Origin of the sequence: Phyllobacterium myrsinacearum (assembly GCF_014138285.1) — a bacterium.
In the GTDB taxonomy this organism is placed as follows: Bacteria; Pseudomonadota; Alphaproteobacteria; order Rhizobiales; family Rhizobiaceae; genus Phyllobacterium; species Phyllobacterium myrsinacearum_A.
The window spans coordinates 1,780,146-1,893,329 of sequence record NZ_JACGXN010000001.1 but is presented as its reverse complement, the minus strand read 5'-3'; the positions used below and the strand labels follow the sequence as shown (position 1 = coordinate 1,893,329).

The 113,184-nt window shown below is 57.4% G+C and carries 118 protein-coding genes, 1 other RNA gene and 1 riboswitch (2 of these 120 running past the window's edge); of the genes, 45 read left to right on the top strand and 74 right to left on the bottom strand.

The window, feature by feature from the left end; all coding sequences use genetic code 11:
* The 3 genes from FHW16_RS09440 to FHW16_RS09430 form a co-directional block, all read right to left on the bottom strand.
* Positions 1-980, bottom strand: partial view of an acyl-CoA synthetase gene (locus FHW16_RS09440; protein WP_182548808.1) — the 5' portion only. It extends 667 nt beyond the left edge of the window; only the first 980 of its 1,647 coding nucleotides appear in the window; its start codon is at positions 978-980; its stop codon lies off the left edge, out of view.
* 138 nt (positions 981-1,118) lie between these two features.
* Positions 1,119-2,336, bottom strand: a complete 1,218-nt coding sequence (locus tag FHW16_RS09435; RefSeq protein WP_182548806.1) for an OpgC domain-containing protein — start codon at positions 2,334-2,336, stop codon at positions 1,119-1,121.
* Between the two features lie 138 nt (positions 2,337-2,474).
* The gene (locus tag FHW16_RS09430) at positions 2,475-3,242 is read right to left on the bottom strand and encodes a sulfite exporter TauE/SafE family protein (RefSeq protein ID WP_182548805.1); all 768 of its coding nucleotides are present in this window, start codon (positions 3,240-3,242) and stop codon (positions 2,475-2,477) included.
* A gap of 236 nt (positions 3,243-3,478) precedes the next feature.
* Here FHW16_RS09430 and FHW16_RS09425 point away from each other — a divergent pair, with 236 nt between their 5' ends.
* From FHW16_RS09425 to FHW16_RS09395, 7 genes are all read left to right on the top strand, one after another.
* The gene (locus FHW16_RS09425; protein ID WP_182548803.1) at positions 3,479-4,135 is read left to right on the top strand and encodes a thiamine phosphate synthase; all 657 of its coding nucleotides are present in this window, start codon (positions 3,479-3,481) and stop codon (positions 4,133-4,135) included.
* A 4-nt stretch (positions 4,136-4,139) separates the two neighbouring features.
* Positions 4,140-5,243, top strand: coding sequence for an SEL1-like repeat protein (locus tag FHW16_RS09420; protein ID WP_182548802.1), 1,104 nt, complete (start codon positions 4,140-4,142; stop codon positions 5,241-5,243).
* Positions 5,244-5,277: 34 nt separating this feature from the next.
* On the top strand, positions 5,278-6,441 hold the full coding sequence (locus FHW16_RS09415; RefSeq protein WP_182548800.1) for a M20 aminoacylase family protein: 1,164 nt from the start codon (positions 5,278-5,280) through the stop codon (positions 6,439-6,441).
* Positions 6,442-6,590: 149 nt separating this feature from the next.
* Positions 6,591-7,154, top strand: coding sequence for an elongation factor P (gene efp / locus FHW16_RS09410; RefSeq protein WP_182548798.1), 564 nt, complete (start codon positions 6,591-6,593; stop codon positions 7,152-7,154).
* A gap of 68 nt (positions 7,155-7,222) precedes the next feature.
* Positions 7,223-8,014, top strand: a complete 792-nt coding sequence (locus FHW16_RS09405) for an inositol monophosphatase family protein (RefSeq protein ID WP_182548796.1) — start codon at positions 7,223-7,225, stop codon at positions 8,012-8,014.
* Positions 8,015-8,256: 242 nt separating this feature from the next.
* A complete protein-coding gene (locus FHW16_RS09400; protein WP_182548794.1) occupies positions 8,257-9,279 on the top strand; it encodes a MotA/TolQ/ExbB proton channel family protein in 1,023 nt (340 codons plus the stop codon).
* A gap of 2 nt (positions 9,280-9,281) precedes the next feature.
* A complete protein-coding gene (locus FHW16_RS09395; protein ID WP_182548792.1) occupies positions 9,282-10,313 on the top strand; it encodes a peptidoglycan -binding protein in 1,032 nt (343 codons plus the stop codon).
* A gap of 3 nt (positions 10,314-10,316) precedes the next feature.
* Here the strand turns inward: FHW16_RS09395 and FHW16_RS09390 are convergent, their stop codons facing one another.
* A complete protein-coding gene (locus FHW16_RS09390; RefSeq protein WP_182548791.1) occupies positions 10,317-10,667 on the bottom strand; it encodes a DUF1304 domain-containing protein in 351 nt (116 codons plus the stop codon).
* Between the two features lie 68 nt (positions 10,668-10,735).
* On the opposite strand from FHW16_RS09390, the gene FHW16_RS09385 reads away from it, so the two are divergent.
* Complete coding sequence (locus FHW16_RS09385; RefSeq protein WP_182548790.1) at positions 10,736-12,424, top strand: FAD-binding dehydrogenase; 1,689 nt, start codon at positions 10,736-10,738, stop codon at positions 12,422-12,424.
* Between the two features lie 3 nt (positions 12,425-12,427).
* Here the strand turns inward: FHW16_RS09385 and FHW16_RS09380 are convergent, their stop codons facing one another.
* Positions 12,428-14,233, bottom strand: coding sequence for an ABC transporter transmembrane domain-containing protein (locus FHW16_RS09380; RefSeq protein WP_182548788.1), 1,806 nt, complete (start codon positions 14,231-14,233; stop codon positions 12,428-12,430).
* A gap of 205 nt (positions 14,234-14,438) precedes the next feature.
* Here FHW16_RS09380 and rpmE point away from each other — a divergent pair, with 205 nt between their 5' ends.
* The gene (gene rpmE, locus FHW16_RS09375; RefSeq protein ID WP_105734432.1) at positions 14,439-14,660 is read left to right on the top strand and encodes a 50S ribosomal protein L31; all 222 of its coding nucleotides are present in this window, start codon (positions 14,439-14,441) and stop codon (positions 14,658-14,660) included.
* A gap of 69 nt (positions 14,661-14,729) precedes the next feature.
* Here rpmE and FHW16_RS09370 read toward each other — a convergent pair whose 3' ends face one another.
* A complete protein-coding gene (locus FHW16_RS09370) occupies positions 14,730-15,467 on the bottom strand; it encodes a class I SAM-dependent methyltransferase (protein WP_182548784.1) in 738 nt (245 codons plus the stop codon).
* An 82-nt stretch (positions 15,468-15,549) separates the two neighbouring features.
* Here FHW16_RS09370 and FHW16_RS09365 point away from each other — a divergent pair, with 82 nt between their 5' ends.
* Positions 15,550-16,020 (top strand): GNAT family N-acetyltransferase, encoded by a 471-nt coding sequence (locus tag FHW16_RS09365; protein WP_182548783.1) that lies wholly within the window; start codon positions 15,550-15,552, stop codon positions 16,018-16,020.
* A gap of 1 nt (position 16,021) precedes the next feature.
* On the opposite strand, the gene FHW16_RS09360 is transcribed toward FHW16_RS09365, so the two are convergent.
* Positions 16,022-16,399 carry an MliC family protein gene (locus tag FHW16_RS09360; protein ID WP_182548782.1) on the bottom strand — a complete coding sequence of 126 codons (378 nt, stop codon included), beginning with the start codon at positions 16,397-16,399 and terminating at the stop codon, positions 16,022-16,024.
* Between the two features lie 214 nt (positions 16,400-16,613).
* On the opposite strand from FHW16_RS09360, the gene FHW16_RS09355 reads away from it, so the two are divergent.
* The gene (locus FHW16_RS09355) at positions 16,614-18,038 is read left to right on the top strand and encodes an APC family permease (RefSeq protein WP_182548781.1); all 1,425 of its coding nucleotides are present in this window, start codon (positions 16,614-16,616) and stop codon (positions 18,036-18,038) included.
* A gap of 125 nt (positions 18,039-18,163) precedes the next feature.
* On the opposite strand, the gene FHW16_RS09350 is transcribed toward FHW16_RS09355, so the two are convergent.
* The 7 genes from FHW16_RS09350 to ssrS all read right to left on the bottom strand — a co-directional run bounded on the left by FHW16_RS09350 (position 18,164) and on the right by ssrS (position 22,623).
* Entirely contained in the window at positions 18,164-18,913 is a 750-nt protein-coding gene (locus tag FHW16_RS09350) for a YebC/PmpR family DNA-binding transcriptional regulator (RefSeq protein WP_182548780.1), read from the bottom strand.
* Positions 18,914-19,056: 143 nt separating this feature from the next.
* A complete protein-coding gene (locus tag FHW16_RS09345) occupies positions 19,057-19,488 on the bottom strand; it encodes a DUF1284 domain-containing protein (RefSeq protein ID WP_182548779.1) in 432 nt (143 codons plus the stop codon).
* Positions 19,485-20,066 (bottom strand): biotin transporter BioY, encoded by a 582-nt coding sequence (locus FHW16_RS09340; protein ID WP_182548778.1) that lies wholly within the window; start codon positions 20,064-20,066, stop codon positions 19,485-19,487. The genes FHW16_RS09345 and FHW16_RS09340 overlap by 4 nt, the downstream gene beginning before the upstream one ends.
* A gap of 48 nt (positions 20,067-20,114) precedes the next feature.
* A complete protein-coding gene (locus tag FHW16_RS09335; protein WP_182548777.1) occupies positions 20,115-20,858 on the bottom strand; it encodes a TerC family protein in 744 nt (247 codons plus the stop codon).
* A gap of 80 nt (positions 20,859-20,938) precedes the next feature.
* Positions 20,939-21,763, bottom strand: coding sequence for a TIGR00282 family metallophosphoesterase (locus tag FHW16_RS09330; RefSeq protein ID WP_182548776.1), 825 nt, complete (start codon positions 21,761-21,763; stop codon positions 20,939-20,941).
* 63 nt (positions 21,764-21,826) lie between these two features.
* Positions 21,827-22,441 (bottom strand): 5-formyltetrahydrofolate cyclo-ligase, encoded by a 615-nt coding sequence (locus FHW16_RS09325; RefSeq protein ID WP_182548775.1) that lies wholly within the window; start codon positions 22,439-22,441, stop codon positions 21,827-21,829.
* Between the two features lie 25 nt (positions 22,442-22,466).
* A non-coding RNA gene (gene ssrS / locus FHW16_RS09320) (6S RNA) lies at positions 22,467-22,623 on the bottom strand.
* A 748-nt stretch (positions 22,624-23,371) separates the two neighbouring features.
* Here ssrS and FHW16_RS09315 point away from each other — a divergent pair.
* The 4 genes from FHW16_RS09315 to FHW16_RS09300 are packed head-to-tail and all read left to right on the top strand — an operon-like array spanning position 23,372 to position 26,283.
* The gene (locus FHW16_RS09315) at positions 23,372-24,211 is read left to right on the top strand and encodes an AAA family ATPase (RefSeq protein WP_182548774.1); all 840 of its coding nucleotides are present in this window, start codon (positions 23,372-23,374) and stop codon (positions 24,209-24,211) included.
* A 1-nt stretch (position 24,212) separates the two neighbouring features.
* A complete protein-coding gene (locus FHW16_RS09310; RefSeq protein ID WP_182548773.1) occupies positions 24,213-24,647 on the top strand; it encodes an NUDIX hydrolase in 435 nt (144 codons plus the stop codon).
* Positions 24,644-25,090 (top strand): GNAT family N-acetyltransferase, encoded by a 447-nt coding sequence (locus tag FHW16_RS09305; protein WP_182548772.1) that lies wholly within the window; start codon positions 24,644-24,646, stop codon positions 25,088-25,090. The genes FHW16_RS09310 and FHW16_RS09305 overlap by 4 nt, the downstream gene beginning before the upstream one ends.
* Positions 25,091-25,092: 2 nt before the next feature.
* On the top strand, positions 25,093-26,283 hold the full coding sequence (locus FHW16_RS09300) for a vWA domain-containing protein (protein ID WP_182548771.1): 1,191 nt from the start codon (positions 25,093-25,095) through the stop codon (positions 26,281-26,283).
* A 75-nt stretch (positions 26,284-26,358) separates the two neighbouring features.
* Here FHW16_RS09300 and phoB read toward each other — a convergent pair whose 3' ends face one another.
* The 6 genes from phoB to FHW16_RS09270 form a co-directional block, all read right to left on the bottom strand.
* A complete protein-coding gene (gene phoB / locus FHW16_RS09295) occupies positions 26,359-27,045 on the bottom strand; it encodes a phosphate regulon transcriptional regulator PhoB (RefSeq protein ID WP_162700294.1) in 687 nt (228 codons plus the stop codon).
* A gap of 14 nt (positions 27,046-27,059) precedes the next feature.
* A complete protein-coding gene (gene phoU, locus FHW16_RS09290; RefSeq protein ID WP_182548770.1) occupies positions 27,060-27,785 on the bottom strand; it encodes a phosphate signaling complex protein PhoU in 726 nt (241 codons plus the stop codon).
* A 23-nt stretch (positions 27,786-27,808) separates the two neighbouring features.
* A complete protein-coding gene (gene pstB / locus FHW16_RS09285) occupies positions 27,809-28,582 on the bottom strand; it encodes a phosphate ABC transporter ATP-binding protein PstB (protein ID WP_223614121.1) in 774 nt (257 codons plus the stop codon).
* Positions 28,583-28,643: 61 nt separating this feature from the next.
* Positions 28,644-29,963, bottom strand: a complete 1,320-nt coding sequence (gene pstA / locus FHW16_RS09280; RefSeq protein ID WP_182548769.1) for a phosphate ABC transporter permease PstA — start codon at positions 29,961-29,963, stop codon at positions 28,644-28,646.
* Complete coding sequence (gene pstC / locus FHW16_RS09275; RefSeq protein ID WP_182548768.1) at positions 29,960-31,426, bottom strand: phosphate ABC transporter permease subunit PstC; 1,467 nt, start codon at positions 31,424-31,426, stop codon at positions 29,960-29,962. Before pstC ends, pstA begins: the two co-directional genes overlap by 4 nt.
* A gap of 91 nt (positions 31,427-31,517) precedes the next feature.
* The gene (locus FHW16_RS09270) at positions 31,518-32,564 is read right to left on the bottom strand and encodes a substrate-binding domain-containing protein (protein ID WP_182548767.1); all 1,047 of its coding nucleotides are present in this window, start codon (positions 32,562-32,564) and stop codon (positions 31,518-31,520) included.
* A gap of 394 nt (positions 32,565-32,958) precedes the next feature.
* Here FHW16_RS09270 and FHW16_RS09265 point away from each other — a divergent pair, with 394 nt between their 5' ends.
* The 10 genes from FHW16_RS09265 to FHW16_RS09220 all read left to right on the top strand — a co-directional run bounded on the left by FHW16_RS09265 (position 32,959) and on the right by FHW16_RS09220 (position 40,312).
* Positions 32,959-33,366 (top strand): EF-hand domain-containing protein, encoded by a 408-nt coding sequence (locus FHW16_RS09265; protein ID WP_182548766.1) that lies wholly within the window; start codon positions 32,959-32,961, stop codon positions 33,364-33,366.
* An 18-nt stretch (positions 33,367-33,384) separates the two neighbouring features.
* On the top strand, positions 33,385-33,945 hold the full coding sequence (locus tag FHW16_RS09260; RefSeq protein ID WP_182548765.1) for an RNA polymerase sigma factor: 561 nt from the start codon (positions 33,385-33,387) through the stop codon (positions 33,943-33,945).
* Complete coding sequence (locus tag FHW16_RS09255) at positions 33,942-34,352, top strand: hypothetical protein (protein ID WP_182548764.1); 411 nt, start codon at positions 33,942-33,944, stop codon at positions 34,350-34,352. Before FHW16_RS09260 ends, FHW16_RS09255 begins: the two co-directional genes overlap by 4 nt.
* Positions 34,353-34,823, top strand: a complete 471-nt coding sequence (locus FHW16_RS09250) for a periplasmic heavy metal sensor (RefSeq protein ID WP_182548763.1) — start codon at positions 34,353-34,355, stop codon at positions 34,821-34,823.
* Between the two features lie 74 nt (positions 34,824-34,897).
* Positions 34,898-36,289 carry a DUF1800 domain-containing protein gene (locus FHW16_RS09245; RefSeq protein WP_182548762.1) on the top strand — a complete coding sequence of 464 codons (1,392 nt, stop codon included), beginning with the start codon at positions 34,898-34,900 and terminating at the stop codon, positions 36,287-36,289.
* 2 nt (positions 36,290-36,291) lie between these two features.
* Positions 36,292-37,440 carry a DUF1501 domain-containing protein gene (locus tag FHW16_RS09240; RefSeq protein ID WP_182548761.1) on the top strand — a complete coding sequence of 383 codons (1,149 nt, stop codon included), beginning with the start codon at positions 36,292-36,294 and terminating at the stop codon, positions 37,438-37,440.
* Positions 37,441-37,466: 26 nt separating this feature from the next.
* A complete protein-coding gene (locus FHW16_RS28800) occupies positions 37,467-37,796 on the top strand; it encodes a hypothetical protein (protein ID WP_246711640.1) in 330 nt (109 codons plus the stop codon).
* A gap of 92 nt (positions 37,797-37,888) precedes the next feature.
* On the top strand, positions 37,889-38,566 hold the full coding sequence (locus FHW16_RS09230; protein WP_182548760.1) for a FadR/GntR family transcriptional regulator: 678 nt from the start codon (positions 37,889-37,891) through the stop codon (positions 38,564-38,566).
* Positions 38,563-39,864, top strand: coding sequence for a CynX/NimT family MFS transporter (locus FHW16_RS09225; RefSeq protein ID WP_182548759.1), 1,302 nt, complete (start codon positions 38,563-38,565; stop codon positions 39,862-39,864). Before FHW16_RS09230 ends, FHW16_RS09225 begins: the two co-directional genes overlap by 4 nt.
* A gap of 82 nt (positions 39,865-39,946) precedes the next feature.
* A complete protein-coding gene (locus FHW16_RS09220; RefSeq protein WP_210278041.1) occupies positions 39,947-40,312 on the top strand; it encodes a hypothetical protein in 366 nt (121 codons plus the stop codon).
* Positions 40,313-40,541: 229 nt separating this feature from the next.
* Here the strand turns inward: FHW16_RS09220 and FHW16_RS09215 are convergent, their stop codons facing one another.
* The 4 genes from FHW16_RS09215 to FHW16_RS09200 form a co-directional block, all read right to left on the bottom strand.
* Positions 40,542-41,891, bottom strand: coding sequence for an MFS transporter (locus tag FHW16_RS09215; RefSeq protein ID WP_182548757.1), 1,350 nt, complete (start codon positions 41,889-41,891; stop codon positions 40,542-40,544).
* 197 nt (positions 41,892-42,088) lie between these two features.
* A complete protein-coding gene (locus tag FHW16_RS09210) occupies positions 42,089-42,358 on the bottom strand; it encodes a DUF2312 domain-containing protein (protein WP_175540565.1) in 270 nt (89 codons plus the stop codon).
* A 313-nt stretch (positions 42,359-42,671) separates the two neighbouring features.
* Entirely contained in the window at positions 42,672-42,977 is a 306-nt protein-coding gene (locus tag FHW16_RS09205) for a DUF1244 domain-containing protein (RefSeq protein ID WP_182548756.1), read from the bottom strand.
* Positions 42,978-42,979: 2 nt separating this feature from the next.
* Positions 42,980-43,774 (bottom strand): N-formylglutamate amidohydrolase, encoded by a 795-nt coding sequence (locus FHW16_RS09200; RefSeq protein ID WP_182548755.1) that lies wholly within the window; start codon positions 43,772-43,774, stop codon positions 42,980-42,982.
* A gap of 254 nt (positions 43,775-44,028) precedes the next feature.
* Here FHW16_RS09200 and FHW16_RS09195 point away from each other — a divergent pair, with 254 nt between their 5' ends.
* Both FHW16_RS09195 and pyk read left to right on the top strand, forming a co-directional pair.
* A complete protein-coding gene (locus FHW16_RS09195) occupies positions 44,029-44,454 on the top strand; it encodes a DUF1036 domain-containing protein (RefSeq protein WP_091880253.1) in 426 nt (141 codons plus the stop codon).
* Positions 44,451-45,887, top strand: a complete 1,437-nt coding sequence (gene pyk, locus FHW16_RS09190; RefSeq protein ID WP_182548754.1) for a pyruvate kinase — start codon at positions 44,451-44,453, stop codon at positions 45,885-45,887. The genes FHW16_RS09195 and pyk overlap by 4 nt, the downstream gene beginning before the upstream one ends.
* A 7-nt stretch (positions 45,888-45,894) precedes the next feature.
* On the opposite strand, the gene FHW16_RS09185 is transcribed toward pyk, so the two are convergent.
* The 6 genes from FHW16_RS09185 to FHW16_RS09160 form a co-directional block, all read right to left on the bottom strand.
* Positions 45,895-46,938 carry an alpha/beta fold hydrolase gene (locus FHW16_RS09185; protein ID WP_182548753.1) on the bottom strand — a complete coding sequence of 348 codons (1,044 nt, stop codon included), beginning with the start codon at positions 46,936-46,938 and terminating at the stop codon, positions 45,895-45,897.
* Between the two features lie 40 nt (positions 46,939-46,978).
* On the bottom strand, positions 46,979-47,566 hold the full coding sequence (locus FHW16_RS09180; protein WP_432651996.1) for a hypothetical protein: 588 nt from the start codon (positions 47,564-47,566) through the stop codon (positions 46,979-46,981).
* Between the two features lie 99 nt (positions 47,567-47,665).
* Positions 47,666-47,791 carry a type B 50S ribosomal protein L36 gene (gene ykgO / locus FHW16_RS09175; RefSeq protein ID WP_091880250.1) on the bottom strand — a complete coding sequence of 42 codons (126 nt, stop codon included), beginning with the start codon at positions 47,789-47,791 and terminating at the stop codon, positions 47,666-47,668.
* A gap of 168 nt (positions 47,792-47,959) precedes the next feature.
* A complete protein-coding gene (locus FHW16_RS09170; protein ID WP_182548751.1) occupies positions 47,960-49,033 on the bottom strand; it encodes a 5-(carboxyamino)imidazole ribonucleotide synthase in 1,074 nt (357 codons plus the stop codon).
* Position 49,034: 1 nt separating this feature from the next.
* Positions 49,035-49,532: a 5-(carboxyamino)imidazole ribonucleotide mutase gene (gene purE, locus FHW16_RS09165; protein WP_182548750.1), complete on the bottom strand. Its 498-nt coding sequence runs from the start codon at positions 49,530-49,532 to the stop codon at positions 49,035-49,037.
* A 95-nt stretch (positions 49,533-49,627) separates the two neighbouring features.
* Entirely contained in the window at positions 49,628-49,831 is a 204-nt protein-coding gene (locus tag FHW16_RS09160; protein ID WP_182548749.1) for a YdcH family protein, read from the bottom strand.
* 226 nt (positions 49,832-50,057) lie between these two features.
* On the opposite strand from FHW16_RS09160, the gene FHW16_RS09155 reads away from it, so the two are divergent.
* Complete coding sequence (locus FHW16_RS09155; RefSeq protein WP_091879794.1) at positions 50,058-50,237, top strand: YdcH family protein; 180 nt, start codon at positions 50,058-50,060, stop codon at positions 50,235-50,237.
* A gap of 115 nt (positions 50,238-50,352) precedes the next feature.
* On the opposite strand, the gene FHW16_RS09150 is transcribed toward FHW16_RS09155, so the two are convergent.
* The 3 genes from FHW16_RS09150 to FHW16_RS09140 form a co-directional block, all read right to left on the bottom strand.
* Positions 50,353-50,616 carry an ArsR/SmtB family transcription factor gene (locus tag FHW16_RS09150; RefSeq protein WP_182548748.1) on the bottom strand — a complete coding sequence of 88 codons (264 nt, stop codon included), beginning with the start codon at positions 50,614-50,616 and terminating at the stop codon, positions 50,353-50,355.
* 64 nt (positions 50,617-50,680) lie between these two features.
* Positions 50,681-51,922 carry an MFS transporter gene (locus FHW16_RS09145; RefSeq protein ID WP_182548990.1) on the bottom strand — a complete coding sequence of 414 codons (1,242 nt, stop codon included), beginning with the start codon at positions 51,920-51,922 and terminating at the stop codon, positions 50,681-50,683.
* 109 nt (positions 51,923-52,031) lie between these two features.
* Positions 52,032-52,217: a DUF1192 domain-containing protein gene (locus tag FHW16_RS09140; RefSeq protein WP_182548747.1), complete on the bottom strand. Its 186-nt coding sequence runs from the start codon at positions 52,215-52,217 to the stop codon at positions 52,032-52,034.
* A gap of 94 nt (positions 52,218-52,311) precedes the next feature.
* On the opposite strand from FHW16_RS09140, the gene FHW16_RS09135 reads away from it, so the two are divergent.
* The gene (locus FHW16_RS09135) at positions 52,312-53,316 is read left to right on the top strand and encodes an NAD(P)H-quinone oxidoreductase (protein WP_182548746.1); all 1,005 of its coding nucleotides are present in this window, start codon (positions 52,312-52,314) and stop codon (positions 53,314-53,316) included.
* Positions 53,317-53,377: 61 nt separating this feature from the next.
* Here the strand turns inward: FHW16_RS09135 and FHW16_RS09130 are convergent, their stop codons facing one another.
* Entirely contained in the window at positions 53,378-55,579 is a 2,202-nt protein-coding gene (locus tag FHW16_RS09130; RefSeq protein WP_182548745.1) for an esterase-like activity of phytase family protein, read from the bottom strand.
* A 226-nt stretch (positions 55,580-55,805) separates the two neighbouring features.
* Here FHW16_RS09130 and FHW16_RS09125 point away from each other — a divergent pair, with 226 nt between their 5' ends.
* On the top strand, positions 55,806-56,501 hold the full coding sequence (locus tag FHW16_RS09125) for a DUF1013 domain-containing protein (protein WP_182548744.1): 696 nt from the start codon (positions 55,806-55,808) through the stop codon (positions 56,499-56,501).
* 86 nt (positions 56,502-56,587) lie between these two features.
* A complete protein-coding gene (locus FHW16_RS09120; RefSeq protein WP_182548743.1) occupies positions 56,588-57,124 on the top strand; it encodes a GNAT family N-acetyltransferase in 537 nt (178 codons plus the stop codon).
* Here the strand turns inward: FHW16_RS09120 and FHW16_RS09115 are convergent.
* The 6 genes from FHW16_RS09115 to FHW16_RS09090 form a co-directional block, all read right to left on the bottom strand.
* The gene (locus FHW16_RS09115) at positions 57,121-57,828 is read right to left on the bottom strand and encodes a helix-turn-helix transcriptional regulator (protein ID WP_182548742.1); all 708 of its coding nucleotides are present in this window, start codon (positions 57,826-57,828) and stop codon (positions 57,121-57,123) included. The two genes, FHW16_RS09120 and FHW16_RS09115, sit on opposite strands and share 4 nt — an antisense overlap.
* A 12-nt stretch (positions 57,829-57,840) precedes the next feature.
* The gene (locus FHW16_RS09110) at positions 57,841-58,248 is read right to left on the bottom strand and encodes a hypothetical protein (protein WP_182548741.1); all 408 of its coding nucleotides are present in this window, start codon (positions 58,246-58,248) and stop codon (positions 57,841-57,843) included.
* Between the two features lie 22 nt (positions 58,249-58,270).
* Entirely contained in the window at positions 58,271-58,861 is a 591-nt protein-coding gene (locus tag FHW16_RS09105; RefSeq protein ID WP_182548740.1) for a DJ-1/PfpI family protein, read from the bottom strand.
* Positions 58,862-58,889: 28 nt separating this feature from the next.
* Positions 58,890-59,189: a DUF1127 domain-containing protein gene (locus FHW16_RS09100; protein WP_182548997.1), complete on the bottom strand. Its 300-nt coding sequence runs from the start codon at positions 59,187-59,189 to the stop codon at positions 58,890-58,892.
* A 94-nt stretch (positions 59,190-59,283) separates the two neighbouring features.
* Positions 59,284-60,069 (bottom strand): SDR family NAD(P)-dependent oxidoreductase, encoded by a 786-nt coding sequence (locus FHW16_RS09095; RefSeq protein WP_182548739.1) that lies wholly within the window; start codon positions 60,067-60,069, stop codon positions 59,284-59,286.
* Positions 60,070-60,119: 50 nt separating this feature from the next.
* Entirely contained in the window at positions 60,120-62,030 is a 1,911-nt protein-coding gene (locus FHW16_RS09090; RefSeq protein ID WP_182548738.1) for a propionyl-CoA synthetase, read from the bottom strand.
* 137 nt (positions 62,031-62,167) lie between these two features.
* Between FHW16_RS09090 and FHW16_RS09085 the strand changes: the two genes are divergently transcribed.
* Positions 62,168-62,332 carry a hypothetical protein gene (locus FHW16_RS09085; RefSeq protein ID WP_182548737.1) on the top strand — a complete coding sequence of 55 codons (165 nt, stop codon included), beginning with the start codon at positions 62,168-62,170 and terminating at the stop codon, positions 62,330-62,332.
* Positions 62,333-62,584: 252 nt separating this feature from the next.
* Here the strand turns inward: FHW16_RS09085 and FHW16_RS09080 are convergent, their stop codons facing one another.
* Positions 62,585-62,836 (bottom strand): helix-turn-helix domain-containing protein, encoded by a 252-nt coding sequence (locus tag FHW16_RS09080; RefSeq protein ID WP_182548736.1) that lies wholly within the window; start codon positions 62,834-62,836, stop codon positions 62,585-62,587.
* 170 nt (positions 62,837-63,006) lie between these two features.
* Between FHW16_RS09080 and FHW16_RS09075 the strand changes: the two genes are divergently transcribed.
* A complete protein-coding gene (locus FHW16_RS09075; RefSeq protein ID WP_182548735.1) occupies positions 63,007-63,261 on the top strand; it encodes a hypothetical protein in 255 nt (84 codons plus the stop codon).
* On the opposite strand, the gene FHW16_RS09070 is transcribed toward FHW16_RS09075, so the two are convergent.
* The 5 genes from FHW16_RS09070 to tkt all read right to left on the bottom strand — a co-directional run bounded on the left by FHW16_RS09070 (position 63,227) and on the right by tkt (position 69,641).
* Complete coding sequence (locus FHW16_RS09070) at positions 63,227-63,973, bottom strand: SGNH/GDSL hydrolase family protein (protein ID WP_246711639.1); 747 nt, start codon at positions 63,971-63,973, stop codon at positions 63,227-63,229. The genes FHW16_RS09075 and FHW16_RS09070 overlap by 35 nt on opposite strands.
* 80 nt (positions 63,974-64,053) lie before the next feature.
* The gene (locus tag FHW16_RS09065; protein ID WP_182548733.1) at positions 64,054-65,079 is read right to left on the bottom strand and encodes a class I fructose-bisphosphate aldolase; all 1,026 of its coding nucleotides are present in this window, start codon (positions 65,077-65,079) and stop codon (positions 64,054-64,056) included.
* Positions 65,080-65,256: 177 nt separating this feature from the next.
* Positions 65,257-66,450 (bottom strand): phosphoglycerate kinase, encoded by a 1,194-nt coding sequence (locus tag FHW16_RS09060; protein ID WP_182548732.1) that lies wholly within the window; start codon positions 66,448-66,450, stop codon positions 65,257-65,259.
* Between the two features lie 130 nt (positions 66,451-66,580).
* On the bottom strand, positions 66,581-67,588 hold the full coding sequence (gene gap, locus FHW16_RS09055; RefSeq protein WP_182548731.1) for a type I glyceraldehyde-3-phosphate dehydrogenase: 1,008 nt from the start codon (positions 67,586-67,588) through the stop codon (positions 66,581-66,583).
* A 67-nt stretch (positions 67,589-67,655) separates the two neighbouring features.
* Positions 67,656-69,641 carry a transketolase gene (tkt, locus tag FHW16_RS09050; protein ID WP_182548730.1) on the bottom strand — a complete coding sequence of 662 codons (1,986 nt, stop codon included), beginning with the start codon at positions 69,639-69,641 and terminating at the stop codon, positions 67,656-67,658.
* A gap of 295 nt (positions 69,642-69,936) precedes the next feature.
* Here tkt and FHW16_RS09045 point away from each other — a divergent pair, with 295 nt between their 5' ends.
* Both FHW16_RS09045 and FHW16_RS09040 read left to right on the top strand, forming a co-directional pair.
* The gene (locus FHW16_RS09045; protein WP_182548729.1) at positions 69,937-70,209 is read left to right on the top strand and encodes a DUF4164 domain-containing protein; all 273 of its coding nucleotides are present in this window, start codon (positions 69,937-69,939) and stop codon (positions 70,207-70,209) included.
* A gap of 27 nt (positions 70,210-70,236) precedes the next feature.
* Complete coding sequence (locus FHW16_RS09040) at positions 70,237-70,602, top strand: cell division protein ZapA (protein ID WP_182548728.1); 366 nt, start codon at positions 70,237-70,239, stop codon at positions 70,600-70,602.
* 40 nt (positions 70,603-70,642) lie between these two features.
* Here the strand turns inward: FHW16_RS09040 and FHW16_RS09035 are convergent, their stop codons facing one another.
* The 5 genes from FHW16_RS09035 to FHW16_RS09015 form a co-directional block, all read right to left on the bottom strand.
* Positions 70,643-72,460 carry an ABC-F family ATP-binding cassette domain-containing protein gene (locus FHW16_RS09035; protein WP_182548727.1) on the bottom strand — a complete coding sequence of 606 codons (1,818 nt, stop codon included), beginning with the start codon at positions 72,458-72,460 and terminating at the stop codon, positions 70,643-70,645.
* A 156-nt stretch (positions 72,461-72,616) separates the two neighbouring features.
* Entirely contained in the window at positions 72,617-72,985 is a 369-nt protein-coding gene (locus FHW16_RS09030) for a YMGG-like glycine zipper-containing protein (protein WP_246711638.1), read from the bottom strand.
* A 142-nt stretch (positions 72,986-73,127) separates the two neighbouring features.
* Positions 73,128-73,424: a hypothetical protein gene (locus FHW16_RS09025; RefSeq protein WP_182548725.1), complete on the bottom strand. Its 297-nt coding sequence runs from the start codon at positions 73,422-73,424 to the stop codon at positions 73,128-73,130.
* A 103-nt stretch (positions 73,425-73,527) separates the two neighbouring features.
* Entirely contained in the window at positions 73,528-74,154 is a 627-nt protein-coding gene (locus FHW16_RS09020; RefSeq protein ID WP_182548724.1) for a thiamine diphosphokinase, read from the bottom strand.
* Positions 74,155-74,208: 54 nt separating this feature from the next.
* The gene (locus FHW16_RS09015) at positions 74,209-74,517 is read right to left on the bottom strand and encodes a hypothetical protein (RefSeq protein WP_182548723.1); all 309 of its coding nucleotides are present in this window, start codon (positions 74,515-74,517) and stop codon (positions 74,209-74,211) included.
* A gap of 45 nt (positions 74,518-74,562) precedes the next feature.
* Positions 74,563-74,679, top strand: a riboswitch (TPP riboswitch).
* A 102-nt stretch (positions 74,680-74,781) separates the two neighbouring features.
* Between FHW16_RS09015 and thiB the strand changes: the two genes are divergently transcribed.
* The 4 genes from thiB (at position 74,782) to FHW16_RS08995 (ending at position 79,795) form a co-directional block, all read left to right on the top strand.
* Positions 74,782-75,741, top strand: coding sequence for a thiamine ABC transporter substrate binding subunit (gene thiB / locus FHW16_RS09010; protein WP_246711700.1), 960 nt, complete (start codon positions 74,782-74,784; stop codon positions 75,739-75,741).
* A 4-nt stretch (positions 75,742-75,745) separates the two neighbouring features.
* Positions 75,746-77,380 carry a thiamine/thiamine pyrophosphate ABC transporter permease gene (thiP, locus tag FHW16_RS09005; protein WP_182548721.1) on the top strand — a complete coding sequence of 545 codons (1,635 nt, stop codon included), beginning with the start codon at positions 75,746-75,748 and terminating at the stop codon, positions 77,378-77,380.
* Positions 77,373-78,125, top strand: coding sequence for a thiamine ABC transporter ATP-binding protein (gene thiQ, locus FHW16_RS09000; protein WP_182548720.1), 753 nt, complete (start codon positions 77,373-77,375; stop codon positions 78,123-78,125). The genes thiP and thiQ overlap by 8 nt, the downstream gene beginning before the upstream one ends.
* Positions 78,126-78,367: 242 nt before the next feature.
* Complete coding sequence (locus FHW16_RS08995; protein WP_246711699.1) at positions 78,368-79,795, top strand: M48 family metalloprotease; 1,428 nt, start codon at positions 78,368-78,370, stop codon at positions 79,793-79,795.
* Between the two features lie 51 nt (positions 79,796-79,846).
* Here the strand turns inward: FHW16_RS08995 and FHW16_RS08990 are convergent, their stop codons facing one another.
* The 6 genes from FHW16_RS08990 to FHW16_RS08965 form a co-directional block, all read right to left on the bottom strand.
* Positions 79,847-80,461, bottom strand: a complete 615-nt coding sequence (locus tag FHW16_RS08990) for a CarD family transcriptional regulator (protein WP_182548718.1) — start codon at positions 80,459-80,461, stop codon at positions 79,847-79,849.
* Between the two features lie 352 nt (positions 80,462-80,813).
* Complete coding sequence (gene fdxA / locus FHW16_RS08985; protein WP_182548717.1) at positions 80,814-81,152, bottom strand: ferredoxin FdxA; 339 nt, start codon at positions 81,150-81,152, stop codon at positions 80,814-80,816.
* Positions 81,153-81,464: 312 nt separating this feature from the next.
* Positions 81,465-81,869, bottom strand: coding sequence for an RNA-binding S4 domain-containing protein (locus FHW16_RS08980; protein WP_182548716.1), 405 nt, complete (start codon positions 81,867-81,869; stop codon positions 81,465-81,467).
* A gap of 14 nt (positions 81,870-81,883) precedes the next feature.
* On the bottom strand, positions 81,884-84,946 hold the full coding sequence (locus FHW16_RS08975; protein WP_182548715.1) for a helicase-related protein: 3,063 nt from the start codon (positions 84,944-84,946) through the stop codon (positions 81,884-81,886).
* A gap of 681 nt (positions 84,947-85,627) precedes the next feature.
* On the bottom strand, positions 85,628-86,353 hold the full coding sequence (locus FHW16_RS08970) for a beta-ketoacyl-ACP reductase (protein ID WP_182548714.1): 726 nt from the start codon (positions 86,351-86,353) through the stop codon (positions 85,628-85,630).
* 133 nt (positions 86,354-86,486) lie between these two features.
* Positions 86,487-87,671 (bottom strand): acetyl-CoA C-acetyltransferase, encoded by a 1,185-nt coding sequence (locus FHW16_RS08965; RefSeq protein ID WP_182548713.1) that lies wholly within the window; start codon positions 87,669-87,671, stop codon positions 86,487-86,489.
* 272 nt (positions 87,672-87,943) lie between these two features.
* Here FHW16_RS08965 and phaR point away from each other — a divergent pair, with 272 nt between their 5' ends.
* Both phaR and FHW16_RS08955 read left to right on the top strand, forming a co-directional pair.
* Positions 87,944-88,555, top strand: coding sequence for a polyhydroxyalkanoate synthesis repressor PhaR (phaR, locus tag FHW16_RS08960; RefSeq protein WP_182548712.1), 612 nt, complete (start codon positions 87,944-87,946; stop codon positions 88,553-88,555).
* Positions 88,556-88,648: 93 nt separating this feature from the next.
* A complete protein-coding gene (locus tag FHW16_RS08955; protein WP_182548711.1) occupies positions 88,649-89,086 on the top strand; it encodes a GlcG/HbpS family heme-binding protein in 438 nt (145 codons plus the stop codon).
* Positions 89,087-89,128: 42 nt separating this feature from the next.
* Here the strand turns inward: FHW16_RS08955 and FHW16_RS08950 are convergent, their stop codons facing one another.
* A complete protein-coding gene (locus FHW16_RS08950; protein WP_182548710.1) occupies positions 89,129-90,028 on the bottom strand; it encodes a LysR family transcriptional regulator in 900 nt (299 codons plus the stop codon).
* A gap of 123 nt (positions 90,029-90,151) precedes the next feature.
* On the opposite strand from FHW16_RS08950, the gene FHW16_RS08945 reads away from it, so the two are divergent.
* A complete protein-coding gene (locus tag FHW16_RS08945) occupies positions 90,152-91,666 on the top strand; it encodes an MFS transporter (protein WP_182548709.1) in 1,515 nt (504 codons plus the stop codon).
* A gap of 63 nt (positions 91,667-91,729) precedes the next feature.
* On the opposite strand, the gene FHW16_RS08940 is transcribed toward FHW16_RS08945, so the two are convergent.
* From FHW16_RS08940 to mtgA, 3 genes are all read right to left on the bottom strand, one after another.
* Positions 91,730-92,134 (bottom strand): hypothetical protein, encoded by a 405-nt coding sequence (locus FHW16_RS08940; protein ID WP_182548708.1) that lies wholly within the window; start codon positions 92,132-92,134, stop codon positions 91,730-91,732.
* Positions 92,135-92,288: 154 nt separating this feature from the next.
* Positions 92,289-92,471, bottom strand: a complete 183-nt coding sequence (rpmF, locus tag FHW16_RS08935) for a 50S ribosomal protein L32 (RefSeq protein ID WP_008121851.1) — start codon at positions 92,469-92,471, stop codon at positions 92,289-92,291.
* A gap of 178 nt (positions 92,472-92,649) precedes the next feature.
* Positions 92,650-93,273 (bottom strand): monofunctional biosynthetic peptidoglycan transglycosylase, encoded by a 624-nt coding sequence (gene mtgA / locus FHW16_RS08930; RefSeq protein ID WP_432652017.1) that lies wholly within the window; start codon positions 93,271-93,273, stop codon positions 92,650-92,652.
* A gap of 284 nt (positions 93,274-93,557) precedes the next feature.
* Between mtgA and FHW16_RS08925 the strand changes: the two genes are divergently transcribed.
* On the top strand, positions 93,558-94,475 hold the full coding sequence (locus FHW16_RS08925; protein ID WP_432652016.1) for a polyprenyl synthetase family protein: 918 nt from the start codon (positions 93,558-93,560) through the stop codon (positions 94,473-94,475).
* Between the two features lie 3 nt (positions 94,476-94,478).
* Here the strand turns inward: FHW16_RS08925 and ispG are convergent, their stop codons facing one another.
* A complete protein-coding gene (gene ispG, locus FHW16_RS08920) occupies positions 94,479-95,735 on the bottom strand; it encodes a flavodoxin-dependent (E)-4-hydroxy-3-methylbut-2-enyl-diphosphate synthase (RefSeq protein ID WP_210278038.1) in 1,257 nt (418 codons plus the stop codon).
* Positions 95,736-95,952: 217 nt separating this feature from the next.
* Here ispG and FHW16_RS08915 point away from each other — a divergent pair, with 217 nt between their 5' ends.
* A complete protein-coding gene (locus FHW16_RS08915) occupies positions 95,953-96,732 on the top strand; it encodes a 3-hydroxybutyrate dehydrogenase (protein ID WP_182548706.1) in 780 nt (259 codons plus the stop codon).
* Entirely contained in the window at positions 96,732-97,853 is a 1,122-nt protein-coding gene (locus FHW16_RS08910) for a patatin-like phospholipase family protein (RefSeq protein ID WP_182548705.1), read from the top strand. The genes FHW16_RS08915 and FHW16_RS08910 overlap by 1 nt, the downstream gene beginning before the upstream one ends.
* Positions 97,854-97,900: 47 nt before the next feature.
* Here the strand turns inward: FHW16_RS08910 and FHW16_RS08905 are convergent, their stop codons facing one another.
* From FHW16_RS08905 to FHW16_RS08850, 12 genes are all read right to left on the bottom strand, one after another.
* Positions 97,901-99,079: an MFS transporter gene (locus tag FHW16_RS08905; protein WP_182548987.1), complete on the bottom strand. Its 1,179-nt coding sequence runs from the start codon at positions 99,077-99,079 to the stop codon at positions 97,901-97,903.
* 38 nt (positions 99,080-99,117) lie between these two features.
* The gene (locus tag FHW16_RS08900; RefSeq protein ID WP_182548704.1) at positions 99,118-99,900 is read right to left on the bottom strand and encodes a DeoR/GlpR family DNA-binding transcription regulator; all 783 of its coding nucleotides are present in this window, start codon (positions 99,898-99,900) and stop codon (positions 99,118-99,120) included.
* Positions 99,901-100,285: 385 nt separating this feature from the next.
* Positions 100,286-103,741, bottom strand: a complete 3,456-nt coding sequence (pyc, locus tag FHW16_RS08895; protein ID WP_182548703.1) for a pyruvate carboxylase — start codon at positions 103,739-103,741, stop codon at positions 100,286-100,288.
* Between the two features lie 171 nt (positions 103,742-103,912).
* The gene (locus FHW16_RS08890) at positions 103,913-105,028 is read right to left on the bottom strand and encodes a branched-chain amino acid ABC transporter substrate-binding protein (protein ID WP_182548702.1); all 1,116 of its coding nucleotides are present in this window, start codon (positions 105,026-105,028) and stop codon (positions 103,913-103,915) included.
* 178 nt (positions 105,029-105,206) lie between these two features.
* Positions 105,207-106,322: a branched-chain amino acid ABC transporter substrate-binding protein gene (locus FHW16_RS08885; RefSeq protein ID WP_182548701.1), complete on the bottom strand. Its 1,116-nt coding sequence runs from the start codon at positions 106,320-106,322 to the stop codon at positions 105,207-105,209.
* A 172-nt stretch (positions 106,323-106,494) separates the two neighbouring features.
* Complete coding sequence (locus FHW16_RS08880) at positions 106,495-106,848, bottom strand: DUF6867 family protein (RefSeq protein WP_182548700.1); 354 nt, start codon at positions 106,846-106,848, stop codon at positions 106,495-106,497.
* A gap of 62 nt (positions 106,849-106,910) precedes the next feature.
* Entirely contained in the window at positions 106,911-107,660 is a 750-nt protein-coding gene (locus FHW16_RS08875) for an ABC transporter ATP-binding protein (protein ID WP_182548699.1), read from the bottom strand.
* Positions 107,660-109,015, bottom strand: a complete 1,356-nt coding sequence (locus FHW16_RS08870) for an ATP-binding cassette domain-containing protein (protein ID WP_182548698.1) — start codon at positions 109,013-109,015, stop codon at positions 107,660-107,662. Before FHW16_RS08870 ends, FHW16_RS08875 begins: the two co-directional genes overlap by 1 nt.
* Positions 109,015-110,439: a high-affinity branched-chain amino acid ABC transporter permease LivM gene (livM, locus tag FHW16_RS08865; protein ID WP_182548697.1), complete on the bottom strand. Its 1,425-nt coding sequence runs from the start codon at positions 110,437-110,439 to the stop codon at positions 109,015-109,017. Before livM ends, FHW16_RS08870 begins: the two co-directional genes overlap by 1 nt.
* A 4-nt stretch (positions 110,440-110,443) precedes the next feature.
* Entirely contained in the window at positions 110,444-111,352 is a 909-nt protein-coding gene (locus FHW16_RS08860; RefSeq protein ID WP_182548986.1) for a branched-chain amino acid ABC transporter permease, read from the bottom strand.
* A gap of 269 nt (positions 111,353-111,621) precedes the next feature.
* The gene (locus FHW16_RS08855) at positions 111,622-112,623 is read right to left on the bottom strand and encodes a 4-hydroxyproline epimerase (protein ID WP_182548696.1); all 1,002 of its coding nucleotides are present in this window, start codon (positions 112,621-112,623) and stop codon (positions 111,622-111,624) included.
* Between the two features lie 7 nt (positions 112,624-112,630).
* On the bottom strand, positions 112,631-113,184 hold the 3' portion of the coding sequence (locus FHW16_RS08850) for an NAD(P)/FAD-dependent oxidoreductase (RefSeq protein WP_182548695.1). Its footprint extends 706 nt past the window's final position; only the last 554 of its 1,260 coding nucleotides appear in the window; its start codon lies off the right edge, out of view — the gene reads right to left on this strand; it ends in the stop codon at positions 112,631-112,633.

Genomic DNA, 113,184 nt, shown 5'->3' with positions numbered 1-113,184 from the left:
AATCCGGCGTCAACCATCCCGGCCAGAACCGACTCCGGCGGCGGTGCAGCAGCCGTGTTGAAGGTCACCGTCTGCGGGAATCCGCGCTTGTCCTTGTCAGCCGCATTGATCAGCACGGACATGACAATCGGCGCACCGCAGAGATGCGTCACACCGAGATCGGCAATGGCATCATAGATCTGCTTTGCCCTCACCCAACGCAGACAGACATGGGTGCCAAACTGCAGGGCCAGCGTCCACGGGAAACACCAGCCATTGCAATGGAACATCGGCAGCGTCCAGAGATAGACCGGATAGCGTCCCATGCCGGAGGCCACCACATTCCCGTAACCCATCAGCGCCGCACCGCGATGGTGGTAGACCACGCCTTTCGGATCGCCTGTCGTTCCCGAGGTATAATTGAGCGTGATGGAATCCCATTCATCATCGGGCATCGACCAGGCGTAATCGGGATCGCCACTGGCAACGAAGGCTTCGTAGTCCAGGGTGCCAAACGGCTCGCCTTGCGGATAGGGCGCATCATCAGGATATTGCGTGTCGATGAAGTCGATGACCAGTGGCTTGACTTTGGCAAGCGTCAGGGCTTCACGGAAAACGCCTGAGAATTCCGTATCCACAATGGCGACCTTGGTTTCCGCGTGATCAAGCTGGAACGCAATCACCGCGGCATCGAGGCGTGTATTGACCGAATGCAGCACTGCCTTTGTCATCGGGACGCCGAAATGCGCCTCCAGCATGGGCGGCGTGTTCGACAGCATCACCGTGACCGTATCGCCCTTGCCGATACCGTGGCGCGCCAATGCCGACGCCAATTGCCGGGTGCGGCGGTAAAATGTGCCGTAATCAACGCGCTGCGAGCCATGAATGATCGCTGTTCTCGATGGATAGACCCGCGCTGCACGCTCCAGGTAGGTCAGCGGCGTCAGCGGCTGATAGTTCGCCGCATTGCGCTCAAGATCACGATCAAAAATTCCACCCATACACGCCTCCCAAAGCATTGCATGATGAAAGCTTAGACCAACGCGGCAAATGATGGCTAACGGTTTTTCGCGCGCTCAAATAAAAGGCCCGTCCTGAAAATCAGGACGGGCCAATAGTCCGGCAAGTCAAAGGGTCAATCAGGAAACAGCTGACTTGGCGGTTCCGGATTTCATGCCCGAATTCATCGATGCGCCATGGACCGGCCTGCCAGCCACGACGAGTTTCGATTTTGCCTGTTGCGGGGCCTGTGCCGGACGCTTGCCCCAACCGATGCTCGGCAGCCATTCCAGATAATAGGCGAGCGCAAACTGCGCCATGATTCCGCTGGCGATCAGAAGCGTGTCATCAAGCACATCGCCGGGGTTCATCACCTTGACGATCTGCGCCACCATGGCGAGAATTGTCCCGGCAATGAAGACGGGCAGCGAATGCTTGCCCAGAATGGCCAACGGATGATCTTCCGGCGTCCGCGCCAGATTCGAAATGGCTGGAACCGAAACAATCACATAGGCCAATGCCAGAACGTGGGCGAGACGGGTCAGCGACAGGAAGGTCTTGTCAAAGCCGGTGACCACCATGGGCAGGCCCATGGATGTATCGATACCCCAAAGCGGCACCCGTACCCAGATCAGTGCAAGCAGGATGTAACCCACGGAAAATCCGAACAGATATTTATTGAACGCAATCTGACCGCCACGGCGCACATGCATCACGCCTGCAATACCGATAACGAACAGGAACTGCCACGACAGCGGATTGAGAAACCACACACCGTCAGTCGGATAGTTCGGCGGCGCAATCTGGTAAACACCGGATACAAGCCACAACAGGCCGGAAAACCCGACCATGGCCGACAGGCTGATATTGGCCATGAACAGGAAGAGCGGCAGCATAAGCAGCAGCACGCCGTACATCGACAGGATATTGTTGTAGCCGAGCTGATGTCCCATCGTCGCAAGCCCGATCAGCGCCTTGGCGGGCTGATCCATCAATGGCCCGATATTGATGTAGGACATGAATTCCGGCCTTTGGAGATAGATGCCGGCAGCACAGAAGATGGCCAGTGTCGCCACCGTCGTCAGAATATGCGCGCTGTACAGCGTCGCGGCGCGGCGCCACGCTTTCAGCGTCAACAGGAAGCGATTGCCCGCTTCAAACCTGGGACCATAGGCCAGTCCGACGGCAATGCCTGATATCAGCACGAAAGCCTCGGCTGAATCGGAAAACCCAAGGTTCTTATGGGTAAGATGTTCGAAAACGGTTCCCGGCACGTGGTTGATGAAGATCGTCAGCAGTGCCAGAGCCCGGAAAACATCGATGCGGGTATCCCGCTGTTTGAGCTGTGTCTGTGTCATAGCATTCACCAATTCCTGTCATGCAAGATTCAATCACAGCACTCCCGGCCCCTTGTGGGAGTGATCTTCGACGGTTGCGATTGATAATGTTTACATAGTCCGAAAGTTGCGATTCGGTCGATCAACTTTCGTTCATAATTATAACAACGCGGCTATTCCATCGTACGAAAGCTTCAATCCCATCAATAGGATCATGATATACATGAAGGGATAGAACACTTCGGGACGCATGCGTTTTACAATCCATGCACCCGCAAAAGTTGCGAGCGGTGCTATAGGCACCAGAACCGCAGCAGCCTTGAGATTCTCAGCGTCGAACTGGCCCAAAGCAAAATAAGGAATGACTTTCACCGCATTGATAATCGCGAAAAAAATCACGCTCGTACCGTTATAAACCTTCGGATCCTGACGCAATGGCAGCGCATAGACCTGATAGGGCGGGCCGCCCGCATGGGCGACAAAACTTGTGAACCCGGCGATGGTTGACCAGAAGGTTGCGGCAGCCGCATTGTGCGGTTGCGCTGCTGCGCGCCTGGCGGCACTTGTAAAAATATAGCGCGCAAAAAAGATGATCGCGACGGCACCGACGATGAGTTTGACCATGTCATCGGTGACAACCGATGCAGTCAGCCAGCCGATCCCAACACCGAGCAATCCGCCCGGCAGCATCAACTTCAGCGCCTTCGTGTCACGATAGCCGCGCCAGCTCCACAGGCTGGCCGCGTCCATGATAATGAGGATCGGCAACATGATGGCAGCTGCTTGCACCGGTGGCATGACCAGCGCCATCAACGGCACACCGACCTGCCCCATGGCACCGCCAAGCCCGCCTTTCGACAGTCCGATCAGAATCGTAGCCGGAACAGCGGCAGCATAGAACCATGGGTTCAACAGGAGATCGTGCATGATGGAGATCCGCAAGGAGGGTCCACCATCCTTAACTGATCACATCGGCACTTGAAAAATGCTTTTTGGCCACAACCACCTGTTTGCTACTAAGTAATTACGTCGTAAGACTAATATGCAACAGGGTATGATGGCTTGGGACATCGAAAAGGCTGTTCAAATGCACAGCCATCCTCTATGCCCGAATTCCATCACGATTGCCCATTCTATAGAGAACGATTGTAAGGTTGCAGCCGATGAATAATGAACAGACACCCCAACGCTGCCGTATCGTTCTGATCGCACCTCCCGCTGCGACAACAGACGAACTGGCCCGGAAACTCACCGACGCCCTGTCAGGCGGCGATGTCGCTTCTGTACTCCTGCCTCCCTACGAGACCGACGAAACCTTGTTCCAGAACATGGCTGAAGCTGCTGTTCCGATCATCCAGGGTGCTGGAGCGGCGGCCATCATTGTTGGAAACACACAGGTTGCGGGCCGGGTAAAGGCTGACGGCCTGCACATGGAAGGCTCGGCCAGCGACCTTGCTGCCAACGTCCAGCGGTTCTCGCCCAAGCTCATTGTCGGTACCGGCAATATCAAGAATCGCCACACCGCCCTCGAAATTGGTGAAGCCCAGCCTGATTACGTCCTTTTCGGCAAGATTGGCGCGGACACAACACCGGAAGCCCACCCGCGCAATGTCGAACTTGCCGATTGGTGGGCATCGATGATCGAGATTCCCTGTATTGTTCAGGCTGGCAATACACTTGAAAGTATTACAGACGCCGCCGCCACCGGTGCGGAATTCATCGCCCTCGGCGCCGCTGTTTTCAGCCATGACAAACCGGCAGAAGCCATCAAGGAAGCGAACCGGCTCCTCGACGAGCACGCACCGCGATTTGAGGACTAGGCCCATGGGAGCAAAATCAGGAAATCTCGTTTGCGCCGTTGCGGCAGTGCTGGCAGCCTTCCCGGTTTTGACGCATGGGGTTGCTGCCCAGACTACAACGGCACCGACGGCCACTGAAACACCGGCTGCCCCCGCCGTCAATCATGCGCCGCCGTTGACCTCGGTGCCCACTGATGCGCCGCAACAGCTTGAAGCACCGCAAACCACCCCGAAGCAGGACAAGCCGAAGCTGGCGAGTGATCCGACCCTCGACATTGTCAATCCGACACGCTTCGGCAAAGCGCCTGTCGATGAGGCATTCGGTGCCTATCAGCGCGGTCTTTACAAGACCGCTTATAATCTTGCCCTGCCCCGCGCCGAAAGCGGTGACGGTGCGGCACAGGTGCTCATCGCCGATATGCTCGCGCGCGGGCTGGGCGTACCCGTCAATCTGGTTGAGTCGGCAAAATGGTACGGCAAGGCAGCCGAGCAGGGCGTTCCCGAAGCGCAGTTCCGTTACGGCGCAATTCTGCTCCAGGGCAAATATGCATCCAAGGACCCTGCCAGGGCCAAAACCCTGATGAAGGCAGCAGCCGATGGCGGCAATGCGAGGGCACAGTTCAATTATGGCCAGATACTTATGCAGGAGCACCCGGGCGCGTTGGGCCTCGAAAATGCCTATCCATGGTTCCTGAAAGCGGCAGCGCAAGGGCTCCCCGACGGGGAATATGCGGTCAGTCAGATTCTCGCCAATGGCACGCTGGCTGTTCCGCGTGATGATGTGAAGGCCCGCGGATATCTTATCAAGGCGGCAAACCGCGGTTATGACACGGCGCAGCTCGATCTTGGCCGCTGGCTGGTCGAAGGGCGTGGCGGTCCGCGTGATTATGTATCGGGTTTCGGCTGGACCTTGCGCGCGGCGGTTGGCGGTAATGTCGCAGCACAGGCGCAACTCGCCAAGCTTTACTATCAGGGCCTCGGGGTTGAAGGTGATTCCGTCAAGGCCGCGGCCTGGTACATGGTTGCCAGACGCGCGGGGCTGACCGATCCCGAACTTGATTCTTTTATGGACGGCCTCGACGATGACCAGATGAAGGCCGCTCTGACGGAAGCCAACAGGTTGCGGTGAACCGCAACGACAAACCAGAAGTGGGAAATGTAGAATGCCGTTGATTAACCGAGCCCATGAAATGCAACCGAGTGTCGCCGAATGGCGCCGGCATCTGCATGAAAACCCGGAAATCCTTTACGACGTGCATGAAACAGCAAGGTTTGTTGCTGAAAAACTTCAGTCGTTCGGTTGCGATACGATAGAAACAGGTATTGGCAAGACCGGTGTGGTGGGTATCATCCAAGGCCGTCACGGCGACGGACCTGTAATCGGCCTGCGCGCCGATATGGACGCCTTGCCGATCGTTGAAGCTAGCGGCAAGCCATGGGCTTCGAAGACGGCAGGTAAAATGCATGCCTGCGGTCACGATGGCCACACTGCCATGCTCCTCGGTGCGGCGCAGTATCTCGCTGAAACCCGCAATTTCCGCGGTTCGGTGGCCGTCATCTTCCAGCCGGCTGAAGAAGGCGGCGCCGGAGCGCTGGCCATGATCAATGACGGGTTGATGGACCGGTTCGCCATCAAGGAAGTCTATGGCATGCACAATGCGCCGGGTCTGCCCGTTGGCCAGTTTGCCCTGCGCAAAGGCTCCATCATGGCGGCGACGGACGAATTCGAGATCAAGGTCGTCGGCCGCGGCGGTCACGCAGCCAAGCCGCATACCACGGTCGATCCCGTCGTCATGTCCGCGCACACGGTGCTTGCCCTGCAATCGCTCGTGTCGCGCGAACTCGATCCGCTCAAGTCCCTCGTCATTTCTGTGGCCATGATTCACGGAGGTGATGCGACCAACGTCATTCCGAACAGCGTGACGCTGTCGGGTACTGTGCGCACCCTCATGCCCGAAGTACGTGAATTCGCCCGCAAACGCGTAACCGAAGTGGCCGAAGCGACAGCTGCGGTTTTTGGCGGCAGGGCCGAGGTCAAATATGATCAGGGCTATCCCGTCACATTCAACCATGACCGCGAGACGGATTTTGCCACAGGCGTCGCACAGCTGATCGCCGGTGACAGCGCTGTAAACACCAGTATGCCGCCTGTGATGGGTGCCGAGGATTTTTCCTACATGCTGGAAAAGCGCCCTGGCGCCTTCATTTTCCTTGGCAATGGCGACACGGCCGCCCTGCACAATTCGGCCTATGATTTCAATGATGATGCCATCCCCTACGGCATCAGCTATTGGGTTTCCGTGGCGGAAACGGCGCTCGCCGCATAATCATGTGGTCGTATCAGTGAAAAGAGCCTTAACCGGCTCTTTTTGCGCTTTCTCTTGCCTATCGCGCGATTTTGTGGTCTTGGAGGCCCCAATATCGGCTGCCGCCGACACGTCGGCGCCCGGTTCTCAACAGCAATCCGGATAAACAAATGAAAATCAACGGTAATGAAATCCGTCCTGGCAATGTGATCGAGCATGATGGCAGCCTTTGGGTCGCCGTCAGAACGAACGCAGTCAAGCCCGGCAAGGGCGGCGCCTACAATCAGGTCGAACTGAAGAACCTCCTCAACGGCACAAAGCTCAACGAGCGCTTCCGCGCCGCTGAAACCGTTGAAAAGGTTCGCCTCGAGCAGAAGGATTTCTCCTTCCTCTACGAACAGGGCGAAGCGCTGATTTTCATGGACACCACCAGCTACGAACAGCTGGAACTGCAGAAGGATTTCGTCGGCGATCGCGCTGCGTTCCTGCAGGACGGCATGATGGTTACTGTTGAACTTTACGACGAACGTCCAATCGGCATTTCCCTGCCGGATTACGTCACCCTCGCCATCACCGAGGCTGACCCGGTCGTCAAGGGCCAGACTGCAGCTTCATCCTACAAGCCGGCTGTGCTCGAAAACGGCATTCGCGTTCTCGTTCCACCGTTCATTTCGTCGGGTGAACGCATCATCGTTGACACCAACGAACTGACCTACGTCCGCCGCGCTGACTAAGCAGGCAATATCGGGCGCCGCATGGACTGGCGCCCGCATCAACGAATTCAGACGGAGAATGATCTGAAATGGCGCGTTCAGCGATCCTCAATGTAATGGTGCAGGCAGCTATGAAGGCTGGCCGCTCCCTGGCGCGCGATTTCGGCGAAGTGCAGAATCTGCAGGTCTCGCTCAAGGGCCCTGGCGACTACGTCAGCCAGGCTGACCGCAAGGCCGAAGAAATCATCTATACCGAACTGCGCCGTGCCCGTCCTGACTACAGCTTCCTGATGGAAGAAACCGGCGCGGTTGAAGGCAGCGACGGCCAGCATCGCTGGCTCGTTGACCCGCTCGATGGCACCACCAACTTTCTGCACGGCATTCCGATGTTTGCAGTATCCATTGCACTGGAGCGTCAGGGCCAGATCGTTGCAGGCGTGATATTCAATCCGGCCATGGACGAGCTCTATACGGCAGAACGTGGCGGCGGTGCATTCCTCAATGATCGCCGCCTGCGCGTCTCCGGACGTATCAAGCTGGTTGATTCCGTCATCGGCACGGGCGTGCCGCACCTTGGCCGCGGCCATCATGGCGATTACCTCGTGCAGTTGCGCAACGTCATGGGCGAAGTCTCCGGTATTCGCCGCATGGGTGCCGCAGCCCTCGATCTGGCAGCAGTCGCTGCGGGCCGCTTTGACGGTTTCTGGGAAGATGGCCTTTCCCCCTGGGATACGGGTGCAGGCATCATCATGGTTCGCGAAGCCGGTGGTTTCGTCACGGATCTCGAAGGCAGCCAGGACGTTGTTGAAAGCAAGTTCATTGTCGCAGGCAACGAAGCCATTCAGCGTGCGCTTTTGAAGACATTGAAGAAGCCAATCTGAGCATTGTCCGGTCCGGCGGCTGAAGCAGCGCGAAATCAGAATAAATCCGGCTCTCGTGGTTCGATTCTGACATTCGCGTGGCTTGGCTAAGGTCAAATTCGTTCCGCTAACCGCATTGCACCTTCCATTTTAACCTTGATTTCGGTTAGGGTCGCATAAACCGATTTGGGTTTGTGCGATTTCCGTTCGTCCAGTGACACGAACGAGGTTGCTTGGCGTGTGACGAATGCGGAGACGATGTAATGGCTGACTTCAGTTCAACCCGCCGGGTCATGGACGGTGACGACTATGATCCCTACAGGCTCTCCAGCCCGCGGCTTGTGCTTCTGTCGATGGCGATCTTTCTGGCGATTGTCGCCTTTCTGGCCGCCATTCTCTTCCGCCAGATATCAGGGTTTTTCACCACCAATCCCGGCCTGAACGGCCTCATCATCGGTGTTCTCATCGTCGGTATTCTCCTGGCATTTGGTCAGGTCATCCGGCTTTTCCGTGAAGTTCGCTGGGTAAATTCCTTCCGGGAAGGCAATTCGGACCCGAACTCCAAACCTGTCATGCTGGCCCCCATGCGGGCCCTGATCGGACGACGCCAATCCATGGCGCTTTCGACCAACGCCATGCGCTCCATGCTCGATTCCATCGCCACCCGTCTCGATGAAACCCGTGACGTCTCGCGCTACCTCATCGGACTTCTGGTGTTTCTCGGGCTGCTCGGCACGTTCTGGGGCCTGCTCGAAACTATCGGTTCCATTGGCCAGACGATCCAGTCGCTCGATCCGCGCGCGGGTGATGCCAACGGTGTCCTCGATGCGCTCAAAGCAGGCCTGCAATCACCGCTCAAGGGTATGGGCACAGCCTTTTCATCCTCGCTGTTTGGCCTTTCCGGCTCCCTTGTCCTCGGGTTTCTCGATTTGCAGGCCGGCCGCGCCCAGAACCGTTTTTACACCGAACTGGAAAACTGGCTGTCGAGCGTGACAGATCTTGGTTCGGACCTGCACGCGCTTGATGGCGCCAACAGTGGCACAACAGATGAATTGCGCTCGCTGTCCGAACGCCTGCAGAACATCCAGGAAACCGGAGGCTCCAGCCAGCGCACCACGGCCGCCTTAGCCAGCTTGGCCGAAGGCATTCAGGGCCTGGTCAAGAACATGCGTTCCGAGCAGCAGCTGATGCGAGACTGGGTGGAAAAGCAGGCGGAAGAGCAGAAATCCATGCGCGAGACCCTCGCCAAACTCAGCAATGCGGTCAGCCGCAACAAGGACAACTGAGAATGGCGCTCGGTCGCAATCGCCGCGCTATCCGGCATGTGGATTATTGGCCGGGCTTTGTCGACGCGCTGTCGACACTGCTGTTGGCGATCATGTTTCTCCTGTCAGTGTTCGTTCTGGCGCAGTTCCTGCTCAGTCAGGAAATCACCGGCAAGGACGCTGTGCTCAACCGGCTGAATTCCCAGATCAACGAACTGACCCAGATGCTTTCGCTCGAACAGGGCAACAAGCAGGATCTGGAAGACACCATTGCCAATCTGCAGGCTTCGCTGACCAAGGCCCAGAATGAACAATCCCGTCTGCAGGCGGTATTGTCCCAGGGCGCAGGTGCCGGTGCTGCGGCGGAAGGCAAGATCAGCGAACTCACCAGCGGCCTGGAGAACGAAAAGCAGCTGAGCGCCCGCGCCCTTTCGCAGGTGGAAATTCTCAACCAGCAGATTCTGGCGCTGCGCAAGCAGATCGGTGCGCTGGAAGAAGCCCTCAATGCATCGGAGTCCCGGGACAAGGAATCCAACACCAAGATCGCTGATCTCGGCAAGCGGCTGAATGTTGCCCTCGCCCAGCGCGTGCAGGAACTCAACCGTTACCGTTCAGACTTCTTCGGCCGTCTGCGCGAAATCCTCTCCGACCGCGAAAACATCCGCATAGTCGGCGACCGCTTTGTCTTCCAGTCCGAAGTGCTGTTCCCATCGGGCCAGGCAGTGCTGAACGAGGCCGGCAGCGAGGAAATGAAGAAGCTCGCATTGGCCTTGATCGATCTGCAGAAGGAAATCCCTGACGAGATAAACTGGGTCCTGCGTGTCGACGGTCATACGGACAACGTGGCGCTTTCGGGCACGGGCCAGTTCAAGGACAACTGGGAACTTTCCGCCGCACGCGCCATCTCGGTGGTAAAATTCCTGATCGCCAACGGTGTTTCTGCCAACCGTCTGGTGGCCGCAGGCTTTGGCGAGTTCCAGCCGCTTGAGCCCGGCGATACGCCAGAAGTGCGTTCGCGCAACCGCCGCATCGAACTCAAGCTGACCGAACGCTGATCGCTACAGCAGAATCAGGGCTGCCAGCGCGAGAATCGCCGGCACGCCCTGCACGATGAAAATCCGGCGGTTGACGGTCAGGCCTCCGACGATCCCGGCCACGATCACACAGCCGAGAAAAAATGCCTTGATGGCAAAGCCAGCCTCGCCAAGCCAGAGCCCCCAGATTAGCCCCGCAACCAGAAATCCGTTGTAAAGCCCCTGATTGAGCGCAAGGGCCTTGGACGCCGAGGCGAATTCCGGCGTCAGCCGGAAAGTTTTGAGCCCCAGTGGCTTATCCCACACCACCATTTCCAGGTACATGAAATAGACATGCAGCAGGGCAACCAGTCCTATAAGAATTGTTGCAATCATCCTTGTCCCCTTTTCACCCCTTGGTGTCCCTATTTCCACCCTTGCGTGCCAACCTTAGCCGCGCAATCATGAGCAGAACAAAGCATTGGGAGGGGCGAATGGCAATGGATGCCGATGCAATCATCGTTGGGGCCGGACTGTCAGGGCTTGTGGCCGCAAATGAGCTGGCACAGGCAGGCAAGAAAGTCATTCTCCTTGAGCAGGAAGGCGAGAATTCCGTCGGCGGACAGGCCTTCTGGTCGCTCGGCGGCCTCTTCTTCATCAACAGTCCGGAACAACGCAGGCTCGGCATCAAGGACACATTCGAACTCGCCCGACAGGACTGGCTTGGATCGGCGCAATTCGACCGTGCCGAAGACCATTGGCCGAAACAATGGGCTGACGCCTATCTGCAGTTTGCCGCCGGTGAAAAGCGCAGCTGGCTCCACTCTCTCGGCATGCGCTGGTTCCCGGTTGTCGGCTGGGCCGAGCGTGGCGGCGCGCTGGCGAGCGGTCATGGCAACTCGGTTCCACGCTTTCATTTGACCTGGGGCACTGGCCCCGGTGTTGTTGCGCCCTTCGAACGGCTGGTGCGTGAGGCCATTGCCAAGGGCCTGATCACGCTCAAATGCCGCCACCGCGTCAACGCATTGACCACAACCAATGGCGCAGTCACCGGCGTCAGCGGCGATATACTGGAGGCCTCCAAGGTGGACCGTGGCCAGCAATCCGGCCGTGATGTGGCGGGCAGTTTTGAGCTTTCGGCGGCAAACGTCATTGTCACATCGGGCGGCATCGGCGGCAATCCTGAACTGGTCAAACGCAACTGGCCGCGCGACAGGCTCGGCAATCCGCCCGAAAATGTCGTCATCGGTGTTCCGCATCATGTAGACGGCCGCATGATCGATATCACGGTCAAGGCTGGCGGTGCCGTCATCAATGCGGATCGCATGTGGCATTATACGGAAGGGCTGAAGAACTGGAACCCGATCTGGCCGAACCACGGCATCCGCATTCTGCCCGGGCCGTCTTCCCTGTGGTTTGACGCGAAAGGCAACCGCTTCCCGGCGCCCTATCTTCCGGGCTTTGATACGCTGGGGACACTCAAGCACATCCTGTCGACCGGATATGAATATTCCTGGTTCGTCCTGACCCAGAAGATCATCGAGAAGGAGTTTGCCCTGTCCGGTTCCGAACAGAATCCCGACATGACCGGCAAGGACTGGAAGCTTCTGCTGAAAAACCGCCTCGGCAAGGGCGCTCCGCCTCCTGTAGAAGCCTTCAAGCAGCATGGCGAGGATTTTGTCGTCCGCGACAATCTGCAGGAACTGGTCAAGGGCATGAATGCGCTGACCGGAGACAACCTGATCGACCACGACCATCTCAAATACCAGATCGAGGCGCGCGACCGGGAGATCAACAACAAATATTCCAAGGACGCACAGATCACCGCTATGCGCGGTGCACAGAATTATATCGGCGATCGCTTGACCCGCATTGCCAAGCCGCACCGGATTCTCGATCCGAAGGCCGGCCCGCTGATTGCCGTACGGCTCAATATTCTGACCCGCAAGACACTCGGCGGCCTGCACACCAATCTGAAGTCACAGGTGCTGGACACAGCGGGCGTGCCTGTGCCCGGCCTTTATGCAGCAGGCGAAGCCGCCGGCTTCGGCGGCGGCGGCTATCAGGGTTACAACGCGCTGGAAGGCACGTTTCTCGGAGGCTGCATTTTTTCCGGCAGGTCCGCCGGGCGGGCAGCAGCAGGTAAAGGATAAAATTTACTCGGCCGCGCCTTTGAACGCGTCCGCACCCGCCTCGAACTGCAGTTTGGCGAGGTTCGCATAGATCCCGTTCTTTTTGACGAGGCTCTGATGCGTGCCTTCCTCGACAATTCGGCCGTCATTCATGACAAGGATGCGGTCGGCCTTGAGAACTGTTGCCAGCCGGTGCGCGATGACCAGCGTCGTGCGGCCCTGCATCAGGTGTTCGAGCCCCTTCTGCACCAGAATTTCGCTTTCCGCATCGAGTGCCGATGTGGCTTCATCAAGCAGCAGGATCGGCGCATCGCGCAGAATGGCCCGTGCAATGGCGATACGCTGGCGCTGGCCGCCGGAAAGCATCACGCCGCGTTCGCCCACATGGGTTTCATAGCCATGGTCCAGCGCCTCTATGAAATCATGGGCAAGAGCTGCCTTGGCCGCCGCCTCGATATCGGCGGTGCTGGCACCTGGCCGGCCGAACCCGATATTCTCCCGTGCCGTAGCGGCAAAAATGGTCGTATCCTGCGGGACGATGGCAATGCGCGCCCGCACCGCTGCGGGATCGGCTTCGCGCAGGTCGACACCATCCACCCGGATGCTGCCGGATACCGGATCATAGTAGCGCAACAGCAGCGAAAACACCGTGCTTTTACCCGCGCCGGACGGGCCGACAATCGCAACGGTTTCTCCCGGTTTGATATTGAAATCAAGACCGTGCAATGCCCGTGCATCGGGCCGTGTCGGATAGTTGAATTGCACATCTGTGAATGTGACCGAGCCGATCGGGGGCTCCGGGAGAGCAACGGGTTTGAGTGGTGCGGCAATTGCCGGCTTTTCGGCCATGATCTCCATCAGCCGTTCCGCTGCGCCCGACGCCTGCGACAGTTCACCCCAGACCTCCGAAAGCGCCCCGAGGGCACCCGCAGCGAACACCGCATAGAGCAGGAACTGACCGAGCGTTCCCGGTGAAATGGTGCCTGCAAGCACATCGCGCGAGCCGAACCAGAGCACAGCCACAACGCTGGAAAAGATCATGAAAATCGCAAACGCCGTCAGCACGGCTCGTGCCTTGACCGAGGAACGGGCAGCAGTGAATGCATCCTCGACAGCGGACCCGAATCGCCCCGTCGCCAATGCCTCGTTGGTGAAAGCCTGCAGGGTACGGACGGAGATGATGGATTCACTGGCATAGGCCGTGGCATTGGCCAGCGTGTCCTGTGCGGTTCGCGAGCGGCGGCGCACCGACCGGCCAAAGGCGACCAGCGGAATGATGATGAGCGGGATGGCGGCAATCACCAGCCCGGACAGTTTGGCGCTGGTGATGACCATCATGACAATCGCGCCGAAAGCCAGAATAAGATTGCGCAGGGCAATGGAGGCCGTAGCGCCGACAGCCGATTTGATCTGTGTCGTATCGGCCGTCAGGCGTGAAACGATTTCTCCCGATTGGGTGCTGTCGAAGAAAGCAGGCGACAATTTTGTCAGATGGGCGAAGACGTCCCGGCGCAGATCCGAGACAATCCGCTCGCCGAGCGTGATGACGAAGTAATAGCGGCCAGCAGATGCAACAGCCAACGCAGCAGCCAGAACAATCAGCATACCGAAATAATTGTCGATAAAGGCACCGTTCGAGCCGGAAAAACCGTGATCGATCATCCGGCGGACGGCGAGCGGAAGGATGAGTGTTGTCACCGCCGCAATGCTGAGCGAGATCAGGGCGCCTATCACCATGCCCCTGTAGCGGGACATATAGGGGAAGATACGCTGCAGCGGCTTCAGCGAACGCCGCTTCTTTTCTGCTTCTGCGAAAGCCATGTCGGCCATATTTTCAAGTCTTCCTGTATCGCATCGCGACTTTGCGGCCGGATGGCCTTGTTATTGTTTTAAGGCTGATGTATAGGCTCGCCAACAGTTTTGGAAGCCCACGTCCATGTGACGTTTGGCTTCATCTCTACCAATCGGCTCCGAACCGGCCCTCCACACCCTGTGTGGCTCCAGTTTTGTGCCCCTTAAGTTCAGGATAAGACAGATGAGAGCCAATATTCATCCAGACTACCACACCATCAAGGTTGTTATGACCGATGGTACCGAATACACGACCCGTTCCACATGGGGCAAGGAAGGCGATACGATGAACCTCGATATCGATCCAACCACGCATCCTGCATGGACCGGTGGCTCGCAGCAGCTCACAGACCGTGGCGGCCGCGTTTCCAAGTTCAAGAGCCGCTTCGCCAATCTGGGTATTTAATCCCTTCGGCATACCGGATTTCAAAACGGCTCCGTTCATTCGGGGCCGTTTTGCTTTGTGGCGGAGCTATCAATCCCGTTCCGCAACAACGATCAGTTCAGAACTTTCGGCGTTGACCGGGCCTTCAGACCAGTCGCCGTACCACGTCGTTCGGGTCAATCCTGCATCACGCAGTTGTGTCTCGATTTCGGCCTGCGGCAAAAACCGCAGCACACTGCGATTGACCAAAGTTTCACGCGTCCTGTGAAAATAATGATCGGTCTCAAAAACAACCAGGTCACCTCTCACCGCGATCAGGCGGTGTTGGACGCCAACGTCGCCCACACCGGCGATTGACACTGTCTGCGCTGTCTTCTCCGGCACCCAGCTTTCCCATGCCTTCACCGCCGGATTGCGGCTTTCGAATATCAGGCATCCTCCTTTTGCAAGATGGGCGTAGGCCGTTTTCAACACGGCACGGATATCATCATCCGTGAGAAAAACCTGAAAGACATGGCCCGTCATGACGATCAGGTCAAACGTCAGGCTCAGATCCAGTGCCCGCGCATCCCCTTCGATCCATGTGACTGCCTCGCTGCCTTGCCTGTTCCGGGCGATATCAAGCATTGCCCGCGCGGGTTCAACGCCCGTGACCGTGTGACCATGTTCCGCCAGCATGCAGGCGAGCAGGCCGGTGCCGCAGCCGATATCCAGTATGCGCTTCGGCCGTCCCGCAACACGGATATAGAACGCGGTGTCCTCCCTTGCCGGGTTCAGGACGTCGTAGAGAGCGGGAAGATCCCCGTTGGTATAAATATCATCCAGCATGCGGTTCCTGTCTTGTCCCTGACACTTGCAAAGGAATCTCAAACCATGTTTCTTGCCCGCACCATTCGGCAGGGAGGATAAGATGCAGCACGGACACGAAAGACTGGTACGGGCAACCCCTGATGATGCAACCGCCGTCCGCGACCTTGTCCGTTCATCCTATGCCAGGTGGATACCCGTGATCGGGCGCGAACCCAAACCAATGGGGGCCGACTATGAACATGCCGTCGCGCATCATCTTGTCGATCTCCTCTATGCCGGCGGCGAACTGGCCGGACTCATCGAGATGATTGCGGAGCCCGGTTGCCTGTTGATCGAGAACGTTGCCGTTTCCCCGGCGTTTCAAGGCCGCGGCTATGGCAGGCTGCTTCTGACCCATGCGGAGGCCCTCGCGGGTTCCCTCGGTTTCCGCAAATTGCGGCTCTACACCAACAAGATGTTTGCCGAGAACGTCCAGCTTTATCTCAAGCTGGGTTACACCATTGACAAGGAAGAGCCGTTCAAGGGCGGAATCGCCGTGCATATGAGCAAACCCATTCCCCGCTTCGCCTGACCTACTCCTCTGCGTCACTCGCCTTGCATTCGGACAGCAGTGTCTTTTCCTGCGCCCCCGGCGTTGCGTCGAGATAGGACAGAACAGCTGCATCACCCTTCGTGTGCCAGCGATAGCTGTCTGCCTGATCAATAGCGATATACAGGGCACCGGAGCCGCTCTGCGACGCCCGCATCGGGACCAGTTTGTTCTCCACATTGATCACGGCAAAGGACGAACCGCCTTTGGTGTTAATGTAGGTCGCGTCAACGATCACACCGCGCTCGCACTGATAGGTCGATTGTTCAATCCGGTCTTCAGCCGCCTGTTCCGCCGCCATGGCAGGCAATGCGGGAAGAAGTGCGCAGGTGAAAGCCAAAGAGACAAACAGTTTTTTCATGATGCGTCCTCACGCGGTTGCAGGCTCGATTCATAACGCGAAAAGCCTCCGAAATCGAAGGCCCCCCGCAAATTTTGCCGCGCTGTTGCAACAAAACCCTGCCCGCATCCGTTGCCAAGGACAGGACAAAGTAAAAGGCTGCTGGTTTGACAAGGATGCACAACGCCCATAGCTTTTCAAAAGCTTATCTGCGTGCAAGGGAGGGGACACCCAAATGACCGACGTGACCACAGGTAGCAACAGTGCTGCAACAGCGCCGATAGAGCCAAGTCTTCACAGGGTGATGGGCCCTTGGCTTCTTCTTCTCTTCATTGTGGGTGATATTCTTGGCACCGGCATCTATGCCCTTACCGGGCAGGTGGCAAAACAGGTGGGCGGCGTTGTGTGGCTGCCCTTTCTGGTGGCCTTCATCGTCGCTGTTGTCACGGCCATGAGCTATCTTGAGCTGGTGACAAAGTATCCGAAGGCTGCGGGGGCGGCCCTCTATACACACAAAGCTTTCGGCATCCATTTCATTACATTCATTGTCGCCTTCACGGTGATGTGTTCCGGCATTACATCCGCCTCGACCGCATCGCGTGCCTTCGCGGCGAACCTTTCCGGGGCATTCCAGCTCAATCTTGAAACCGGTATCGGCATCACGCTCGTTGCACTGGCCTTCATGGCAATTGTTGCGATCGTAAACTTTCGCGGCGTCGGCGAGAGCGTCAAGGCCAATGTGGTGCTGACCGTTGTTGAACTGACCGGGCTTCTGATCATCATCTTCATCGGACTTTGGGCCATTGTCGGCGGACAGGGCGATGTATCGCGCATCACTCAGTTCGCCACGTCGCCGGACTCCAGCATCTTCTGGTCCGTCATGGCAGCAACCACGCTCGCCTTTTTTGCCATGGTGGGCTTTGAAGACTCGGTCAACATGGCCGAAGAGTGTAAGGACCCGTCGAAGATCTTCCCGAAAGTGCTTCTGATCGGGCTTTTCATCACCGGCGCGATCTATGTCCTTGTTTCCATCTCGGCGATCACGCTGGTTTCGCCGGAGGAACTCGGCATTGGTGAAACACCACTGCTGAAGGTCGTCCAGGCTGGAGCACCCAACTTCCCGCTATGGATATTCGGCTTCATCACCATGTTCGCCGTGGCCAACAGCGCCCTGATCAACATGCTCATGGCCAGCCGCCTCGTCTATGGCATGAGCCGCGAACACGTGTTGCCGCCGCTGCTTGGCAAGGTCCATGCCGGACGCCGCACGCCCTATATCGCCATTGGCTTCACCACGCTGCTGGCCTTCGCCCTCATCACGTTCGTGGGCGAAGTCCCGGCTCTGGGCGGCACCACGGCGCTGCTGCTGCTGTTCGTCTTTACGGTGGTCAATATTGCCGTGCTCATCCTGCGGCGCGAGACGGTGGAGCACGATCACTTCCGCACGCCGACGATCCTGCCGGTGCTGGGGGCAATCTCCTGCGCCTTCTTTGCGGGTCCATGGACCGGGCGTGATCCGGTCCAGTACAAGATCGCCGGCGTGCTCATTGCAGTCGGGGTTGTGCTCTGGGTCGTCACCATCCTGGTCAACCGCGCCACTGGCGTCGCACCGTCAGAACCGGACATGGAAGCACTCGGCGGTGATGGCCCGGTGAACTAGGATAGCCTGCACTAAAGCGTCCGTGGTTCGACAGGCTCACCACGAACCATGCATTTGCAACCATCTCAATAAAAAAGCCCGCAGGTCTGAAACCTGCGGGCTTTTCTTTTTCAGAATAAGATTGATCAGGCGGCGCTGAGCTTGGCCAGAACTTCGTCGCTGACTTCAAAGTTCGCATAGACGTTCTGCACATCATCGTCATCGTCGAGTGTCGCGATCAGACGCAGTACCGACTGAGCCTTTTCCTCATCGACCGGGGCCGTGGTCTGCGGCTTCCAGATGGCCTTGATGGACTCCGCTTCACCCAGAGCGCTTTCCAGCGCCTTGGATACATCGCCGATGTCCTCGAAAGCGCACAGGATGGTGTGGCCGTCATCGTCGGTCTGCGCGTCTTCCGCACCCGCTTCAATTGCGGCGTCCATGATCTTGTCGGCACTGCCGGCTTCCGGCTTGTAGGTGATTTCGCCGACACGGCTGAACATGAACCCAACCGAGCCGGTTTCGCCCAGCGCACCGCCGGACTTGGTAAACGCGGCGCGCACATTTGATGCGGTGCGGTTGCGGTTATCGGTCAGCGCTTCAACGATGACGGCAACACCGCCCGGGCCGTAGCCTTCATAGCGCACTTCTTCATAGTTGTCGGCATCACCGCCCGCAGCTTTCTTGATGGCGCGCTCGATGTTGTCTTTCGGCATGGACTGTGCGCGCGCATTCTGTACCGCCAGGCGCAGGCGCGGGTTCATCGCCGGATCCGGCAAACCCTGCTTGGCGGCCACTGTAATTTCGCGACCGAGCTTGGAGAAAATCTTCGACCGAACGGCGTCCTGACGCCCTTTGCGGTGCATGATGTTTTTAAACTGTGAATGGCCTGCCATGGCACCCCTGCGTGCTTAGATATGGTTCTGCCGTTTCCCTCGGAAGCCTGCGAACCAAGTCTGCAGGTTGTTCAGCCGGAAACATGCGTCTGGAATGGCGCCCTTATAGGTAAAAACCGGCGCCTCGTCCAGCACCTGCGCAATCACAAAGGGGGAAGTTGCAGCCGTGTATCGGCATAGCCGGCTTTGGATACGGCCGAACAGAGGTCGAACCATTCGCACCCTGTACAGGCTGTGCGGGTGCTTCCCTGCCGGAATGCTGTGCGGAAACGCGCGATGATCGCGCTGTCGAGGGTCAGTACATCACCGGATGCAATGGTTTTGCCAAGCAGCAAACCAACAGCCTGCGCGGCCTTGGCGTCGCGCTCCACCACACTGTCCCAGAAGCAGTGCGGGTCTTTCTCGCCCAGCAGGGGCTGGCAGACATCGTCCGGCCCCTCCTGGATCAGAATATCTTCACCTGCGGCAAGCCGCGCGATGATTTTGTCGTAATTGTCGGTAAAGGCCGGCGTGTAGCCTTTACCGACGTAAGTCAGCATGCACAGCAGATGATGTGCACGCAGACGGATGGTCAAAACAGGCGGGCCGCAATGCCGGAGCGGCGGAGCGCTTCGATCGTCGCCGCAGCCAGAGCCGATTTAAGCACGGCACCGATCAGGAATGGTGCAACGCCCGAGGCCCACGCGGTGTCGATCCCGAACAGGTGCGCCAGCCATGATGCACCGAGAACGAGGCAGAGCAGGTTGCCGAAAAGCATAACCGCTGCCGAGACAAATGGATTGCGGGTCAAACCACGTTCAGCGAGGAAACCAACAGCGACTGCCACAAGCGGAAAAGCCGCGAGATAGCCGGCCGTCGGTCCGGCAAAGTGAAGGAACCCGCCTGCACCACCGGAAAGCACCGGCATGCCGATCATGGCTTCGCCGAGCCAGGCCAGCACGGTCAGGCCGCCCAGACGCCAGCCATAGAGAGCCCCCACCATGGTTACGGCAAATGTCTGCATGTTCACCGGGACCGGGAACATCGGCACTTCGATCCAGGAGCTGAGAGCAAGAAATGCCGTGCCAATCAGAACGGCAAGAGCCTGGAATGCAACGGAACGCTCCGCCAGCTTCAGCGGCATGAGAGCAGTGGGGAAAGTTGTCTGGGTCATTGAAGTTCTATCCTCAAACGAGTGTTACAAATCAGGCGTGATGCGGTTTCAACGTTTTTTCTTGGCCTTGCGTGCCAGCATATTAAGCGCTTCAACCAGCGCGGAGAAGCCCATCGCCGCATAAATATAGCCTTTGGGCACATGGAAACCGAAGCCGTCGGCAATCAGCGTCATGCCGATCATCAGCAGGAAGCCGAGCGCGAGCATGACAATGGTCGGATTATTGGCGATGAATTTCGACAGCGGTTCGGCGGCGAGCAGCATGACCGTAACGGCAGCGATAACGGCGATAACCATGATGGCGATCTCGTCGGTCATACCAACCGCAGTGATGATGGAATCCACCGAGAACACCAGATCGAGCACCAGAATCTGGGCGATCGCCGCCCCCATGGTAAGCGTGACAGCCTTGCCGATCACGTCTTCCTTGGCGTCTTCGTGATCAACCGTATGGTGAATTTCCTTCGTGGCCTTCCACACCAGGAAAAGACCGCCGGCAATCAGGATCAGGTCGCGCCATGAGAACGCATGGCCGAAAGCCTCGAACACAGGTTCCGTCAACTGCACGATGATCGAGATGGTGAACAACAGCGCCAGCCGCAGGATAAGCGCGGCACTGATGCCGATGCGGCGGGCACGGGCCTGCTGCTCCTTGGGCAGCTTGTTGGTCAGAATGGAGATGAAAATCAGATTGTCGATGCCGAGCACCACTTCCATGACCACAAGTGTGACCAGAGCGATGAGACCGGATGGCTGATAGATGAAATCAAAATGCGAAATAAGGGTTTCCATGGGGTCGTTCCTGACGTGTTAGAGACCGGATGGTGGTAACCGATGCGAGAAATTGGAAGGCTGTGTTGCGTTATATCAATCTATTTCCAGAAAGCAGGTATGGTTTCCTCCAGCCGCGGTCCGATCCGCAAGGGAGAAATCTTTTCGGCAAGTCCGGTGCGGTCGGAAATATCCACACCCACGCCGCAGATCGTCGCCTTGCCGCTGGCCGCTTCAAAACGGCCTTTCGGCACTTTCGACAGAAAACGGTTCAGCGGTTCTTCTTTGTCCATGCCGAGCGATGAATCGTAATCGCCGCACATGCCGGCGTCGGACATATAGGCTGTTCCGCCATTGAGTATCTGGGCGTCGGCGGTTGGCACATGCGTATGCGTTCCGACGACGAGACTGGCACGGCCATCGACGAAATGGCCAAAGCACTGCTTTTCGCTGGTGGCTTCCGCATGAAAATCGAACACGACAGCATCGGCCTGTTCGCCGAGCGGACAGGCAGCGAGAATCTCCTCGCCGATGGTGAAGGGATCATGCAGATCCGGATGCATGAAAACGCGGCCCATGATGTTGGAAACCAGGACGCGCGCGCCATTCTTGGCGAGAAACATACCGGAACCCTTGCCGGCTGTACCAAGCGGGAAATTCGCCGGACGCAGGAACCGCTGCTCACGCGAGGCAAAGACCAGCGCTTCCCTCTGGTCCCACACATGATTCCCCGTGGTGACCACATCGGCCCCGGCATTGATCGTGTCGTGGAAAATTTCTTCGGTAATGCCAAAGCCGCCCGCAGCGTTCTCGCCATTGACGATGACGAAATCGAGCTTCAGATCGGATATCAATCCCGGCAATCGTTCATAGACCGCCGTCCGGCCCGAGCGCCCCACCATATCACCAAGAAAGAGTAATCTCACGCGCACATCCTGAAAGAGAAAGCCCCGGTCCTTGCCTTGGCTTGAAATGATCGATTTATCTGTCTAGCCGAAACGGCGCAACCCGCTTTCCGTCAGGATCGCCTCCAGCGGGACATCATGAGGCTCATCGGGTACGGTTTCAACCTGCTGGCAGTCAAACGCCAAGCCAATCAGGTTCGGATTCAGTCCTTTGACCTGTAAATGCGCAATTGCCCGGTCATAATAACCCGCACCATAGCCGATGCGGTGCCCTCTGACATCAAAAGCCGCGAGCGGCACCAGCATAAGGGATGGATCAAGCACTGCAGCATCTTCGGGCGGTCCTGCGGTCCCGAACCCCGTATCGATCATGGGCGCACCGGGCACCAGTTCGCGAAACAGGATCGTCTGCTTGTCCATGATAACAGGCAGGCAAAGCCGCGCGCCACGCTCATGCAGGCCAAAAAGCAGGGGACGCAGATCCACCTCCGAGCGGATCGGCCAGAAGCCCGAAACAACAGCGCCCGTCTCGACGGCAAGCGCGGCCAGACCGAAATCGGCAATACGCATCGAGGCTTCAATGCGGAATTCCGTTGTCAGCGCATCGCGACGGCCGAGCGCTTCCAGGCGCAGTTTTTTCTTCAATTCTTTGATGGGGGAATGGTGCTGCACGGGCTTGATTTCATGAGGCGCTGGCAACAGCCAGCTCGGAATGAAACAAAAGTGGCGTCCACACAACCGATGGAGAAGTCGATCCCGGGAACCTACAAAGTAGGTGGGTGCCGTGTGAAGAAGCCCACGGGCCTCCTCAGGGACAGCTCCCTAAGGGATTATTAAGGCCCCGGGGAATATGTCTCTCCTGTCGAGAAGCGCAGAACGCCAATCCGAATATAGGACGGATGCATGCATTGCACCAGTGCACCAAATGCGATTTTCCGCGTCTGACACAACCTTTGTCACATAATCATTGTGTGGGTGTACGGCTACGCAAGAGCTATGGTGTTTTCACCCCCCTCTGCCCTGTCGGGCATCTCCCCCGCAAGGGGGGAGATCAGCCTTCATGTTCATTTTGATCAATCTTCAAGAGTTGAAAATTACGCGAGATGGTCGATGGTGATGTGATCTCCCCCCTTGCGGGGGAGATGCCCGACAGGACAGAGGGGGGTGAATTGGTCATCAGATTTCGCCGTGATCAGAAAAACCACGCCAACTTATCCAACACTTCCCAACCCGAGCTATTCTCATCGTGTCCTTTCCGGCGGGAATGCTTCCGGAAACTTTCGAAAGTCGGGAAAGGATCGGCGCTTCGGCCTCGTGGGGAGAAAACCCATGGGACGGGGAGGTTTCGCCCCTTTGCCACAGTTTCATAGGGCCCCGAAAGGGTCCGGTGAAAGGGCAGAACAGGCGGAAAATGTAAAATCGCCGGGGCGGGTGGTCCTTGGATCGCAAGCATCGCATACCGGACTACCCCAGACCCGCGCTCCAAGGACCGCCCGTCATTCTCTTCATTTCAACAGCCAGACGCAAAAGCGGGCGTGGCAACGGGGAAAGTGTATCGCGCCATTCCCCGGACCTCTTGCCCTCCTCCCGCACGCCCCCTAATCTTCGCCCATCATGAAAGGGAATGCGATGCGGTTTGAAGGAACAGCGGCCTATGTGGCTGACAAGGATCTGATGGTAGCGGTCAATGCGGCGATTGCGCTTGAGCGCCCGCTGCTGGTCAAAGGTGAACCCGGTACCGGCAAAACAGAACTTGCCCGGCAGATTGCTGCAGCACTCGATCTCGAGCTGATCGAATGGAACGTCAAATCCACCACCAAGGCACAGCAGGGCCTCTACGAATACGATGCCGTCAGCCGCCTGCGCGATTCGCAGCTGGGCGATGCGAAATTCAACGATATCGGTAATTACATCAAACCCGGCAAACTTTGGCATGCCTTCACCACGGACAGGAAAGTCGTGTTGCTCATCGACGAGATCGACAAGGCGGATATCGAATTTCCCAATGATCTCTTGCAGGAACTCGACCGCAACGAATTTCATGTCTACGAAACAGGCGAGACGATCCGCGCGACACATCGGCCGATTGTCATCATCACCTCCAACAATGAAAAGGAACTGCCCGACGCCTTTCTGCGCCGCTGCTTCTTTCACTATATCCGCTTCCCCGACGTCGACACGCTGACCAAGATCGTCGAAGTGCATTATCCCGGTATCAAACAGAACCTTGTCCGTGCCGCCCTCACCCAGTTCTATGAAATCCGCGATGTCCCCGGCCTGAAGAAGAAGCCATCGACCTCCGAGGCGCTGGACTGGATCCGCCTGCTGGTCGCCGATGACATCGCGCCGGAAGACCTGCGGGCTGACCCCAAGAATGCCCTGCCGAAACTGCACGGCGCCCTGCTGAAGAACGAGCAGGACGTGCATCTGTTCGAGCGCCTGGCCTTCATGGCAAGGAGGCAGGGATGACATGTCCATCGTCGAACGCCAGAAAGTACTGATTTACGCAACGTGCCGGCAAAGACTGCTGGTCTTTGATCAACCGGATTTTCCCGATGTCGAATTGCAGGTTCCCGGCGGGACGGTTGATCCCGGCGAAGCTGTTCTTGCAGCAGCGCAACGGGAATTCTGTGAAGAAACCGGACTGCCCTGCCCGGACCAGATGAACCTGCTGGCAACCATTCTCTATGATTTTTACAAGAGCGATGGGCTGCACCGGCATCGCCGCAGTTTTTTCCATACCCCGCTCCATGCACCTCTGGCGGAGACGTGGGAGCATCATGAGAATTTCCCTGACGGTGGGGGAAACCCAGTTCGTTTCCGCTTTTTCTGGATGAGCCTTGCCCAAGCCAATGATAGGCTCGGATACGGCATGAACCAATTGCTTGATCGGATATCCCCATGACTTTGACTGTGCGCCCCATCGCAGCAACCGATGAACCCGAATGGCGCCGCCTCTGGACCGCTTATCTGACATTCTACGAGACAAGTGTGTCGGAGGATGTCTACCGGACAACCTTCTCCCGGCTGCTGTCCGGCGGCGAACATGAATATCGCGGCTTTCTGGCTGTACTTGACGGCAAGCCGGTTGGGCTCGCGCATTATCTGTTTCATCGTCACTGCTGGAACGTGAACGGCGTCTGCTATCTGCAGGACCTGTTCGCCGATCCTGAGGTGCGGGGCCAAGGCATCGGCCGCGCCCTGATCGAGGCTGTGCATGCGGAAGCGGCCAAGGCCGGTTCGCAATATGTCTATTGGACCACGGCCCATGACAACACGAATGCCCGCAAACTCTACGACCGGATCGGCGAACTGACGCCGTTCATTGAATACAACAAGCGGGTCTAGCCATGTTCCTCCCCTTCTTCCTCGAACTCAAGGCAGCAAAGATTCCCGTATCCCTGCGGGAATATCTGACGCTGCTTGAAGGATTGGATGCAGGCTTGGTGACCTATGATGTCGAGGGGTTCTACTATCTCGCCCGCTCGGCCCTGGTGAAGGATGAGCGCCACATGGACCGCTTCGATCAGGTTTTCGGCCATGTGTTCAAGGGGCTGGAGCTGCTGGGCGGCGACAATGGTATCGACGTTGCCAATCTGCCCGAGGAATGGTTGCGGCGACTGGCTGAGAAACACCTTACGGAAGAAGAGAAAAAGCTGATCGAGGCGCTGGGCGGGTTCGAGAAGCTGATGGAAACCCTGCGCCAGCGGCTAGAAGAGCAGAAGGGCCGGCATCAGGGCGGCTCCAAATGGATCGGCACGGCTGGAACGTCGCCCTTCGGCGCCTATGGCTATAATCCGGAAGGCGTGCGCATCGGCCAGGACGAGAGCCGTAACCGCCGCGCGGTCAAGGTGTGGGACAAGCGCGAATTCAAGAACTTTGACGATAGTGTCGAGCTTGGCACCCGCAACATCAAGGTTGCCCTCAAACGATTGCGCCGCTGGGTGCGCGAAGGCGCCGATGACGAGCTCGATCTCTCGGGCACCATCAAATCGACCGCCGAACACGGCTATCTCGATGTCCAGACGCGGCCCGAACGGCGCAACCACGTCAAGCTGCTGATGTTCTTCGATGTCGGCGGCTCCATGGACGAGCATATCCGGATAGCCGAGGAATTGTTCTCTGCCGTGCGCTCGGAATTCAAGCACATGGAATATTTCTACTTCCACAATTGCCTCTACGAGGGTGTGTGGAAGGACAATCGCCGCCGCCACGCGGAACGGATACCGACGCTTGACCTCATTCACAAATACGGATCGGACTACAAGGTCATCTTTGTCGGTGATGCCGCCATGGCACCCTACGAGGTTTCCCATTCCGGCGGATCAGTCGAACACTGGAATGAAGAAGCCGGCGCGGTCTGGCTCGGGCGGGTTCTCGACCACTGGAAGAACGCCGCCTGGCTCAATCCGTCAAAGGAACAATATTGGGATTACACCGCCTCGACGGCAATGATCCGCAAGATTTTCGCGCACCGCATGTACCCCATGACCCTGGCAGGCATCGAAGGGGCAACGCGCGAACTCTCGCGCCGGCACTAGCTGGGAGATGCTGAAACGATTGCATTCGCAGTGGTGCGTGGTTCGACAAGCTCACCATGCAGGCCTTTTAATCCCCTAACCGAAGGAATACCCTGCACCGCGCACGGTACGGATCGGATCGATCGAGCGGCCGATATTGATGGCCTTGCGCAGCCGTCCGACATGCACGTCGACGGTGCGGTCATCCACATAGATGTCGGCGCCCCAGACATTGTCCAGGAGCTGGCCGCGCGAGAACACCCGGCCGGGGGACTGCATCAGGAATTCCAGCAGGCGGAACTCGGTGGGACCAAGCTTCAGCTCGCGTTCCTTGCGGAATACACGGTGCTGCTCACGGTCAAGCTTCAGGTCGCCGAAGCTCAGCACATGCGACAGCAGGCTCGGATTGACCCGGCGCAGCATGGCCTTGATGCGGGCGAGCAGTTCCGGCGTCGAGAACGGCTTGACCATGTAGTCGTCAGCACCGGTCGCAAGACCGCGCACCCGCTCGCTTTCTTCGCCGCGTGCCGTCAGCATGATAATCGGCAGGATTTCCGTCTCGCGCCGCGCCCGCAGGCGGCGGCAGAGTTCGATACCGGAAAGCCCCGGCAGCATCCAGTCGAGAATGAGAAGGTCCGGTACTTTTTCACGCAGCGCAATTTCCGCCTCGTCACCGCGCGCGATTGTCTCGACGACATAGCCTTCGGCTTCAAGATTGTACCGGAGAAGGACGCTGAGCGCTTCCTCGTCTTCGACAACTGTGATTTTGGGAGCTATCGCCATTGCTGGAATCCTAATTAAGGCTGTCTGGCTTCATCAACGACGATGCTGTGGGTCTGGTCTTCCTTGGGGCGTTCAGCCGGAAGCTGCGCACCCGTCACGATGTAGTAGACCGTTTCAGCAATGTTCGTCGCGTGATCCCCGATACGCTCGATATTCTTGGCGCAGAAGAGAAGGTGCGTGCAGGCGGAAATGTTGCGCGGATCTTCCATCATGTAGGTCAGAAGTTCGCGGAACAGTGAAGTGTATAGTGCATCGATTTCATCATCGCGCTCGCGCACGATATTGACCTGCTGCACGGAGCGTGTGGCATAGGCATCGAGCACGTCCTTGAGCTGGGTCAGGGCGAGTTCCGCAATGGTCTGCAGGCCGCGATAGACCGAGAGCGTCTGGCGCGTATCGGTGACGGCGACAACGCGCTTGGCGATGTTCTTGCCCAGATCGCCAACCCGTTCGAGGTCGGACGAAATACGGATGGCGCCGATGATTTCACGCAGGTCAATCGCCATGGGCTGGCGCTTGCCGATGATGGTGATGGCCTTTTCGTCAATCTCGCGCTGTCCGGCATCGAGGATGAGATCGTCCGAAATAACGCGCTGGGCCAGCGCATTGTCGGAGTTCACCATGGCGGTGACGGCCTGTTCAACCATGCGTTCCGCATGACCGCCCATTTCGGCGATCTTGTGTGTCAGGAACTTCAGTTCGTCGTCATAGGAACGGACGGTATGCTGCGACTCGGTCATATTCTTATCCCTGTTTCCCGTGATTAGCCGAAGCGTCCGGTGATGTAGTCCTGCGTGCGCTTTTCCGTCGGATTGGTGAACATCATTTCCGTATCGCCCACTTCGACGAGGTTTCCGAGATGGAACATCGCCGTGCGCTGCGAAACGCGGGCCGCCTGCTGCATCGAATGGGTGACGATGACGATGGTGTAGTTCTGGCGCAGTTCATCGATCAGTTCTTCAACCTTTGCCGTGGCAATCGGATCAAGCGCCGAGCAGGGTTCGTCCATCAGGATGACTTCCGGGCTGACGGCAATGGCGCGGGCAATGCACAGGCGCTGCTGCTGGCCACCGGAAAGCCCCGTTCCGGCTTCATGCAGGCGGTCTTTCACTTCGTCGAACAGGCTCGCGCGGCGCAGGCTCTTCTCGACGATTTCCTCCAGTTCATGCCGGTTCTTGGCAAGACCGTGGATGCGCGGGCCATAGGCCACGTTCTCGAAGATGGACTTCGGGAACGGATTGGGTTTCTGGAAAACCATGCCGACGCGGGCACGCAGTTCAACCACGTCGATCTTCGGATTGTAGATATCCTCGTCATCGAGGGTGATCTTGCCGCCAATCTTGCAGCCTTCAATCGTATCGTTCATGCGGTTCAGCGAGCGCAGGAAGGTGGACTTGCCGCAACCGGACGGGCCGATCAACGCAGTGACCATCTTTTCAGGCACATCAAGGCTGACACCGAACAGGGCCTGCTTTTCACCATAGTGAACGGTGACATCCTTGCCCTGCATTTTGATCGTATTGACCTGTGCACTCATTTTGTCGTTTACCGCTTTTTCGAGAGATCGTTCTGTCATGAGATTCATAATTCGCTCCCGTTTACCAGCGCCGCTCGAAGCGGCGACGCAGAATGATGGCACCGATGTTCATGACTGCAAGAAACAGAAGCAGCACGATGATAGCGCCGGACGTACGTTCGACAAAAGCCCGTTCCGCTTCGTTCGCCCACATGTAGATCTGCACCGGCAGGGCCGTTGACGGATCAAGCGGCGTGACCGGATAATTGGCGACGAAGGCCACCATGCCGATCAGAAGCAGCGGCGCCGTTTCGCCCAGCGCGTGGGCAAGGCCGATGATCGTGCCGGTCAGGATGCCGGGCGCGGCCAGCGGCAGAACATGGTGAAACACCATCTGCGTCTTCGATGCGCCGATACCCAGCGCCGCCGAACGGATGGATGGCGGTACGGCGCGCAGGGCGGCGCGGGTCGCGATGATGATTGTCGGTAGCGTCATCAATGTCAGGACCAGTCCGCCGACCAGCGATGCGGACCGCGGCAGGCCGAAGAAGTTGATGAACACGGCCAATCCGAGCAGACCGAAGACGATGGACGGCACCGCGGCCAGATTGTTGATGTTGACTTCGATGATATCGGTCAGGCGGCTCTTCTTGGCATATTCTTCCAGATAGATCGAAGCGGCCACGCCGATAGGCAGCGAAAGGCACAGGACAATCAGCATCATGTAGAGCGAGCCGATAAGCGCAACGCCAAGCCCCGATGTTTCCGGACGGCTCGATGCACCGAAGGTAAACAGGCCCGTATTGAAACGCTGTGCCATGGCACCTTCTTTGGCCAGGGTATTCATCCAGCCAACCTGGCGGTCCGACACTTTGCGATTTGCCTGATCGACCGTCAGATCGATCTGTCCCTTGAAGGCGGAATCGATATCACCGCCGGTCAGCACCCAGAGATTTTGTGTTGTACCGATCAGTGCCGGGTTTCCGGCAACCAGTTCACGCAGCTGACTGCGCGAGCCATCGGATACAAGCTTGCTCACTTCACGGATGGCGGGCTTGTCATCAAGACTGATACCCAGTTTCTCGGCGAGGGCGTTGCGCACAAGAAGCGGATAATTCGCGGTCAGCAGAACGGCGGGATCGGTCGCACGCTTGTTCGTGGGATCGATGACCTTCTCGTCAAGCTTGACCGACAGGTTGAGTTCCGTCTGCCAGAAAGCGGTGTAGCCGTTGGAGATCACGGAGAACAGCAACGCAACCAGAAAGAACAGACCAATGGCGATAGCCGTGATGCCGTAGATTTTGAACCGGCGTTCGGCAGCGTAGCGGCGCTTGAGACCAATGTCGCGCCGAACTGCTTTCGCTGGAGCAGTTGCAGCAGGATTGAGTGTTGTGTCGGTCATTCGTACTGCTCCCGGTACTTACGCACGATGTAAAGCGCGAAAATGTTCATCGCCAGAGTGATGAAGAAAAGGGTGAGGCCAAGGGCGAATGCCACCAGCGTCTGCGGTGAATTGAATTCCAGATCGCCTGTCAGCTGATTGACGATCTTGACCGTAATTGTGGTCATGGCATCGAATGGATTGATATTGAGGTTGGCGGCAACACCGGCTGCCAGAACGACGATCATGGTTTCGCCGATGGCGCGCGAAGCGGTGAGCAGCAGCGCACCGACAATACCCGGCAAGGCGGCGGGCAGCACAACGCGGCGGATGGTTTCCGAACGCGTCGACCCGAGGCCGAGCGATCCGTCACGCAGCGATCCCGGAACAGCGGTGATGATGTCATCCGACAGGGAGGAAACGAAAGGGATGAGCATGACGCCCATGACGATACCGGCCGTGAGCACGCTTTGCGCCATGATGAACGGATAACCGCCTGATATGGCAGCACTGATGTCGCGCAGGAATGGCCCTACCGTGACAAGAGCAAAGAAGCCGTAGACAATCGTCGGGATGCCCGCGAGCACTTCAAGCAGCGGCTTGACCACGGACCGCACGGTGCGGCTGGCATATTCCGCCATGTAGATCGCGGCAAACAATCCAACCGGCACGGCAAAAAGCATGGCGACCAGCGCGATATAAAGTGTACCGGCAAGCAGCGGGATCAGACCGAACTGTCCCTGTGCACCATCGCTGCCCGCTGCAGCAAAGCGCGGGTCCCACACGGTGCCGAAGAAGAACGTCGAAGGGGTTACCGACTGGAAAAAGGTGATCGTCTGGAACAGCATCGACAGGACGATGCCGACCGTTGTCAGGATGGCGATGGTGGACGCAGCCAGCAGCCCCCAGAGGATGATCCGCTCGACATTGTTGCGGGCGCGTGTGCGGACATTGACACCCGACAGGCCGAAAATGGCGCCAGCGAGCGCAAGGGCGATGGCAATAACAGCGCCGATGTTCTGGGCGCGTGCCGTGCTCTTGTTCCACTGAACGGCAATCGGGATCATGAAATCCTGACCTTCCGTCGCAAGGGCAACACCCTTGTCGGACAGAATAGGCCGCAATTCGGAAAAGGTGGTCGGCAGGTTTGCGCGTTCCTGATCGCTCAGCTTGTCAAGGCCGCGGGCAATACCGGCGACCATGCCGATTTCAAGACTCTGGCTGGCAATCACGCTTTCATTGTTATGAGCCGGCAAACTATCTACAGCCTGACGCTCAATGTAAAAACCCGAAGCCACCGCCCACAGGGCGATAAAGATGACTGCAGGCAATACGGAAACCAGAAAAACCCACCAGCCATGATAATGCGGCAAGGAATGGGCCTTGATGCTTCTGTCATCCCTGCGCACGGCACGCTGGCGTCCAAGAAAGAACCCGACAATGCCAATGGCGATGACAATCAATACAACCAACAAGGTGGACATCAACGCTTCCCCGATCTGTCCTGCAACGAGAGCATAGGCCCCAAGAAATATCCGGCGCGAACAGATCCTGTCCGCGCCGGTTATTTTTGACTTACTTGCCAGCCATGGTCTTGCCAGCAGCAAATGCAGCGCGCTGAGCTTCGCGCTCTGCATCCGGTGCAGCAACCAGGCCGTACTCTACCAGCGGGCTTTCCGGACCAACCATCTGGTCAGCAAGGAAGAAGTCCACATATTCCTTCAGGCCAGGAATAACGCCGAGATGGGCCTTTTTAACGTAGAAGAAAAGCGGGCGCGAAACCGGATACTTGCCCGAAGCAATGGTTTCCGTGCTTGGCTTGATGCCGTTGACGGTTGCAACCTTCAGCTTGTCCGCATTGTTTTCGTAAAATGCGAGGCCGAATACACCAACGCCAGTCTTGTTGGCATCGATACGAGCCAGTGTTTCCGGATAATCGCCATCGATGTCGATTGCCTTGCCATCCTTGCGGATTGCAATGCAGGCAGCAGCAGCGGCCTTTTCGTCAAGGCCGGCAGCCTTGATCGCGTCAGCAGCGCCGGTTGCCTTGCAACCGCCGGTCATCAGCTTTTCTTCGAAAACTTCACGGGTGCCGTGCTTTTCGCCAGGAATGTAGGCAGCGATGTCCCAATCAGGCAGCTTGGGGTTGACCTGGTTCCACTTGGTGTTGGGGTTGGCAACGAGCTTGCCATCAACAACGACCTGCGCAGCCAGAGCTGTATAGATGTCCTTGGGTTCCAGGGCCCAGTCCTGACCCTTGATGTCGGTCGCGAACACGATGCCGTCATAGCCGATGCGGATTTCTTCAACGTCTTTGACGCCGGCATCAACGCAGGACTTCAGTTCGCTGTCCTTGATCGGACGCGAGGAATTGGCAATGTCGATGGTGTTTTCGCCGACGCCCTTGCAGAATTCCTTGATGCCGGCACCGGAACCGCCTGACTCAACGACGGGTGTCTTGAACTTGGGGAATGTTTCGCCAAAAGCTTCAGCAACGATCTTGGCATATGGCAGCACAGTGGATGAACCGCTGACCTGAATCTGGTCACGAGCGGATGCGCCAACTGTCGTTGCAATCACCGAGATCGCAATCAGAGCAGTGGTGGAAATAAGCTTGTTCATAGGAGCAGCTCCTGTTGGATTAACTGTGTGACGCCTCCGACGTCGTCTGCCGTCTATAGAACCAATATAACAGTCATATGACAGTAATGTTACAGTTCTGTAGCGCAGCCTGTGCCCGGCCTGTCTCCGGCGTGGAATCAAAAATCCGTCTAAAACCATCAAGTTAACCGTCTATGCACTTTGTGCGAGCTGGTGCTCCCAAGAGAAGGTCAACGATTCCAGTGGGTTCATACCGTTCAATTGCGACACCCGCAGGCATTGCTCTGCCTCACTCCGGAGGGGGACAATAGCGTCCCCCTCGCGCTATTTCAAAAAATTTTTCCACAAGCGACGGATTGTCCCGCTTTGACCGTTTAAGCCCATGACAGATGACAGTTTCCCGAAAGGAAAAATGATGACATTGAAACGAGCAGCTATTCTTGTTGCCCTCCTGCCGTTGTCCCTTGCCGCGCCCATGGCAATGGCGGCGCCGAAAGCCGACACAAACGGCGATGGCATGATTTCGCTGGACGAATATCAGGCAGCAGCGCGGACGCGGCTTCTCAAGTTTGACACGGATGGTGACGGTAAACTGTCGCTTGAAGAATGGCTGAAGCGCCCCGCCCCAAAGAATGCCAAGCGCGACCCAACGGCACTGTTCAACCGCATCGACACCAATCATGACGGCTTCATCGATACAGCAGAAATGGATATTGTATCAAAGAAGCGGTTCGAGCGTCTCGACAAGAATGCCGATGGTCAATTGTCGAAGGACGAGCGCCATCCGCACAAGAAGGGTGCTGCAGACAGTTCGCAGGAGTAACGGCAAGCGTGCAAAACATTGGACAATCGCAAGACCGATGAAGAACTTCTGGTCCGGATCGGTCAGCACGACGACGCTGCCGTCCGCACCATGGTGACCAGAAAGTTGCCGCGCCTGCTTGCCATGGCAGTGCGGATGCTTGGCGACAGACACGAGGCCGAAGACGTGACACAGGAAGCCTTTGTCAGGCTTTGGCGGCAGGCGGGGAAGTGGCAATCCGGCCGTGCCACCTTCGACACGTGGTTGCACCGGGTCACGCTCAACCTCTGTTACGACCGCCTGCGCCGCCATCGCGAACAGCCGGTCGCCGAGGCACCTGACACGCCGGATACCGCGCCGGGACCCGAAGAAGCGCTTTCAACCCAGGATGAAAGCGACCGCATCCAACAAGCACTTGCCTCCCTGCCGGACCGGCAGAGGGAGGCAATCGTACTTCAATACTATCAGGAGTTCACCAATATCGAGGCGGCCGAGATTATGAATATAAGCATTGAAGCACTTGAAAGCCTCCTGGCGCGGGCCCGGCGCAATCTGCGGGCTATTCTGGAAGAGGCGGAGAAACGGGAGGAATCACGATGACACCGGAGCGTTTTCAGGAATTGACGGAAATCTACGGTGCCGATGTCAGGCGATGGCCGCCGCCGGAGCAGACAGCGGCAGTGGTATTCATCAAAGATTATCCGGATCTTGCCCGGCCCGCGCTCGCGGCAGCGGCAAAACTCGACACCCTGCTGTCGGGCTATCAGATTGCCCAGCCGGACACGGTCCTGCGGGAAAAGATCATCGCCGCATCGGGCAAGTCCTGGTCTGGCTGGAGACGGGCACGTCTGTGGTGGCAGGGCACGGGTATCGCCGGAATTGGGCTCGCGGGTGCGATCACCGGAGCACTCCTTATCGGTGTCATTCACTCCGCCGAGACACGTGGGTATGAGGATCAGGCCTATGCGGTCACCGCTTTCAACATTACCGATGAAATGGACGAGTAAATGAGCGAACGATCCCGCAATATGCTTCTCATCGCCTCGCTCGCCCTGAATGTCTTCATCGCGGGCGGCGTGATCGGCGGCGGATATATCTGGCACACATTCGGGCATTCCTGGACGACGGAGAACCGGCGCGGCGTTCGTTTTGCCGCCGAATACCTGACACCGGAACAGCAGAAGACGCTACGCCAGAGCCTGTCGGCCGCGCGCAAAGACAATGTGCCGCTGGCGGATGCCGGTCGGGCAAGCCGCACCGAGATCGCCCGCCTGCTGGCGCAGGATGTGGTCGATCCCGTGGCCATCAGCGCGGAATTGACCAAGGCGCGTGACGCCGATTTTGCCCTGCGGACCCGTATCGAGCAGACGATCGTCTCATTCGCCGAAAGCCTTTCGCCTGATGATCGCAAGGCGCTCGTCGATGGTCTGAAAAAGCGCAATATCATCCTGCGGCAAGCACCGGCAAAAAAAGAATAGGCACGGCGACGGATTTCTCCGGTCCTCCCGTTCAATGACTGTCAACGCCAGACAGGCTGCGAACGGAGAAGACCATGGTCACCACCACACCCGATGCGACCGCTGCCATTGCAGTCAATCGCTTTGGCTTGGGAAAGCGGGCAAGCGAGCCGTTTCCTGCGGAACCGCGCCGCTGGCTGCTGGATCAGATTGCTGAATATGAGCCGCATCCTTCGGCCTTTACACAGTTGCAGACCACGCCAGAAATCGCGACGAATTATGCCGATGACCGGCAAAAACTGCAGGCGCTCGCGGGGGATGAAAGAATTGCGCTGCAGCAGGAACTGAACAAAGCTGCCCGCCTGCTCTACCGCAGCGAAATCGAGGCACGCGGCCTCAATGCTTTGCAGACACCGACGCCATTTATGGAAGCGCTCGTCCATTTCTGGTCGAACCATTTTGCCGTGTCGGCCGACAACCCTCCCATGTTGAGCCTTGCCGGCGCCTTCGAGCGGGAAGCGATCCGCCCGCACATCACAGGCCACTTTACCGATCTGCTGTTTGCCGTCGAGCAGCATCCGGCCATGCTGATCTATCTCGATCAGATCCGCTCGGCAGGCCCTGACAGTCCGCTGGCGGCACGCGCCAAACGGCGCAATGCCGATAAGCTGCCGGGGATCAACGAGAACCTTGCCCGCGAGATCATGGAACTGCACACCGTTGGTGTCGGGTCCGGTTACACGCAAAAGGATGTCACGGAGTTTGCGCTGGCCCTCACCGGCTGGTCTGCGGGACGCATGGGCGGCAAGGCCGATACCAACGAGGCGGGTGTTTTTCAATATCGCCCCGGCCTGCACCAGCCCGGCGACCGGCTGATCCGCCACCGCGTTTACGGCGCAACAGGCGAAGATCAGGCGGGCGCCGTCCTGAAAGACCTTGCCAGCGATCCGGCAACGGCGAAACATATCGCGACAAAACTCTGCCGCCACTTTATCTCCGACACACCACCGCATGCAGTCGTGAACCGGGTCAGCAAGGCATTTCTCGCCTCGGACGGCAATTTACCGACCGTTTATGAAGCACTCGTTCAGGCACCCCAAGCGTGGACATCTCAGTCCTCCAAGATCAAGACACCATGGGAATGGCTGGTCTCTGCCATGCGCGGGCTGGACTATCCCGACCTTGGCAAAGCCAACTTCGCCAACCTGTTGGACCAGTTGGGACAGCCGGTCTGGCTGCCCCGCTCACCTGCCGGTTATGACGACATTGCCGCCAGCTGGCTTGCGCCCGATGCGCTGGTGCGGCGCGTCGAGGTCTCCCAGCGGCTGGCAGCAAAGGCCGACCGGTCGCTGAAACCGCAGGAGCTGGCGGACAACCTGCTCGGAAACGCGTTGACCGACACCACGGCAACGGAAATCAACCGCGCCGAATCCATCCAGACGGGCGTCGCCCTTCTGCTTGTTTCACCCGACTTTCAACGGAGATGAGCATGACCAACCGCCGTAATTTCCTGCGTCTGGCCGCCATCGGTGCGGGATCGATGCTCGTGGCACCGCGCATTGTCTTTGCCAATGTCGCAACCGACCGCCGTTTCGTTTTCATCATTCAGCGCGGTGCCGCCGATGGTCTCAACATTGTCGTACCCTATGCCGACCCGGCCTATGCGCAGTTGCGGGGCAGTCTGGCGATCCAGACTTCCGATGCCATCAAGCTTGACGGGACCTTTGCGCTGCATCCGTCACTCACTGGCATGGGAACGCTCTACAGCAACCGGCAGGCGCTGTTCGTCCATGCCGTCGCCTCACCCTACCGCGAGCGCTCGCACTTCGATGGCCAGAACGTTCTCGAAACCGGCGGCACCAGTCCATACCAGATCAGGGACGGCTGGCTGAACCGGCTTGTGACGCTGCTGCCGAAATCAGCTGACAAGGCCATCGCCTTCGCCCCGACCATACCGGCCGCCTTGCGCGGTTCCGCCGACGTTACCTCCTATGCGCCGTCGAACCTGCCGGAAGCTCCGGATGATCTCCTGCTGCGGGTTGCGCAACTCTACGACCGGGACCAGCAGTTTCACCCGGTCTGGAGTGCCGCCATGGAAGCGCGGGGCTTTTTCAAGGACATGGAAACGCGTCAGAACCCCGCCGCTGCGGGCAGAACTGCGGCCGAAGCGCTCGCCCGGATCGACGGTCCACGCATCGCCATGATCGAGACCAGCGGCTGGGATACCCATAGCGGCCAGGAAAACCGGCTCGCCAGCCAGCTCAAGGCACTCGACACCATGATCGATGCCATGCGCGACGGGCTTGGCGATGTCTGGCAGCAGACAACGGTGCTTGTGGCAACCGAATTCGGCCGCACTGCCGCCGCCAATGGCACCGGCGGGACGGACCACGGCACGGCAACAACCGCGCTCATTCTCGGCGGCGCCGTCAAGGGCGGGCGCATCCTTACCGACTGGCCGGGCCTTGCGCCGAATGCGCTTTATGAAAACCGCGACCTGAAACCCACCATGGATCTCGACGTCCTGATTGCAGCGCTCGCTGCAGAAACATTTGGTCTGGAACCTGAGCGCACCATGAAAACGCTCTTTCCCAGCCGCCCCTTTGACCGATCCCTGCAGGGACTGATCAACACCTGAACCACTAACCCCAGAAGAGGTAAATCATGAGAACACTATTGAGCATCATTACCGCCGGCCTTGTCGCGGCCGGCACCCTGGCCGGAGTGCAAAGCGCCAGCGCAATGCCGCTCCTGACGGTACAGGGAGAGCATCTGCAATCCAAGGCTGAGCCGGTCTACTGGCGGCGCGGCTATTATGGCTGGCACGACGGCTACTACTACAACGGCCATCGCGGTTATGGCTACTTCAGGCCCGGATATCGTTTCTATCGCGGTTATTGGTTCCCACTGGAAGCGTTCGGGCCAAGAACCGTCATCATCGAGCGGCCGGCCCCCATTATTGTCCACCGGCGGCCTCTCGTCATCTATCGCTGAATTAGATTCCCGTCGGCCAGACCGGGCGCCTTGACAAAGGCGCCGCAGTCCCATAGTTATCAAGTCATCCGATGACTATGGGACTTGAGTGAATGCAACCCGCCGCCCGCACCAATCTGGCCGATACGGCCATTGATAATATCCGCGCCGAAATTATTACCAATCGCTGGCCGGTCGGAGAACGCATACCCAACGAGGCAGCGCTGGCCGATATGCTCGGCGTCAGTCGGGGTACTGTGCGCGAAGCCGTGCGCGTCCTCGTGGCGCAAGGTTTTCTCGAGACCAAACAGGGCTCCGGCACCTATGTCCGCTCGATCACAAATCCCGAAGAAAGCCTGCTGCGGATCAGGCGCACCGGCCTGCGCGATCAGGTCGAGACACGCTGTGCCCTCGAAGTTGAAGCGGCAAGACTGGCCGCCATCCGCCACACGCCCGAGGTGATTGACGATCTGCGCCAATTGCTCACTGAACGCGGTGAATATGATACTGCCCGGCATGATTCTTATGTTGAACGCGACCTTGCCTTCCACAAGGCAGTCGTCGCGGCATCGGGCAACGTCGCCCTCATGGAAGTGTATGAATTCTTCTCCGTTTCCATTCAGGAAGTCATCCGCGCGACGGTAACCGGAGAGCTTCCCGAACCTGACATGGCCGCGCATGCCGCCATCATCGATGCGATTGCTTCAGGAAATCCCGAGCGAGCGGCATCGATCACCCGCACCTTTATGGCTCCTATTCTGCTCGAACTCGATCGATTGCTTGCATCATGAACCAGCATCTTCCGTCTGAACATTCCAGCCGCCTCGCTGCGGATCTCAATATTGCCGGTGAACAGCTTGTCGATGCCGAAGTGGATAGTGTTCCCCAGCCGCGTATACCGGATTTCAAAAGCCGTGGCACACAGATCCTGTTCGGCCTCAGTCTCGTTCTCATCGCCTACAATCTGCGCCCGGTTTTCTCCAGCGCATCGGCGCTTTTGCCGGAGATCATTGCCCAGACGGGCCTTTCGTCTTTCGGCGCGGGCGTGCTCACCACGCTACCCGTTCTTTGTCTGGGTCTCTTTGCTCCCTTGGCCCCGCGCCTTGCGCAGCGGATCGGTGCGGAGCGCACACTCCTTGGTGTTCTCCTTTTACTTGCCCTAGGCACAGCCCTGCGCGGGCTGGAATCCCTGCCCTTGCTGTTCGCCGGAACAGCGCTCGCCGGGGGCTGCATTGCCATCGGCAACGTCCTCCTGCCCGGTCTGGTCAAGCGCGATTTTGCCAGCCGCACAGGGATGATGACCGGTCTTTATACCATGGCGCTGTGCGCCGGAGCCGCCAGTGCTGCTGGTCTGACCCTGCCTGTCCAGAAGATGCTTGGCGGGTCATGGTCCCTGGCGCTCAGCGCCTGGGCACTGCCGGCTCTGGTTGTCGCCGCCATCTGGCTGCCGCAGGCCTTTGCCCGCAAAGTCCGCACGAAACATGCGGGCTTCAAGGTAACGGGTCTCTGGCGCGATCGCCTGGCATGGCAGGTCACCCTGTTCATGGGTTTGCAGTCGGCGCTCGCCTACTGCGTCTTTGGCTGGCTGGCGCCCATCCTGCGGGATCGCGGCCTTGACGGTACAACCGCCGGCGTCGTGGTTTCCGTATCGGTCATGGCACAGGTCTTCACTTGTCTTCTCGTGCCATCGATTGCGGTGCGCTGCCGGAATCAAAGCCTGATCAATGTCGGGCTTGTCACGATTGCTGTTGTTGGCCTGCTCGGATTGCTGTTTGCGCCACTCTCGACGGTTTGGCTGTGGGCTATCATCCAGGGCATCGGTCAGGGTGGGCTCATTGCCATAGCGATGACCATGATCGTCCTGCGTTCGCTGGACTCCCATGTCGCTTCGCATCTCTCGGGGATGGCCCAATGCGTTGGTTACATGCTCGCCGCCATCGGGCCCCTGCTTGTCGGCCTCATCCACAGTCTGACGGAAAGCTATGCTGCGACCGCCATTCTGTTTGTTCTTCTGGGAATTGGCGTTGCCATTTTTGGTTGGGGTGCGGGACGCGCCCTGCATGTGAACGCCCGGACAGTCTCCTTGTGAACGGCAGCTAACGGCGACATTCATCACCGGTTCAGCCGGAAGGCTCTATTCCTGTCCTCAACAAATGAACATTGAGGACAATATGATGAAAAAATATCTCGCTGCTCTGCTGGTTGCTGCCGTCTCGATCAGCGCAATTGGCCTCCCTTCGGCTCCGGCCCAGGCAGGCGGCTACTATTCCGATGATTATGATGGCTGGTCGGGCGATCGCTCCTACCGTGACAGCTATTACCGTGATCGCGGCGATGATTATTATCGTGACCGCGATTACCGTTCCAATCGCTCGGACCGCCACAAGGGTCGCGACACGGCGATTATTGCCGGTGTTGCCGGATTGGCGCTCGGCGCGGTCATCGTTGGATCGCTTGCCAAACAGAATCAGAATCGTGCGCCGGTTTATGACCGCCCGGCAAACCATGATCGCCTGATCTACGATCCGAATTACTGAACGCAGACTGCCTTTCCATTGTGCGTGGTTCGACAGGCTCACCATGAGGTAGATTGAGGATTGCAGGGAGCCAAGTTCTGCAAGATTACTCATACGCCCGAATAGCCTTGCAGCCACGCACTCCCTCATGGTGAGCCTGTCGAACCACGCACAATTGTTATGCAAACCATTAAAAAAGCACAACCGGTTTTCATCTGGTCGTGCTTTTCATTTTTAAGATCGAAAGATCTCAGGCTTCGATATCGACGTCCTTGGTTTCCTTGCCGATCACCAGCGCAATCAGCGTCAACACGGCCATGGCCGACAGATAGACACCGACCCAGAACGGGCTGCCTCCACCCAGCTTCCACAATGCAATCGCTATAAAGGGTGCAACTGCGGCGCCGAGGATCGACGAAACATTGTAGGAAATACCCGAGCCCGTATAGCGCATGCTTACCGGGAACAGTTCCGGCAGCAAGGCACCCATCGGACCGAACGTCATCCCCATCAAGGCAAAGCCCAATATCAGCCAGGCCATCACACCGGCCGTGCCCAGCGACAGCATCGGCACCCACAACAGGCCAAACACGGAGATGGCAAGCGTTACCCAGATCAGAGTCTTGCGACGACCCCAGCGGTCAGCCCATGGGCCAGAGGCCATGGTGAAGATGCCAAAGAACACCACCCCGACGATCATCATCAGGACGAAGGTCGTGTAGTCATAACCGAGGCCGGCAATCGGTCCAGACGTGGCAGCGCGGCCGTAGCTGAGCGAAAATGTCGTCATCAGGTAGAAGAGTACATAGGTGGCGAGCATGTAGAATGTGCCGAGGACAAGCTGTTTCCAGTGCGACTGGAAAACCGAGACCAGCGGCACTTTCTTGATCTGACCTTTACTGACGGTTTTCTCGAACGCCGTGCTTTCGACGAGATTGAGCCGGACCCAAAGACCGACGATCACCATGACAGCCGAAAACAGGAACGGAATCCGCCAGCCCCAATCGAGAAACGCGAGGGACGGCCGCGATGGATCATCCGATGGCAGGATGGCAGCGATGAGCAGAAACAGGCCATTGGCGATGATGAAGCCGATAGGAGCGCCAAGTTGCGGAAAGGTACCGTATATTGCCCGTTTCCCCTCGGGTGCGTTCTCGGTGGCAACGAGCGCAGCTCCGCTCCATTCACCGCCCAGTGCGAATCCCTGTGCCAGGCGCAACACCACCAGAAGGGCAGGTGCCAGCCAGCCAACGCTGGAAAATGTCGGCAGAACGCCGATAAGGAATGTTGCAATGCCCATGGTCAGGAGCGCGCCGACCAGCGTGATCTTTCGCCCGCGCTTGTCGCCGAGATGACCAAAGAAGATCGCGCCCAGCGGCCGCGCCACCATGGCCGCACCAAAGATGGCGAAGGATGACAGCAGGGCCGTCGTCTCGTTGCCGGGCGGAAAGAACAGATGCGGGAAAACAAGAACGGCAGCGGTTGCGTAGACGTAGAAATCGTAGAACTCGATCGTAGTGCCAATCAGGCTGGCCAGAATGACACGGGAACGCGAATTGGCAGGCGCCTGCATGGACAGCGGCGCTGTGGATACGGACATTGATTTTACTCCCTGACGGCTGAGGCGGCTGCCCCAACGTGAATGTCGGCAGATCACATCATTCGAAAGAGAAGAGGATCGTGAAAGAATAGGCGGGCGGGCTGACGATTATACCTGCCAAGCGGCCAGTTCAAGGGTTATAAAGGCTGGGAACCAAACAAAAACGCAGCCTTGCGGCTGCGTTTTTCGAAACTGGCTCAGACCATGCCGAGCGCGTTCATGTAAAGCTCAAGGATCGCTTCTTCTTCCTTGCGCTCATTGGCGTCCTTCTTGCGCAGGCGAACGATCGTGCGGATGATCTTGGTGTCGTAACCGCGCCCCTTGGCTTCAGCCATCACTTCCTTGATGTCGTCCTGAAGCGTGGTCTTTTCTTCCTCAAGGCGCTCGATGCGCTCAATGAACTGCCGCAATTCCGCAGCCGCAACACCTTCGACACCGCCCTGTGGCGCTACATCATCCATGCTCATATTTTGCTCCGTAAAAATTGATTGTGCGACTCGGGAACGCCGCCTCTGTGGTTCCGATGCCCGACCACAGCGCAATGAGTCAAGATAATAGAGTCAGGATGAAGGCGGTTTCAGCTGTCTGTGGTGCGCGGTTCGTGGGTTGCGGGTCATGGTGCGTGGTTCGACAAGCTGTCCATGAGGGAGAGGGGTGCTGCAAGGCCAATCGGAAACATTGCGCTATGAGCAATCTCGCAGAATAGAACTCCCTGAAGTCCTCACTCTCCCTCATGGTGAGCTTGTCGAACCACGAACCGTTTACCTCGCGCAACCGCGATCAATGCGACGGCTTGTTGGTCTCAAAAGCAGCCTTCTGTGCATCGCTGGCTTCGCGCTGATGCTTGGCCTGCCATTCGGCATAGGGTTCGCCGTAGACGATCTCGCGGGATTCATCTTTTGAAAGGGAAACACCCGCCGCCTCAGCGGCTTCCCGATACCAGTTGGACAGACAGTTGCGGCAGAAACCAGCCAGATTCATTAGGTCAATGTTCTGAACGTCGCTGCGCTCCCGCAGATGCTCCACCAGCCGCCGGAACGCCGCCGCTTCGAAGGCGATGCGCTGTTCATCGGTGAAATTGTTCATGGTCAAACCTCTTCCAGTGGACCGGTCCGCGAACCATATTGCCGTGCTATATGCATATCGGGATCGGCGTTGATGGCTTCAAGGATCGGTGCGAGCCGGTCTGCCCATTCATCAACCCCCTTCTCGTCGGCAATCAGATCCTGCCGCACCTCGATCAGCGCATGGGCGAGCCCCGGCACGATGCAATGTTTGAACATCGTGTCATTGCGCAGCGCTCCGTCATAGGGCTCATTGTCTCCGACGACCAGTTGCGGATCGGATTCCAAAGCCTTGATGAGCGGTAAGACCGCACGCGGATCACTGTCCCAGAGAATACCGGCATGCCAGGGCCGGGGCGTCATTTTCCAGAAAGCCGTGAAGGAATGGATGGAAATGACCAGCGGCGCATTGTCGCTCGCCTCGGCAACCGCATGGATCATATCCGAGACGGCCGTGTGATAGGGACGATAGAAATCATTCACGCGTTTCTGATGCTCGGCTTCCACCAACGGATTGTTCCCAGGAATGATCGCCCCGTCGGACAGGCGCATGATAAGCGTCGGATCATCCTCCCCCCGGTTCGGATCGATGAGCAGGCGGGAAAAACCGCCGAGCACCGCAGGAACACCGAGCATTTCAGCCAGTTTTCGCGTCAACGGCTCCACACCGATATCATAGGCAATATGCCGTTCGAACTGCTGTTGCGGCAGACCAAGAGAGCCATATTCCTCCGGCAGATCCCGGCGGGCATGATCAGCCAGCAGCACCAGACCTCTGTCATTGTTGCCATCGACAAGGTGAAAGGGGGAAAACGGCATTTCAACGTTCTCTTGCGCGATTATTCAGGATATTTTTTTGTGTTTCACGCCCTGATCGGGAATGCAACCATCATTCTTTTGTCACACGGCAACAGGAACGGCATGTTCGGCCCATTAGCGCGTTGACAATGCATGTGAAACTGCGGAAAAGGAGTCTAAGACGGACGGAGGCAATATTGCGCAGGGGCATCATTTTCCGCGCTGACCAGCATCAGCGGACGCGATGGAGCAGCTTTCTAGCGGCTTTTTTATTCATTTTCGTAGCAGGCAGTGTCTTTGCGCCGGAAAAGGCCCACGCTGATTTTCGCGTATGCAACACCACACAAAATCTCGTGGGCGTAGCACTGGGCTATCGGGCAAAGACCGGCTGGATCACGGAAGGCTGGTGGCATGTCAATGCTTCTTCCTGCACCACGCTGGTTGTCGGCCCGCTGACGTCACGCTATTATTACCTTTACGCCGAGGACGCCCAGAGTGGCGGCCGCTGGGATGGCAAGGTGAATATGTGCGTGGCGGAAAATCAATTCAAGATTACCGGGATCAATGACTGTTTTGCGCGCGGATTTCAGCGAGCGGGATTTCAGGAGTATGATACCGGCGAACAATCAAGCTGGATGGTCCAGCTTACGGAAGAAACTCCTCCCTCAGCTCCAATTGTAACGGATACCCCTCCTCGATGAGACGCCGCCGTAAGGTCAAAATCCTCGCCACACTGGGTCCCGCTTCATCCGACGAAGCGATGATTCGCAAACTGTTCGAAGCTGGTGCCGACGTGTTCCGCATCAATATGAGCCATGCCAGCCATGATCTCATGCGCGAACTTGTCCGCCGTCTGCGCAATGTCGAAAAGGAAGTCGGGCGCCCGATCGGCATTCTTGCCGATTTGCAGGGACCGAAACTGCGCGTCGGCAAATTTGCCGAAGGCAAGGTTGATCTCGTTCCCGGCCAGATTTTCACGCTCGACAACAACGAGGCACTCGGCGACAATACCCGTGTCTTCCTGCCGCACCCCGAAATTCTTGAGGCTGTCGAACCGGGCCACCGTCTGCTGGTCGATGACGGCAAGCTGGCATTGGTTGCGGAAGCATCCGATGGCAAGTCGATCACCTGCCGCGTGATATCCGGCACCAGAATATCAGACAAGAAGGGCGTCAGCCTGCCGGATACGACGCTGAGTGTCAGTGCCTTGACGGAAAAGGATCGCCGCGACCTCGACGCTGTCCTGCAGGAAGAAGTCGACTGGGTTGCCCTGTCCTTTATTCAGCGGCCGGAGGATCTTGCCGAAGTCCGTAAGATCTCGCGCGGCCGCGTTGCCCTGCTTTCGAAGATCGAAAAGCCGCAGGCCGTTACCCGTCTTGCTGAGATCATCGAACTTTCCGATGCACTGATGGTGGCGCGCGGCGATCTCGGTGTTGAAATGCCGCTGGAAGCCGTTCCCGGGATCCAGAAGCAGATCATCCGTGCATGCCGCAGGGCCGGCAAGCCTGTCGTGGTTGCCACGCAGATGCTAGAATCGATGATCACTGCCGCCGTCCCGACACGTGCCGAAGTTTCTGACGTGGCAACGGCGGTATTTGAAGGCGCAGACGCAGTGATGCTGTCCGCAGAATCAGCCGCCGGCGACTATCCCGTGGAAGCCGTATCGACCATGGCGCGCATCGCCGAGGAAGTCGAGCGCGACCCGAACTATCCCGGCATCATCCATGCCCAGCGCCCCGAGCCGAATGCAACGGGTGCCGATGCCATTTCGCTGGCTGCCCGGCAGATCGCCGAGACGCTCAACCTCTCGGCCATTGTCACCTATACGGCATCAGGCACCACTGGCTTGCGTGCGGCGCGTGAACGGCCATTGCTGCCGATCATCGCCTTGTCGCCGGTTGTCGAGACAGCGCGGAAGCTCTCTCTCGTCTGGGGCCTGCATTGTGTTGTCACAGAAGATGCAACCGACCTTGACGACATGGTCGATCGCGCCTGCCACATCGCCTATCAGGAAGAATTCGGCAATCCCGGTGACCGCATCATCATTTCGGCTGGTGTGCCGCTGCGCACACCCGGTTCGACCAACATGCTGCGCATTGCCTATATCGGCTCGGATGGGCTGACAGGCATCTAAACCACGATCATTCGGGTTGGCGGTGATAAACCGCCAGCCCGAAACTGTTATTCCCGATGCGGGCTTCCAGCAACCGTGCGGCGCCCTGCAGATCCCGGTCAGATCCGGCTATCTTTTCAATGGCCATGACATCCAGACCGGTCGCGACATAATCGGGCCGATGACCCATGTTCCTGATCCAGACAAGCTCTGATCCCGCGATATCACGCTCCAGCCCCGCTGAATGTATCTCTGCCAAAACGACGTCATCATGATCACCCGTGATGATCACCGTCGGCACCCTGATCTCCGGGTAGCGCGGCGCAAAACGGCAGACATGGGCAAACAGTCCGGCCACATCCCGTGAATTGGCACGGAATGTCTCGGGACGCAGCACAAGCTCGATGCCCGCATTCTGCGCATAACCCTGAGGCACGGCATTGGGCGCAAACACGCCGGCAATACCCGCATCCATGCTCAACAAGCCACCGGGAAGCGCCAGTGTTCTGGTAAAGAGCCAACCCAGCAGCGGCATGCTCGCAAGCGTGTAATACCAGGTCACATCGCCGCCCGGCCAAGGGTGTGTCGCCGGGGAGAGAAACAGCAGGCCCTTGGTCTTGCCCGGATGATTCACGGCAAAAGTCGCCGCAACGGCACCGCCATAGGAATGCCCGACGATGATCGCAGGGCCGGTGCCCAGCTTGTCCATCAATCCAGCCAGAGTATCCGCCTGTCCTGCGGGGTTCTCATTGTTGCCGTTGCCACGCCCGGACCAGCCATGACCGGGACGATCGATAAACAAAAGATCAGCACGCCCTTCAAGCATGGGCCGCAACGGCCGCATCAGATCTTTGAGATTGCTGCTGGCACCGTGAATGAACACGATGGGAGGCAGATCGGCGTTCGGCTCGGCTTGGACGTGGATATAATGCATCCGTGTGCCTGCCACATCCGCAAAGGAACCGACAGGAGGATTGCGGCGCTCGATCGCCCGCGCACCCAGACGAGTGGCCCCGAACAGCCCCAGAACACAGATGATCGCAAAGGCAGCGAAGGCCAGAAACAAATTCATGGGGGATGGGGTTTCCGTTGCGGAGAGGAGCCGGGGAAAATCAGGTCCGCTGGCCGGTCAGATCATCAGCCAGTTCACCCGCCTGCTTTTGAGCCTCGCGCATCATCGGATAGACGGCGAGCACCTGCTCGAAAGCATGAAGTGCCGCTTCCTTTTTTCCGGTATCTTTCAGTATGGCTGCCAATCCGGCCAAAGCGCCGAAATGACGCGGCTCCAGCGCCAGCGTCTTCTGAATATCGGCCATGGACCGCCCATAGTCATTCATCAGGAAATTGACCGTGGCGCGCCTGTTCCAGCCTTCGGCAAAGTCCGGTTTCAGTACCGTGACCTGATCGAGAAAATCCAGCGCAACCGCATATTTCTTTTCCGCCATGGCGGCGGCGGCCCATTGCATCATCAGGTCGATCGACGCACTGCCGGAACTCTGCCATTGGGTTTGTATCTGTTCTGCTATACGGGTCGCCTTCACCTCGTTGCGCTCACGCTTCAAGGCGGAGAACAGTTCATCAAGGCGGGCATTGCGTTTTTCAGCCAGTGTTTTTCCCGGCAGGGAAGTTGCTTGCGGGGCAGCCGCGGGGACATCGACCCCGGACTTCTCCTGCGCCAGCGCGACCACTGGCGACACCATCAACAAAGACCCGATAAAAATGGCAAAAACGTTCCGCATGACACGGATGGTAGTCCGTATCAGCGAAACGTCAAATGCAAATAACCGTGAAACGGTAAATCAGCCCTGGCGCGCTTTGAAACGCGGAGCAGTCTTGTTGATGATGTAGATGCGGCCCTTGCGGCGCACCAGCTGATTGTCACGATGACGGCCTTTAAGAGCCTTGAGCGAATTCTTGATCTTCATTTCAGCACCGGTATCTTTACGCCCGAAACCGGGCACCAATAATAAAGCGCGCCTCTGGAGCGCGCCGGAAACACGTTGCGGGGAAATAGCCAAGGATTGCCCCGATTGTCAACTCCCGACTCATGATTCATATGGCGATTCATGCGTCAGGAGTGAATTTAATTGCCATTACAGCCGCTTTGTAATGCGTGTGACGTGGCCCATCTTGCGGCCGGGGCGTGCTTCAGCCTTGCCGTAGAGATGCACGACAGCCCCGCTTTCCGCGAGAATCGCCGGTAATTTTTCCACATCATCGCCAATGAGGTTTTCCATGACGCAATCGGAATGACGCCGTGCATCCCCCAGCGGCAAGCCGGCAACCGCACGGATATGCTGCTCGAACTGCGAGACCGCGCAGGCGGCCTCGGTCCAATGACCTGAATTGTGCACACGCGGCGCAAATTCATTGGCCAGCAGCGTTCCATTGGCCAGCACGAAGAATTCCATACCGAGAACGCCGACATAATTGAGCGCCTCAAGCAACTTGCGCGCCGAATCGGCAGCAAGGCCCGCAATCGTCGACGACACGGAAACAGGAACGGTCGAAGTTGCCAGAATCCCGTCCTTGTGCACATTCTCCGCAATGTCATAGATGCGGATATCGCCCGCCTCATCGCGCGCCGCGATCACTGAAATCTCACGGGTGAAATCCACAAGGCCTTCCAGAATGGATGGGACGCTGCCAACCGCTGCAAAACCTGCCTTGGCATTTTCGCCCTTGGCACCGGAAAATTTGACCTGGCCCTTGCCGTCATAGCCGAACCGGCGCGTCTTGAGGATGCCCTTGCCCTCAAACGCCAGAAGCGCCGCTTCCAGATCACCTTCGTTCTCGACAATGCGCCATTGTGCCGTCTGAATTCCCGCATTGTTGAGGAAACGCTTCTCGGTCACGCGGTCCTGCGATACTTTCAGCGCCTCCGGCGGCGGAAAAACCGGCTTGGTCTCATTCAACGTCTCGGCCGCGTCGACCGGAACGTTCTCAAATTCGTATGTGATGACATCGCTGATTTCAGCCAGACGCTCCAACGCTTCGGGATTGTCATAGGCGGCGACAATCTGCTCAGTGGCAACCTGAGCTGCCGGACAGTCTGCCTGCGGCTCCAGAATGACCGTGCGATATCCCAGACGCGCCGCTGCCATGGCGAGCATCCGGCCCAACTGTCCACCGCCGATAATGCCGATAGTCGATCCTGCTGCTATCATCTTATGCCTCGTCAGATGGCCGTTCGGCGACCTTTTCACTCTGCGCCGAGCGCCAATCGTCGAGCCGCTTTGCCAGAGCCGTATCATGCAGCGCAAGAACGGCTGCAGCCAAAAGGGCGGCATTCACGGCACCGGCCCGGCCAATCGCCAAAGTGCCGACAGGAATACCGGCTGGCATCTGAACGATGGAAAGAAGGGAATCCTGCCCGGACAGGGCTTTTGATTCGACCGGCACACCAAAAACCGGCAGCGGTGTCATTGCGGCAGCCATACCGGGAAGATGGGCCGCGCCTCCTGCTCCGGCGATCACAACCTTGAAACCTGCATCGCGGGCGCCCTTGGCAAAATCGACCAGACGATCGGGGGTGCGGTGGGCGGAAACGATACGATCGTCATGGGAAATACCGAGCGCATCAAGTGTCTCGGCGGTGTGGCGCATGGTCGCCCAATCGGACTGGCTACCCATGATGATTGCGACGTCAGCGCGTTTATCGGCCATTGAACATCCTCTGATCAGCGGAGCGTGCAGGGATTAACGGAAAAGCGGAGACGCTGCAAGTTATCGACAGCCCGCCGGTCACGACCTGTTGAAAATCAGGCAATAATGTCTGGAATGATCTTGTCTTCAAGCTCGATGAGCCTGTCCTTGATGATGAGTTTCTTCTTTTTCATTCGCTGGATTCGAAGCTGGTCACAACCAACCTGGATCATCGCTTGTATGGCGGCATCAAAATCCAGATGCTCCTGTTTCAATCGTGCGACTGCCAATCGAATGTCAGCCTGATCCTGGTCGGACATGCAGTGATTCCCGGTATTTTGTTATAGAAGAATCCAATGTCTGGTCCGGCGTTCGAGAATACCGGATCAGCACGTGGCCTTACCATATTTTACATGACAAGAAAATCCTACGAAACAAATTCGACAATTGCCTCAAGTGGTGGCAGAGTGTCACGGCTCTGTCATAATCTCGCCCTTTGGCAGGCAGAGCATCAACGAGTAGGAAACCAACCAAGGGAGAAGCCGGATGGCCATTGAGTCTCATCTTGAAACGCTTGAACGTAAGCATGGTGCACTCGAGAAGGAAATTTCCGAAGCGCAGGCAAGCCCCGCCACCGACGATCTGAAGATTACCGATATGAAACGTCGCAAGCTCATGCTGAAAGAGCAAATCGAAAAACTGAGATTGACCGCCACACGTCACTGATCGCCTTCGGCCGACGTTAAAAAGAATTCCAGCCGGTTGCCGGAGAGGCAACTGTGCAGGCTCTCAAATCAAAACCCGGTCACAGACCGGGTTTTTTATTAGCCTGCAGGCGGACTTATTCACTCCAGAACTGGTCCAGCCATAAATTCAGATGAAAGAAGCCGCCGTCATCCACCGTATAGATCCGTCGCGTGCCTTCAGACTTGACCTTGACCAGCCGTGCATCCAGCAGCGCCTTCAGGTGTTGGGAAACGGCCGGGCGAGAAATGGGCAGTCCAACCGCCAATTCGTTGACAGTCTTGGGCCCGCGCCGCAACTCTTCCAGCAGATAGCGGCGATTGGGATCAGAAATGGCTGCAAATGCATCTGTTTCGACCATAGGGAATTGTCGTTTTAAACTGCCCTCAATGTCAACGCATTTGTACGGAAAACGCCATAAGAACTCAGTCAGACTGGGCTTCTGCGCGAGGATCGAGCTTGATACCCTCGGGCGTCGCCCGTTCTGACGGGACGGTCTGGAAATTGTCTCTCATCGCAATTGGCATGGCCGCGCGCATGCGTGACCGGATAATCGCGTGGGTCATGATGGAAACATGGGCCAGAGCCGTAATCGCGAACAGTCCTTCCGGAGCGATGTATTCCATGGCCCAGGCGCCAAGAATCGGGCCGATCATGGTGCCAAACCCGTAAAGGAGAAGCAGACCGCCGGTTACCTTGACGAAATTCTGGGTATCCGAATAGTCATTGGCATGGGCTACCGCCACCGGATAAAGCGTATAGGCCAAACCGCCGTAAATTGCGGTCATGAACAGAATGACCGTCGCCTGACGTGATCCGATCAGGAAAATCAGCATACCGATAATGGCGGCCGCACCTGCAACGAAAGCCAGAACATAGCGGCGATCCGTGCGGTCAGACATGCGTCCTACCGGAATCTGCATCAAGGCTCCGCCCATAACCGAGGCACTCATCATCAGAGCAATCTCGGTCGTCGTAATACCCGTCGCCGCGCCGTAGACCGCCCCGAGCGTACCGAACGCACCATTGGCAACACCGATCAGCATGCAGCCGACAAAGGCAACGGGCGAATTGCGGTAAAGTGCGCGCAAATCCAGCTGCACTTCCGTCAGCGGTTTTGGACTGCTTGCTGTGGAAATAGCCGTCGGGATCAGAGCCAGACAGAAGAGAATGCCAGACAGCATGAAGAACGTGCCGGTATGCACGTCGCCAAAGCCGATCATCATCTGCCCTGCGGTGATGGAGGCGAAATTGACCACCATGTACAAGCCGAAGATCTGACCGCGATTGGCATTCGTCGCGCGCTCGTTCAGCCAGCTTTCGATCACCATATAGGCGCCTGCCATGGCAAATCCGGTCAGCGCGCGCAGGGCAATCCAGGCGGTCGGGTGGACAAGAATGCCGGTCATCAGGGCAACAATGGCGGCAATCGAGGCAAAAGCGCTGAACGCCCTTACATGTCCGACACGGCGCACGAGACGTGGCGCGAGGAGGCACGCGGTAATGAATCCTCCGGCCCAGGCTGTACCCAGAAGACCAAGCGATGTGGTTGAAAAGCCTTCCGCCCCGCCGCGCAGAGGCAGTAATAGTCCGTGCAGACCGGACGCCATGACCAGAAAGGACGTGCCACACAAGAGGGCGAAGACCTGTACGAACGAACGGAACACAGCGATACCCCACCAAATGCTTGGACTGATGCCGGCAACAGACCGGCACAGGCTCGTCTTAGTCAGCAATGCGGAGACATCATGACATCCGCATCATTTACGTTCCGTTTCAGCGAAAAAGTGCTTCCGCCGCCAACTTGCTGCTGCCCTTCCGGGTACGCTCGTCCTCAAGCCGGGTGATTTCTGCCCGCAGGATGCCAATCCGCTCATCCAGCTCAGCGACGGAAAGGAGAGAAAGTTCCTGCCCGATCTCATGGGCTATCTTGCGTTTCGGTTCTTCGTCGAAAAGTGACATCATATCCTCCACTTGTCGCTTTACGCTGAAAGGATACAGTCCCCCCGCTTCGAATTGCAAATCATTCAAGCGAATCAACCGATGGAGCATATCTATGGCCAGTAAAATTCCGACGACGATGACCGCGATCGAGATCACTCAGCCGGGTGGTCCGCTGGTCCTCAAGCCGGGAAAGCGGGGCGTACCCGAGCCGGGTCCCAACGAGCTTCTGGTCCAGGTGCATGCCGCCGGCGTCAACAGGCCCGATGTGCTGCAGCGTCAGGGCCACTATCCGCCACCATCAGGCGCATCGGATATTCCGGGACTCGAAATTGCCGGCGACGTGGTTGCGGTGGGTGGCAGCGTCACACGTTTTCGCGTGGGTGACCGGGTGACGGCATTGGTCGCGGGCGGCGGTTACGCTCAGTATTGCACGGTGCACGAAACCACGGCGCTGCCGATCCCGGCGGGATATGGCTTCATAGAAGCAGCGGCCCTGCCCGAGACCTTTTTCACGGTCTGGCACAATGTTTTCGAGCGCGGCGGCCTGCAGAGCGGAGAGACATTTCTCGTCCACGGCGGCACATCCGGCATCGGCACGACAGCAATCCAGCTCGCCAGCGCCTTTGGCGCCTATGTCATCACAACTGCGGGCTCCGATGACAAATGCGAAGCCTGCCTGAAGCTGGGAGCCGACCGGGCAGTCAACTACCGCACCCATGATTTTGTCGATGCGGTGAAGGAGGCAACCGGCGGCAAGGGCGCGAACCTCACGCTGGATATGGTCGGCGGCGATTACGTCGAACGCAACTACGATGCCGCTGCTGTTGACGGGCGCATCGTCCAGATCGCCCATCTCAATGGCGCGAAGGCCACTGCTGATGTTTCGAAAATCATGATCAAGCGTCTGACCCATACCGGATCGACCTTGCGCGCGCGCCCAATCGAGTTCAAGGCTGGGATCGCGCGTGAACTGGAACTGAAAGTCTGGCCGTTGCTGGTGCAGCGCCGGGTCGCGCCTGTTATCGACATGGTCTACCCGCTGCATGAGGCGTGGCGTGCGCATGAACGGATGGAAGAAGGCCAGCATGTCGGCAAGATCATGCTTGATGTCAGCTGACGCATGCCAAAACAAAAAAGGCCGCGCATCGGGCGCGACCTTTTGCAGATTGGCAGACAAATCAGTTCGTCGCCGTCACCTTGCCGATGCCGAAAAACAATGTTTCGCCGGATGAACCATCAACACCGTCATTGTCGGTGACCGCAAAACCATTGCCATCGGCGTCGACAGCAAAGCCTTCCAGCTTGTCAACGATATAGCCATTGGTGCCCTTGAGGTCGGCGATGAAATCATGCGCCAGTTTCTTCTCGACGACAGGCAGCTTTTCACCGATTTTCGCCGGCTTCAGGTCTTCCAGCGCCACACGATAGAGCTTCTTGTTGACCGCCTTGTCGCCGATGAGATTGTCGCGCTCGACAATATAGAGCTGGCCATCGTGGGCTGTGATCTCGGAAAGACCGACCCATCCGTCACCCGTCTTCTTGTCCAGAGGATAGGAAACTGCACCCCAGCTCTTGTCCTTGACGGTGTAGCTGAGAAGCTTGACGAAGCCTTTTTCATCGTCCTTCCATTCCCGCTGCACTGCCATCCACAAGACAGCGGCATCGCCCTCGCCGACACGGGTGATCCCTTCAAGACCGAAACGGGTCTGGTGCGGCAGCAACTCTTCGGGAAGCGCGATTTCCTTCTTGATCTCGCCCTTTTCATTGACGTTGAAGATTGCATGCGGCACCAGCTTGGACTGATCGCCTTCATTGGCAAGCCAGTAACCGCCAGCTCCATCTGTGGTGATGCCTTCAAGGTCGAGCTTTTGAGCCGCCTGGCCGCCCCGCGTAATCACCAGCGCATCGGTGATCTTTGCCGGGGTTTGCGTGGCATCAATCGTATAAATGGTCGGCGCAGCCGAATAGAACGAGTCCGACACGGCATGGAGCTTGCCCGGCGCCTTCAGGTCGGCGACCAGGCCCGACAGGGCGCCCCAGCCGAGCGGCGTACCGTCGTCTTTCGATTTAGACACGATTTTCGGATAGTTCAGCTTCTGGTCTTTCAGCTCATAGATCATGACATGCGATCGCGCACCACCGTCCTCGACCAGATCGGTTTCATTGGCAGTCACGAACAGATTGCGTGACGGAATGGCGAGAATGCCTTCAGGGCCAATGCCCGATGGCAGCAGCTGGACAAATTCCGGATCCTTGCCGGTATCCTTGTAGACGCCCACAACCGAGGCGCGCTCGCTGGCCACGAACAGATAATTTGTATCACCGAATTTTGCGACCTCGGCACCTTCGAGCTCAACGCCCTTCTTGTTACGCTTGTCGGGATAGTGCCCAGCCGCAGCGATCCGGTGCTCCAGCGATGGCCCCGATTCATAAAGAACCTTGCCGTCCTTGGAGAAAATGGTGAAACTGCGCGAGCCGCCCTTATAGTCACCTTCATTGGCGACCACGATCCGGTCATTGTCGAGCCATTTTACCGTATCCGGCTCGCGCAGAACGCCCTTCATACTACCATCGAATTTCAGCGCACCGTCATTCTTGACGTCGATCTTGTCGAGATCGACGGTTCCGGCGGAAAAATGCGACGTGATTTTGCCGCTGGCCGCGTCGATGATCGCGATGTGGTTGTTTTCCTGCAGGGTAACAGCAATCTGATTGTCCTTGTTGATGGACACGAATTCCGGTTCCGCATCGTCAGGGGCTATCTCAGACAGGCCGGTCAGAACAACGCTTTTCATGCTGGCACAGTCAGGCGCACCGTCCTTCAGCGTAAAGATTTTCAGATCGCCGGATGGGAGCTGCGGAATTTCACCGTCATTCAGCTTTTCATCACGCTCGTTTTCAATCGCTACCGCGGCAAATGTCTTGTCGGGCGAAATGGCAACCGAATCCGGCTGGCCGCCGAGATCGCAGCTTGTCAGGGCCTTGCGCGATGCAAGATCAATCACATCCAGTCGCCCGGAGGGGTTCTTGTGATCCTTGGAGGTATTAACCGCAGCCAGCACCTTGGATCCGGCAACAGCGACCGATGTCGGCTCGCCTTCGACCTTGATCAGCCCGCCTGCCTTCGGTTTGGCGGCGTCGGTAATGTCGACAAAGCCGATGGCGCCGTAGGGACTGTCGGAATAGATCAGCGTCTTGCCGTCTTCCGATGCCGTGATGATCTCCGAAGAGGTTGCCTTCGATATGTCGGCATCCTTGGGCAGATTGCTTGCAACGGGGAAGCTCGCAATGCGGTTGAACACCGGTTCGGCGGCGGCAGGCAGAGCGACGGATGCGGCCAGAGCGGTCCAGAGACCGAGGCAAAGGGTTTTGCGTGACATTGGTTGAATCTCCTCTTTTTATGAAGGATCAGTCACCCGCTTGCATTGCAGTGCAATGACAGTTTCGTGACAGTTCGATGAAACCACCGGGAGGATCAGAGCATAGCAAAAACCGATTCTTGCCGAATGGGGAATTTACCGCTATATAACGCCTCGAATTCCCGGAAATTGTGGTTGAACCCACGTCCCGCCTCACCGGAGCGGACGAACGAGAGGACTATATTCAATGGCCACCCAGCTTCTCATGCCAAAGGCAACGGCCGTCTGGCTTGTCGACAACACCGCTCTGTCTTTTGACCAGATTGCAGCGTTCTGCAAACTGCACCCGCTTGAGGTGAAAGCAATTGCCGACGGTGAATCGGCCCAGGGCATCAAGGGGCTGGACCCGCTGATGACGGGTCAGCTGTCCCGCGAGGAGATCGCGAAGGGCGAAGCCGATATCGATCATAAGTTGAAGATTCTCGAGCCGAAAGTGCGTGTGCCCGAGGCCAAGCGCAAGGGCCCGCGCTATACGCCGCTGTCCAAGCGTCAGGATCGTCCGAATGCCATTCTCTGGCTGGTGCGCAACCACCCGGAACTGAAGGATGCGCAGGTTTCGCGCCTCATCGGTACGACGAAGTCGACCATCGAGCAGATCCGCAACCGCACGCACTGGAATTCAAACAATCTCCAGCCCATGGATCCGGTAACACTCGGCCTGTGCTCGCAGATCGATCTGGACCTTGAAGTGGAGCGTTCTTCCCGTAATCGTCCGGTCCAGCCGGGCGAAGGCGGTGACACATTGCTGCCGGCATCCGCCACGGAAAATCTGGACATCCAGCCAGCTGCCCGCGAAGAGGACGAAGAGCTCGATGCGGACAAGGTTTTCGCCAAGCTTTCCTCGCTCAAGGGCCGCAATGCGGACGAAGACGAGGAAGAATAAGCTTCACGATTGTCTTGACCGGCAATCCCGGAATCAAGAAAGCTCCGCCGCTGGTGGAGCTTTTTTGTCTTACGGGAGATATAGCGTTGCTGCCGACATTCGAGACGGAGCGTCTTTTCCTGCGTCCGCGCACCATGGCTGATCTTGAAGACTGCATGACCATGGATCGCGATCCGGAGGTGACCCGATATGTGCCGGGACCATGGCACGATCCTGATGCTCACCGCCGTTTCATCACCGCGCGCATGGAGGCTGATTTTGCTCCGGGATTGGGCTACTGGTCCATTTTCGCAAAGCGCCAACCGGAACTGTTTCTTGGCTGGGTTCTGCTGATCCCGGATGACGCAGTAGGACCGGACATTGAAATCGGCTGGCGGCTCAATCGGCATGCCTGGGGTAAAGGCTATGCGACGGAAGCCGCGCGGGCGCTCGTTGTGCATGCCTTCGAGCATGTGGGCGTCGAGCGAATCATCGCCGCGATTCATCCGGACAATACGGCATCCATGCATGTGGCGGAGAAAATGGGCCTCAGAGCCGCACTGGATGGCTTCCCATACAGATATTTTTCCCTGAGTCGGGAGGATTTTGTCACAGCGGGCAACGCGGACCGTACGGCGCTCTAGGATGCTTTCTTTGCATCGGGCGCTTCGCTCAGCTCGACCCGGCGGTAGAAATCAGCCAGCGTCTTGCCGCGTTCCTGACGGAAGATGCGCAGGGCCTTCTCGGCCTTGGATATCCGGTCGATACGGAATGTGCGGAAATCGTTGCGCAGCTCACACCAGCTGATGACCGTCCAGACCTTGCCCCAGAACCACAGTCCGAGCGGACGGATATCGCGCAAGCTTTCCTTGCCGTCGAGGTCCTTGTAAGTGATCGACAGTACCTGGCACTGGTCCGCAGCATTCTCGGCAAGATCGATCATAGCCCGGTCATGGCTGCTGATGTTGGTACCGGACGAATGAATATGCGTGTTGGCGATGCGCGGGCGATCATCCTTGGGCAGGACAGCGCCGATCTTGATGATCGCCTCTTCAGCCGCGCGCGCCATGGAAGCACCGCCCCATGCCGTTATCAGCCGCGCGCCGGCGACCAGAGCGACCACCTCGTCACGCGTGAACATCAGGGGCGGCAGATCAAAGCCTTCACGCAGGATATAGCCAACCCCCGCCTCCCCGTCGATCGGTACCCCGGTCGATTGCAAGTCGGCAATATCGCGATAGATGGTGCGTTCGGAAACCTCGAGCTTTTCCGCCAGCTGACGTGCGGTAACAAGCCGCCCGCCCCGGAGTTTCTGCACAATCTGAAAGAGACGGTCTGCTCGTCGCATGGCAAATCCCTGTTAATCCTTCAAGCCTTCTTTAAGGCGTTGTTCGGTTACAAAAGCCGTCCCGAACGACAGTCGGGAAATTGTCGGCGTGCTGGCATCGAGGACCCGCCAGAACGGTGTCACGGCGCTGATGTCGCCGGTCCTCTGAAAATCTTCAAATGCCGCCTCGGCGACAGTTCTCAGGTGAAACCCCATCGTGATCGGGCAGGTTACCTCGGCCCCGTGCTGCTTGGCCATGCGCTGCCGCAGGGTCCTGATCTCCATGTGTGTGCCCTTGGGGAGGGTGCGGATGAAGTCGTCCACCTGACGGGCCGTGGGCACCAGCATGATTTCCCCGGCCTTCATGCCGGCAATGTTGATCGGCGCCGGCTTGACCTGCGATGGTGCACCTGAATCCAATTTATCCGCCCATGTTTTCATCACGCCCTCCCGTTGCCCTTGCTCAGCTTGCCGTCTGATATTCGCGGGCGATCAAGCCGCGCATCTCGGCAATCTCGGCAGCTTTGTCAGGCAGAACCGCACCCAGAAACCGCGTCGCAAATGTACCGGGTGCCGAGCCGGGAGCACTGACAATGTGGCCGTCATGCACCGCATACGGCACATCCTGATAGAGCGAGGAACCGGCATAGTCGCCAATGTTGGTCTCGATCCAGCCCGCACCATTGCTGGTGTGTTTGCGTCCCTCGAAGAGACCGGCGCGTGCAAGCGCAAGCGTACCGCCGCAAATGCCGCCGACAACCCCGCCTCGTGACAAGACTGACGTCAAAAGCGGCGCAATGTCAGGAGCGTCTTCCGACGGCCATGTATTGGCACCGATAACGGCAACCGCGTCGAGATCGGCGTTCTCCTCGGGGTCAAGACCACGATCCGGCACAAGATGCAGCCCGCCAATGGACCTCAAAGGACCTGACGACGGGGCTAGCGCAACCGTTCGTGCGCCAAACCATTCGACAGCCGAGCCGGTAAGAAGACCGAACTCCCAATCGGCGAACTCATCGATGAATACAAGGCCGATTTTCTTTTTCTGTTCCATGGCAGGCGCTCCTCTTTGGTTTACCGGATCAGTATTCTAGCTTGAAATAACCGCTTTGGCTCGCTTTTCCGCCCTGTTTGGGTGCTGGATGCTGCAAACGGTTGGGCTGACGGATCGTGCTGGCATTGTCATTGCCAGCATCGACCTCCTTCAGCGAATTGCGCCGTGCCAGACGTTCTGCATAGGCATCGGGCCAGCCAATGTCCTTGAGCAGATATTCCGGCAATCCGTTGATGGAGCGCTCTGTCCGCATTTCTTCACGCGTATGAGCGAATTCCGTCCACAGACGCCTGATCGTATTCACGATTCCGAAATCAACCGTATTCATGTCCGTGTCTCCTTTGTTTACGAAGACACTATCGCATACCCCTCCTGACAACCTTCTGTCAGGAGCCTGTCAGCAGGGCCAGGAATTATGTACCCTAGGATTTGACAGGAACGGTATAGTTTAGCGGCAGGCGACCACCATCGGCATAGATGGTCTGGCCGGTGATGTAACTGGCGTCATTCGATGCCAGAAATGCCGCGATGCCGGCAATTTCCGATGGTTCACCCACCCTGCCCAGCGGCGTGCGCGAAAGCATGCGCTGTTTGGATGCCGCGTCGGAATTCACCGCTTCCAGCATTTCCGTATTGATCGAGCCGGGTCCGATGGCGTTGACCCGGATACCATAGGCGGCCAGCGATACCGCCATGACCCGTGTCAGCTGATTCACGCCGCCCTTGGAGATGGAATAGGGCACCTGATTGGGCAGGCCGAACAGTGCATTTATCGAAGACAGATTGATGATCGCCCCCGGTGATCCACCGTTCTCGACCTTGTCGACCATATGGCGGGCAACCGCTTGCCCGCACAGGAACGATCCCTTCAGATTGATTCGCAGAACGCGGTCAAAATCCTCTTCCTTCAGGTCCAGGAATTCGCAAGTATGGACAATGCCCGCACTGTTGACGAGCACATCGATATCGCCGAATGCATCCAGCGTTGCCGCCACCAGATTGTGCACATCAAGCTTGCTGCTGACATCGGTCGACGTGAACCGCACCTTGCCGAAGCCGCCGAGATCCTTGACCGCCGCCAGACCGCGCTCGTCATTGCTGTCGGCAATCATCACGCTCGCACCGTCCTGCAGATAGCGCCGGGCAATGGCATTGCCGATGCCCTGCGCGCCGCCTGTTACAATCGCGATCTTGCCATCCAAAGCCATGTTCGAATCTCCTGATTAAGGAATCGAGCTTAATGCTGGCGGTTCAGCGGTCAACCTGCGGCGACACCAATACCCCTTGCGTTGAGCACCGCCTTGATCTCATCGAGAATGGCAGGATCATCGATGGTCGCCGGCATGTTCCACGGCTCCTGATCGGCAATTTTCTGCATCGTGCCGCGCAGAATTTTGCCAGACCGGGTTTTGGGCAGGCGCTTGGCTGTAACCGCGATCTTGAAGGCCGCAACCGGGCCGATCCGGTCACGGATGAGGGCAATGCATTCCTTCTCGATGTCTTCGGGAGCCCGGATGACACCCGATTTGAGCACGATGAAACCACAGGGAACCTGTCCCTTCACCTGGTCGGTAATGCCGATGACAGCGCATTCGGCCACATCCGGATGGCTCGACAACACCTCCTCCATCGACCCCGTCGACAGGCGATGGCCAGCGACATTGATGATGTCGTCGGTACGGCTCATGATGTAGATATAGCCATCCTCATCAACAATCCCGGCATCGGCGGTTTTATAATAGCCGGGAAACTCCGCCATATAGGCTTCGCGGAATCGCTGGTCAGCATTCCAGAGTGTCGGCAGACAGGCGGGCGGCAAAGGCATTTTGACCACGATATTGCCGAGCTCACCCCGTTTAACCGGGTGCCCGGCATCATCCAGCACCTGAACGTCATAACCGGGCATAGGGACGGTCGGTGAACCATATTTGACCGGAAGCATGCCGAGACCTGCCGGATTGGCAGCCATTGGCCAGCCGCTTTCCGTCTGCCACCAATGATCGATGACAGGGACACCGAGCTTCTCCTCGGCCCATTTGATCGTATCCGTATCCGCCCGCTCGCCCGCCAGAAAAAGGTATCGGAGTGAGGACAAATCGTATTTCCCGATGAATTCGCCCCTTGGATCTTCCTTCTTGATGGCCCGGAACGCGGTTGGCGCCGTGAACAGCACCTTGACCTTGTGCTCGGCAATCACCCGCCAGAATGTACCTGCATCGGGCGTGCCCACGGGCTTGCCTTCGAACAGCACACTGGTCGCGCCAATGAACAGCGGTGCATAGGCGATATAGGAATGCCCCACGGCCCAGCCGATATCGGAGGCGGCCCAGAACACGTCACCCGGAGCCGTGTCGTATATCGCCCCCATGGACCAAGCCAGCGCAACGAGATGACCGCCATTGTCACGCACCACGCCCTTTGGCTGCCCCGTTGTACCTGACGTATAGAGGATATAGAGCGGGTCGGTTGCCTTGACGCTTGCGCAGGGCACTTTTCGGCCACGCGTAGCAGCAACGGCGTTTGCGTAGTCGATATCGCGCCCGGGAATCAGTTCGTGCGGCTGTTGCGGGCGCACGAGAATGAGACAGGTACCGACCTTGTGCACGGCCTGCTCGATGGCCATGTCCAGCATCGGCTTGTACGCCACCACCCGGCCCGGCTCGAGGCCGCAGGAGGTGGCAATGATCATGACCGGTTTGGCATCATCAATGCGCGTTGCCAGCTCATGCGGGGCAAAACCGCCAAACACCACCGAATGCACCGCTCCGATGCGTGCACAGGCCAGCATGGCAACCACGGCTTCCGGCACCATTGCCATATAGATGATGACGCGGTCGCCCTTTGCGACCCCCTTGTCGGCCAGCACCGCCGCCAGCGCGTTCACCTCATCCAGCAAAGCGGAATAGGTGATCTTCCGTCCCGTGCCGGTCACAGCGCTGTCATAGATCAGGGCAACCTGATCACTCCGACCGCGCTCCACATGACGGTCGACGGCATTGTAGCAGGTGTTGCATTCCGCGCCCGGATACCAGCGCCCATAGGGCTGGTGCGTGGCATCAAAGACCTGTTCCCACGGCCTCGTCCAATCTATGGCCTCGGCGGCCTTGGCCCAAAATCCTTCCGGATTGGCCTGCCAATCCCGATAGACCTGTGCATAGCGTGACGTCATGAATGTCCTCCCAGATAACGTACCTTCCCCAATGTATGCCCCGGAGTCAAAGGCCGATTTGACAATTGGCGCGGGATCACACACTTGTCGAAATCACAATCATCCCGCACCCCGCACCCGGCAGGTTTTTACCCGTAATGACCAAAGTCCTGCCACTCCTGCTGATCCTGATGATGGTCCTGCACCTGATCAAGCCATTGGGCTGGCCCGGCATGAAAAAACGCAGCGATTTCTGGAAAATCGCCGCCGGTGCCATCTTTGCGATGATGGTGATCGTGATGCTGAGCCACAGCGGGTTATGAGTTTTGTTCTGGCCCGAAGAGCAACGATATTCGATCTTTCGAGCTCGCTATGCACTCAAGCCGCTTTGATGCTTCACTCTGCAGAACCTTCATGCCGTGGTTCGACAGGCTCACCATGAGGAAGAGTGAGGATTGCAGGGAGTTCTATTCTGCAAGATTGCTCATGCTGCAATACTTGCGATTAGCCTTGCAGCCCACCCATATCCCTCATGGTGAGCTTGTCGAACCACGCACGATCAGAACGCCAGCCATTCAAGCCTCGCTATCGATCGCGTGTAATACGTCGGCAAACATCGTCGCCGGATCGATTTCCAATGCACGCGCAAGAGCTATAAACTCGACAATATCCAGGCGACGCTCACCACCCTCAATTTTGGCGATATAAGATTGAGGCTTTTGCAATCTCTCTGCGATGACCTGCTGGGTAACGCCTTTGTCGCGGCGCGCAGCAACAAGAACGGTCAATAGGTCGGCATATGGCTCTGAATGAAGGGATTTCGTCATATGCTCCACACAAAAACTGGAGCTTCGTGATTAATCCCACTTTCGGATTATCCCATAATAGGATATTTTTTTTAACGAACAATCATTTCGAGTGCGGTTGCTTGGATACGTATTACTTCTGGCAAGATTTTTTTGACACGTACCAGTCGCTGTCTGATTGGTTAAAGGTGTTGTGGCTCATCGTTCCGCCCGCCTTCGTATTGGGACTGGTCGCGTTGATGCTGCGGTTCCGCATCGAACGCGGGCAGGCGGATCGCAGCCTCAAAGGCGAGTTGGTCTATTCGGTGCATCGCGATACCGATGATCGCGTTCATATCATCAGCCACGTGCAGCAGACTGGCCGGATCGCTCCACTGCTCCTGCTCGATCCTGCTGCCGATGCGCGTGAAATTACCCCGCAGCCTTTTCGCCATTCGGAAGATTGAGCACGTAGGGCACGAGATGTTTCGCCCAGGCGTCGTAGCCGTGTGCGGAGGCATGGAAACCGTCACTTGAAAAGCCTTCCGGCCCATCCACCGGCAGGCGCGGCGCCGGTATCGCCATACGCTCCCTGCAGAGCCGCTCCCCCATGGCATTGATGGCCCCGGCACGTCCCTCCAGAATGCGTCCAAGCAAAGGCGGCATGGCGGGGACATCGCGGAAGTCGATGACCGGCGACCAGACGATGGCCACTTCGGGCCATTTGGCTTTGAGCGCATAGAGCAGGCCGCCGAATTCCCGCTTGAAACGGGCGACCGAATGGAAATTCTTGGTGTCGTTCGTCCCTGTCGTCAGCACGATATGGGTCCACATGCCGCGCTCGATATTCGGCACCACGTGATCACGCAACTGCCCTGACGTAGCGGAATTGAACCCGGCGGCGCGCCAGATGATCTTGCGCCCGGTACGCCCCTGCAGATGTACGGCAAGACGCACGCAAAGGCTCTGCCAGACATCACTCACCCCGACACCGCCAGCGGAGGAATCTCCCAGAACGAGCAAGCGGATTGCCGGCTCCTTGCCTGCAATCTCGCCAACGGGAAAAGCCGGTGGTGGCAACATGCGTTCCGTCTTCAGCCGTACGGCAATACCCTGCCATGCATAGACCGGAAACAGCAGCCAGCTGACAAGCGGATGGAAAGCCGATGGTTTCGTCAAACGTTCCTCACAGCACACAAAAAAGCCCGGACCTGATTCCAGTCCGGGCTCCATGAAAGCTGTTTTTGTATAAAAAACGCTTAAGCCGCCTTTTCCAGGTCCTTTTTCCAGCCGCCTGTGGCGGCAAGGCTGTTCATTTTGGCGCGGTGCGTGAAGGCACGCTGTCCGGCTGCGACATTTTCCGACTTGCCGTTCCAGGCGCTCAGAGCCGCCGCCTGCAGGGCACGGCCATAGGAGAATGTCAGCTTCCACGGCAGGTCGTGGGCGGCGTTCATGGCAGAGAGATGTGCCGTTGCCTCTTCGTCCGACTGACCGCCGGACAGGAATGCAATGCCGGGCACCGCTGTCGGAACTGTCGACTTCAACAGACGCACGGTCTGTTCGGCAACCTGTTCGACTGAAGCCTTGCGGGCATTCTTGCCATCGATGACCATGTTCGGCTTGAGGATCATGCCTTCCAGCACAACGCGGGCATCATAGAGTTCGGTGAAAACGGTCTTCAATACCCATTCGGTCACGTCGTAGCAGCGCTCGATCGAGTGCGTGCCAGGCTTGCCATCCATCAGCACCTCAGGTTCAACGATCGGCACGATACCAGCTTCCTGGCAGAGGGCGGCATACCGAGCCAGAGCCTGTGCATTCTGCTTGACCGAACCCCAGCTTGGCAGGGTGTCCGAAATGTTGATGACGCCGCGCCACTTGGCAAAACGCGCACCCAGCTTGTGATATTCTGCCAGCCGCTCACGCAGGCCGTCGAGGCCTTCCGTGATGGTTTCGCCGGCAAAACCCGCGAGATCCTTGGCACCGGCGTCGACCTTGATGCCCGGAATGCTGCCTGCGGCTTTCAGGATCTGGACGAAGGGCGTGCCGTCCTTGGCGTTCTGGCGCAGGGTTTCATCATACAGAATGACGCCGGAGATGTAGTTCTTCATGGCATCATCCGAGCGGAACAGCATTTCGCGATAGTCGCGGCGGCTATCGGCTGTCGATTCCAGCCCAATCGTATCGAACCGCTTCTTGATCGTTCCGGTACTTTCATCCGCAGCAAGCAGGCCCTTGCCGTTGGCAACCATTGCAATCGCGATATCTTCCAGGCGTTCGCTCATAGATCATGCACTCCGTTTCTAGTGGTCTGGCCCATACCAGAAGCTCATATCAAACGGAATGGCAGTTCAAGCCTTTGAAACGATTGAAATTTTTTCAACCGATTTAACAGGATAACATTTTCTGTTCTTCGTTAATCCGGGGCCCGCAAAGACCCCGGATTTTCCTGGAACAGGCCACTAACGCTTGAGCACATCAACGCCCGGAAGCGGCTTGCCTTCCATCCATTCGAGGAAAGCGCCGCCTGCAGTCGAAACATACGTCAGATCACCGGCAATACCCGCATGGTTAAGCGCAGCGACCGTGTCGCCGCCGCCTGCAACCGAAACCAGATGACCGGATTTGGTGCGCTCTGCCACATGCCGGGCTGCGGCAACGGTCGCCTTGTCGAAAGGCGTCAGCTCGAAGGCACCCAGCGGACCGTTCCACACCAGAGTCGCCGCGTCATCGATTGCGCTCTTGATGCGCTCGATCGACTGCGGACCCACATCAAGGATCATGCCGTCGTCAGGAATTGCATCGAGACCGTAGGCATGGAACGGGGCATTGGCTTCGAAATGCCAGGCAACGATTGCATCGACCGGCAGGATGATCACGCAGTTCGCGGCCTGCGCCTTGGCCATGATTTCGCGGGCCGTATCGGCCAGATCATGCTCGCACAGCGATTTACCCACCTTGACGCCCTGCGCCGCCAGGAATGTATTGGCCATGCCGCCGCCGATCACCAGCGCATCGACCTTCTCGACGAGATTGCCGAGCAGATCGAGCTTGGACGAAACCTTGGCACCGCCGACAACAGCCACCACCGGGCGCTTCGGATTGCCGAGACCGCTTTCCAGCGCCTCCAGCTCCGCCTGCATGGTGCGGCCCGCATAGGAAGGCAGCACATGCGCCAGTCCTTCTGTGGAGGCATGGGCGCGGTGCGCCGCCGAAAACGCATCATTGACATAGATATCGCCATTAGCGGCCAGCGCCTTTACATAGGCCGGATCGTTCTTTTCCTCGCCCTTGTGGAAACGGGTGTTTTCCAGCAGCAGAATGTCGCCATCCGCGAGCTTGGCAACGGCTTCCGCCGCCTTGTCGCCGATGCTGTCCTCGGCAAAGTGCACATTGCGATCGATGACCTTGCCCACCGCATGCGCGATAGGCTTCAGGCTGAATTCCGGCGTTGGCCCATCCTTGGGGCGGCCAAAATGCGCCAGCAGGATGACCTTGGCGCCCTTTTTGGACAATTCGAGGATAGTCGGGGCAACACGCTCGATACGGGTGGCATCCGTCACGTGGCCATTGGCGACCGGAACGTTCAGATCAACACGCAGAAGAACGCGTTTTCCTGCAACATCGGCATCATCGAGTGTCTTGAAAGCTGGCATGGTCATCATCCTCGTCTGTATCAAGGATATCCGGTTGCTCGCCTGCCGGACATTCCCGTTATCATAAGCAAAAACAAAAATGGCGGGTGTTGTCGACCCGCCATTTCATAACATATCACGCCTCGGTCACTCAGATGACCTTGCTGAACGCGACGGCCGTATCGGCCATGCGGTTCGAGAAGCCCCATTCATTGTCGTACCACGACAGGACGCGGACGAATGTTCCATCCATGACCTTGGTCTGGTCGAGGTGGAAAATCGATGAATGCGGGTCGTGGTTGAAGTCGATCGAGACATTCGGTGCATCCGTATAACCGAGAACACCCTTCAGCTTGCCATTGGCGGCAGTCTTGATGGCATCATTGATCTCGGCAACCGTGGTCGCGCGCTTGGCAACGAACTTGAAATCCACAACCGAAACATTCGGCGTTGGAACGCGGATTGAGCTGCCGTCGAGCTTGCCATTGAGTTCCGGCAGAACGAGGCCAACGGCCTTGGCTGCACCTGTTGAGGTCGGGATCATCGACAGTGCAGCTGCACGGCCGCGATAGAGATCCTTGTGCATCGTGTCGAGCGTTGGCTGATCGCCGGTGTAGCTGTGGATCGTGGTCATGAAACCATGATCAATGCCAACGGCTTCGTTCAACACAAAGGCAACCGGGGCAAGGCAGTTGGTTGTGCAGGACGCATTGGAAATGACCAGATGTTCCTTGGTCAGCTTATGGTGGTTCACACCAAACACGACCGTCAGGTCGGCACCGTCAGCGGGGGCTGAAACAATGACGCGCTTGGCGCCGGCTTCGAGATGGGCCGCCGCCTTGTCGCGCGCCGTGAAAATGCCTGTGCACTCGAGCGCGATATCAACATCGAGCTCTTTCCACGGCAGTTCAGCCGGGTTGCGGACAGCCGTGACCTTGATCGGACCCTGGCCTACATCGATGGTGTCGCCGGAAACCGTCACAGTGCCGGGGAAACGGCCGTGCACGGAATCATAGCGCATCAGATGGGCATTGGTTTCAACTGGACCCAGATCATTGATGCCGACAACCTTGATGTCGGTACGGCCGGACTCGATAATGGCGCGAAGAACATTGCGGCCAATGCGGCCAAACCCGTTGATTGCAACGCGAACTGTCATTTTTTAGTTTCTCCTTGGGGGTAGTTAGGAGCCCTTGATGAATTGGATTAAGCGGTTAGCCCGCCGATTACTTCAACTTGCCTTCCGCCGCCGAAACGATGGCTTCTGCCGTGATACCGAAATGCTTGTAAAGCTCTTCGATCGGACCGCTGGCACCAAAACCGGTCATGCCGACAAAGATACCATCGACACCGATGAAACGATCCCAGCCGAGACGGATGGCAGCTTCCACCGCAACCTTGACCGGCGCATCGCCGAGCAGCGCACGCTTGTAGTCCTCGCTCTGCTGTTCGAAGAGTTCGAAGCAGGGTACAGAGACGACGCGGGCCGGATGACCGTTCTGTTCCAGCTGTGCACGGGCAGCCAGGGCAATTTCAACCTCGGAACCGGTGGCGAAAATTGTCACTTCGGCCTTGCCGCTTGCCGGAGCCAGCTCATAGGCACCGTAGGCGCATTTATTCTCGTCCACATGGTCCGTACGAACCGTCGGCAGGTTCTGGCGTGTCAGTGCCAGTGTCGACGGGGTTTTGCGGGATTCCAGCGCCAGCTGCCAGCACTCGGCTGTTTCGACAACGTCGGCGGGACGGAACACATAATTGTTCGGAATCGCACGCAGTGCTGCCAGATGTTCGACCGGCTGATGGGTCGGACCATCTTCACCCAAGCCGATGGAATCGTGCGTCATCACATAGATGACCCGGATACCCATCAGGCTCGATAGGCGCATTGCGCCGCGTGCATAGTCCGAGAAAGTCAGGAATGTGCCGGAATAAGGGATGAGGCCGCCATGCAGCGCGATACCGTTCATGGCAGCGGCCATGCCGTGCTCACGAATGCCGTAATGCACATAGCGCTGACCATAATCGTCAGGGCTGATGTTCTGGGTCTGGCTGGTCTTGGTGTTGTTGGAACCGGTCAGATCGGCGGAACCGCCGATTGTCTCAGGAACCACGGCGTTGATGACCTCAAGCGCCATTTCCGACGCCTTGCGGGTTGCGACCTTCGGCTTGTCTTCCGAAAGCTTCTTTTTGTAGGCGACAATGGTGGCATCGAAATTGGCAGGCAGGTCGCCGCGCATACGGCGATCAAACTCAGCACGCGTCTCGGCGTTGGCAGCAGCAAGACGCTGTTCCCATGCCGCATGTTCCTTGGCGGAACGCAGACCCGAAACACGCCATGTATCGAGGATGTCGGCAGGCACGACGAATGGCTCGGAAGTCCAGCCCAGAGCCTTGCGGGCACCGGCCAGTTCTTCCGCACCCAGCGGCGAACCATGTACCTTGTTGGTGCCGGCCTTGGTCGGCGCACCAAAACCGATTGTCGTCTTGCAGGCAATCAGAGTCGGCTTGTCGGATTTGTGGGCTTTTTCGATAGCAGCAGCAATCGCATCCTGATCGTGGCCGTCGACATTGATGGAGTTCCAGCCGGATGCCTCAACGCGGGCACATTGATCCGTGTTGTCGGCGAGCGATACCGGACCATCGATGGAAATGTTGTTGTGGTCCCAGAAAACGATCAGCTTGTTCAGCTTGAGATGACCGGCAAGCGCGATGGCTTCCTGGCTGATGCCTTCCATGAGGCAGCCGTCACCGACGATCACATAGGTATGGTGGTTGACGAGATCATCGCCAAATTGGGCGTTCAGGATGCGCTCGGAAAGCGCCATGCCGACAGAATTAGCCAGACCCTGGCCGAGTGGGCCCGTCGTGGTCTCGATGCCGGCGGCATGACCATATTCCGGATGACCGGCTGTGCGCGAGCCAAGCTGGCGGAAGTTCTTGATCTGATCGATAGTGATATCTTCGTAACCGGAGAGATAGAGCACCGAATAAAGCAGCATCGAGCCATGTCCTGCGGAAAGGACAAAGCGATCGCGGTCCGGCCAGTGTGGCGCTTTCGGATCATGCTTCAGGAAGCGGGTATAGAGAACGGTCGCAATATCAGCTGCGCCCATGGGAAGACCCGGATGGCCAGAATTGGCCTTCTCCACTGCATCTGCCGACAGAAAGCGGATTGCATTGGCCATTTGGTTGGATTTTTCAGAATTGGTCATGTGTACCGTCTTTCGAAGAGGATAGGAAATGCCGTTTCTGGACGCCGGTTAGACAAAATCCAAAAGGCACGCGACACATAGCAGGTGTCATGAGGGAGTCAATAAAACCTAAGTCAAATTGAGGCATTCGAAAAGCAGGCTCTTTCGTCGCAGACGCTTATTATCAGTGCATGACCGGACTGTGACAACGCGGATTGATTGACGCGACGTTGATGTGCCCTCTAGACTTCGGCGCATAAGCTGTTCTTCTTTTTGCGATTCGCGTAAAAGAGCGACACACAGGGGAAACGCGAAAATGGCACAGGAAGCCACCCTCAAACAGGTTCTTGAACGACTGGCAAAAGCCTTGGCTCATCTCGAGGACGCTGTTGACATGCGCCTCGAGCAGGAAGGTGATTTTGCCGAAGCCGAGGAAGAGGTCCAGCGCATGAACATGGACCGGCGGAGGCTGGCCCAGGAGTTGGATGCGTCTGAAGGACGGGCGGAACGTCTGGAAGCCGCCAACAAGGAAGTCTCCCGCCGTCTCGTGACGGCGATGGAATCCATTCGTACCGTACTGGACCGGTAATACCGCTATCAGCTGAAAGAGACGCCCATGGCCACTGTAACAGTTACGATTGACGGCAAAGCTTACCGGATGGCCTGTGACGAAGGCCAGGAGCAGCATCTGACCGGCCTCGCAGAACGGTTCGACCGTTACGTGACGCACCTCAAATCGTCGTTCGGTGAAATCGGCGACCTGCGCCTGACCGTCATGGCTGGTATCATGATCACGGACGAACTGCATGAATTGCAGATGCGGGTGAAAGGCCTCGAGAACGAGGCAGATGCCTTGCGCAAGAGCCGTGACGAAGCCTTGCAAAAAGCGGACAAGAATGACACGGCGATCACCGGTGTCCTCTCGGAGGTAACAAGCCGCATCGAGAACCTTGCCGTGAAGATCGCGCCAAAAACCAATTGATATTGGAGAGCCGGGCGGGAACCGTTCCGGCTTACCTCTCCTAACCCTCGATTTCCTCGCGCAGCATCTCAAGTTCCAGCCATTCTTCCTCGAAACGTTCAAGATCGTGGCGCTTCTTGCCGATCTCCTCGACGGTCTTGTTGAAGAGCTGCGGATTCTTGGCAAAGAGATTGGGATCAGCGAGCTTTGCCTCAAGCTTGTGGATGTCTGCGTGCAGCGCTTCCATCTTGCCCGGCAGGTTTTCCAGCGCGAATTTCTGCTTGTATGAAAGTTTGCGCTTTTCCTCGCGCTGCACGGCGGGTTTCTCCCCCGTGGCTTCGGTAGAAGCCGGTGACTTGGCCGTTTTCAGCTCTTTGCGTGTCGCCAGTGCTTCCTTGCGCTGCGCCAGCATATCCGTGTAGCCACCGGCATATTCGAGCCAGCGCCCGTCGCCTTCCGGTGCGATCACCGATGTTACGGTACGATCGAGGAAATCGCGGTCATGGCTGACCAGGAGTACCGTTCCGGCAAAACCGGAAACCAGCTCCTGCAGAAGATCGAGCGTTTCCATATCAAGATCATTGGTCGGTTCGTCCAGCACCAGCAGATTGGCCGGGCGTGCCAATACACGTGCCAGCATGAGCCGGGCACGCTCGCCGCCGGATAACTCACGGATCGGGGTGCGCAATTGCTCCGGCTGGAACAGAAAGTCTTTCATGTAGGACGCCACATGGCGCTGCTCACCGTTGACGATGACATTCTCGCCGCGGCCATCGGTCAGATAGTCGGAAAGCGTCTGGTCAAGATTGAGACTGTCGCGCTTCTGATCCAGTACGGCGATCTCAAGGTTGGTGCCAAGGCGCACGAAACCGCTGTCCGGTGCGAGCAGGCCCGTCAGCATGGAGAGGAGCGTAGTCTTGCCGACACCGTTGGGACCGACAAAGCCGACACAGTTGCCGCGCTGGATGCGCGTTGAAAAATCCTTGACGAGTACACGATCCCCGTAGCCCTTGACGAGATGTTCAGCCTCGATGACCAGCTTGCCGGATTCCCTGGCGTCGCTGGCCTTCAGGACAGCAGTGCCTTGCGCGCGGCGATGATTGCGGAATTCCCCGCGCATGGTCTGGAGGTCGCCGAGACGCCGCATGTTACGTTTGCGCCGTGCCGTAACGCCGTAGCGTAGCCAATGTTCCTCACGCACGATCTGGCGGCCGAGCTTGTGCAGATCGCGCTCTTCCTCTTCAAGTACCTTGTCACGCCATTCCTCGAAGGCGCCAAAGCCCTGATCAAGTCGTTTCGTAACGCCGCGATCGAGCCAGACGGTCGAGCGGCTGATGTTTTCCAGGAATCGTCTGTCGTGGGAAATGACCACGATGCTGGAGCGGATCTGCCGCAATTCGCCTTCCAGCCATTCAATGGTTGTCAGATCGAGATGGTTGGTCGGCTCGTCGAGGAGCAGGATATCCGGTTGCGGTGCAAGAACCTTGGCCAGTGCCGCACGCCGCGCCTCGCCACCCGACAGATTGTCCGGTTTTTCCTCGCCGGTCAGACCGAGATGTTCAAGAATATAGCTTACACGATAAAGGTCATCCGCCGGTCCAAGTCCCGCCTCGACATAGTCGCGGACATTGGCAAAGCCCTCCATGTCAGGCGCCTGGGCGAGATAGCGGATGGTCACGCCGGGATGACGGAATACTTCGCCATCGGTCGGGGCAATGAAACCCGCAGCGATCTTGAGGAGCGTCGACTTGCCCGATCCGTTACGGCCGACAAGGGCGATACGGTCACCCTCGCTGACGGAGATTGCCGCATCGCTCAAAAGCGGTGTGCCGCCAAACGTCAGTGCAATCCGGTCAAGACGAAGAAGTGGAGGGGCCATGGAGTTTTTCAGTTCTGAAAAATGAGCGCAATCGCCGGACATCAGTGCCGACGGGCGCTTGTCGGCGAGATTGGCGCCGCTGTCAAATATCTTTATGGCATAAAACAGGACAGGCCGGAAAACCGGCCTGTCTGCATCAGTTCAGCAACGTGCCGCTCAATAGCCGCCGTTGTCATAACCGTTGTTGTTACCGCCATAGGCGGCACCACGACCACCATTGCCTTCGCAAGGGGCGTTGTAGATGCTGCCGTCAGGCCGCTGATAACGGCAAAGATTCTGATTGCCATTGCCGCTACCGCTTGGTGTCGTTGCGGTACCGACAGCAGCACCAAGAAGCGCACCACCGGCCGCACCGATTACGGTGCTCTTGGTATTATGCCCGAGCGCCTGTCCGGCGAGAGCACCAACACCACCGCCGATCAACGCGCCCGTCCCGGCACGCTGGTTCTGTTCGCTCGTTTCGCAGCCAGCCAGTGACATGGCCAGAAGCGCGGAAACCGCAATCGCGGTTAAACGAAAACTCATCGTAAATCCTCTCAACATGAATATAGCGGCCATATCGTGCGGGCCTAATGCGGCAGAACAAAGATCGCCGATCTGTCGGGCAGCCGCTCAAACAAAAACAGGCCGGTTTCCCGGCCTGTTCCACTTTCCCTGATGGGAAAAATTAATATCCGCGGCAAGGCGCGCGATAGCGTTCGCCATAACGGTTTTCGTATGTGCAGTAACGACGACCGCCGCCATTGTTGTTGGCCGTTGCGGCACCAACAGCGACACCGCCAACACCACCGATGGCAGCACCGGCGAGCGCGCCACGGCCACCACCGATTGCACCACCAGCCAAAGCACCAAGTGCTGCACCGCCCACACCATAACCCGCCGTGCGCTGTTCACTCGTTGTACAGCCGGCTACCGAAAATGCCAGAATTGCGGCAACTGCTACTGTCGACAAACTTTTCAACATGGAAGACCTCTCCCGTTTCAAAACTAAACTAACCAGCTTGCGTCCCCAATGCTGTGCGCCAAGAATTGCATTTTCCGCTTTGTTTTACAAGCGTTTCGCAATTTTACGGTGCAGCAATCAGGACTGCTTTGCCTGAATGAAGCGATACGTGGAGTTTTCCACACACGGCATTCGACACTGTAAGCGATGAACCGAAAGAAAGTTCCATATTTTCCAGCGGCCACCGCGCACCATGGATAAATAATCCACGCAGGGACGTAAATGCAACAATGCTGAACAGTGTTCCATCGACAAAATCGAACGCGTAAGACCCTGCAACCAAAGGATGTGCCTCCTCGGTCCCGCTGGACAGAATGATCTTTCGCCCTTCAGCGGCATAACGGGTCGCCATGGTCAGATGCAACAGGGTGTGATCGGTGCGTTCGCCGCCAAACGCGCCACAGAGAATCACTTCCGTGGCGCCCAGCCGATAGGCCTCGTTCAGCGCGAGTTCGCCGTCAGTCATATCCTTGGCAGCGGGGAATACCGAACGTGGCACGTGTTCATAGCGTTCGGCCAGCTCGGGCGACGTTGAATCGAAATCGCCCAACCACAATTCCGGTTCAAGCCCCAAAGGCTGCGCATGCGCGATGCCGCCATCGGCCGCAAGAATGCGCGCGCCGGCCACAAGATGCCGGAGACGGTCGGTGACGTGAACGGTTCCGCCGAGAAGAAGAACGAATTTGCTCATGCACCGGCCATAGCATGGCAAAAGCCGGTCGCACAGAGCTTGTGTGCACGGGCTTTACACCAATCGTCCAAGCGCTATCGCAGCGATGCCGGCAATGGCAACGCCCATGGCAAGAAACAGACTCGGATAGAGCGTTGGTATGAACTTCTGCCGGCGGGAGCGCAAACGCATTGGATGCTGGCGCGGATTCCGGGCCACTGCACTCGGCTGAACCTTGACACTGGAATGATAAAAGCCATGACCGCGAAACATGATTGATCCTTTCGTCGGAAAAATACGGATGGGGGTGTTTTCGCGGCGGACGATACGGCTGAACATGTCAGCATTCGATTTGGCAAAGTCGGCAAAACATAAAGATTTCATAAGCATCCACCGCTTGCACCGCCTCGGCCGAATCTCTATCCTTGAGATGCTCTAACGGGGTGCCGGTCTCATCGACCGGCTGAGAGGCGCAAGGGGAAACCCTGCCAACCCGCGGAACCTGATCCGGCTTGTACCGGCGGAGGGATTAGACGCGGCAGATTTGCCGGCGCACCAATCCTTTTGAACCATGAACGATAGGAGGCGCCGATGCGGCCATTCGAGACTATTGTAAAGACAGCAGCGGTTTTGGCCGTGCTCGGCATCATGCCGCTTGACGTGGCGCGCGCCGAAGGCAAGCTCACCGTCTACACCTATGAAAGCTTCACCGCCGAGTGGGGTCCGGGGCCGAAGGTCAAAGAGGCCTTTGAAAAACAATGCACCTGCACGGTGGAATTTGTGCCGGTTGCCGATGGTGTCGCCCTGCTTAACCGCATCAAACTTGAAGGCGAAACCACCAAGGCGGATGTAGTTCTCGGCCTCGATACCAACCTGACCTATGAGGCCAGGGAAACCAATCTTTTCGCGCCGCATGGCATTGACACCAGCGCCGTGAATATTCCCGGCGGCTACAAGGACGATATCTTCATCCCTTATGACTACGGCTATTTCGGTGTTGTCTATGATAGCGAAAAACTGAAGAATCCGCCTGCAAGCCTGAAAGAACTGGTCGAAGGCGATCCAAAACAGAAGATCGTGATTGAGGACCCCCGGACCTCAACGCCCGGCCTCGGCCTGCTTCTCTGGGTCAAATCGGTCTACGGCGACAAGGCGGGCGAAGCCTGGACAAAGCTGAAGGACCGGGTCCTGACCGTCACACCCGGCTGGTCGGAAGCCTATGGCCTCTTTACCAAGGGCGAAGCACCGCTGGTTCTGTCCTACACCACATCTCCGGCCTATCACCTGATTGCCGAGCGTGTGGATCGCTACCGGGCCGCCTCGTTCAGCGAAGGTCATTATCTGCAGGTCGAAGTGGCCGCGCAGACCGTTAACGGTGCAAAAAATCCGCTGTCGGCGCAATTCCTGACATTCATGACCAGCCCGGCATTTCAGGATACCATTCCTGAAAACAACTGGATGTACCCTGCGGCGAAGACCACTGACGCACTCAATCCGGCCTTCGAAAACCTTGTAAAGCCGGTCAAGACGTTGGTCTTCCCCGCCGAAGAAGTCGCCAAGAACCGTAAAGCCTGGATCGATGAATGGCTCGCGGCGATGAGTCTGTAATACGGTGGCAGCCACCCGCACCCTGAAACCATGGGCCGGGGCAACCGCCCTTGCCTTTCTGGCGACACTTGCGGGTGGCGCACTTCTCGGCCTCGCAGTTGAAGCGCTGCGGGGCAGTACCGAGGGATTTGCCGCATTCGACAGCTATTTGTGGCGCGTCGCACGCTTCACACTCATGCAGGCACTCCTGTCCATGTTGCTGGCGATCGCCTTCGCCATTCCCGTGGCCCGCGCCCTGCATGAACATCCGGCTTTCCCCGGCCGCGCGCTGATTCTGCGCCTGTTTGCCTTGCCGTTGGCTTTGCCCGCGCTCGTGGCCGTTCTGGGCATTACCAGCGTCTATGGCCGTAATGGCTTGCTTGCCTTCGGGCTCAACAGGCTCGGATTTGACGCTATACCCAATGTTTACGGCCTCACTGGAATCCTTCTGGCCCACGTCTTCTTCAATCTGCCGCTGGCGACGCGGCTCGTCCTGGCAAGTCTCGATTCCATTCCGGCGGATTATTGGAAACTATCCTCGCAATTGGGCATGGGCAGCTGGGCGCGGTTCCGGTTGATTGAATGGCCCGTCATCCGGCGCAACCTCTCCGGAATTGCCGGATTGATCTTCATGCTCTGCATTACGTCGTTCACGATCGTCCTGACCCTGGGTGGCGGGCCACGTGCAACAACGCTGGAAGTTGCAATTTACCAGTCCCTGCATTTCGATTTCGATATTGCCCGCGCGGTATCGCTCACACTTCTGCAGCTGGGTTTGACCATTGCGATCCTGTTGCTGCTCAGTCTGACGGGCAGGCCGGCAGAGGAAGGTTTCAGTCTCCAGACAACGGCGCGACGCTTCGAGCGCCCAGGCCGGACAACACGATTCGTCAACACGACGATTATTGTGCTGGGGTTGCTCTTTGTGGGCCTTCCCATGGCGGGAACACTTGTTTCGGGACTTGGTGCCGACCTGCTGCGGTTAATGACGGAATTCATCGTCTGGCGCGCTATTCTCACGAGCATCGTGCTTGGCGCAGGTGCCGCCTTGCTCTCGGTGCTGATTTCGCTCGCACTTGTCATGGCGCGGGAATATCAGCAAAGCCGGAGACAAGCAGCCTCGCCCGGCCCGTTTGAACGCGGACTCGATCTGGGTGCAAGTCTGATCATGGTTGTGCCCCCTATCGTCATCGGTGCCGGCTGGTTTATCCTGTCGCGCCACGCGATCAACCCGTTCAGCCTCGCTCCTGTCATGGTCATCTGCGTCAATGCCGCCATGGCGGTGCCTTTTGCCTTCCGCATACTGCGCCCCGCCTGGGATACGGCCGCAAGCCGTCACAACCGGCTTTGCCTCCAGCTTGGCATTTCCGGCTGGAATCGATTGCGGCTGATCGACGGACCAGCTTTGCGCCTGCCTATGGGTGTTGCCTTCGCCTTTGCCATGGCCCTGTCCCTCGGCGATCTTGGAACCATCGCGCTTTTCGGCAATGATTCCATCCAGACGCTGCCATTCCTGCTCTTGCAACGGATGGGCAGTTATCGCACACAGGATGCAGCAGGACTGGCCCTGATCCTGGGAGTCTTGTGCCTACTGCTGATGTTCGCGGCAGACCGCGGTGCGACCAGGCTCGCCAGACAGGACGGCAGAACAGATGATTGAACGACCGGCGCACAAGACGACAGGCGGAGCCGCGATCCGGCTTGATGCCGTTCGCTTCGATTATGGTGATATGGCCATGCGTTTCGACCTTGCCATCGAACCGTCATCCATCGCCACCATCATCGGGCCGAGCGGTGCAGGCAAGTCCACGGTCCTCAACCTCATTGCCGGTTTCGAATCCCCCCTCTCCGGCCGTATACTGATCGATAACGAGGACATGACGAACGTCGACCCGTCCAGGCGTCCGGTTTCAATGGTATTTCAGGACAACAACCTCTTTGCCCATCTCGACGTTGCCGCCAATGTCGGGCTTGGCCGCAAACCCGGCCTTCGCCTTGATGAAGCCGATCAAAGCGCGATTCACGATGCCATCGTAAAGGTCGGCCTCGCAGGCAAGGAGAAGCGCAAGCCCCAGGCACTCTCCGGCGGCGAGCGCCAGCGCGTTGCGATTGCCCGCGCTTTGGTGCGCAACCGGCCTGTACTGTTGCTCGATGAGGCCTTTGCTTCCCTTGGCCCGGCGCTACGACAGGAAATGCTTGATCTCATTGGCCAGTTACAAGGCGATACTGGGATGACTATTGTGATGGTTACGCATCATCCGGAAGAGGCTTTGCGTCTGCCATCCATTTTGTTCTTTCTCGAAAATGGCCATGTGGCGGCATCCGGGCCCGCCAGGGACTTGCTCTCCGACAGGGGGCCCTCTCTGTTGCGAAAATATCTCGGCTCGCAAGAGTTATCACTTTGACATATTTTGTACTCATTGCCTCTCATAAGAAATCAATGAAATTCTTGCTCCTGCCTGCTCAACGGGCTAGCTAGAAAGTAAGCACGCCGATTCCGCAGGCAAAAGACGAGTGAGAACTTGGTTTTAGCGCGGGCACTGGCGCCGTACGACATGAGGACATGATTCTGGGCTCGCACATTCTCCCCATCGGCAATCGACGGTTCTATCCGGCAGCACGCGGCACAACTGTGGCTTCGGCAACGTTGCTGCTTGCCTTTCTGTCCGGCTGCCAGGTGCTGAATGTCACGAAGGAAGACGCGCTCGGTCCATCATCAAGCCCCGTCATAGTTGATAATGTATCGAAGAATGACCGGTTGGCAAAGCTGAGCGCCGAACAGCATCCACGCATCCTTGCCACCTATGGCGGCGAATACAAGGATGCAAAACTCGAGCGCATGGTTGCCAAGGTGGTCGGCAATCTGACCACCGTATCGGACAATCCGACCCATACCTATCGCATCACCATCCTCAATTCGCCCAACATCAATGCTTTCGCGCTGCCCGGGGGGTATCTCTATGTCACCCGCGGCCTGCTCGCGCTGGCCAATGACAGCGCGGAACTTGCCGCGGTCATTGCCCACGAAATGGGCCACGTGATCGCCAATCATGGTATCGAACGCCAGCAGCGCGAGGCGGAGGCTGTAATCGCGGGCCGCGTCGTGTCAGAAGTATTGCAGGATGATCAGGCGGGCCGCGAGGCCCTCATTCGCGGCAAGCTGCGCATGGCGCAGTTCTCGCGCAATCAGGAGCTGCAGGCGGATGCCATCGGCATCAAGATGATCGGCGAAGCCGGGTATGATCCTTTTGCCGCCGCCCGCTTTCTGCAATCGATGGCCGCCTATTCGGACTTCCGCAACGTTTCCGGCGCGACCGATGCCAGCCTCGACTTCCTTGCGAGCCACCCGTCCGCACCGCAGCGCATTGAACTCGCACGCGGTCACGCCCGCAAGATCGGTGCACCAGGCGTCGGCACGACAGACCGCGATTCTTTCCTGCAAGGCATTGACGGGCTGCTCTATGGCGACACGCCTGAGGAAGGTTATGTCCGCGGCCGTACGTTCGTGCACCCGCTGCTTGGCGTCAGCTTCACAGTGCCGGATGGATTTGTCATCGACAATTCCGCGGCCGCCGTCATGGCAACAGGCCCCGGCGAAGTCGCGATCCGTTTTGACGGAACACAGATTTCCGGCAAGACATCCATGGTCGACTATATGCGCAGCGGCTGGGTCACAGGCCTGGATGATGCAAGCGTCAAGGCGACAACGTTCAACGGCATGCCTGCGGCAACGGCAAAAGCCAAGGCCGACCGCTGGGAGTTCGATATTTTTGTCGTGAATTCGGGTGATCGCATTTATCGCTTCCTGACGGCTGCGCCAACCGGCAGCGCGGCCCTGATGCCGGCCGCACAGACGGTCACGCAAAGTTTCCATCTGCTGACGCCGGAGGAAAAGGCCAATATCAAGCCGTTGCGTATACGGGTGGTCACGGTCAAATCAGGCGACACACTCACCAGCCTGTCCAATCAGATCATGGGCACGGATCGCAAGCTCGATCTCTTCCGGCTGATCAATGCCCTGCCTCCCGGCGGAACGGTTTCTGTTGGCGACAAAGTGAAAATCATCAGCGAATAACAAAAAAGCCCGGAAGAACCGGGCTTTTTGTTAAAATGGATGAACCCGCTTTTATGCGGCTTCTTCCTGTTCGTCTTCAACGGCAATATCTGCATCGGCTTCGGCTTCAGCTTCGTCCGTCTTCGCGCCACGCTTGGGACCCTTGGCGAGATTGATTTCGATCAAACGGACGGCTTCGGTTTCCGACATCTTGTTAACGGCGGAAATTTCACGCGCCATCCGGTCGAGCGCTGCTTCATAAAGCTGGCGTTCGGAATAGGACTGCTCCGGCTGGTTGTCAGCACGGAAAAGATCGCGGACAACTTCCGAAATGGAAATCAGATCGCCCGAGTTGATCTTCGCATCATATTCCTGCGCACGGCGCGACCACATGGTGCGCTTGATACGGGCACGTCCCTGAACGACCTTCAGAGCACGTTCGACATAATCTGTTTCTGAGAGTTTGCGCATACCAATGGCGGTTGCTTTTGCAACCGGTACTTTCAAGCGCATTTTATCTTTTTGAAAGTCAATTACGAACAGTTCAAGCTTGTGGCCCGCAACTTCCTGTTCTTCAATATTGACGATCTGGCCTACACCATGAGCCGGATATACAATAAACTCACCCGTCTTGAATCCGATACGCTGGGCGGTCTTTTTCTGCGGAACTGCTGTCATGCGCTTCATTACTCCCTGCTGCGCCCGGCAAAACGCACCGGTTAAACCAATCACTGGAAACCGGAACCCGGTTTGTCGGCCGCCAATATTTTCACGCAAAGCAATCCGGACCAAACAGCAGGATAGGTCAAAACCAAATAACCTCAACCTGAACTGTTAAGTCCGGAAAAAATCTAGCCGATTGGTGATTTATGCTTTAGCGCCACGAAATTGACGTCCAATGATCAACATATCGCAGGACCATAACACGAAAAGTGATCAGAATCAACTTTTTGCTGCACAAGCTCAAACTAAACGCATTGCAAGACTTGATTTTCGGAGCAAATCAGTCTTGCGCATGACTGCGGTGCCTCAAATAAGTTTAGTCACCTTCGCCCGGCTCGGCAGAGAAGTACTTCTCGAGTTTACCGGTCACGCCGTCCATTTCCTTGGCATCGCCAGGCGCATCTTTTTTTGCCGAAATATTCGGCCATTTTTCCGAGTATTCCGAATTCAGCTGAAGCCAGCTGTCCAAACCCGGCTCAGTGTCCGGCTTGATGGCCTCGGCAGGGCATTCCGGCTCGCAGACACCACAGTCGATGCACTCATCCGGATGGATGACGAGCATGTTCTCACCTTCGTAAAAACAATCGACCGGGCAGACCTCAACGCAATCCATATATTTGCAGCGGATGCAATTGTCGGTCACAACATATGTCATTTACTGGCTCCTGAAGACACCATAGTCAGCGTGTCAGCGGTTGAGGTAACGATTTGGCACCGGCCTGACAAGAGGGGAAAAACGGACTGCGGCACCAGAACGCGGCCCGAAAAATCTCGACGTGCAAAAGGATTGTCTTCATCACATCAGGACCGAGCCATTGTTCAAGTCCGCAGAATGCCATTCATCGCATTGCGATGACCCGCCGACAAGCAACCATTGTCTTCCAATATAGGTATTTCGGAAATAATATTTTAGCCCGACCAACGATTTTAGAGATAATTTCGATATTTCCGTGTTTTTTATCGCAAACTAATCTTCGGAACCATCGTCCCGGCTCTTCATCAGCCTGTCCACTTCCCGCCGTTCGCGCTTGGTGGGGCGCCCGCTGCCGGCGTCACGCCTTGGCAGCAAATCCAGACGGCTCATAGCGTCTTTCGGTGGCGGTGGCGGAGAAATATCCTCATACAGCGTCCGCGCCTCTTCGGCGGGCCCGCGCCGGATACCGCCGGAAAGGACTTTATAGATCAGAATGCGCCGATCCAGCGTGATCGTCAGCACATCACCGGGTTTGACCCCGTGTGATGCCTGATCGATTTTATCCTTGTTAACCCGGACATTGCCACCCGACGCCAATTTTGCCGCGAGGGAACGGGATTTGACCACCCGCGCGAAAAACAGCCACTTGTCGATGCGCTGCCGGTCATTTCCCGTCATTTAGAGGCAAGATCTCACTTTTTCATCTGTTCCTTCAACGCCAGCAACTTGGCGAAAGGAGAATCCATGTCGATTTTGACCGGACGCTCTTCACGTTCAGGCCGCTTGCCATGCTGCTGGGGCTTACCGGAAGGCTTGCCGCCTTCCTGTTTGAAGCGGTCGCCGCCGCCAGGCTTGCCACCGCCCTTGCCCCGGAAATCCTTGCGCTCGCCACGCTCACCCTGTGGCCCGGCATTGCGATTGGGACGGCCGTCCTGCCGCTCTTCGCCCTGACTATTGCCATTGGCGTTGCGGGCCTGCGGTTCACGCTGATTCTCACGGCCACCCTGCGGGCGACGATTGTTGTTGCGGCCTTCGAAACGGGGAGCCTGACGCCACAGAAGGACCGGCTTGGGTGCTTCTTCGGCCACTGGAGCAACCTCGGCAACAGCCGCAGGCGCTTCTTCGACAGCCTCTACAGGCGCCGCGGCCTCGACAGCTGGCTTGGCAATCGGATCACCAACCGGTTCGGCAGCGGGAATGGATTTGGTGCTTTCCGGCGCAGCAACCCCTGCTTCCTGCGCAGCAGGTGCCTGTGCGACCGTATCGAGCTCGGCGACTTTGGCCGATACAACAGCCGCATCGGTTGCTTCCGACCGATATCCAAGGTTCTTGAGGATCTCTTCCATATCGTCGGCTGTCGCACCAAGAATGGACATCATGGCCGGTGTAACAACAAAACGGGTACCGTCATAAGCACCATCAGGCCGTGTTCCGGCGCCCGGTTTCCACGCCAGTGCCGGACGGATAAGGTCAGCCAGACGCTCGAGGATATCGATGCGCACGGCGCGGCGGCCGAGCAGCCGATAGCCACCGAGCCGGTAGAAGGCCGGGTCGAAGGCCGGATCGGTAACGACAGACGTGCGGCCTGCGGAAAGCACCTGAACCACGTCACCATAGCCCGGGCGATCCTTGGCATCTTCCTTCAGCGCCCACAGCAGCGTCAGGAGACCCGCAGGAGCGGGTTTGAGCAACGCGGGCAGGAAGACATGGTAAGCGCCGAAGCGCACGCCCAGACGGCGCAGGGCAGCGCGCGAATCCTGATCGAGACCCCGAACATCCTCGGCCACATCGCGGCGCTGCAACACGCCAAAATTTTCGACCAGCTGGAACGCCAGCCCCCGCGTGATCCCGACCAGCGCATCGGCGTTGGCAAGATCAACCAGCGGCTTGAGAACCGTATCCACATGATGGGCAAGGAAGCGGTCAACACGGGCAGCGACTTTGTCGCGTGCCGGTCCCGTCAACTGCTCATCGGCCAGAAGCACGGCGCGCGGCTTCAGCGGCTGTTCGCCTGAGACAACGGAGGCGACCGGAGCGCCGATCCAGCGCAACGTCCCGTCCGAGGCCAGAGCAAAGTCGCCATTCGCGGAAGCGGCGAAGCGCTCAGCGCGATTGTCGAACTCTGTCGCCAAGGCTTTTTGTGCAGCGGCCTTCACGGCTTTTGCATCGGTTCCATCAATCTGGCTGTCCGTCGTGAAACGGAATCCATCCAAACGTCCAACATGGTGCCCTTCGACAACAACGTCCCCGGCAGGGCTAATTTCGGCTTCTAGCATTGTATTCTCTCTCAGGCGCCTCATAAGCACGCTTGTCCTGCGGTCTACGAAGCGTTTCGTCAACCGTTCATGCAGTGCATCTGATAATCTGTCCTCAATTTCACGCGTCTTTTCTTGCCAATGTGCCTGATCTGCCAGCCATCCTGGCCGATGAGACACAAAAGTCCAAGTTCTGATCTGGGCGATCCGTCGCGACAAAGCATCGATATCGCCATCGGTCGTATCGGCCCGATGCACCTGTTCGCCCATGTAGGTTTCGTTCACATGACCATGTTCAACGAGATCTGTATAGATCGAAGCAATAATATCCGCATGCTGTGCCGGCGCAATTTTCCGGTAGTCAGGCAATGCACAGGCATCCCAGAGGAGCGCTACCCGTTCCGGCGTGTTGACCAGCGAGGCGATACCCGGATCTTTCGACAGATATTCAAGCGCTTGCTGGTCTACCGCTGGCAACGCGCGGGTCAGCCCTTCCACAGGTGCGGGTGTGTCGATCGACCGCTTCAGGGCATCAAGACTTGAAAAATCAAATCGGGCTGTACGCCACTGCAGAATCTTGACTGAATCGAAGGCGTGCGATTCCACCCGTTGCACCAACTCTTCCGAAAATCCCGAGACCTGTCCGGTGACACCGAACGTGCCATCGCGCAGATGCCGGCCGGCACGGCCGGCAATCTGGCCGATTTCACCTGGCGACAGATCACGGAACTGATAGCCATCAAACTTGCGATCCTGCGCGAAGGCCACATGGTCTACGTCGAGGTTGAGACCCATGCCGATCGCATCGGTCGCCACCAGATAATCCACATCACCCGATTGGTAGAGTTCCACCTGAGCATTGCGGGTACGCGGGCTCAAGGCACCCATGACAACAGCCGCACCACCGTTCTGGCGGCGGATCAGTTCGGCAATGGAATAGACTTCATCAGCCGCAAAGGCCACGATCGCAGTGCGGGGAGGCAGACGCGTGATCTTCTTCGAACCGGCATAGGTCAGGTTGGACAGGCGCGGGCGGGTGACGACGGAAATACCGCGTAGCAGCTTTTCCAGTATCCCGCGCATGGTGGCCGCGCCAAGCAGCAGCGTTTCCTGACGGCCGCGCAAGTGCAGGATGCGATCGGTAAAGATATGTCCGCGCTCCAGATCATTGGCGAGCTGGACCTCATCGATAGCGACGAAATCCACATCGGTCTGACGCGGCATGGCCTCGACAGTGCACACCGCATAACGCGCACCGGGTGGCATGATCTTTTCCTCGCCTGTTATCAGCGAGACATTGGCCAGCCCCACCCGCTCGGCGACACGGTTGTAAACTTCCCGCGCCAACAAGCGCAACGGCAGGCCGATCATGCCCGTCTGGTGCGCCAGCATCCGTTCAATAGCGAGATGGGTCTTGCCCGTGTTCGTCGGCCCCAGAACGGCGGTGACGTCACGACCGCTCAGGATCAGAGGAAGTTCGGGGGTAGGCATAAGGTTCATCAAAAATATCCAACACCGGCACGACGGCCTTACCAAAACCAGCAAGGCATGCCGGGCATGCACTATCCGATAGCATTATCGGTATCAGACAGAAAGTATGCGGCGACCTCAAGATAAACAATTGCGAACCGATTCACGGAGTGTTCCATTAAGAAATAGAACGCGAGCAGAACGAATCAGCGACGAATCAGCTCTAGGATCAGATTCCTGCTTTGTTCACGGCCACATCTAGCTTTTTGTGATACGAGCCGCACAAGATGCTGAATCGGCAATTGCAAGAATCATTCGAATCCGCTCCTCCGCATTAACCTTTGGGTTTTCCGGGTTTCATCGATGGACCAATGAAGTGCAGGATTTTCCCCGATTAAGAAAATCGTAATATTTCCTTACACTTAGTTAAGTTATCTGGCGCCGCGAGCAGCGATTTCATTAACACTCCGATCAAAGGCAGAACGAATCAGCGACGAATCAGCGCTTTATCCGTTTTCCCGTTTTGTTCACGGCTACATCTTGTGCATGAGAACGAGGAGTCGCACCAATCACCCCTCGCCGGAGGCCGAAATAGGACAAGATTCAGGATCCGCTGTTAACTTTTGGCCGCAAACTCTGGAATTGTTGTCCCGCAAAATGAAAACGCCGCCGGCCGTTTCCAGCCAGCGGCGTCTTTTGATTTGCGTCGGGTCAGCTGAAATATTGCCCGCCATTCGCGGATAATGTGGAGCCCGTGATGAATCCGGCGTCATCCGATGCAAGGAACACGACGCAGCGCGCAATTTCTTCCGGTTCACCCAAACGGCCGACCGGAATCTGCGGTATGATGCGCTCATTGAGCACTTTCTCATCAATCGCTCGCACCATTTCTGTACCTATATAACCCGGACAAATCGCGTTGACCGTAATACCGGCGCGTGCGCCTTCCTGGGCCAGTGCCTTGGTGAAACCAATGTCACCAGCCTTGGCTGCGGAATAATTGGCTTGCCCGGCCTGACCTTTTTGTCCGTTGATCGAGGAGATATTGATCACGCGGCCGAACTTGCGGTCACGCATGCCCGTCCATACCGGATGGGTCATATTGAAAAGGCCGGTCAGATTGGTATTGATCACTTCGCCCCATTGGCCTGGGGTCATTTTGTGAAACATGGCATCGCGGGTGATACCCGCATTATTCACCAGCACGGAAACAGGCCCGAGATCGGTCTCGATCTTGGCGATACCCGCCGCGCATTCCTCATAATTGGAAACGTCCCACTTATAAGTGGCAATGCCGGTTTTTTCCGTGAATTTCTTCGCCGCATCGTCATTGCCGGCGTAATTTGCCGCGACCTTGTAACCTGCCGCTTTCAGAGCCACGGATATGGCAGCGCCGATACCACGTGTTCCACCCGTAACAATTGCCGTTTTGGTCATATTTCCCCTCCCTAATTCATGTTGGATACAAAGTTAGTGTTATTGAAAAAGAGACGCGGCAGCAGCCTGGAAATTTAGTGCTGCCAAGACACCGGTCCGACAAAAAGCCGGACCGGGTCTGTTATTTTGCAGATCAGTCCTTTACGCGCTCAACACACAGGGCAATACCCATACCGCCGCCAATACAAAGTGTAGCAAGGCCCTTTGTGCCGTTGCGGCGCTTCAATTCGAAAAGCAGTGTGTTGAGAACGCGGGCACCCGATGCGCCGATCGGATGACCGATAGCGATGGCACCGCCATTGACATTGACGATATCAGGGTTGAGCCCGAGATCCTTGTTGACGGATAGCGCCTGTGCGGCAAACGCTTCATTGGCCTCCACCAGATCAAGGTCCTCCACCTTCCATCCGGCTTTTTCCAATGCCTTGCGTGATGCGGGAATTGGGCCAGTGCCCATGATTGAAGGATCAACACCCGCTGTTGCCCAGGACACAATGCGTGCCAGAGGCTTGACGTTGCGGCGTTTGGCTTCTTCCTCGCTCATGAGAACCACGGCAGCTGCGCCGTCGTTGAGACCCGATGCGTTGCCCGCCGTTACCGTGCCTTCCTTGTCGAAGGCAGGCTTCAATTTAGCGAGAGAGTCGAGTGTTGCACCGTGACGGATATATTCGTCGTCGGCCACGATGACATCACCCTTGCGGGACTTGACAGTAAACGGAACAATTTCATCCTTGAACTTGCCCGCCTTTTGCGCGGCTTCCGCTTTGTTCTGGGATCCAAGCGCAAACTTGTCCTGATCGTCGCGCGTGAACTGCCACTTGCGGGCAATGTTCTCGGCCGTATTGCCCATGTGATATCCATGGAACGCGTCCGTCAGGCCATCCTTGATCATCGTATCGATCATCTTGAAGTCGCCCATCTTCACGCCGCTGCGCAGATATGCGCAATGCGGCGCCATGGACATGGATTCCTGACCGCCGGCAACGATGATATCGGCATCCCCAGTCGCGATCTGCTGCATACCGAGCGCCACGGCGCGAAGGCCCGAACCGCAGAGCTGGTTCAGCCCCCATGCGGTAGCCTCCTGTGGAATGCCGGCTTCCATGGCCGCCTGACGAGCCGGGTTCTGGCCTTCACCGGCGCTGAGCACCTGCCCCATGATGACTTCATCGACATCAGCACCATCGACACCGGCGCGGCTCAGCACTTCCTTGATCACGGCCGCGCCCAGTTCATGCGCCGGGACATTGGCAAAAGCACCGTTGAACGAACCGACAGCCGTTCGCGCTGCACTGGCAATAACGATGGATTGGGTCATGGGCGTCTCCTTGTAATTGAATTGCTGAATTTATTCAGCTTGGTTTCCTGAACAGAATTCCCTCCCTGCGACGGTTTGACAAGGGGCATTCGCCGTGAAGGCAAATTTAACGCCTGCCGTGCAGGAAAAGACAGAATGATCTGCTCGATGGATGCGCTGCACAAATCACTTTGAATTGTGCCGCTTTGCCCCTATCCTCGCAGGCATATCAGTAAGCGGGCACGCAAATTCAGACCATTTGAGTCTGATGACATGAGTTGGGGAGTTCTCTGATGGCAGCAAAAACCGGCGACATCGTCATTAAAAAATATGCTAACCGGCGTCTCTACAATACCGGCACAAGCACCTACGTGACGCTGGAAGATCTCGCCGAGATGGTGAAGCGAAATGAGGATTTTACCGTTCAGGACGCCAAGACCGGAGAAGACATCACCCATTCCGTGCTGACCCAGATCATCTTCGAACTGGAAAACAAGGATGGGCAGAACATGCTGCCGATCCCGTTCCTGCGCCAGCTCATCGCCTATTACGGGGACCAGATGCAGGTGGTGCTGCCAACATTTCTCGAACAGTCCATGAGCGCCTTTGCCAAGGAACAGGAGCGCATGCGCGAACAGCTTTCCGCCGCCTTTGGCAAATCGCCGATCGACATGATGAACATCAGTGCGCCGGTCAAACTGGTTGAGGAGCAGGTGCGCCGTAATACGGAAATGCTGCAGCATGCGATGCGCATGTTCACACCTTTCCCGCTCAGCAAGACAGCCGGAGCAGCCGAGGTTGACGAAACGCCCGCCGCCGAATCCGCCAAGAAGGATACCGGGCTGGACGAACTGAAAGAACAGATCGCCGCCATGCAGCGCAAGCTCGATTCGCTCGACAAATAATCCAAGCCAATTTCAGCCAAGGCTAAAGCATCCGGCATTCGCCCGGATTGGCTTCTCTATACTGTAACAAGCACACGCGCCAAAGAGGACACCATGGCCCAACTTACACTCTCCAAAGCAAATACAATTATCAAAGCAGCACTTGCCAAGGGCACCGAGGCAGGCATGCGTCCGCTCTCCGTTGCCGTGCTCGATGCAGGCGGTCACCTCAAAGCTTTCCAGAAGCAGGATGGCGCTTCCATGCTGCGTTTCGAAATCGCTTTCGGCAAGGCATTCGGCGGCCTGACCATCGGTACGGGCTCGCGCACCGTTGAAAAGTTCGCCAAGGATCGCCCCCATTTTGTTGAAGGTCTGGTGGCGGCCTCGGGCGGACGTGTCATTCCGGTGGCGGGCGGCGTCCTCATCAAGAACGCGAAGGGGGAGATTCTTGGTGCGGTAGGCATCACCGGCGACACATCCGACAATGACGAGATTGCCGCCATTGCAGGCATTGAAGCTGCCGGTTTTACCGCTGACGGTGGCCAGAGCTGATCGCCAGGCTCGTCCATTCCGTCAGGGATGGCAGGCCAGCCTCTATAATCGCGTCCCGCTGAACAATCGGGGCGCGATAAAATCAACGAATACACGTAGCTTCGGCGACAGATGCCGGTTCGAGGGCCAGAGCACCCAGAACTGGCCGGTCTGAATCAGACAGTCGTCAAGCAAGGTCCGCAGCTCACCTGCCTTCACCGCATCGGCGACCAGAAAATCCGGCATGTAGGCGATGCCGAGACCGCGAACCGTTGCTCCATAGAGCGCTTCCATATTGTTGCAGACCAACGCCGGAGGAAGATGCAGACCAACACCATTGGCCGCCCCTCCTATAACCCAATCCTGCAATTTTCCGCTTGTCGGGAAACGATAGCGCAGACATGCGTGATGCTGCAGATCAGTCAACGCCTTGGGTATGCCTCGTCTGTCCAGATACTCCGATGACGCTGCCAGCACCTGCCGGAAAGGACCAAGACGGCGTGCCATCAATGACGAATCGGGCAGGTCGCCACTGCGGATCACCGCATCGAATCCCTCTTCAATCACATTGACCATCTGATCATTGAAATCGAGGTCAAGTTCGATCTCCGGATAGAGCTGCTCGAATTCCGGTAAGTGTGGCAGCAGAAAACGGTAGCCTATTGTCGGCAGGCTGACGCGTAAACGGCCGCGCGGCGCTTCCTTGGTCCGCGACAGCATGGATTCCGCATCATCAAGATCATCGACAATGCGGCGGCACCGTTCGTAAAAAAGTTGCCCTTCCTCGGTCAGGCTGATCCGCCGCGTGCTGCGCTGGAACAGCCTGATATCCAGTCTTTGCTCCAGTCGGGCAATTGTCTTTCCAACCGCCGAGGCGGACACGCCCAGCGAGCGGCCCGCCGCGACGAAACTCAGGGTTTCCGCGGTCCGGACAAAAGCGAAGAGGCCATTCAGATTGTCCATACACACCTATTAGAGAAATAATGTCCGCTATCTCAGGACATTCGTCCTGATTTTCAATGATTAAAGCCTGTGTATCATGAATTTTATCCAACTCCCTCTCACATTTGATATCGCAGGTGAAAAATGACTGCCCATACACGTCCGCACAGCACGGCCGAAAAACTGATGATATTGGCCGCTGTCTGTCTCGCTGCCCTGGCCATGCCGATCAGTTTTACTGGCCCCGCTGTCGCCCTTCCCTCCATTGCGCGCGCCCTCGGAGGCAGTCCGGTAGAGCTCAACTGGATCACCAATGCCTTCATGCTGGCCTTCGGCAGCAGCCTGATGGCAGCAGGCGCGCTCGCTGACAATTACGGACGCAAGCGCATTTTCCTTACCGGCCTTGTGCTCTTTGCTGTTTTCTCCCTTGCGCTGTCGCTCGTAACCAATCTGATCTGGTTCGACATATTGCGGGCTGCACAGGGCCTTGCCAGCGCCCTCGCTTTTTCCGGTGGCATGGCGGCGCTCGCCCAAGAATTCGATCGACATGAAAGAACGCGCGCCTTCAGCCTGATTGGCATCACCTTTGGCATCGGTCTGTCGTTCGGGCCTATTCTCTCAGGATTTCTGATCAGTCATTTTGGCTGGCAGGCCGCAATTCTCGTGACGGTGCCGATCACGGTTGTCGCCTTCTGCCTTGGCGCTTTCCGGCTGCGGGAATCCCGTGATCCGGACGCGCTCGGCATCGACTGGCCGGGCGCAATGAGCTTCACGCTCGCCCTGACGCTTCTCACATGCGGCATATTGCAGGCTCCTGATATCGGCTGGGGACACCCGCTCGTCGTCGGTATGCTTGTCGCTGCGCTGGTCGTCTTCGGTCTTTTTGCAGTGATTGAGCACTGCGTCGCCCGGCCGATGCTCGATCTAAGCTTGTTTCGCTATCCACGGTTCGTCGGCGTCCAGCTTCTGGCTGCCGCACCGGCCTACTCCTTTGTGGTTCTGCTGATTCTTCTGCCTATCCGTTACATCGGCGTCGAAGATTTCAGTGAAGTGCAGACCGGCCAGATGATGATTGCACTGTCGAGCCCCCTCCTCATTGTGCCGTTTCTTGCGGCTCTCCTCACCCGCTGGTTCTCGGCCGCAGTGTTGTGCAGTGTCGGCCTTCTTCTGTCAGCCGCCGGACTGTTCTGGCTCAGCCGCTGCATGCCGGGCCAGCCCGTGGAATTGACCGTTCCAGCACTGATGCTGATCGGCTTTGGCATCAGTCTGCCCTGGGGGCTGATGGACGGCCTCGCTGTCAGCGTCGTCCCAAAAGAACGGGCGGGCATGGCAACCGGGATTTTCAGCACCACGCGTATTGCCGGTGAAGGCATTGCCCTTGCCGTTGTCAGCGCTCTTTTCACAGCGCTTCTGAGCTGGAAGCTGGGTGCCGTGCTTCCCGTGGGTGTCGAAACCGCTCAGGCCGCTCAGAAAATAGCGACCGGCAATCTTGCTTCGGCTATGAGCCTTCTGGCTCCGGTCACCCGGGAGGCGGTTCTTCAGAGTTATGGCGACGCGTTCAGCCATCTCCTGCAAATTCTTGCGGAAATCACTGTCGTGACCGCATTCGCCATCTTTATCGTCATGCGCATACCGGACAGAGAAACAGCAACCGCCTGACAGGCAAAAGCAGACCCCGGCAGATGAAACCATCTGCCGGGGTTTTTGCATGTCAAATTTTCATTAGCGAAAGTTGACGTCGCGGCCGGCAGAACGAAGAGAGACGGTGAATCCGGCAAGAATATCGAAGAAAGCCATCGCCATCAGAATGAAAAACAGTGAATGCGAAGCACTGGGAACAAGCAGGAATTCCACCAGAAACGCCACGAACACGAAGGTCGACAGCAGGTGGTCAACCACCGAGGCATTGCTCGTGCGCGTTGACTTCATGATCTCGAAGAACAGGAGTGCCAGCGACAGGACAATCATCAGGTCGCCGAGCGTCATTCGCCAGATGCCCCCGGACAGCATCTGTACGGAATAGAGCTGCGTCGCCCAAGGGTCGGCACCGCCAACACCGGCCAATCCGGCAATCACCAGATTGAACACAATCAACGGAACAATCATCAAAGGAATGTTGGAAATCACGGCATTTGTCTCCCTAGTGGTCCGATTCTGACATTCGCATATTGCTCTTGATGTCAAATGGGATGCGAATGTCAAATTCGCTCCACGAAGCACCTCGCAAACAAAAAAGACCGGCACAAGGCCGGTCCTCTTTATCACGAAATTCAGGAAGGGATCAGCCTTCTTTCGGCGTCAGAACCTGACGGCCGCGATACATGCCGGTCTTCAGATCGACATGGTGCGGACGGCGCAGTTCGCCTGAATTCTTGTCTTCGACGTAAGTCGGGGCCTTCAGCGCGTCGGCGGAGCGGCGCATGCCGCGCTTCGACGGAGAAGTTTTTCTTTTAGGTACAGCCATTGTTCCTGCTCCAGTAATCAGTCAAAATCCGGCAGTGGCCCGATCGAGCCTGTCACAATGGACAAATTTCCGGAAAGTTCGGCTGGGGCTATACACGTCTTGAGAGCTTTTGACCAGCATGAGTCGCATATTTTTTGTCGCAAGGGCCGATATGCCAGGATTCATGCTGACTTGGTGTCTATTTGACACAACCAATATACGCACCGGCTCCACGTGCACGCCGTTCATTGAGCCTTGCAAGTGTTTGCAAACCACGCCCCGGCCGCGCCGGATTGCGCACGATGGGGTTGGGTAAAGTGACCGCAAGAAAAGCCGCCTGCCGCGGTGTCAGCCTTGCCGCGCTGACCTTGAAATGATGCTGAGCCGCAGCTTCGATGCCATAAATGCCCGGCCCCCACTCGGCAATATTCAGATAAATTTCCATAACCCGCCGTTTGGTGAGGATCAGGTCGGTCATCATCGCAAGCGGCATCTCCAATCCCTTGCGGATAAAAGACCGGCCATTCCACAGAAACAGATTCTTTGCAGCCTGCATTGTAATGGTCGATGCGCCGCGTGTCTGTTCGCCATCCATGGCATCCGACATAACCAGATTCATTTCATTCCAGTCGACGCCGGAATGAAAGCAGAACCGTGCATCTTCCGACATCATGACAGAGTGGACGAGTACCGGGGAAATCTCGTCCAGCGACACCCAGCGCCGGTCATATCCGGAGAATGTCGCGAGATCCTTCACCATCAATGTCGAGATCGGATGGACAAAGGGCAGCCGGTACAGGCTGAGCAGAACAACGGGAATCATGAACAGGATGATTCCTGCCAGTATCAGGTAACGCACGATACGCCCCAAAGGCGAGCCACCCGGACTGACCAGATAACCTCCACCTCTCTTGTTTTTGACGAGTACCCTTGCCACACCCACCGCCTGCGTTGAAAGCCCTTCATCGACATAGAGCAATGGCTATCCAAAGGGAACCATTTCCGTGTCTTTCCAGCCATGTTCACAGCGACATCACGGCAAAAATGCAAAAGGAACGTATCTAATCATTGACCCGGTGACGTTTTTTCGCTCATTGCCACATCATGATGACAGATCAAGGCTCCTCCCTGTTCCAGATTGCGTTGCAACAGCGTGCCGCTTCGGTGGAAATGCTTCTGGCCGACCTGCTATCCGATCGCCCGCACACTGGCGAAATCAGCCGCCCGCCCCGCCTGATGGCGGCCATGCGTCATGGTGTACTCAATGGCGGCAAGCGCCTTCGCCCCTTCCTCGTCATGGAAAGCGCGGCCCTTTTCGGCGCTGACACCCATGCGGCATTGCGGGTGGCAACAGCACTTGAATGCATTCACAGCTATTCGCTCGTCCACGACGACCTTCCCGCCATGGACAACGACGATATGCGCCGTGGCCAGCCAACGGTCCATCGCAAGTTCGACGAGGCGGCTGCCATTCTCGCCGGTGATAGCCTTCTGACCTATGCCTTCGAACTGATTGCGGCGGATGAAACGGAACTGGATGCCGGGGCAAAGGTTGCGCTGGTGACAGCGCTGGCGCGCGCTGCAGGCATCGGCGGCATGACCGGTGGTCAGACGCTTGATCTGGAAGCCGAGAAGATCAAACCTGATGAGGCGGGCATTATCCGCCTGCAAGCCATGAAGACAGGTGCCTTGATCCGCTTCGCCTGCGAGGCAGGCGCAATAGTCGGGAACGCCAGCCCCGGCGATCGGGAACGGCTTGCGGAATATGGCTCGGCAATCGGCCTTGCCTTCCAGCTGGCCGATGATCTGCTTGATGTCACCGCCGATGCTACCGATATGGGCAAGGCCACCGGCAAGGACGCCGCCGCCGGGAAGGCCACTCTGGTTTCCATGCATGGTATCGACTGGACGAAGCAACAGCTCAGCGGACTAGTAGCAGAAGCAGAAGAATTGCTCGCACCTTTCGGTGCCAAGGCATCCCTTCTGAGAGATGCCGCCCGGTTCATTGCCGACCGGCAGAGCTAGAAGTTATTCCGCAGCGTGCGAGCCTGCACCCTGCCCGAAACGGTTCTCGATATAATCAGCGACCATCTTCTGGAATTCCTTGGCGATACCAGCACCGCGCAGGGTGGCAACTTTCTTGCCATCGACAAAAACCGGAGCTGTCGGCGTCTCGCCTGTTCCCGGCAGCGAAATGCCGATATCGGCCATCTTGGACTCACCTGGTCCGTTGACAATACAGCCCATCACCGCAACGTTCAGCGCTTCAACACCGGGATATTTCTCACGCCAGACCGGCATGTTGTCGCGAATATCGCTCTGGATCGACTGCGCCAGTTCCTGAAACACCGTGGATGTCGTCCGTCCGCAACCGGGGCATGCCGCAACAATCGGGATGAACTGTCGGAAACCCATGGTCTGCAGCAATTCCTGCGCTACCTGCACTTCGCGTGTCCGGTCTCCGTTCGGCTCCGGTGTCAGCGATATGCGGATGGTGTCGCCGATACCCTGCTGCAAGAGAATGCCAAGAGCCGCCGACGAGGCGACAATACCCTTGGAACCCATGCCAGCCTCTGTAAGGCCAAGATGCAGCGCATGGTCACAGCGCCGAGCCAGTTCCGCATAAACGGCGATCAGATCCTGAACCTGACTGACTTTGGCGGAAAGGATGATTTTCGAGCGTGGCAGGCCGATTTCTTCCGCCAGTTGTGAGGAAATCAGCGCCGACTGCACAATGGCTTCACGCGTGACCTCTTCGGCGGTCAAAGGTGCACCGGCAGCGTGATTCTGGTCCATCAATGCCGTCAGCAGTTCCTGATCAAGAGAGCCCCAGTTGACGCCGATACGCACCGGCTTGTCATAGCGGATCGCCATTTCGATGATGGCACCGAACTGCGCGTCCTTCTTGTCCTTGAAGCCGACATTGCCCGGATTGATGCGATATTTCGCCAAGGCTTCGGCGCACGCCGGATGATCCGCCAGCAGTTTATGGCCGATATAATGGAAATCGCCGACCAGCGGCACCGACAGACCCAATCGGTCCAGTCTCTCGCGGATTTTCGGCACTGCTGCCGCCGATTCATCCCGGTCAACGGTGATACGGACAATCTGCGATCCTGCACGCGAAAGTGCTGCCACCTGCGCAACAGTACCGTCTACATCGGCCGTATCCGTATTGGTCATCGACTGCACCACGACAGGCGCGCCTCCGCCAACCATGACCCCGCCCACGTCGACGCCAACAGAGGCGCGGCGGGCAAAGGGTTGCGAATAATAGTCAGACATCGTCAAACTCCAGATATTCCCCTCACGTGGCGCAGGGAATGCTTTGTGTCAACACCATGTGACATTAACGCGGCAAATTCAAAGCAAATGCTCTTGCCGATCACGCCAGAGTGAACCGCATGACAAAGTGTTCACGTTCCAAAGCTGGTAATTTTGCTGCAATGCAATATATTCCACACGCCTTCAACACGGTTGTTTACACCAAAGGAAATATCTCATGGCCAAGAAAACCGCAGTCGTTACAGGTTCCAATTCAGGCATCGGATTGGGTTCCGCCCACGCGCTCGCCGCGGCGGGTTACAATGTAGTGATCAATTCCTTCACCGACCGCCCGGAAGACCACGATCTGGCCAAGGAGATTGCCGCCAAGCATTCCACCGGTGTTGCCTATATCAAGGCAGACATGTCCAAGGGTGATGAATGCCGTGCCCTGATCGATCAGGCCGCCGCAACATTCGGCAGTGTCGATGTGCTGGTCAACAATGCCGGCATCCAGTTTGTCGCGCCGGTTGACGAGTTTCCGACCGAAAAATGGGATGCGATCATCGCCATCAACCTGACATCGGCGTTCCACACCACTGCCGCCGCTCTTCCTTATATGAAAAAAGCCGGATGGGGCCGCATTATCAATATTGCTTCGGCCCACGGCCTGCGCGCATCGCCGTTCAAATCCGCCTATGTTGCGGCCAAGCACGGCGTTCTCGGCCTGACCAAGACAGTTGCGCTGGAAGTTGCCGAGAAACACATCACCAGCAACGCCATCTGCCCGGGCTATGTTCTGACGCCGCTTGTCGAGGCACAGATCCCCGACCAGATGAAGGCCCACAACATGGACCGTGAAACGGTCATCCGCGAAGTCATGCTCGACAAGCAGGCGACAAAAGAATTTGCAACCGTTGACCAGATCGGCGCAACGGTCGTGTTCCTTGCCAGTGATGCGGCCGCACAGATCACCGGAACGTCCATTTCTGTCGACGGCGGCTGGACTGCCCAGTAATGAATCACAAACCGAAAGCCATCAACATCGCGCTGCAGGGCGGCGGCTCCCACGGCGCCTTCACCTGGGGCGTGCTGGATCGCATCCTTGAGGATGGCCGTCTGACCATCGAAGGCATTTCCGGGACCAGCGCTGGTGCCATGAATGCTGTGGCTCTGGCCGACGGCTGGAGCCGCAATGGCCGGGAGGGCGCCCGCGAGAAACTGCAGGAGTTCTGGCGGGCCGTCGCGCGCAGCGGGCAGTTCAGCCCGGTTCAACGCACACCCTGGGACCGGTTTTTCGGCAACTGGTCAGTGGAAAACGGCATCGGCTATAATTTCTTTGAACAGATGTCGCGGATGTTTTCACCCTATGAAATCAATCCCCTCAACCTCAATCCCTTGCGCGATGTGGTGGACAGGGAGATTGATTTCGATCGGGTAAGGACGTGCTCGGACCTGAAACTGTTCATCTCGGCAACCAATGTGGAAAGCGGGCGACTGCGGGTGTTCTCGCAGTCCGAGCTTAATGCTGACGTGGTGATGGCATCCGCGTGCCTACCCTATATTTTTCAGGCAGTAGAAATCGAGGGCGAGCCTTACTGGGATGGCGGTTACGGCGGCAATCCGGCACTCTATCCCTTCTTCTATTCGACCAAGAGCGAGGATCTGCTGCTGATCCAGATCAACCCGATCGAGCGGCGCGGCGCGCCAAAGACGGCACGGGAAATCACCGATCGTATAGACGAGATCACGTTCAATGCGGCGCTCTTGCGCGAATTTCGTTCAATAGCCTTCGTCAATTCGCTGATCGACGCAGGTCGGATCGAGCATGGTGAGTACAAGCATATCCGCATGCACCGCATCGATGCCGATGTGGCGCTGGCTGGCCTTGCTGCCTCGTCTAAAATCAATGCGGAATGGGCGTTCCTCGAATATCTGCGCGACCTTGGTCAGGCCGCCGCCGACGACTGGCTCGAAGAGCATTTAGATGCGGTGGGCGAGCACGCCACACTCGATCTGTCTGGAGAGCTTTCACCCGAAATGAACGTTGGTCTCAATGCCAAAAAGACAGGACGGCGGGTGGCAGACTTCCTGCTGCAACGCAAAAAGCCAGCCGTAGCAGCACGTCGCCGGGCATAGAAAGTACCGGCCGGCCGAAGAGCCGGCCACTCTAGTGCTTGTGATTGTCAGCTTTCAGAATTTTCGCTTCTGTCAGCGCTCGCTGCAAGATTGGCCATCAGGAAGACCACAATGAGCAGGCAGGCGAGCACCATATAGACCGAAGCAAATCCCGTACGCCCACCCACAAAGCCGATGGCCGACGGCGCAACGAGAATACCGGAATAACCCATCAGCGTAACAAGGCTGAGAGCGACGCCTGAGGACGTGCCCTTCTGGTTGCCTGCAGCCGAGAAGGCAATGGGCACCATATTGGCAATCCCCAGACCAGAAAACGCGAAAGCCAGAATGGCTATCCACGGGCTCGGTGCAAGGCTCGCGACCAGCATGCCGGACGCGCCGATCAGCGCGGAAACACGCAATGTCTTCACTGCGCCAAACCGGTTCCGCACACCGTCACCCAGAAAACGCATGACCGACATGGTTCCGGAGAATGCAGCGAATGCAAACCCCGCCGTGGCAATATCAGCGCCGCGTTCCTGTTTGAGATAGAGTGCGGCCCAATCGAGAACGGAACCTTCCGGAACCATGGAGAATAGGGCCATGATGCCGATCAGATAGATCAGAGGATTGGTCGGAAAGGCCAGTTTGCCTTTCTTCTCATGTACGACCGGCGCATCTTCGGTGATCATGTAGCGAAAGGCGGCAAGGCCCAGCACAACAGCAATGCCGGTAACGACGGCCGCATGAACCAGATGGCCCTGTGCTTCGATCAACAGGCCGCCAAGCGCGCCGCCAGCGAAGCCGCCAAGACTCCAGAAACCGTGTGAGGACGACATCACGGCGCGCGACAGCTTCTTCTCGACCTCCACGGCATTGGCATTCATGGCCACATCCATGCCGCCAATGACGGCACCAAAGAGAAACAATGCAGGCGCCGCAATATAGACATTCGGAGCCAGGGCCACCAGCAGCAGGGAAAAACTGCAGAAGATGGCGAACCCTTGGACCACCGCCCGAGAACCATACCTGCCGATGAGGTAGCCGCACCAGGGCATCGCCGCCAGAGCTCCCATACCAAAGACCAGAATCATCAGACCAAGCGTAAATTCGCTGATATGCAGGCGGGACATGAACACGGGAATCTGTGGCGCCCAGCTGCCGATCAGAAAACCGTTGAAGAAGAAGGCGCAGGCAACCGCCCAGCGGCCGTAGACGGCTTTCTTCCTGTAGACAGAGGCATCCATAGTTTTATCACCAGCTTGAATTTCGGACAGAATGGACATTATGCATCACCATTGTCGGCGACGATGACTTCGACACCAGCCGCCCGCACCTGCTCCACAATCAAAGGATCGGCCGTTCTGTCGGTGACGAGCGTGGATATGGTCGAGATGGGCGCTATGGCAAAGGGTGCCTGCTTCAACAGTTTTTCCGCAGTGGCGAGCAGCAGGACCTCATTGCTTGCCTTGCACATTGCCAGTTTCAGATGCGCATCCTCGTAATTTTCGGCGCGCAGTATGAGGCTCTCGTCAATGGCACAGGCCCCCAGCACGCAATAATCGACATGCATGAGCTGCACTTCGGCAAGGGGCGATTGCCCGATGACGCTGCGGGTGAAACGGTTCAACGTGCCCCCCAGGAGAATAACCTCGCACAGGGGATGGTCGAGCGCAGCCGAGGCGATATCCGGCGAACTTGTGATGATGCGCGTTTGCAGGTTGACCGGCAGGGCACGCACAAACTCAAGCACTGTCGTGCTCGAATCCAGCAGCATGGTCGAATTCGGCGTGATACGTTCAGCTGCCGCCGCGGCAACTGCTTTTTTCCCAACGGTTTCATCCTTCGCGCGCTGCTGAAAGGTCCGGAAACTGGAACTGCTGCGCGCGGCACCGCCATGAAAGCGCTGGACAAGCCCCGCCTCCGACAGTTCACGCAGGTCCCGGCGTATGGAATCTTCCGAAACACCGAACTCCGTCGCAACCGCATTCGCCAGAACGCGACCGGATTCATTGACCCGTTTAAGGATCATGCTCTTCCGTTCATCCGGTGACAGGTCTTTTGTCATTGTGGAGATCTCTGCATCGCGCGCATTCCATGGCAACCACAGAACGTCAATGACGCAACTATACTTCTCATATATGCATTATTCAATGCCTGTTTATGCCGATATGCGCACAATCGGGCGCACTCATGTTACATCAGCTGATCGATATGACCTTCGTGCGTGGTTCGTGGTTCGACAAGCTCACCATGAGGGAGAGCGGTGCCGCAATGCTAATCGGAAACATTGCAGAATGTAGCCCCCTGCAATCCTCACTCTCCCTCATGGTGAGCTTGCCGAACCACGAACCACGCACAAAGGAAATTGCAGTCAACACATCAGCAGCATCATCGAGTCCTGAGATTCAGCCCAAGATCACGAAGAGGCCAGCGATGCAGACAAATGGCGCCTACTCATAAACCGCGAGCAGGTCCTTTGCATCGATCTGATCACCGGCGCGGACTAGAATTTCAGCAAGCGTCCCGTCCCGTTCGGCGCGCAGCGCGGTTTCCATTTTCATGGCTTCGATCGACAAAAGCACATCGCCCGCATTGACCTTCTGGCCGACAGAAACGCCCACCGTCGAGACGATACCCGGCATGGGGGCGCCAACGTGTTTGTCATTGGCAAGCTCGGCTTTGCGCCGCACCCCAGCGCCGCTGGCACGGGTACGATCCGGTACCTTCACACGGCGCGGTTGGCCGTTCATCTCGAAGAACACCGTAACCATGCCCTTCTCATCGGGTTCGCCCACCGCCTGATTGCGCACCACCAGCGTCTTGCCGCGCTCGATTGTGAGGAACACTTCCTCTTCCTGCGCCAGCCCGTAGAAATAGACATGGGTGGGCAGCACACTGGTCGGACCGTAGGTGCCATGGGTAACGGCAAAGTCGGTGAAGACCTTGGGGTACATCAAATAGGAGGCAAATTCCTGATCACTGATCTTGCGCTCCAGTTTCTCTTCAATGTCCTTGCGCTCTGTGACGAGGTCGGCAGGCGCCAGCAGTGAACCGGGCCGGTCGGTAAAGGGCTTCTCATCCTTCAGAATCTTTTTCTGAATATCCTTCGGCCAACCCTTCGGCGGTTGCCCGAGATCACCGCGCATCATCGACACAACCGATTCCGGGAAGGAAATATCCTTGTCCGGGTCCTTCACATCGGCAACGGAGAGATCCTGGCTTACCATCATCAGCGCCATGTCACCGACAACCTTGGATGAGGGCGTTACCTTGACGATATCACCGAACATCTGATTGACGTCGGCATAGGCCTGCGCCACTTCATGCCAGCGTGTTTCAAGGCCGAGCGAGCGTGCCTGTTCCTTCAGATTGGTGAACTGACCACCCGGCATCTCGTGCAGATAAACTTCCGATGCCGGTCCCTTCAGATCGCTCTCGAACGCCGCATATTGCGTGCGAACGGCCTCCCAATAGAACGAGATGCGGCGGATCCATTCCGGATCAAGCCCAGGATCGCGTTCGGTGCCCTTGAGAGCTTCGACAATCGAACCAAGACAGGGCTGCGAGGTATTGCCGGAGAGAGCATCCATCGCCGCATCGACCACATCAACACCCGCATCCACAGCTGCAAGCACGGTCGCGGCAGCAATGCCCGACGTGTCATGGGTATGGAAATGCAGCGGCAGGTCCGTTGCCTCGCGCAGGGCCTTGAACAGCACCTTGGCAGCGGACGGCTTTAACAGGCCGGCCATGTCCTTGATGCAGATGATATGCGCACCGGCTTTCTCCACCTGCTGCGCCAGATCGATATAATATTTCAGGTCATATTGCGGGCGGGCTGAATTCAGGATGTCGCCGGTGTAGCAGATGGCTGCCTCGCACAGCTTGTTCTCTTCCAGCACCGCATCCATGGTCACGCGCATGTTCTCGACCCAGTTGAGACTGTCAAACACACGGAATACATCGACACCGCCCCGTGCCGCCTGCTGCACGAAATATTTGACCACATTGTCCGGGTAACTCTTGTAACCAACACCATTGGCACCGCGCAAAAGCATCTGCAGCAGGATGTTCGGCGCTGCTTCACGCACTTCCGCCAGCCGTTCCCACGGATCTTCCGTCAGGAAGCGCATGGACACGTCGAACGTCGCCCCGCCCCAGCATTCCAGCGAGAACAGCTGCGGCAGAGCCCGCGCGTAGGTATCAGCAACCCGGGCAATGTCAAAAGTGCGCATACGCGTTGCCAGCAAAGACTGGTGGCCGTCGCGCATGGTGGTATCAGTGAAGAGAGCGCGCCTTTCATTGCGCATCCATTCGCTAAACTTCTTCGGACCAAGCTGGTCGAAAAGCTGCTTGGTACCATCCGGAATTGGCGTTTCAATGAAAGGGACACGCGGCAGCGCTGCTTCCGCCGGCGGCGTCGCACGCCCCTTGGTTTCCGGATGGCCATTGACCGTCACATCGGCCAGATAGGTCAGAAGCTTGGTAGCCCGGTCCTGCCGCTTTACCTGCTCGAACAGTTCCGGTGTCGTGTCAATAAATTTGGTGGTGTAGCTGTTATCCGTAAACTTCGGATGCGTGATGATGGCTTCGAGGAAGGTCAGGTTTGTTGCCACGCCGCGGATACGGAACTCACGCAGCGCGCGGTGCATGCGGTGGATGGTTTCTTCGGCGGTTGGCGACCATGCGGTGATTTTTTCCAGCAACGGATCGTAGAACCGAGTGATCACCGCACCGGAATAGGCTGTGCCGCCGTCCAAACGAATGCCAAAGCCCGTCGCGCCGCGATAGGCAGTAATACGGCCATAATCCGGAATGAAGTTCTGTTCAGGATCTTCGGTGGTGATACGGCACTGCAGGGCGTGGCCGTTCAGCTTGATGTCCTTCTGGGCCGGAACACCGGATTCAGGTGTGCCGATCGTCGCGCCTTCGAGGATACGGATCTGAGCCTTGACGATGTCGATACCGGTGACTTCCTCGGTCACCGTGTGTTCCACCTGAATACGCGGATTCACTTCGATGAAGTAGAACTGGTTCGTGTCGGAATCCATCAGGAATTCGATGGTGCCCGCACCGATATAGGCGGTTTCCTTGGCGATCTTCAGGCCGTAGTCCGAAATCTCCTTACGCTGAGCCTCGTTGAGATAGGGCGCGGGTGCCCGCTCCACCACTTTCTGATTGCGGCGCTGGATCGAGCAATCGCGTTCAAACAGGTGCACCGCATTGCCATGGGTGTCGCCGAGAATCTGCACCTCGACATGGCGTGCGCGCTGTACCAGTTTTTCCAGATAAACCTCATCCTTACCGAACGCCGCCTTGGCTTCGCGCTTGCCCTCGGTTACCTCGCGGGCAATATCTTCAGGCGAGAAGATGGCACGCATACCGCGTCCGCCGCCACCCCATGATGCTTTCAGCATGACGGGATAGCCGATGGTTTCGGCAAGCTTCTTCACTTCGTCCATATTGTCCGGCAGCGGCTCTGTCGCCGGCACCACGGGAACACCGATTTCAATGGCGAGATTGCGCGCGGCAACCTTATTGCCAAGGCGGCGCATGGTTTCCGGCTTTGGTCCGATGAAAATGATCCCGGCTTCACCACAGGCTTCGGCAAATTCGGGGCTTTCGGACAGCAGGCCATAACCCGGATGAATGGCATCGGCACCAGACAGCCTTGCCACGCGGATGATTTCCTCGATCGACAGATAGCTTTCGATCGGTCCCATATCCTTGGCAAGATGCGGTCCACGTCCAACCTGATAGGATTCGTCCGCTTTGAAACGGTGCAGCGCCAGCTTGTCTTCCTCTGCCCATATCGCCACGGTTTTCATGCCGAGTTCGTTGGCGGCACGGAAAACACGGATGGCGATTTCTGATCGATTGGCGACGAGGATTTTCTTGATAGGCAAGGCGAAAACTCCGAAATCTCATAGAGACAATATGAGCGGTAAAACCCAATTGGCGGGGCGATTGCTGCACTGCAAACAATACATATTGATCACAAGAAGGTGAAATGTCCAACGGCAAAATGCCCCACTTCAGGGGGGGGGAGATTTCACTGATTGTGTCAGTTCGAAAGCTTATTGCTGGAAGTAGGTATATTTGCCATCCGGTCCCTTTTTCCATTCATACATGACATAGCCGGGAAACTTCGGATCCCCCTTCTCGTCAAAGGCAAGATCACCCAGAACAGTCTTGAACGGGCCGTCCGATTTAAGTGCCTTGGCAACTGTTTCCGGATCATTCGACTTGGCTGCCGTGGCCGCTGCGGCGATCGCCTGAGCTGCACCATAGGTGTAGAGCGTAAAAGCTTCCGGTTCGAAGCCGCTCGCCCGGAACTTCTTAACCAGCTCATCATTGGCAGAATTGTTGCGGGGATCAGGTCCGAATGTGTTAAGCGTGCCTGCAATGGCGTCGCCGGCAATCGCCGCCAGTTCATTGGAAACGATGGCTGCGCCAGACATGAACTGTACTTTCAGGCCCTGATCGGCAAGCTGTCGGATGATCAGACCGGCTTCCGTATGGAGACCACCCCAGTACAGCAGTGTGACCCCATTCTCCTTGGCTTTGGCGATAAGGGCCGAATAGTCCTTGTCTCCGGCATGCACGCCCTCGAACATCACTTCCGTGATGCCATTGGCATTGAGGGCCTTCTTTGTCTCGTTGGCAAGCCCCTCGCCGTAGGGTGTCTTGTCGTGGACGATCGCAACCTTGGCATCTTTGAAATGTGCAGCAATATAGGCACCTGCAACCACTCCCTGCTGGTCATCTCGCCCGCAGATGCGGAAGGCGTTCCATAATCCGCGCTCGGTAAACTGCGGATTGGTCGATGCCGGCGTCAGCTGGAGAATGCCATTCTCGGCATAGACATCGGAGGCGGGAATGGACACGCCGGAATTGTAATGCCCGATGACGAACTTGACACCGTCTGCCGCGAACTTGTTAGCGACGGAAACGCCCTGCTTCGGATCGGATGCATCGTCACCAAAGGTCAGTTTGACCTTTTCGCCATTGATACCGCCAGCCGCATTGATCTCGTCGAATGCCATTTCCGCACCCCGGCGCATCTGCGCCCCAAAAGCCGCATTCGGGCCGGTCAACGGCGCACCGATACCGACAAGAATATCCGCCTGGGCCTGGCTGCCCAGCATGAAGGCAATAGCGAGCACAACACCCGACAGTGACACTGATTTCATTGAATGGTTCCCCTGCGTCTGCACATAAGCCGCATCAAAAGAAAAGGTGAAATGCCGAGGCAGCACAATGCTTGCTGCAATGCACAACGCATTGTGAACACTGGAAACAAAAATGTCCAAAACAAAATACCCGGCACAATGGCCGGGTATTTCGCGATGAGATAAAGATCGGAAAGGCTTACTGCTGAACGTAAGTGTACTTGCCGTCCTTGTCCTTCTTCCATTCGTACATGACGTAGCCTGGAAGCTTCGGATCGCCCTTTTCGTCAAAGGAGATATCGCCGAGAACGGACTTGAATGGGCCATTCGCCTTCAGAGCTTTGGCAACAGTTTCAGGGTCATTCGACTTTGCAGCGGTTGCTGCTCCGACAATCGCCTGTACGGCAGCATAGGAATAAAGTGTATAGGCTTCCGGCTCAAAACCAGCCTTGCGGAACTTCTCAACCAGTTCTTTGTTGGCTGGGTTGTTGCGCGGGTCCGGACCGAATGTGTTCAACGTACCGACAACTGCGTCGCCGGCAATCGCTGCCAGTTCGTTCGTTACGATGCCGTCACCGGAGATGAAGGTAACCTTCAGACCCTGGTCAGCCAACTGGCGAATGATCAAACCAGCTTCCGTGTGCAGACCGCCCCAATACAGAACGGTAATACCTGCCTGCTTCGCCTTGGCGATCAGGGCGGAGAAGTCCTTGTCACCAACGTTGACACCTTCATAAAGCGCAGGCTTCAGACCCTTTGCTTCGATTGTCTTTTTGGTTTCATCGGCAAGACCCTGGCCATATGGTGTCTTGTCATGGATGACTGCGATCTTCGCATCCTTGAAATGCTCGGCGATATAGGCACCGGCAATGGCACCCTGCTGGTCATCACGACCGCAGGTGCGGAACGTATTCCACAGGCCGCGCTCGGTGAAAACAGGGTTGGTTGCAGCAGGCGTTACTTCAACAATGCCGTTTTCCGCATAGACTTCCGATGCTGGAATGGAAACACCGGAGTTGAAGTGACCGACCACAAACTTGACACCGTCGGCAACGAACTTGTTGGCAACCGAAACGCCCTGCTTGGCATCGGAAACGTCATCGCCCAGAACGAATTTGATCTTTTCGCCATTAACGCCGCCAGCCGCATTGATCACCTCAGCGGCCGCTTCTGCGCCCTTCTGAATCTGTGCGCCATAAGCCGCGTTCGGGCCGGTCAACGGAGCACCGATACCGACCAGAAGATCAGCATAGGCATGACCGCCCAAAGCGAGCATCGCTGCAACAGCAACACTCGAGAACAGTGACTTCTTCATTTGAAAACTCCCATTTTCTAGGTACTTACGAAACCCCTAACGATGAAATTTTCCCATCGCTTGAAGACCACATTTGCCGATTTTCCGGCGGTTGTCACGCTGATTCATTTCGCGTCAGCGAGATTGGTTAGACTCAGAAACTATTAATCTGATCGAATTGACATAAGGCTGCCTAGGCCCCTTTTCTCTCCTTGAACGAGAAGGGAGACACTTTTTCATAGAGCCAGTGATATTGCCGAACCATCTGGTTTGTGCGGGTGTAACGATAACCCAATGTGCCGATGATAATCAGCACGATCGTATCGATGACGTAATAGTGCAGCGTCACCATTGTGCCTTCAAACAGGGCAAAATGGATGAAGCGCACGGCAATGCCCAGAAGCAGCATGTAGAAAATCAGAATCGTGTAGGAGCGCCATGTCTTGGCGCATGCCCGCCCCGCCATCCATGCGGCCCAGCCTCCCATAAGACAGGTCACCAGCACAAACAGCCAGAGGGAGGGTTCTTCGTACAGAATGCCTTGCATGGCAATGTTCCCCTTGCAGCACCGGACTTCCCAGCCCCGCTGGAAAGCCGGTCCTATTCTTGTTAGTGACGGCCGCCTTCAAGATAGGCTGCGCGCACTTCCGGATTGGCGAGAAGGTCCTTGCTCGATCCGCTCATCGTCACGATACCGTTGACCATCACATAGCCGCGATCCGCCAGCTTCAGAGCGCCAAAAGCGTTCTGCTCCACCAGAAAAACCGTCAGGCCCGTTGACCTGTTCAATTCCTTGATCGCCTCGAAAATATGCTTGATAATCAGCGGTGCCAGACCGAGAGACGGCTCGTCCAGCAGCAACAGGCGCGGACGCGCCATCAATGCCCGGCCGATGGCAAGCATCTGCTGCTCACCGCCTGACAAGGTTCCGCCGCGCTGGTTGATACGCTCTTTCAGACGCGGAAACAGGTCAAAGACCTTGCGTACGTCCTCGTCGTAGAACTCCAGATTATCGAGGCTGGCACCCATCTGCAGATTTTCCTGCACAGTCATGCGCGGGAATATCCGGCGGCCCTCCGGCGACTGGGCAATGCGCAGGCGCGCAATCTCATGCGTCGGCAGCTGGGTGATATCCTTACCGTCAAACACCACACGGCCGGTCCGGGCGCGCGGCATGCCAAAAATAGTCATCATCAGCGTCGACTTGCCGGCACCGTTGGCACCGATCAGCGTGACGATTTCGCCTGCGTCCGCGTGAACGCTGACACCGCTCAAGGCACGGATATTGCCGTAATAGGTTTCAACATTCTCGATGCTGAGAAGAGCCCCGGTCTTCGGAAGAGGTTGTGTTTGTGACATTACTTAGCCCCTCCGGTCTTCTTCGCTGCCGGTTTAACCTGGCTCTCTTTCGCCAGCTTTTTGGCCTGACCGATCCAGTCTTCCCGCGCGATGCGCCCGTCAAAGGCAAGGTATGCTTCGGCGGCAATCACATCGGCTTTCTTCCAGGCGGCAATCTGGTCGAAATGGAAAATACCGTGCTCGTTGAGCTTGCGCTCGTTTACCGGACCAATTCCCTTGATCACAATCAGGCTATCGGGTTTGCCGCCGCGTGGAGCAGCAAGCGCGTTAGCCGTTGCGCCGGCTTTGATCACCGGGTCCGCAACCTTTGCCTTCGCCTTGACCGGCGCTGTTGTCTTGACAGCCGGTTTGGCTGGCGCTGCCTTTGCAGCGGGCCTTGCTCTCGGCGTTGCCGGTGCAGATGCAAGCGGCGCCGCGGATGGTGCCGCCTGCGTCTCTTCGATTTCGTGAATGGCCTCCGTCGACAGAAGATCAACAGCTGCAGTGATATCATCACTGCCCGTCGCCGCTGCGTGTTCGATCAACTCGACCACTTCCTCGTCCTCGACGCCGAGATAGGCTGCAATGACCTTCGGGTCATTCTTGACCGTTTCCGGCGTGCCATCGGAAATCTTGGTGCCGTATTCCAGAACGATGACGTGATCAGAGATCTCCATCACCACCGACATGTCATGTTCGATCAGGATGATCGACGTTCCGGTCTCGTCACGGATATTGAGCAGCAGTTGGTTGAGCTCCGCCGATTCGCGGGCATTGAGGCCGGCAGCCGGCTCATCCAGACAGAGAAGCTCCGGATCTGTGCACATCGCACGCGCAATCTCGAGACGCCGCTGCGCACCATACGGCAGGTCGCCTGCAGGATCGTCGGCTCGGTCAACCAGATTGATCTTTTCCAGCCAGAAACGGGCCTTCTCGATCGCATCGGAAGCGGCCTTCTTATAGGTCGGAAAACCGAGAAGACCCAGGATCGTATAACCCGACGACAGCATCAGCGGATTGTGCTGGGCAACGAGCAGATTTTCCAGAACCGTCAGGCCTGAGAACAGCCGGATGTTCTGGAACGTACGCGCCACTTTCGCCTTCTTGGTGATGACGAAATCCGCCATGCGTTCCAGAAGATATTCCTCGCCATTCTGGCGGGTCATGGTCAGCATGCCTTCGGTCGGCTTATAGAAGCCGGTGATGCAATTGAAGACCGTGGTCTTGCCTGCACCGTTCGGGCCGATCAAGGCGGTGATGGCACCGCGCTTGGCTTCGAAGTTCAGATCGTTGATGGCAACAAGGCCACCAAACTTCATCGAGAGATGTTCCACACGCAGCACGGCGCTGGGATTGTTACGCACTTCCGAAACCATCAGCCGTGCCCTTCTTTCGTAAACTCGCCGGAAATCATCTTGCGCTCGTGCAGGAATGCGCTCGGTTCTCGGTTACCGACAAATCCGCGCGGCTTCCACACCATGACAACAATCATGGCCAGACCGAACAACAGCATACGATAGAGCTCTGGCGTGAAATCATTGCCAAAAATAAGCTTGAGGAATTCCAGCTCGCGCAAGAGTTCCGTACCACCGATCATGACAGCCGCAGCAATCGCGATACCGATGAGCGACCCCATACCGCCGAGCACCACGATGGCAAGGATGATCGCCGATTCAAGGAACACGAAGGATTCTGGGCTGACGAAACCCTGACGGGCAGCAAAGAACGACCCGGCAAAACCACCGAACATAGCGCCCGTGGCAAAGGCTGTCAGCTTTGTCGTTGTGGTGTTGATGCCCAGTGAACGGCAGGCGATCTCATCTTCGCGCAAGGCTTCCCAGGCACGGCCGATAGGCATACGGCGCAGGCGGATTGTGACCCAGGCGGTCAGCAGAGCAAGGAACAGGATGAGATAATAAAGGAAGATCTTGTAGTAGACACCGGAGTTGGGCAGTCCGAACATGGCGGCAAAACCATTTGGACCCGGTGTGAACGGAATACCGAACAATGTCGCCTTGGCGATGCCGGAGACGCCGAACGTACCCTTGGTCACAACGGTCCAATTGATCAGCACGAGCCGGATGATTTCACCGAAGGCCAGCGTGACGATAGCAAGGTAATCGCCCCTCAACCGCAGAACCGGGAAACCGAGAACAATGCCCCACATGGCAGCGAAGATACCGGCCATTGGCAAAAGCAGCCAAAAGGACAGACCGAAATGCGCGGAAAGCAAGGCGTAGGAATAGGCCCCGACCGCATAGAAGGCGACATAGCCGAGATCGAGCAGACCGGCGAGGCCCACAACGATATTCAGGCCCCATGCCAGCATCACATAAATCAGGATCTGGATACCGAAATTATCGACATATTTGAGCGAACCCTGAACACCGCTCTGGAATGACCATTGCCCTGTCACACCAAACTGGATCAACGCCAGAATCAGGATTACCAGAAACGGATAGATGAAGAGCAGCGCCAGGCCAAACCGTGAAATGGCTGCCTTGAGCGAGCGGCGATCAACTTTGGCAGTGGCGGCCGCCTTTGATTTGGTCAGTTTTGCCTGTTCGCGTGACGGCGTGATGAAGGCTGCGATAATGAAGCGGCCAATTGCAGCCACGGCCACAAAGATCGCCAGGAGCCCCCAGCGCTGGACGAGAACCAGCTCGTTGTTGATATTCTGGTCGGTGCGGAAACCGACGACGAGGAAGAACAGGCCGAAGGCGATCACCCCGGCGAAGACCGCCTCTTTGGCGGCCTTGAGGTAGACGGAATCCTGTCCTGAAGATTGGATATCAGCCATAAGCTTAAACCTTTTCGACTTCGGGCCGACCAAGGATGCCGGAGGGCAGGAAGATCAGGACAATTGCGAGAATGGAGAACGCCGCCACATCCTTGTAGTCAATGGAGAAGTATGCGGACCAAAGCGCCTCGATCAACCCGATCAGCAAACCGCCGACCACAGCGCCGGGCAATGAACCGATACCGCCAAGCACGGCAGCCGTGAACGCCTTGACGCCGGGTGTAAAACCGTCCGTGAAGGAGATGACGCCGTAGAACATGAGATAGAGCGTTCCGGCAACGGCAGCGAGCATGGCACCCATGACGAAGGTCATCGAGATCGTCTTGTCCACGTCGATGCCGAGGAGTGCGGCCATCTTGCGGTCCTGCTCACAGGATCGCTGCGCGCGCCCCAGCGTGGTTCGGTTGACCAGATACCAGAATGCGGCAAGCAGGACTGCAGTTACGGCCACGATGACCATCTGCTTGTAGGCGATGGTGATGCCTGTTCCATAAATTGTGACGCCGCCATTGACGAGCGGAGGAATCGGCTTGTTGCGAGGACCCTGTGTGACCTGCACGAAATTCGACAGGGCGATCGACATGCCGATCGCCGTGATCAATGGCGCAAGACGGAACGACCCGCGTAAGGGCCGGTATGCCAGACGTTCAATTGTCCAGCTCCACAGCCCTGTCAGCAGCATGGCAACCAGCATCATAAGAAGCAGTGCCAGCACAACGGGTACACCGCCGATAAAAGTGGTTAAAGCAAGAAAAACGATCATCGCCATAAAAGCGCCAAGCATGAAAACGTCGCCATGGGCGAAGTTGATCATACCGATGATCCCGTAGACCATCGTGTAGCCGATTGCGATCAGGCCGTAGATTGAACCTAGTGTCAGACCGTTGATCGATTGCTGGATGAAGTACTCCATCGCAACGATACCCCTCATTTTCATTGGGAAGTTTCTTATCCGGTTTTTTTATCCGGTTCCCGTTTACCCCAACTTCTTTACACGTAACGTCTGCGTTAAAGAAAGCAACAGCTTTTTTAGCACAAACAGCGGCATCACATTTGCTGGCATACTCCGTGCGAAATTTTTCACCAAATTTTCGTCCATTGTTGACGAAATTCACGGCACATGCCTTCAATTTAACCGAATTATCTATCCCCGCCTTATTGTTCCGAAGGGGACCGCAAGCCTCACTTGACCACAAATCCGTGAGCGAAAGGATCGCGATCGTCAATGAAGATCGTGTTGTAACCAGTCATCCGCGCCCAGCCTGCGACGGATGGTATGATCGCTTGCCTTTCGCCCACATTCGTCGCTGCTTCCACGCGGCCATGGAACAGTGAACCGATGATTGATTCGTGTACGAAGTCATCGCCGGGCTTCAGCTTTCCTTTTGCAGCCAATTGCGCCATGCGGGCGGACGTGCCCGTCCCGCAGGGCGAGCGGTCAATGGCCTTGTCACCATAGAACACGGCATTGCGGGCATGCGCTTCCGGCTTGGTCGGCGCGCCGGTCCACAGAATATGACTGAGCGTGTTGATGTCAGGCTTTTCCGGATGCTGGAATGAATAACGCTCATTGAGGCGTTCGCGCAACACCGGGCTCCATCCGATAAGATCAAGAGCACGATAGTCCGCCATGTCGCGGAAATTCTTCTGTGGATCGACAATCGCATAGAAATTGCCGCCATAGGCAACATCCATGTGCAGCGTACCCAGATCGGGGCATTCCACTTCCAGCCCTTCCGCATAGAGAAATGCTGGAACATTGGTGATGCGGACGCCGGTGACATACTCGCCTTCCCTCGTATATTCGGCGACCACCACACCTGCCGGCGTGTCGAGCCGCAAAACGCCCGGTGTCTTCGGCGTAATCAGCCCGTGTTCGATGGCCATTGTGACTGTACCGATCGTCCCGTGGCCGCACATCGGCAGGCAGCCCGATGTCTCGATAAACAGCACAGCCACATCGCAATCATCGCGGGTTGGCGGATAGAGGATTGAACCGGACATCATGTCATGTCCGCGCGGTTCGAACATCAGCCCCGTCCGGATCCAGTCGAACTCACGCAGGAAATGCGCACGCTTTTCCATCATGGTCGAACCAACAAGGTTTGGGCCTCCCCCCGCCACAAGGCGGACCGGGTTGCCACAGGTGTGGCCATCGACACAGAAGAAGGAATGACGCGCCATGATATTTTCAGTCCTGAAAGCGTTGCGGGTAAAACGGATCGATCGGGATCGCCGGTGTACGGCCCTCGATCAGATCACGGATCAGTCGGCCCGTGGCAGCGGACTGGGTCAACCCCAGATGCCCGTGACCAAAGGCGTAGAGAACATTCTTGCTCTGCCTGGCATAGCCGATAACCGGCAGGGAATCCGGCATCGACGGACGATAACCCATCCATTGCCGGCCGCCTGAAATATCAAGATCCGGCAGGAATGTCTTGGCTTTCTGCAGCATGACCTCGGAGCGTTTGTAATTTGGCGGAAGGTCGACGCCGCCTAATTCCACCGCACCGCCAACGCGCACACCGGTTTCAAGCGGCGTCACAACAAAGCCATGGCCGGAGAAAATCAACTGGCATTTGACATCAAATGCACCCGTCGGCAGCGTTGTGTTGTAGCCGCGCTCCGTATCAAGCGGAATAGCATCACCGAGGTTCTTCGACAGCCGGTGCGACCATGCACCCGCAGCAATAACAAGTTTGTCTGCATCGATAGACCGCCCGTCCGCAAGCCTGACAGTCGCGT

Bases quoted from the DNA above. Each gene is read 5' to 3' on its own strand.
- FHW16_RS09115 (WP_182548742.1), bottom strand. From the start codon at position 57,828: ATGCGACGAGCAGACCGTCTCTTTCAGATTGTGCAGAAACTCCGGGGC.
- efp (WP_182548798.1), top strand. From the start codon at position 6,591: ATGAAAATCAACGGTAATGAAATCCGTCCTGGCAATGTGATCGAGCAT.
- gap (WP_182548731.1), bottom strand. From the start codon at position 67,588: ATGACAGTTCGCGTTGCAATCAACGGGTTTGGCCGCATTGGCCGCAAT.
- FHW16_RS09360 (WP_182548782.1), bottom strand. From the start codon at position 16,399: ATGAAAAAACTGTTTGTCTCTTTGGCTTTCACCTGCGCACTTCTTCCC.
- purE (WP_182548750.1), bottom strand. From the start codon at position 49,532: ATGGCCGATAAACGCGCTGACGTCGCAATCATCATGGGTAGCCAGTCC.
- ispG (WP_210278038.1), bottom strand. From the start codon at position 95,735: ATGTCTGACTATTATTCGCAACCCTTTGCCCGCCGCGCCTCTGTTGGC.
- FHW16_RS09385 (WP_182548790.1), top strand. From the start codon at position 10,736: ATGAGCAGAACAAAGCATTGGGAGGGGCGAATGGCAATGGATGCCGAT.
- FHW16_RS08910 (WP_182548705.1), top strand. From the start codon at position 96,732: ATGAATCACAAACCGAAAGCCATCAACATCGCGCTGCAGGGCGGCGGC.
- FHW16_RS09035 (WP_182548727.1), bottom strand. From the start codon at position 72,460: ATGGCCCCTCCACTTCTTCGTCTTGACCGGATTGCACTGACGTTTGGC.
- FHW16_RS09405 (WP_182548796.1), top strand. From the start codon at position 7,223: ATGGCGCGTTCAGCGATCCTCAATGTAATGGTGCAGGCAGCTATGAAG.
- FHW16_RS09335 (WP_182548777.1), bottom strand. From the start codon at position 20,858: ATGGAAACCCTTATTTCGCATTTTGATTTCATCTATCAGCCATCCGGT.
- FHW16_RS08990 (WP_182548718.1), bottom strand. From the start codon at position 80,461: ATGAAGCGCATGACAGCAGTTCCGCAGAAAAAGACCGCCCAGCGTATC.
- FHW16_RS09100 (WP_182548997.1), bottom strand. From the start codon at position 59,189: ATGAATACGGTTGATTTCGGAATCGTGAATACGATCAGGCGTCTGTGG.
- FHW16_RS09105 (WP_182548740.1), bottom strand. From the start codon at position 58,861: ATGGAACAGAAAAAGAAAATCGGCCTTGTATTCATCGATGAGTTCGCC.
- FHW16_RS08880 (WP_182548700.1), bottom strand. From the start codon at position 106,848: ATGCAAGGCATTCTGTACGAAGAACCCTCCCTCTGGCTGTTTGTGCTG.
- FHW16_RS09080 (WP_182548736.1), bottom strand. From the start codon at position 62,836: ATGACGAAATCCCTTCATTCAGAGCCATATGCCGACCTATTGACCGTT.
- tkt (WP_182548730.1), bottom strand. From the start codon at position 69,641: ATGACCAATTCTGAAAAATCCAACCAAATGGCCAATGCAATCCGCTTT.
- FHW16_RS09245 (WP_182548762.1), top strand. From the start codon at position 34,898: ATGGTCACCACCACACCCGATGCGACCGCTGCCATTGCAGTCAATCGC.
- FHW16_RS09300 (WP_182548771.1), top strand. From the start codon at position 25,093: ATGTTCCTCCCCTTCTTCCTCGAACTCAAGGCAGCAAAGATTCCCGTA.
- FHW16_RS09045 (WP_182548729.1), top strand. From the start codon at position 69,937: ATGGCACAGGAAGCCACCCTCAAACAGGTTCTTGAACGACTGGCAAAA.
- thiB (WP_246711700.1), top strand. From the start codon at position 74,782: ATGCCGCTTGACGTGGCGCGCGCCGAAGGCAAGCTCACCGTCTACACC.
- FHW16_RS09250 (WP_182548763.1), top strand. From the start codon at position 34,353: ATGAGCGAACGATCCCGCAATATGCTTCTCATCGCCTCGCTCGCCCTG.
- FHW16_RS09090 (WP_182548738.1), bottom strand. From the start codon at position 62,030: ATGACGTCACGCTATGCACAGGTCTATCGGGATTGGCAGGCCAATCCG.
- FHW16_RS09400 (WP_182548794.1), top strand. From the start codon at position 8,257: ATGGCTGACTTCAGTTCAACCCGCCGGGTCATGGACGGTGACGACTAT.
- FHW16_RS08905 (WP_182548987.1), bottom strand. From the start codon at position 99,079: ATGGATGCCTCTGTCTACAGGAAGAAAGCCGTCTACGGCCGCTGGGCG.
- FHW16_RS09435 (WP_182548806.1), bottom strand. From the start codon at position 2,336: ATGACACAGACACAGCTCAAACAGCGGGATACCCGCATCGATGTTTTC.
- FHW16_RS09085 (WP_182548737.1), top strand. From the start codon at position 62,168: ATGACCAAAGTCCTGCCACTCCTGCTGATCCTGATGATGGTCCTGCAC.
- pstA (WP_182548769.1), bottom strand. From the start codon at position 29,963: ATGACCGACACAACACTCAATCCTGCTGCAACTGCTCCAGCGAAAGCA.
- FHW16_RS08945 (WP_182548709.1), top strand. From the start codon at position 90,152: ATGACTGCCCATACACGTCCGCACAGCACGGCCGAAAAACTGATGATA.
- FHW16_RS09095 (WP_182548739.1), bottom strand. From the start codon at position 60,069: ATGGCTTTGGATGGCAAGATCGCGATTGTAACAGGCGGCGCGCAGGGC.
- FHW16_RS09270 (WP_182548767.1), bottom strand. From the start codon at position 32,564: ATGAACAAGCTTATTTCCACCACTGCTCTGATTGCGATCTCGGTGATT.
- FHW16_RS09265 (WP_182548766.1), top strand. From the start codon at position 32,959: ATGACATTGAAACGAGCAGCTATTCTTGTTGCCCTCCTGCCGTTGTCC.
- FHW16_RS28800 (WP_246711640.1), top strand. From the start codon at position 37,467: ATGAGAACACTATTGAGCATCATTACCGCCGGCCTTGTCGCGGCCGGC.
- FHW16_RS09420 (WP_182548802.1), top strand. From the start codon at position 4,140: ATGGGAGCAAAATCAGGAAATCTCGTTTGCGCCGTTGCGGCAGTGCTG.
- FHW16_RS09305 (WP_182548772.1), top strand. From the start codon at position 24,644: ATGACTTTGACTGTGCGCCCCATCGCAGCAACCGATGAACCCGAATGG.
- FHW16_RS09340 (WP_182548778.1), bottom strand. From the start codon at position 20,066: ATGACCCAGACAACTTTCCCCACTGCTCTCATGCCGCTGAAGCTGGCG.
- FHW16_RS09140 (WP_182548747.1), bottom strand. From the start codon at position 52,217: ATGTCACTTTTCGACGAAGAACCGAAACGCAAGATAGCCCATGAGATC.
- FHW16_RS09030 (WP_246711638.1), bottom strand. From the start codon at position 72,985: ATGAGTTTTCGTTTAACCGCGATTGCGGTTTCCGCGCTTCTGGCCATG.
- FHW16_RS09370 (WP_182548784.1), bottom strand. From the start codon at position 15,467: ATGCTGGATGATATTTATACCAACGGGGATCTTCCCGCTCTCTACGAC.
- FHW16_RS09365 (WP_182548783.1), top strand. From the start codon at position 15,550: ATGCAGCACGGACACGAAAGACTGGTACGGGCAACCCCTGATGATGCA.
- FHW16_RS09220 (WP_210278041.1), top strand. From the start codon at position 39,947: ATGATGAAAAAATATCTCGCTGCTCTGCTGGTTGCTGCCGTCTCGATC.
- ykgO (WP_091880250.1), bottom strand. From the start codon at position 47,791: ATGAAGATCAAGAATTCGCTCAAGGCTCTTAAAGGCCGTCATCGTGAC.
- FHW16_RS09155 (WP_091879794.1), top strand. From the start codon at position 50,058: ATGGCCATTGAGTCTCATCTTGAAACGCTTGAACGTAAGCATGGTGCA.
- FHW16_RS09315 (WP_182548774.1), top strand. From the start codon at position 23,372: ATGCGGTTTGAAGGAACAGCGGCCTATGTGGCTGACAAGGATCTGATG.
- phoU (WP_182548770.1), bottom strand. From the start codon at position 27,785: ATGACCGAGTCGCAGCATACCGTCCGTTCCTATGACGACGAACTGAAG.
- FHW16_RS09150 (WP_182548748.1), bottom strand. From the start codon at position 50,616: ATGGTCGAAACAGATGCATTTGCAGCCATTTCTGATCCCAATCGCCGC.
- phaR (WP_182548712.1), top strand. From the start codon at position 87,944: ATGGCAGCAAAAACCGGCGACATCGTCATTAAAAAATATGCTAACCGG.
- FHW16_RS08950 (WP_182548710.1), bottom strand. From the start codon at position 90,028: ATGGACAATCTGAATGGCCTCTTCGCTTTTGTCCGGACCGCGGAAACC.
- FHW16_RS09380 (WP_182548788.1), bottom strand. From the start codon at position 14,233: ATGGCCGACATGGCTTTCGCAGAAGCAGAAAAGAAGCGGCGTTCGCTG.
- FHW16_RS09130 (WP_182548745.1), bottom strand. From the start codon at position 55,579: ATGTCACGCAAAACCCTTTGCCTCGGTCTCTGGACCGCTCTGGCCGCA.
- FHW16_RS09125 (WP_182548744.1), top strand. From the start codon at position 55,806: ATGGCCACCCAGCTTCTCATGCCAAAGGCAACGGCCGTCTGGCTTGTC.
- FHW16_RS08860 (WP_182548986.1), bottom strand. From the start codon at position 111,352: ATGGAGTACTTCATCCAGCAATCGATCAACGGTCTGACACTAGGTTCA.
- FHW16_RS09240 (WP_182548761.1), top strand. From the start codon at position 36,292: ATGACCAACCGCCGTAATTTCCTGCGTCTGGCCGCCATCGGTGCGGGA.
- FHW16_RS09390 (WP_182548791.1), bottom strand. From the start codon at position 10,667: ATGATTGCAACAATTCTTATAGGACTGGTTGCCCTGCTGCATGTCTAT.
- rpmE (WP_105734432.1), top strand. From the start codon at position 14,439: ATGAGAGCCAATATTCATCCAGACTACCACACCATCAAGGTTGTTATG.
- FHW16_RS08900 (WP_182548704.1), bottom strand. From the start codon at position 99,900: ATGACAAAAGACCTGTCACCGGATGAACGGAAGAGCATGATCCTTAAA.
- FHW16_RS09185 (WP_182548753.1), bottom strand. From the start codon at position 46,938: ATGAATTTGTTTCTGGCCTTCGCTGCCTTTGCGATCATCTGTGTTCTG.
- FHW16_RS08965 (WP_182548713.1), bottom strand. From the start codon at position 87,671: ATGACCCAATCCATCGTTATTGCCAGTGCAGCGCGAACGGCTGTCGGT.
- FHW16_RS09230 (WP_182548760.1), top strand. From the start codon at position 37,889: ATGCAACCCGCCGCCCGCACCAATCTGGCCGATACGGCCATTGATAAT.
- FHW16_RS09180 (WP_432651996.1), bottom strand. From the start codon at position 47,566: ATGGTGTCGCCAGTGGTCGCGCTGGCGCAGGAGAAGTCCGGGGTCGAT.
- FHW16_RS09430 (WP_182548805.1), bottom strand. From the start codon at position 3,242: ATGCACGATCTCCTGTTGAACCCATGGTTCTATGCTGCCGCTGTTCCG.
- FHW16_RS09425 (WP_182548803.1), top strand. From the start codon at position 3,479: ATGAATAATGAACAGACACCCCAACGCTGCCGTATCGTTCTGATCGCA.
- FHW16_RS09200 (WP_182548755.1), bottom strand. From the start codon at position 43,774: ATGCCGTTTTCCCCCTTTCACCTTGTCGATGGCAACAATGACAGAGGT.
- FHW16_RS09040 (WP_182548728.1), top strand. From the start codon at position 70,237: ATGGCCACTGTAACAGTTACGATTGACGGCAAAGCTTACCGGATGGCC.
- FHW16_RS09395 (WP_182548792.1), top strand. From the start codon at position 9,282: ATGGCGCTCGGTCGCAATCGCCGCGCTATCCGGCATGTGGATTATTGG.
- FHW16_RS08870 (WP_182548698.1), bottom strand. From the start codon at position 109,015: ATGGTTTCGGAAGTGCGTAACAATCCCAGCGCCGTGCTGCGTGTGGAA.
- FHW16_RS09135 (WP_182548746.1), top strand. From the start codon at position 52,312: ATGGCCAGTAAAATTCCGACGACGATGACCGCGATCGAGATCACTCAG.
- FHW16_RS08980 (WP_182548716.1), bottom strand. From the start codon at position 81,869: ATGACGGGAAATGACCGGCAGCGCATCGACAAGTGGCTGTTTTTCGCG.
- FHW16_RS09210 (WP_175540565.1), bottom strand. From the start codon at position 42,358: ATGAGCATGGATGATGTAGCGCCACAGGGCGGTGTCGAAGGTGTTGCG.
- FHW16_RS09025 (WP_182548725.1), bottom strand. From the start codon at position 73,424: ATGTTGAAAAGTTTGTCGACAGTAGCAGTTGCCGCAATTCTGGCATTT.
- FHW16_RS08890 (WP_182548702.1), bottom strand. From the start codon at position 105,028: ATGAAATCAGTGTCACTGTCGGGTGTTGTGCTCGCTATTGCCTTCATG.
- FHW16_RS09065 (WP_182548733.1), bottom strand. From the start codon at position 65,079: ATGAGCGAACGCCTGGAAGATATCGCGATTGCAATGGTTGCCAACGGC.
- FHW16_RS09355 (WP_182548781.1), top strand. From the start codon at position 16,614: ATGACCGACGTGACCACAGGTAGCAACAGTGCTGCAACAGCGCCGATA.
- FHW16_RS09060 (WP_182548732.1), bottom strand. From the start codon at position 66,450: ATGCCAGCTTTCAAGACACTCGATGATGCCGATGTTGCAGGAAAACGC.
- FHW16_RS08975 (WP_182548715.1), bottom strand. From the start codon at position 84,946: ATGAACCTTATGCCTACCCCCGAACTTCCTCTGATCCTGAGCGGTCGT.
- thiQ (WP_182548720.1), top strand. From the start codon at position 77,373: ATGATTGAACGACCGGCGCACAAGACGACAGGCGGAGCCGCGATCCGG.
- FHW16_RS08955 (WP_182548711.1), top strand. From the start codon at position 88,649: ATGGCCCAACTTACACTCTCCAAAGCAAATACAATTATCAAAGCAGCA.
- FHW16_RS08925 (WP_432652016.1), top strand. From the start codon at position 93,558: ATGACAGATCAAGGCTCCTCCCTGTTCCAGATTGCGTTGCAACAGCGT.
- pstC (WP_182548768.1), bottom strand. From the start codon at position 31,426: ATGTCCACCTTGTTGGTTGTATTGATTGTCATCGCCATTGGCATTGTC.
- livM (WP_182548697.1), bottom strand. From the start codon at position 110,439: ATGGCTGATATCCAATCTTCAGGACAGGATTCCGTCTACCTCAAGGCC.
- mtgA (WP_432652017.1), bottom strand. From the start codon at position 93,273: ATGATTCCCGTTGTTCTGCTCAGCCTGTACCGGCTGCCCTTTGTCCAT.
- FHW16_RS09110 (WP_182548741.1), bottom strand. From the start codon at position 58,248: ATGAAAACATGGGCGGATAAATTGGATTCAGGTGCACCATCGCAGGTC.
- rpmF (WP_008121851.1), bottom strand. From the start codon at position 92,471: ATGGCTGTACCTAAAAGAAAAACTTCTCCGTCGAAGCGCGGCATGCGC.
- FHW16_RS09020 (WP_182548724.1), bottom strand. From the start codon at position 74,154: ATGAGCAAATTCGTTCTTCTTCTCGGCGGAACCGTTCACGTCACCGAC.
- pstB (WP_223614121.1), bottom strand. From the start codon at position 28,582: ATGAGTGCACAGGTCAATACGATCAAAATGCAGGGCAAGGATGTCACC.
- pyk (WP_182548754.1), top strand. From the start codon at position 44,451: ATGAGACGCCGCCGTAAGGTCAAAATCCTCGCCACACTGGGTCCCGCT.
- FHW16_RS09170 (WP_182548751.1), bottom strand. From the start codon at position 49,033: ATGATAGCAGCAGGATCGACTATCGGCATTATCGGCGGTGGACAGTTG.
- FHW16_RS09310 (WP_182548773.1), top strand. From the start codon at position 24,213: ATGTCCATCGTCGAACGCCAGAAAGTACTGATTTACGCAACGTGCCGG.
- FHW16_RS08915 (WP_182548706.1), top strand. From the start codon at position 95,953: ATGGCCAAGAAAACCGCAGTCGTTACAGGTTCCAATTCAGGCATCGGA.
- FHW16_RS09160 (WP_182548749.1), bottom strand. From the start codon at position 49,831: ATGTCCGACCAGGATCAGGCTGACATTCGATTGGCAGTCGCACGATTG.
- FHW16_RS09225 (WP_182548759.1), top strand. From the start codon at position 38,563: ATGAACCAGCATCTTCCGTCTGAACATTCCAGCCGCCTCGCTGCGGAT.
- FHW16_RS08970 (WP_182548714.1), bottom strand. From the start codon at position 86,353: ATGACCAAAACGGCAATTGTTACGGGTGGAACACGTGGTATCGGCGCT.
- FHW16_RS09015 (WP_182548723.1), bottom strand. From the start codon at position 74,517: ATGAAATCTTTATGTTTTGCCGACTTTGCCAAATCGAATGCTGACATG.
- FHW16_RS09205 (WP_182548756.1), bottom strand. From the start codon at position 42,977: ATGAACAATTTCACCGATGAACAGCGCATCGCCTTCGAAGCGGCGGCG.
- FHW16_RS08855 (WP_182548696.1), bottom strand. From the start codon at position 112,623: ATGGCGCGTCATTCCTTCTTCTGTGTCGATGGCCACACCTGTGGCAAC.
- phoB (WP_162700294.1), bottom strand. From the start codon at position 27,045: ATGGCGATAGCTCCCAAAATCACAGTTGTCGAAGACGAGGAAGCGCTC.
- FHW16_RS09255 (WP_182548764.1), top strand. From the start codon at position 33,942: ATGACACCGGAGCGTTTTCAGGAATTGACGGAAATCTACGGTGCCGAT.
- FHW16_RS09415 (WP_182548800.1), top strand. From the start codon at position 5,278: ATGCCGTTGATTAACCGAGCCCATGAAATGCAACCGAGTGTCGCCGAA.
- FHW16_RS08885 (WP_182548701.1), bottom strand. From the start codon at position 106,322: ATGAAGAAGTCACTGTTCTCGAGTGTTGCTGTTGCAGCGATGCTCGCT.
- FHW16_RS08875 (WP_182548699.1), bottom strand. From the start codon at position 107,660: ATGTCACAAACACAACCTCTTCCGAAGACCGGGGCTCTTCTCAGCATC.
- fdxA (WP_182548717.1), bottom strand. From the start codon at position 81,152: ATGACATATGTTGTGACCGACAATTGCATCCGCTGCAAATATATGGAT.
- FHW16_RS09350 (WP_182548780.1), bottom strand. From the start codon at position 18,913: ATGGCAGGCCATTCACAGTTTAAAAACATCATGCACCGCAAAGGGCGT.
- FHW16_RS09215 (WP_182548757.1), bottom strand. From the start codon at position 41,891: ATGTCCGTATCCACAGCGCCGCTGTCCATGCAGGCGCCTGCCAATTCG.